Annotated in this window: 74 protein-coding genes and 2 pseudogenes; 48 read left to right on the forward strand and 28 right to left on the reverse strand. The window is 53.7% G+C overall.

Annotated elements, in window-relative coordinates:
- The 7 genes and pseudogenes from CBE72_RS19645 to CBE72_RS19675 form a co-directional block, all read left to right on the forward strand.
- A pseudogene (locus CBE72_RS19645) lies at positions 1-484 on the forward strand (hypothetical protein); the annotation flags it as partial.
- Between the two features lie 119 nt (positions 485-603).
- Positions 604-936, forward strand: a complete 333-nt coding sequence (locus CBE72_RS19650; RefSeq protein ID WP_100146011.1) for a hypothetical protein — start codon at positions 604-606, stop codon at positions 934-936.
- A gap of 5 nt (positions 937-941) precedes the next feature.
- Entirely contained in the window at positions 942-2,414 is a 1,473-nt protein-coding gene (locus CBE72_RS19655) for a protein adenylyltransferase SelO (protein ID WP_100146013.1), read from the forward strand.
- A 16-nt stretch (positions 2,415-2,430) separates the two neighbouring features.
- A complete protein-coding gene (locus CBE72_RS19660) occupies positions 2,431-2,724 on the forward strand; it encodes a DUF3630 family protein (RefSeq protein ID WP_100146015.1) in 294 nt (97 codons plus the stop codon).
- Complete coding sequence (locus CBE72_RS19665) at positions 2,721-3,722, forward strand: serine/threonine protein kinase (protein WP_100146017.1); 1,002 nt, start codon at positions 2,721-2,723, stop codon at positions 3,720-3,722. Before CBE72_RS19660 ends, CBE72_RS19665 begins: the two co-directional genes overlap by 4 nt.
- 165 nt (positions 3,723-3,887) lie before the next feature.
- Positions 3,888-4,499 (forward strand): thiol:disulfide interchange protein DsbA/DsbL, encoded by a 612-nt coding sequence (locus CBE72_RS19670; RefSeq protein ID WP_100146019.1) that lies wholly within the window; start codon positions 3,888-3,890, stop codon positions 4,497-4,499.
- A gap of 342 nt (positions 4,500-4,841) precedes the next feature.
- Positions 4,842-5,054 carry a DUF1107 domain-containing protein gene (locus CBE72_RS19675; protein ID WP_025010850.1) on the forward strand — a complete coding sequence of 71 codons (213 nt, stop codon included), beginning with the start codon at positions 4,842-4,844 and terminating at the stop codon, positions 5,052-5,054.
- 2 nt (positions 5,055-5,056) lie between these two features.
- Here CBE72_RS19675 and CBE72_RS19680 read toward each other — a convergent pair whose 3' ends face one another.
- Positions 5,057-5,260: a cell division protein ZapB gene (locus tag CBE72_RS19680; RefSeq protein ID WP_100146021.1), complete on the reverse strand. Its 204-nt coding sequence runs from the start codon at positions 5,258-5,260 to the stop codon at positions 5,057-5,059.
- A gap of 202 nt (positions 5,261-5,462) precedes the next feature.
- Here CBE72_RS19680 and CBE72_RS19685 point away from each other — a divergent pair, with 202 nt between their 5' ends.
- Positions 5,463-5,810 carry a RidA family protein gene (locus tag CBE72_RS19685; RefSeq protein WP_100146023.1) on the forward strand — a complete coding sequence of 116 codons (348 nt, stop codon included), beginning with the start codon at positions 5,463-5,465 and terminating at the stop codon, positions 5,808-5,810.
- On the opposite strand, the gene CBE72_RS19690 is transcribed toward CBE72_RS19685, so the two are convergent.
- Together CBE72_RS19690 and CBE72_RS19695 are read right to left on the reverse strand one after the other, a co-directional pair.
- Positions 5,807-6,085, reverse strand: coding sequence for a Rho-binding antiterminator (locus CBE72_RS19690; RefSeq protein WP_100146025.1), 279 nt, complete (start codon positions 6,083-6,085; stop codon positions 5,807-5,809). The genes CBE72_RS19685 and CBE72_RS19690 overlap by 4 nt on opposite strands.
- Before the next feature lie 269 nt (positions 6,086-6,354).
- The gene (locus tag CBE72_RS19695; RefSeq protein WP_100146027.1) at positions 6,355-6,909 is read right to left on the reverse strand and encodes an outer membrane beta-barrel protein; all 555 of its coding nucleotides are present in this window, start codon (positions 6,907-6,909) and stop codon (positions 6,355-6,357) included.
- A gap of 235 nt (positions 6,910-7,144) precedes the next feature.
- On the opposite strand from CBE72_RS19695, the gene CBE72_RS19700 reads away from it, so the two are divergent.
- Positions 7,145-8,503, forward strand: coding sequence for an esterase/lipase family protein (locus tag CBE72_RS19700; protein ID WP_100146029.1), 1,359 nt, complete (start codon positions 7,145-7,147; stop codon positions 8,501-8,503).
- A gap of 129 nt (positions 8,504-8,632) precedes the next feature.
- Positions 8,633-9,724, forward strand: coding sequence for a branched-chain amino acid aminotransferase (locus CBE72_RS19705; RefSeq protein ID WP_100146031.1), 1,092 nt, complete (start codon positions 8,633-8,635; stop codon positions 9,722-9,724).
- Between the two features lie 63 nt (positions 9,725-9,787).
- Here the strand turns inward: CBE72_RS19705 and CBE72_RS19710 are convergent, their stop codons facing one another.
- From CBE72_RS19710 to CBE72_RS19735, 6 genes are all read right to left on the reverse strand, one after another.
- On the reverse strand, positions 9,788-14,119 hold the full coding sequence (locus CBE72_RS19710) for an EAL domain-containing protein (RefSeq protein ID WP_157929119.1): 4,332 nt from the start codon (positions 14,117-14,119) through the stop codon (positions 9,788-9,790).
- 322 nt (positions 14,120-14,441) lie between these two features.
- The gene (gene prpF, locus CBE72_RS19715) at positions 14,442-15,641 is read right to left on the reverse strand and encodes a 2-methylaconitate cis-trans isomerase PrpF (RefSeq protein ID WP_100146035.1); all 1,200 of its coding nucleotides are present in this window, start codon (positions 15,639-15,641) and stop codon (positions 14,442-14,444) included.
- Positions 15,642-15,726: 85 nt separating this feature from the next.
- A complete protein-coding gene (acnD, locus tag CBE72_RS19720; RefSeq protein ID WP_100146037.1) occupies positions 15,727-18,318 on the reverse strand; it encodes a Fe/S-dependent 2-methylisocitrate dehydratase AcnD in 2,592 nt (863 codons plus the stop codon).
- A gap of 104 nt (positions 18,319-18,422) precedes the next feature.
- Positions 18,423-19,547: a bifunctional 2-methylcitrate synthase/citrate synthase gene (gene prpC, locus CBE72_RS19725; RefSeq protein WP_025889866.1), complete on the reverse strand. Its 1,125-nt coding sequence runs from the start codon at positions 19,545-19,547 to the stop codon at positions 18,423-18,425.
- Between the two features lie 180 nt (positions 19,548-19,727).
- Positions 19,728-20,603 carry a methylisocitrate lyase gene (gene prpB, locus CBE72_RS19730; protein WP_025889867.1) on the reverse strand — a complete coding sequence of 292 codons (876 nt, stop codon included), beginning with the start codon at positions 20,601-20,603 and terminating at the stop codon, positions 19,728-19,730.
- Positions 20,604-20,615: 12 nt separating this feature from the next.
- Positions 20,616-21,326, reverse strand: coding sequence for a GntR family transcriptional regulator (locus CBE72_RS19735; RefSeq protein ID WP_373289289.1), 711 nt, complete (start codon positions 21,324-21,326; stop codon positions 20,616-20,618).
- 440 nt (positions 21,327-21,766) lie between these two features.
- On the opposite strand from CBE72_RS19735, the gene CBE72_RS19740 reads away from it, so the two are divergent.
- Positions 21,767-22,264, forward strand: a complete 498-nt coding sequence (locus CBE72_RS19740) for a 2-thiouracil desulfurase family protein (RefSeq protein WP_100146041.1) — start codon at positions 21,767-21,769, stop codon at positions 22,262-22,264.
- A 73-nt stretch (positions 22,265-22,337) separates the two neighbouring features.
- On the opposite strand, the gene CBE72_RS19745 is transcribed toward CBE72_RS19740, so the two are convergent.
- The 6 genes from CBE72_RS19745 to CBE72_RS19770 form a co-directional block, all read right to left on the reverse strand.
- Positions 22,338-23,276, reverse strand: coding sequence for an acyltransferase (locus CBE72_RS19745; protein ID WP_100146043.1), 939 nt, complete (start codon positions 23,274-23,276; stop codon positions 22,338-22,340).
- Complete coding sequence (locus CBE72_RS19750) at positions 23,276-24,172, reverse strand: acyltransferase (protein ID WP_229672029.1); 897 nt, start codon at positions 24,170-24,172, stop codon at positions 23,276-23,278. Before CBE72_RS19750 ends, CBE72_RS19745 begins: the two co-directional genes overlap by 1 nt.
- A 473-nt stretch (positions 24,173-24,645) precedes the next feature.
- Entirely contained in the window at positions 24,646-25,488 is an 843-nt protein-coding gene (locus CBE72_RS19755) for a class I SAM-dependent methyltransferase (protein WP_100146047.1), read from the reverse strand.
- A 23-nt stretch (positions 25,489-25,511) separates the two neighbouring features.
- Complete coding sequence (locus CBE72_RS19760) at positions 25,512-26,231, reverse strand: SAM-dependent methyltransferase (protein WP_100146049.1); 720 nt, start codon at positions 26,229-26,231, stop codon at positions 25,512-25,514.
- Positions 26,232-26,241: 10 nt separating this feature from the next.
- Positions 26,242-26,499: a YjhX family toxin gene (locus tag CBE72_RS19765; RefSeq protein ID WP_100146051.1), complete on the reverse strand. Its 258-nt coding sequence runs from the start codon at positions 26,497-26,499 to the stop codon at positions 26,242-26,244.
- A gap of 264 nt (positions 26,500-26,763) precedes the next feature.
- Positions 26,764-27,540, reverse strand: coding sequence for an AraC family transcriptional regulator (locus tag CBE72_RS19770; RefSeq protein WP_100146053.1), 777 nt, complete (start codon positions 27,538-27,540; stop codon positions 26,764-26,766).
- A 154-nt stretch (positions 27,541-27,694) separates the two neighbouring features.
- Here CBE72_RS19770 and CBE72_RS19775 point away from each other — a divergent pair, with 154 nt between their 5' ends.
- Positions 27,695-28,810 (forward strand): multidrug effflux MFS transporter, encoded by a 1,116-nt coding sequence (locus CBE72_RS19775; protein WP_100146055.1) that lies wholly within the window; start codon positions 27,695-27,697, stop codon positions 28,808-28,810.
- Between the two features lie 24 nt (positions 28,811-28,834).
- A pseudogene (locus tag CBE72_RS19780) lies at positions 28,835-29,295 on the forward strand (integrase core domain-containing protein); the annotation flags it as partial.
- Positions 29,296-29,385: 90 nt separating this feature from the next.
- Here the strand turns inward: CBE72_RS19780 and CBE72_RS19785 are convergent.
- Together CBE72_RS19785 and CBE72_RS19790 are read right to left on the reverse strand one after the other, a co-directional pair.
- Positions 29,386-32,397, reverse strand: a complete 3,012-nt coding sequence (locus CBE72_RS19785; RefSeq protein WP_100146057.1) for a UvrD-helicase domain-containing protein — start codon at positions 32,395-32,397, stop codon at positions 29,386-29,388.
- Positions 32,398-32,630: 233 nt separating this feature from the next.
- A complete protein-coding gene (locus CBE72_RS19790) occupies positions 32,631-33,494 on the reverse strand; it encodes a YicC/YloC family endoribonuclease (protein WP_100146059.1) in 864 nt (287 codons plus the stop codon).
- A 180-nt stretch (positions 33,495-33,674) separates the two neighbouring features.
- Here CBE72_RS19790 and rph point away from each other — a divergent pair, with 180 nt between their 5' ends.
- The gene (gene rph, locus CBE72_RS19795) at positions 33,675-34,388 is read left to right on the forward strand and encodes a ribonuclease PH (protein ID WP_025010865.1); all 714 of its coding nucleotides are present in this window, start codon (positions 33,675-33,677) and stop codon (positions 34,386-34,388) included.
- A gap of 105 nt (positions 34,389-34,493) precedes the next feature.
- A complete protein-coding gene (pyrE, locus tag CBE72_RS19800) occupies positions 34,494-35,135 on the forward strand; it encodes an orotate phosphoribosyltransferase (protein ID WP_100146061.1) in 642 nt (213 codons plus the stop codon).
- 102 nt (positions 35,136-35,237) lie between these two features.
- Here the strand turns inward: pyrE and folE are convergent, their stop codons facing one another.
- From folE to coaBC, 5 genes are all read right to left on the reverse strand, one after another.
- Positions 35,238-35,888: a GTP cyclohydrolase I FolE gene (gene folE, locus CBE72_RS19805; RefSeq protein WP_025010867.1), complete on the reverse strand. Its 651-nt coding sequence runs from the start codon at positions 35,886-35,888 to the stop codon at positions 35,238-35,240.
- 192 nt (positions 35,889-36,080) lie between these two features.
- A complete protein-coding gene (locus CBE72_RS19810; RefSeq protein WP_100146063.1) occupies positions 36,081-38,051 on the reverse strand; it encodes an alpha/beta hydrolase family protein in 1,971 nt (656 codons plus the stop codon).
- Positions 38,052-38,180: 129 nt separating this feature from the next.
- On the reverse strand, positions 38,181-38,774 hold the full coding sequence (gene slmA / locus CBE72_RS19815) for a nucleoid occlusion factor SlmA (protein WP_025010868.1): 594 nt from the start codon (positions 38,772-38,774) through the stop codon (positions 38,181-38,183).
- 24 nt (positions 38,775-38,798) lie between these two features.
- Positions 38,799-39,257 (reverse strand): dUTP diphosphatase, encoded by a 459-nt coding sequence (gene dut, locus CBE72_RS19820; RefSeq protein ID WP_025888140.1) that lies wholly within the window; start codon positions 39,255-39,257, stop codon positions 38,799-38,801.
- Complete coding sequence (coaBC, locus tag CBE72_RS19825; protein ID WP_167387705.1) at positions 39,254-40,450, reverse strand: bifunctional phosphopantothenoylcysteine decarboxylase/phosphopantothenate--cysteine ligase CoaBC; 1,197 nt, start codon at positions 40,448-40,450, stop codon at positions 39,254-39,256. The genes dut and coaBC overlap by 4 nt, the downstream gene beginning before the upstream one ends.
- A gap of 128 nt (positions 40,451-40,578) precedes the next feature.
- Between coaBC and radC the strand changes: the two genes are divergently transcribed.
- From radC to CBE72_RS19850, 5 genes are all read left to right on the forward strand, one after another.
- Positions 40,579-41,256 carry a RadC family protein gene (gene radC, locus CBE72_RS19830; protein ID WP_093983855.1) on the forward strand — a complete coding sequence of 226 codons (678 nt, stop codon included), beginning with the start codon at positions 40,579-40,581 and terminating at the stop codon, positions 41,254-41,256.
- A 122-nt stretch (positions 41,257-41,378) separates the two neighbouring features.
- Positions 41,379-41,615 carry a 50S ribosomal protein L28 gene (gene rpmB, locus CBE72_RS19835; protein ID WP_028769274.1) on the forward strand — a complete coding sequence of 79 codons (237 nt, stop codon included), beginning with the start codon at positions 41,379-41,381 and terminating at the stop codon, positions 41,613-41,615.
- Between the two features lie 6 nt (positions 41,616-41,621).
- The gene (gene rpmG, locus CBE72_RS19840) at positions 41,622-41,795 is read left to right on the forward strand and encodes a 50S ribosomal protein L33 (RefSeq protein ID WP_025010872.1); all 174 of its coding nucleotides are present in this window, start codon (positions 41,622-41,624) and stop codon (positions 41,793-41,795) included.
- Positions 41,796-42,268: 473 nt separating this feature from the next.
- Positions 42,269-43,588, forward strand: a complete 1,320-nt coding sequence (gene argA / locus CBE72_RS19845; protein ID WP_100146126.1) for an amino-acid N-acetyltransferase — start codon at positions 42,269-42,271, stop codon at positions 43,586-43,588.
- A gap of 115 nt (positions 43,589-43,703) precedes the next feature.
- Positions 43,704-44,234 (forward strand): PH domain-containing protein, encoded by a 531-nt coding sequence (locus CBE72_RS19850; RefSeq protein WP_100146065.1) that lies wholly within the window; start codon positions 43,704-43,706, stop codon positions 44,232-44,234.
- Positions 44,235-44,288: 54 nt separating this feature from the next.
- Here the strand turns inward: CBE72_RS19850 and rarD are convergent, their stop codons facing one another.
- Both rarD and CBE72_RS19860 read right to left on the reverse strand, forming a co-directional pair.
- Positions 44,289-45,173: an EamA family transporter RarD gene (rarD, locus tag CBE72_RS19855; protein ID WP_100146067.1), complete on the reverse strand. Its 885-nt coding sequence runs from the start codon at positions 45,171-45,173 to the stop codon at positions 44,289-44,291.
- Positions 45,174-45,279: 106 nt separating this feature from the next.
- On the reverse strand, positions 45,280-45,744 hold the full coding sequence (locus tag CBE72_RS19860; RefSeq protein WP_100146069.1) for a thioesterase family protein: 465 nt from the start codon (positions 45,742-45,744) through the stop codon (positions 45,280-45,282).
- 204 nt (positions 45,745-45,948) lie between these two features.
- Here CBE72_RS19860 and recQ point away from each other — a divergent pair, with 204 nt between their 5' ends.
- Positions 45,949-47,736 carry a DNA helicase RecQ gene (gene recQ / locus CBE72_RS19865; RefSeq protein ID WP_373289290.1) on the forward strand — a complete coding sequence of 596 codons (1,788 nt, stop codon included), beginning with the start codon at positions 45,949-45,951 and terminating at the stop codon, positions 47,734-47,736.
- On the opposite strand, the gene CBE72_RS19870 is transcribed toward recQ, so the two are convergent.
- A complete protein-coding gene (locus CBE72_RS19870; protein ID WP_100146073.1) occupies positions 47,718-49,481 on the reverse strand; it encodes a diguanylate cyclase domain-containing protein in 1,764 nt (587 codons plus the stop codon). The genes recQ and CBE72_RS19870 overlap by 19 nt on opposite strands.
- 479 nt (positions 49,482-49,960) lie before the next feature.
- On the opposite strand from CBE72_RS19870, the gene leuA reads away from it, so the two are divergent.
- The 10 genes from leuA to CBE72_RS19920 all read left to right on the forward strand — a co-directional run bounded on the left by leuA (position 49,961) and on the right by CBE72_RS19920 (position 62,160).
- Positions 49,961-51,529, forward strand: a complete 1,569-nt coding sequence (leuA, locus tag CBE72_RS19875) for a 2-isopropylmalate synthase (protein ID WP_100146075.1) — start codon at positions 49,961-49,963, stop codon at positions 51,527-51,529.
- The gene (gene leuB, locus CBE72_RS19880) at positions 51,526-52,620 is read left to right on the forward strand and encodes a 3-isopropylmalate dehydrogenase (protein ID WP_039035217.1); all 1,095 of its coding nucleotides are present in this window, start codon (positions 51,526-51,528) and stop codon (positions 52,618-52,620) included. The genes leuA and leuB overlap by 4 nt, the downstream gene beginning before the upstream one ends.
- Positions 52,620-54,029, forward strand: coding sequence for a 3-isopropylmalate dehydratase large subunit (leuC, locus tag CBE72_RS19885; protein ID WP_100146077.1), 1,410 nt, complete (start codon positions 52,620-52,622; stop codon positions 54,027-54,029). Before leuB ends, leuC begins: the two co-directional genes overlap by 1 nt.
- Position 54,030: 1 nt before the next feature.
- The gene (gene leuD, locus CBE72_RS19890; RefSeq protein WP_100146079.1) at positions 54,031-54,636 is read left to right on the forward strand and encodes a 3-isopropylmalate dehydratase small subunit; all 606 of its coding nucleotides are present in this window, start codon (positions 54,031-54,033) and stop codon (positions 54,634-54,636) included.
- A gap of 509 nt (positions 54,637-55,145) precedes the next feature.
- Complete coding sequence (locus CBE72_RS19895) at positions 55,146-56,498, forward strand: outer membrane protein transport protein (RefSeq protein WP_100146081.1); 1,353 nt, start codon at positions 55,146-55,148, stop codon at positions 56,496-56,498.
- Positions 56,499-56,742: 244 nt separating this feature from the next.
- Positions 56,743-57,213, forward strand: coding sequence for a nuclear transport factor 2 family protein (locus CBE72_RS19900; RefSeq protein WP_100146083.1), 471 nt, complete (start codon positions 56,743-56,745; stop codon positions 57,211-57,213).
- A gap of 26 nt (positions 57,214-57,239) precedes the next feature.
- A complete protein-coding gene (glpK, locus tag CBE72_RS19905) occupies positions 57,240-58,745 on the forward strand; it encodes a glycerol kinase GlpK (protein WP_100146085.1) in 1,506 nt (501 codons plus the stop codon).
- Between the two features lie 89 nt (positions 58,746-58,834).
- Positions 58,835-59,548, forward strand: coding sequence for an NUDIX hydrolase (locus tag CBE72_RS19910; RefSeq protein ID WP_100146087.1), 714 nt, complete (start codon positions 58,835-58,837; stop codon positions 59,546-59,548).
- Between the two features lie 152 nt (positions 59,549-59,700).
- The gene (gene prs, locus CBE72_RS19915) at positions 59,701-60,567 is read left to right on the forward strand and encodes a ribose-phosphate diphosphokinase (protein ID WP_157929120.1); all 867 of its coding nucleotides are present in this window, start codon (positions 59,701-59,703) and stop codon (positions 60,565-60,567) included.
- Positions 60,568-60,579: 12 nt separating this feature from the next.
- The gene (locus CBE72_RS19920) at positions 60,580-62,160 is read left to right on the forward strand and encodes a nicotinate phosphoribosyltransferase (RefSeq protein ID WP_100146091.1); all 1,581 of its coding nucleotides are present in this window, start codon (positions 60,580-60,582) and stop codon (positions 62,158-62,160) included.
- A gap of 31 nt (positions 62,161-62,191) precedes the next feature.
- Here the strand turns inward: CBE72_RS19920 and CBE72_RS19925 are convergent, their stop codons facing one another.
- Positions 62,192-62,494: a hypothetical protein gene (locus CBE72_RS19925; protein WP_167387706.1), complete on the reverse strand. Its 303-nt coding sequence runs from the start codon at positions 62,492-62,494 to the stop codon at positions 62,192-62,194.
- Between the two features lie 591 nt (positions 62,495-63,085).
- On the opposite strand from CBE72_RS19925, the gene mraZ reads away from it, so the two are divergent.
- The 15 genes from mraZ to lpxC all read left to right on the forward strand — a co-directional run bounded on the left by mraZ (position 63,086) and on the right by lpxC (position 80,000).
- Complete coding sequence (mraZ, locus tag CBE72_RS19930; protein WP_100146096.1) at positions 63,086-63,544, forward strand: division/cell wall cluster transcriptional repressor MraZ; 459 nt, start codon at positions 63,086-63,088, stop codon at positions 63,542-63,544.
- Positions 63,545-63,573: 29 nt separating this feature from the next.
- Complete coding sequence (rsmH, locus tag CBE72_RS19935) at positions 63,574-64,515, forward strand: 16S rRNA (cytosine(1402)-N(4))-methyltransferase RsmH (RefSeq protein WP_039035208.1); 942 nt, start codon at positions 63,574-63,576, stop codon at positions 64,513-64,515.
- Between the two features lie 7 nt (positions 64,516-64,522).
- Complete coding sequence (ftsL, locus tag CBE72_RS19940; protein WP_039035250.1) at positions 64,523-64,837, forward strand: cell division protein FtsL; 315 nt, start codon at positions 64,523-64,525, stop codon at positions 64,835-64,837.
- The gene (locus CBE72_RS19945; protein ID WP_100146098.1) at positions 64,834-66,570 is read left to right on the forward strand and encodes a penicillin-binding transpeptidase domain-containing protein; all 1,737 of its coding nucleotides are present in this window, start codon (positions 64,834-64,836) and stop codon (positions 66,568-66,570) included. Before ftsL ends, CBE72_RS19945 begins: the two co-directional genes overlap by 4 nt.
- Positions 66,567-68,036 (forward strand): UDP-N-acetylmuramoyl-L-alanyl-D-glutamate--2,6-diaminopimelate ligase, encoded by a 1,470-nt coding sequence (gene murE, locus CBE72_RS19950; protein ID WP_100146100.1) that lies wholly within the window; start codon positions 66,567-66,569, stop codon positions 68,034-68,036. The genes CBE72_RS19945 and murE overlap by 4 nt, the downstream gene beginning before the upstream one ends.
- Positions 68,033-69,409: a UDP-N-acetylmuramoyl-tripeptide--D-alanyl-D-alanine ligase gene (locus CBE72_RS19955; protein WP_100146102.1), complete on the forward strand. Its 1,377-nt coding sequence runs from the start codon at positions 68,033-68,035 to the stop codon at positions 69,407-69,409. The genes murE and CBE72_RS19955 overlap by 4 nt, the downstream gene beginning before the upstream one ends.
- Positions 69,410-70,492, forward strand: coding sequence for a phospho-N-acetylmuramoyl-pentapeptide-transferase (mraY, locus tag CBE72_RS19960; RefSeq protein ID WP_100146104.1), 1,083 nt, complete (start codon positions 69,410-69,412; stop codon positions 70,490-70,492).
- A 6-nt stretch (positions 70,493-70,498) separates the two neighbouring features.
- A complete protein-coding gene (gene murD / locus CBE72_RS19965) occupies positions 70,499-71,818 on the forward strand; it encodes a UDP-N-acetylmuramoyl-L-alanine--D-glutamate ligase (RefSeq protein WP_100146106.1) in 1,320 nt (439 codons plus the stop codon).
- Positions 71,808-73,025 carry a cell division protein FtsW gene (ftsW, locus tag CBE72_RS19970; protein WP_100146108.1) on the forward strand — a complete coding sequence of 406 codons (1,218 nt, stop codon included), beginning with the start codon at positions 71,808-71,810 and terminating at the stop codon, positions 73,023-73,025. Before murD ends, ftsW begins: the two co-directional genes overlap by 11 nt.
- Complete coding sequence (gene murG, locus CBE72_RS19975) at positions 73,022-74,125, forward strand: undecaprenyldiphospho-muramoylpentapeptide beta-N-acetylglucosaminyltransferase (protein ID WP_100146110.1); 1,104 nt, start codon at positions 73,022-73,024, stop codon at positions 74,123-74,125. The genes ftsW and murG overlap by 4 nt, the downstream gene beginning before the upstream one ends.
- Complete coding sequence (murC, locus tag CBE72_RS19980) at positions 74,122-75,591, forward strand: UDP-N-acetylmuramate--L-alanine ligase (RefSeq protein ID WP_100146112.1); 1,470 nt, start codon at positions 74,122-74,124, stop codon at positions 75,589-75,591. The genes murG and murC overlap by 4 nt, the downstream gene beginning before the upstream one ends.
- 97 nt (positions 75,592-75,688) lie before the next feature.
- A complete protein-coding gene (locus tag CBE72_RS19985; protein WP_100146114.1) occupies positions 75,689-76,453 on the forward strand; it encodes a cell division protein FtsQ/DivIB in 765 nt (254 codons plus the stop codon).
- A 3-nt stretch (positions 76,454-76,456) separates the two neighbouring features.
- Positions 76,457-77,692 (forward strand): cell division protein FtsA, encoded by a 1,236-nt coding sequence (gene ftsA / locus CBE72_RS19990; protein ID WP_039035199.1) that lies wholly within the window; start codon positions 76,457-76,459, stop codon positions 77,690-77,692.
- A 35-nt stretch (positions 77,693-77,727) separates the two neighbouring features.
- Positions 77,728-78,900 (forward strand): cell division protein FtsZ, encoded by a 1,173-nt coding sequence (ftsZ, locus tag CBE72_RS19995; protein ID WP_100146116.1) that lies wholly within the window; start codon positions 77,728-77,730, stop codon positions 78,898-78,900.
- A 179-nt stretch (positions 78,901-79,079) separates the two neighbouring features.
- Positions 79,080-80,000, forward strand: coding sequence for a UDP-3-O-acyl-N-acetylglucosamine deacetylase (gene lpxC / locus CBE72_RS20000; protein ID WP_100146118.1), 921 nt, complete (start codon positions 79,080-79,082; stop codon positions 79,998-80,000).
- Positions 80,001-80,008: 8 nt separating this feature from the next.
- Here lpxC and CBE72_RS20005 read toward each other — a convergent pair whose 3' ends face one another.
- Entirely contained in the window at positions 80,009-80,461 is a 453-nt protein-coding gene (locus CBE72_RS20005; RefSeq protein ID WP_025010897.1) for a DUF721 domain-containing protein, read from the reverse strand.
- 28 nt (positions 80,462-80,489) lie between these two features.
- Here CBE72_RS20005 and CBE72_RS20010 point away from each other — a divergent pair, with 28 nt between their 5' ends.
- Both CBE72_RS20010 and secA read left to right on the forward strand, forming a co-directional pair.
- Complete coding sequence (locus CBE72_RS20010) at positions 80,490-81,389, forward strand: M23 family metallopeptidase (protein WP_100146120.1); 900 nt, start codon at positions 80,490-80,492, stop codon at positions 81,387-81,389.
- 58 nt (positions 81,390-81,447) lie between these two features.
- A complete protein-coding gene (gene secA / locus CBE72_RS20015; RefSeq protein ID WP_100146122.1) occupies positions 81,448-84,171 on the forward strand; it encodes a preprotein translocase subunit SecA in 2,724 nt (907 codons plus the stop codon).
- Between the two features lie 453 nt (positions 84,172-84,624).
- Here the strand turns inward: secA and CBE72_RS20345 are convergent.
- Positions 84,625-84,832, reverse strand: a 208-nt coding sequence (locus CBE72_RS20345; RefSeq protein ID WP_206191804.1) for a hypothetical protein, incomplete at its 5' end; no start/stop codon positions are given.

An 84,832-nucleotide genomic window follows, 5' to 3' on the forward strand; every position in this document is an offset into this window, starting at 1 on the left:
GCCAGAGCCAGAGCCAGAGCCAGAGCCAGAGCCAGAGCCAGAGCCAGAGCCAGAGCCAGAGCCAGCCAAGGCGGCTGCACCGGATATCAGTTGGGGCAATATTACCCTCAAGCGGGCGATGGAACAGTATCAAGCCTCTGAAGGCGCCATCGAAGCACATGATGCTTTGCTGGCCGTGATCGGCGAATGCTACAAACAGCGGAAAAACAGCAAGTATCTGCAGTTGGGGCAGGAGTACGATACCGCATATAGCGCTCTGTTTGCCGCCAGTCGGGAGAAAGTACTCAGCAAATCACCCAAGGCCGAGTTCAAGGGCACGGGGTTTATGCAACTCTCTACCCTGTGCAGCGATGCAGGCCGTTTCGATGCCGCCATTGCCCTGTGCAACAAGGCGATTGAATATGGGCTGGAAGATGGCACAGTGACGGGCTTTGCTGGTCGTATCAAACGCATCGAAAAGGCTAGAGATAAAGCCTCTGCCTGAGTACAAAAGCCGATTCAATGTGTAGAATCAAGCAAGGAGGGCCAGGTTGACTGCCGTGTCACTCCTTCCCAAGCTAAGCGAGCCTGCGGGTTCGCTTTTTTTATTGATGGAGAGCCGCAATGAAACCAGCGACTTTATGGGTTGCACTTACTTCACTGTTGCTGCTGGCAGCCTGTAGCAAGCAGCCGCAATGGACTCTGTTTTACTATCCGGATACGGATATACCGCAGCCGAATAGAGATAAGTCGGACGTCGAGCCGCAAACGGCCGAGACCTTGGATCGTTATCACGCCATTGCCGGTTATTATCAAACCCTGCAGCAGTGCCAAGGCAAGGGCAGTGGCATGCAGCGCCTCAATGAGGGGAAAGGCAGCTTCGAGTGCGGTCACAACTGCCGTCTCGACGACAGGGATATGGTAATCTGTGACCAATGGCACACTAACGGCCCCTAAGGGACATGAAATTTAAACAGGATTACTTCACCCGCCTGGCTGGATTTTATCAGCAGGTATTGCCTTCTGGGCTGCCGTCACCTCACTGGTTGGCTTGGAGTGATGATGCGGCGGCGCTTTTGGGCTTGGCTGGCCCCAATGAAACCCTGCTGCAGCAACTCGCCGGCAACCAGAGAATGCCGGGCGCCGAATATTACGCCCAAGTCTACAGTGGACATCAGTTTGGCGGCTACAGCCCCAGATTGGGTGATGGTCGCTCGATCATTCTCGGTGAGGCGCAGGGGCCTGAAGGTGCCTGGGATCTGGCCTTGAAGGGCGCGGGTCCCACGCCATACTCGCGTCACGGTGATGGCCGTGCTGTGATGCGTTCGGCGGTGCGCGAGTTTCTGGTTTCCGAGGCGCTGTATCATTTGGGCGTGCCCACCACCAGGGCGCTGGCGGTGATCGGTTCTGAGCTGCCGGTGTGGCGCGAGTCGCTGGAAAAAGGCGCCATTACCGTGCGCCTGGCCCGCAGCCATATACGTTTTGGCCACTTCGAGTATTTCTGTTACAGCGAGAGGGGGCAGGCCGACAAGCTCAAGCAGCTGCTCGATTTCACCCTCAGCCAGCATTATCCCCAACTCAGCCTGGACTATGACGGCTACAAGGCTTGGTTTGCGCTGGTGGTGCGTGATACTGCGCGCATGATAGCTCACTGGCAAGCGGTGGGCTTTGCCCACGGGGTGATGAATACCGACAATATGTCGATTCTCGGCGACAGCTTCGACTTTGGCCCCTTCGCCTTCCTCGATACCTTCAAGGAAGACTTTATCTGTAACCATTCAGATCCCGAGGGGCGCTACGCCTTCGGTCAGCAACCCGGCATCGGCTTGTGGAACCTGCAACGTTTGGCGCAGGCGTTGACGCCTGTGCTGGCTTCCGATGATTTGATAGCCGCGCTCAATACTTATCAACATGAATTGGTGCAGCAATATCTTGGCTTGATGCGCGCCAAGTTGGGGCTGGCACCTTTGGCCGAAGATTTAAGCCTTGATGCCAGGCTGGAGCAGGACAACAAGGACCTGGCGCTTATCGGCGCCTTTACCGGCTTGTTGGAACAAAACGCCTTGGACTATACCCAGAGCCTGCGCCGCTTCGGCGAGCTGGATCCCAAGGCAGAAAACAGTAGTCTGAGGGATGATTTTATCAATCGTCAGGGCTGGGATGACTGGCTGCCCGAGTACCGGCAACGTATCGATACCCGCCAGGGACTTGAACAGTGGCAGGCCGAGCGCCGGGCCCATAACCCCAAATATATCTTGCGCAACTATCTGGCTCAGGAAGCGATCATTGCCATCGAAGAGGAGGGCAATACTCAGCCGCTTGAGCAGTTGTACCAGCTCCTCAGGCGCCCGTTCGATGAACAGCCAGAGATGCAGGAATTTGCCAAGCGACCACCGGATTGGGGGCAGGGGTTGATCATGTCCTGCAGTAGTTAAGAAATAGGATTAAAAGATGCAGTATCAAAATCTTAGCTTGGATCCAGAGCATAAAACCTTGTCGATGACGGCCGGGGTCGAGTTTGAAGCCTTCGACAGCTTTGCCGAGCCCCTGTGCCGGGCACTTGATGCCAAGGTGCTGGAGCGGCAATGGGGAGCAGACCGTCACCAATGGCTGCTGGATTTTGAAGGCAGCCTCTTGTGGCTCAACTATGAGTTTTACGGTGATGTATGCTGGTTGAGCTGCCAGAGTGAACAAGACTGGGAAGTGTTGGTATACCTGAAACATTTACTGGAGTCACAGGCATGACAGAAAAGCAGGCCATGGCGGCGTTTCATTATCGGGATCTTTCCCCTGAACTGATTTTGGATGCCATCGAAAGTCTAGCGATTTACCCCGAGACGGGGCTAACGCCACTCAACAGCTATGAGAACCGGGTCTATCAGTTTCGCTGCGATCGCGGTCAGAGGTACGTGGTTAAGTTCTATCGCCCCGAGCGTTGGACCGATGCCCAGATTTTGGAAGAGCATGAATTTACGTTCGAGCTGGCCGAAGCCGAGATCCCCATTGCCGCCCCTGTGGTGCTCGACGGCCGCAGTCTGCATCACTTCAAAGAGTGGCGTTTCGCGCTGTTTCCTTCCATAGGCGGTCGCAGCTTCGAAGTGGACAACCTGGATCAGATAGAGGGCGCCGGCCAGTTTATCGGCCGTTTACATCAGTATTCCCGTGGCAGCCTGTTCAAACAGCGCTTGAACCTGACGCCGACAACCCTGGGGACTCCGGCGCTGGAGCAATTGCAGCGCACAGAGTTGATCCCGAACGCTTTGCGGGAACATCTGCTCGAGGCGGCGTTAAGCCTCTTCTCTGAGCTACAGTTGCGTTGGCAGAATATCGAATACCAGAGTATGCGCCTGCATGGCGATCTGCATCCCGGCAATATTCTCTGGACCCCCAATGGCCCCGGGTTTGTCGATCTCGATGATGCCTGCAATGGCCCTGCGGTGCAGGATTTATGGATGATGCTATCCGGTGACAGGCAGCAACAGACGCTGCAGTTGGAAGTCTTGCTGGAGGCCTACGAGGCCTTCTCCAACTTCGATACCAAAGAGCTTCAGTTGATAGAGCCACTCAGGGCTCTGCGAATGTTGCACTACAACGCCTGGTTGGCCAAGCGCTGGGACGACCCCGCGTTTCCGCGCCACTTCCCCTGGTTTGCGACTGAAGAATACTGGCGACAGCAGTTACAGGCCTTTAAAGAGCAACGGCAGCGACTGGATGAGGCGCCGCTGAGCCTTATTCCCTATTGATAAGGTGGCAGAGTTCAATCTCTGCCTGTTTATCTGTCCACCGCGGTTGTGGGTGGGAGAAATAAAAAGGGAACTCAGAGCTTGAGTTCGACTCAAAAAGAAGATTATGTTATTCAGCAACTCCAGCAGTGTTGGCTGTAATTTTTAATAAAAAAAGGAAATCCAATGAAGAAAATCCTGATGTTGGCGGCGGCGTTTTTGCTGCTTCCCCTGGCGGCCACGGCAGCTCAATACAAAGAAGGTGTGCACTACACTGTGGTCAGTGATGGTCCCGCCACTGCCAAGCCTGAAATCAGAGAGTTTTTCTCTTTTTACTGCTCTCATTGTTATAACTTTGAGAAAAATATACTCCCTGTCCTGAAGGCGCGTCTGCCGGAAGGGGTGGCATTTGAGCAAAACCATGTCGAGTTTATCGGTCGTGAGATGGGAGTTGAAATGTCCCGTGCCTTTGCCATTGCCAAAGTGCTGAAGGTGTCCGATAAGATTAATCACGCCATGTTCAGCGCGATCCAGGACAAGAAGCAACATTTCACCAGTCGTGACGACATCAAGGCTCTCTTTGTTGCCAATGGTGTGGATCCCAAACAGTTTGATTCTGCGGCCAGCTCTTTTATGGTCAGTACCATGCTGGCCAGCATGAAGCGCAACACAGAAAATGCCGAGATTTCAGGGGTTCCTGCGCTGGTGGTGAATGGTAAATATCGGGTCGAAACTGGGGCCATCAAGTCTTATGACGAGATGCTGGATATAGCTCTCTATCTGACTAAGTTGAAGTAATTCAGCTTTTCAACATCAAAGGGGCCTTGTAGGCCCTTTTTTGTTACCTCAAAAAGCATGGGGACAGGCAAAAAAAACCGTACTTCCTGAATGCAGAAAGCACGGACTAGAGCCATGGGGCTCAGTTTTTACCCTGAGTAACATGCTCACTCTAACAGTGTGTCAAAAAATTGGCAAGCGTTGTCTATTTGACGTTTTGTGGCGATGAATGACGTTCTGTGGGAGGTGGAAGGTAAAAAATGATCTTGGCTGTTTTTGGCTATTTCCCGGATCGGCATGAAACCTTATGCGGAATAAAGAGTCAAAAGATCGGGATCGGAAATCAACTAAAGGAGGTTTCTCGTGCGTGTATTTCCTGTCTATGCTCCCAAGCTGATAGTCAAACACGTAAGGATATTTTTGACCGGCGCCGTCTGGGTGAAAGATCTGGGAAGATTAGAGTTTGATAAGGGGCGTTTTTTGCTGCCGAGAAAAAGCCTGCCAAAGGTAAAGCAGGCTATCATGGAATTGAACGAACTCATTGAAACTCAGAACAGCCAAGCTAAAACCGTTTAGATTCAGTTGACTTCGTTGTTGAGCAGACCAACAAGGCCGGTGACTTTCTCGTTCCACGAGTTGAGATCTTGCTGAAGTTGTTGGTTTTGCTCTGTCAGATCAGCATTTTTCTGCTTTTCTTCATCCAGCTCCATTTTTAGAAGCTCAATATTTTCGAGTGCTGCCTGGATTTTGGTCTCCAGTTGGGACAGTAGTTCTAGGCTCATACAGGAGTCCTTAATATAGTTGGCGAATGAGATATTGATTCTATCAGTGCCACTGGCTTAAGGAATAGCTCTTATCTCTAAGTGTCCAAAAAATATGCGATAAAATCGGCTGTTTGGCAGTTTTTTTCACTTATCTGAATCCCAGCTGTCCCAAGCCGACTTTTGCCGGATAAAATAATGTTTTTTACCCGGAACCCCGCCGATGACAATTCAACGTATCGATACCAATGCACGCATGAGCAGCATAGTGATCCACAACAATACGGCTTACCTCTGTGGTCAAGTCGCCAAGGACAAGTATGCCGATATTCAACAACAGACCCTAACCATGCTCGAAGAGGTGGATGAGCTATTGAAACGGGCTGGCAGCAGTCGCGAGCGGATCCTGTCGGCGACTATCTACCTGAAACAGATGAGTGATTATGATGCCATGAATGCCATTTGGGATGCTTGGTTACCTGCTGGACATGCACCGGCCAGAGCTTGTGTGGAGGCTTCGATCGCCGAGCCTGAGTATCTGGTGGAGGTCTCTATTATCGCGGCGATTTAAATTTCACAACCGGTCGAGGCAATCAGCACTCGGCCGAACTCGGCACCTTCCTGCTCTGGGGTAATCGCCAGCAACTGATCCATTCGGATGGCGCGGTTGCTGGTGGCCGTTTGCACCAGCAGCCACTCGCTCTTGTCGGGACGGGTCTCGGTGATCAATGCCTTGCCATGCAATATCTCTCCTTGCAACAGCTCTATTTTCAGCGGATAACCGCGGATACAGGCTAACTCCAGGTAATCATAGTTGCCACAATCTATGGCTTGGTAAGGTTTCATATCTCGATCTTATCGTGTGAAGTGAAATAATGCTCTGACAGTGATCCGAGCTATTCAAAGTAATGGCTGCTTTGAGGCAGAGTGGTATAAAAGTAGTCTTATTTTTCGCTTATACCAAAATAATTTGCCGTAAATTGTGAGCCATGGATTTGGCGGTGGGAGCGGCTTGCGAATGTCGCTGTGTTGGTGTGGCTGTTAACCATGCCATTCGATTTGAGAAGAGATATTAAGCAAAAAGCCCCAAAATGGGGCTTTTTAGAGGCTTAGGGTTAGAAGTGATAGTTGACACTCAGGTACAGTTGCTGGGTGTTATCCAGCGCATATTTACCTGAGTCTATCTTGTTGTCATAGTCTTGCTTCAGATAACGATAACCTATCTCGGTATCCAGCCTGTCATTCAGTTTATACACAAGACCCGTTTGACCACCCCAGACAAAATTATTGTCTGATCCCAGGGCGTCGCTGTCCGGCGCCGTGTGGTTAATACCGGCGCTGGCACCGATAAACCAGTTCAGTTTGTGGGCCTGATCCAAACCTACCAGATAGTCATAGGAAACCAGTCCCATCTGCTGTTTGGCGAAGTCATCGCTGTTGTAGCTATAAGTGGCGTACAGACGCTGGTTGGGGGTAAGGAAGGTACCGCCGCGCAGCATGTAGACGGCATTGCGATCATCATCGCTGAACTTGCCGCCATCAGTGGGCTTATGAGAGTAGTCGTTTTGCTGCGCGCCGACACCGCCGCCGACAAACCAGTCAGCAGCAAAGGAAGGGGTCGAGAAAGCGAGAGCCGCAGCGGAAGCCAGTATTAGAGATTGAATCTTCATAATTTACTCCTTGATCCGGGAAAGTCCGGATGGCTGTTTTAAGCCGGGTCAACTTGTGTTCATCGGCAGGTTAGGGCCGTTTTGCTGAACTTTGGCTGAATGAGCGCAGGAAGGGACTTTTCATCGTATATACCGACCTTTTATGTTAAAAAACTTAATGTTAGAGGCTTTGATTGTTGTGAGATAGTGATAGTGTCGTGGTCGAAAAATAGACTGTTAACCTGAGGGGAAAGGGATGAGACTGGTATTTGTACACGGCTGGAGTGTGACATCCACAGAGACCTATGGCTATTTGCCGCAGGCATTGGCCAAGCGGGCAGACACAGAGCTTGAGGTGAGTCATCTGCACTTGGGGCGTTATATCAGTTTTCAGGATCAGGTGAAGTTGGAGGACGTTGCGCTGGCCTTCGAGGCCGCCAGGCGTGAAGTGCTGGGGGATGAGCCTTTCGCGGTGATCACCCACAGCACTGGAGCAGCCGTGATACGTTGCTGGTTGGAGACCTTCTTCGGATCCCAAAAATTGGCGGCTTGTCCCGTGACTCATATGATCATGCTGGCACCGGCCAACCACGGCTCCGCCTTGGCACAGCTTGGCAAGTCGCGTCTCGCCAGGATCAAGGCCTGGTTCGATGGATTGGAGCCCGGGCAGAAGATCCTCGACTGGTTGGAGCTGGGCAGTCTGGGGCAGGCCTCTTTGAGTCAAGCCTGGCTTAACTACGACTTTGAGGCCGCTCGGCTTTGGCCCTTGGTACTGACCGGCGAAAGCATAGATGCGTCCCTCTATGATTATCTCAACGCTTATACCGCCGAGCCGGGCTCGGATGGTGTCGTGCGGGTCGCCGCGGCGAATATGAATTATGCTCGGTTGCAATTGATGGAGCAGGTTCAGGAATGTGACAGTTTTGATGGTGCCTGTGTGGCCAAGCTGGCGCCGGCAAGTTTCATTCAGGCTCCTGTCAGTGGCTTTGGCATTATTCCCAGGGCTAGTCACAGCAAAGAAAAAATGGGGATCATGCGCTCGGTCAGCCGCAGAAACGCCGCCAACAAGCCGGTAGTGCAGGCGATTCTTGATTGGCTAAAGGTAGACTCGGTAGAGGCTTACCGCCGAGCCTGTCAGGAGCTTACGCGGCAAACCCAAAGCCGGACCACCAAGAAGCGTTACACCATGCTGGTGATTCGGGTGTGGGACGACACCGGCGCCGCCATAGAGGATTTCGATTTCTATCTGCTCAGTGGCGAGCAGTATCTGCCGGGTATTCTGCCTAAGGGCTTTATGCAGGATAAGCAGCGCAACCAGCAGAGCCGCAACTGCCTGACCCTGTATCTGGATGCTGCCAAGATGCAGACCCTGCCTCAGGGGAAAATCGGTTTTAAACTGGTACCGCGCCCCGATGATGGTGGCTGTTATTATCGTGCGGCTGAGTTCCAGTCTGATGCCGGCGCGGTATCCAGGCTGCTGAAGGAAGACGCCACTCTCGAAGTGGATATCTTGCTGAAGCGGCATCGTGATGCCGGACTGTTTACTCTGGTCAGCCCGGAAGAGAGCGGTGATTTTTCTCGTTTGCCGCCTCTGGGAGAGCTGGCCGAGATTTGATGGTCAAAATATTGCTAGGCTTTTTTACACAACTTTTTACAGAAGCCTGACTGGCTGCAGACCTTGGTCCTCTTGACATTATTCCGGGCGCTCCCTAGTCTGCTTGAACAACAGTCAAGGTGGTAAGCAATGGAAATCAAGTATCAGTTAAAGCCCGCCGCAGAGCGTCGCTCAGAACAGTTTTGCCCTGAAGGAAATGTTGGCTTTGGTCGTCTGCGTACCGATCACATGTTCATGATGGATTATTATGACGGCGAATGGCGGGATCCCCGTATCGTCCCTTACGGACCTTTCGAGATGGCTCCCGGCGCGATGGCGCTGCATTATGGCCAATGTATTTTTGAGGGTGCCAAGGCCTTTATGCATGAAGATGGGGAGATTTATACCTTCCGTCTCAACAAGAATGCTGAACGCATGAATCGCTCTGCCGATATTGTCTGTATTCCCAATATTGATGAAGCCATGCAGCTTAAGGCGATCAACGCCCTTATCGATGTCGACCGTCTCTGGTTCCCGATGCAGGAAGGGGCTTGCCTCTATATTCGGCCCTTTATTTTTGCCACCGAAGACAGACTGTCAGTCAGCCCTGCCAACCGCTACACCTTCTGCGTGGTGATGAGCCCCAGCGGCGCCTACTATGGTGAAAGCCTCAACGCCATTCGTCTGCTGATCAGCAAAGAATTCCACCGCGCGGTATCCGGTGGTACCGGTGCCTCCAAGGCCGCCGGTAACTATGCTGCTTCCCTGCGTGCCGGTAAGGCGGCTGCCGCTCACGGTGCTTCCCAGGTGCTGTACCTGGACTCGACCAATGAATATATCGAAGAAGCCGGGGCGATGAACCACTTCCATATTCTCAAGGATGGCACAGTGATCATCCCTGAGTTTACCGATACCATACTCAAGTCGATCACCTCGCAGTCTATTATTGAGCTGGCGCCACTGCTTGGCTGCGATGTCCGCCAGGAGCACGTGAAACTGGACGATTTTATCGCCGGTGTCGAGTCGGGTGAGATCATCGAAGCCGGTGGTTTCGGTACCGCGGCCGTGGTTTCTCCAGTCGGCTCCTACATTTTTGAAGATGGCCGGGTGGTCACCGTTGGTGACGGCAAGGTGGGTGAACATGTCAGTCGCATCTATAAGGTCTTCACCGAAATCCAGAAAGGGCACAGACCAGGCCCACAAGGCTGGGTCTGCAAAGTGCCCCGGCTGGAAAAGGCATAAGCCAATATCCCCACTATGAGTAAAAAACGCGGCCATTTGAGCCGCGTTTTTTATGGGGTGATTTTATTTTCGGCTAAGCAAGGCCTCTGCCTGTCCTTCTGTCATTGGACGTCCCAACAGGAAGCCCTGAGCCTGATCGCAGCCCTGGGCCGCAAGGAAATTCAGTTGAGCCTGGGTTTCCACTCCTTCGGCCACCACCTGTAACTCAAGGCTGTGAGCCAGGACTATGATGGCGTTGGTAATGGCGGCATCGTCCGGGTCTTTGGTGATATCGCGGACAAACTCACGGTCAATTTTTAAGGTATCCAGCGGGAAGCGTTTGAGATAGGCCAGACTGGAATAACCGGTGCCAAAGTCATCAACCGCCAGGCTTAATCCCAGTGCTTTCAGTTGATTGAGTATTTCCACCGACTCCAGTGGCCGCTGCATCACTGCAGACTCAGTCAGTTCAATTTCCAACAGTTCTGCACTCAAACCGTGCATGGCGAGAGCGACTTCTATGCTGGAAATAATGTCAGTCTGCAGCTGTTTGGCGGAGATATTTATTGCCACGGGGACGACTTCCAACCCTTGATTCTGCCAGCGCTCCAGTTGACTGCAAACGCTTAGCAATACCCATTGGCCTATGCTATTGACCAAGCCGGTTTCCTCTGCCAGCGGAATGAACTCTGCCGGTGAAATAGGCCCCAGTTCCTGGCTTTCCCAACGCAGTAGGGCCTCCATGCCGGTGAGTTTACCGCTATGAACACAGAACTTGGGTTGATATTGCAGCTTAAATTCGTTTCGGCCTAACGCTTGTTTGAGTCCGGCTTCCAATTGTACGTGACGCACCGCATAAGCATTGAGTTTGGCGGTATAAAACTGGAAGTTATTGCGCCCCAACGACTTGGCGTGGTACATGGCGGTGTCGGCAAACTTCAGTAGCTCTAGTCCTTCATCGGCATCATCCGGATAGAGGCTGATGCCTATAGACGGGGAAACATTGAGGCTGAAATTCTCCAGTGCGAAGGGGCGTTCGAACGCCGTCAGCAGTTTTTCGGCAATGACGGTCGCTGCCTTGGTTTTTTGCAACCCTTCAAGAAGAATGATGAATTCATCACCGCCCAAGCGCGCAACCGTATCACCATCCCTGATCGCTTTGGTCAATCTGGATGCGACCGCTTTCAGCAGTTGATCGCCAATATGATGACCCAGGGAGTCGTTGATGTGTTTGAACCGGTCGAGATCCAGAAACAATAGGGCAACCATAGTGCGATTGCGGTGAGCCTGGCGCAGAGCATGATCCAATCTGTCCTGGAATAGGGTGCGGTTGGGTAGGCCGGTGAGCTGATCATAATTGGCCAGCAGTCGCAGATCTTTTTCAGCCTGTTTACGATCTGTGATATCGGTAAACACCACCACAAAATGGCTGGCCTCTCCCTGGCTGTTGAGTACCTGATTGATCTCCATCCAGACTAACAAGGATTGCTTGGAGTGAGTGCGTATTTGCACTTCACCGGACCAGTGTTTTTGATTCAGCAGTTGGTGTTCTATCTGTAGATAGAAGCTCCTGGGATAGAGACCCCGGGTTAAAAACAGGAATGGTTTGCCAGCAATCTTATGTTCGTTGAATCCTGTGGTGCTGCAAAACGCCGGGTTGACTGAGATGACTCGGTAGTTGAGATTACAGACCACAACGGATTCATTCATGCTTTCCAATACTTGAGAAGAAAGACGCAGCGCCTCTTCCTGACCGCGGCGCATGCTGATATCGGTATAGGTGCCAGCCAGTCTCAGTGGTTTATCATTTTTGTCCCACTCAACGATTTTGCCGCGATCCAGTACCCAGCACCAATGGGTGTCGCCGAGATCGGTACGGTACTCGGCTTCGAAAAACTCTGCCTTTCCTTGGAGATAAGCTTCCATAGCGGCTTTGACTTGTGCTCTGTCCTCTGGATGGATCAGTTCCAAGCGCTTTTGGGAGCTGATCTCCTGGGGGGTATTGGCACAGTGTTTGGGGCCGGTAATAAAGAAGCGGTCATCTTCCATTTGCCAGTCCCACATACGGTCACCCGAGCCCCAGAGTGCCAGTTTAAGCCGTTCTTCAGATAGGCGAATATTGGACTGAGTTTGCAACTCCAAATGGCGCTGATGCAGGTAACGACGCAGCCAAAGTCCGAAAAACAGTAGGGTGCAGCTCAAGTAGAGTATGTTGGCCAGCGTACTACGATAAAAAGGGGCCGGTACTGTGAGTTGCAGCAGCAGTTGTTCTTGCCCTTCCGGATTGTGTTGTAGTTGATGTCGGGCAAACAACCGATAATCGCCGGGCGCCAAGTTGGCATAGCTGATTTCGTTTTGCGATTGTGCTGGATGCCATTCTTCATCCCAGCCTTCGAGGAAGAAGCTGAAACGGTGGCGTTGGGGATAGGCAAAATCCAAAGCGGTTATTTCAAAGCTTATTAGCTGGTTGCTATCCAATATGGTCAGTTCGGGAATACCATCCAGTTCAAGCCGAGGAAAATAATGGTTACCCAGACGATATCCGGCCAGGGCCAGTTTGGCTTGCTTGCGTACCTTGGGTACCTGCTGCGGGTAGAAATGGTTCAGGCCGTTGATGCCGCCAAACCAGATACTGCCGTCCTTGTCCTGCCAACTGACGTTGCCGTTGAACTCCAGCGCCTGCAATCCTTCATACTCGTTGAAGGTTAATACTTTTTCTTTGTCTATGGCAAAGCGGCTGATGCCAGAGTTGCTGCTGAGCCAGAGGTCACCACTCTGATCTTGCTCCAAGGCATAAACGGTATTACCCGGTAATCCTTGATTGCGGCCGAAGTGTTGCAATTCATTTTGACGCAGGCGACTGAGCCCGCCATGGGTGGCAAACCAGATGCTGCCATCTCTGTCTTTGAGAATGTCACGCACCATGGGGTGAGCGAGCCTGTCGCCACGAATAGTTTGCTGTTGACCTGTTTGCGGTTGCAGCCAATAAGCCCCATTGGTGGTGCCGACCCAAATGCCATTATTGGCCGGAGCCAGACATAGGATCATCTGTGCTTGGGGGCCTTCTTCCAAAAACTCATTGACGAAATGGGCCTGGAAGTCCTCTGTCTCCGGATCGAAGTGATACAGGGTGTTGGCGGCTCCCAGCCAGATTTGATCTTGGTTATTAATAAATAGGTCGCGAATAGTGGATTTATTACCCGGCGGTCGATATAGCCGCATTTGACCTTGCTTACTGAGGCTAATCAAGCCTTCATTGCTGGCCAGCCAGAGCCTCTGGTGACTGTCTTCGGCTATTGCTCTAATGGTGAGATCCAGAAAGGATTCATCCTTGCCAAGTAACTTGGCAAGCTGGCTGTGATAGGAAAAGAATCGGCCATCTTGACCCATATGAAACAAACCGGCCCTGTCAGTGCCCAAGTACAACAAGCCGTTACTGGCGCGGAATATGGCGCGGAAATTGTTTTCCCGCAGGCGTTCCTCGGGATCTTGATTGTTGTGGATATGTTCAAAGTACTGCCGCGCCAGGTTCACAGTGTCTATGCCGGAGAACAGGCTGCCAATCCACAGAATACCGTTATTATCCTGTAGCAGGCTGTAGACATCATTGTCGCTGAGGCTGTTGGGATCGGATGGGTCATAGCGATAATGCCTGGCTTGCCACTGACCCTCTCTAAGCTGGAGTCGGATAAGACCTGTCTGTTGGCCACCGAGCCAGACATCGCCCCGGCTGTCAAAAATGAATTCAAGGAACTGCATATTATCTGTCGCTAAACGATAAATGAGTTCCGGCGTTTGTTGCTCCTGTGGGTAGCGCCAGAGCGCATTTCCCATGGCTAACCACAGAGCGCCATCTTCGCCTTGGCGAGCTTGGACCGGATGACCTTGTTCACTATCGGGCAAGGGCAGGGGTTTGAGTCCCTCATTGCGTAAAATCAGCAAGCCATCATTTTGAGTACCAATCAACAGGGCATCCTTACCCATGGGGGTTAGTACCCGAATATCGGCATTGATATTCGGCCCAAGAGCCAGCTCCTGTAGCTCATTGGTGATGGTATTCAGGGCGTAGATCCCATTGCCGCTGCCAACCCATAGCGTATCCCCCACCAAGGCCAGGCGGTTGATCCTACTACTGCGGAGTCCTTTGTCCCGTCCTATGGCGCTGAAAGTCCCTGTTTTCAGATCCAGGCGGTTAAGTCCGCCGTTGAAGGTACCTATCCATAAATGACCTTGAGCATCCTGGAGTATGTCAGTGACATGATCATCGGTCAGGGTCTGGCTGTGGTAGGGGTCGTGCTGAAACAGAGTGAAGTTAATGCCGTTGTAACTGTGCAATCCATCCTGGGTACCAATCCACAAGATGCCCGCCTTATCTTGGTAGAGGTGGGTGATGCTGTTCTGATTCAGGCCATTCATACTGCTAACATGTTGAAATTTGAGCTGGGACGCAGGTTCTGCCTTAATCTCAAACAGGCAGATAGCAAATAGCAGAGTGACGAGTAGACAGCAGATCCGAGACAAGAGGTCCTCTTTAACTAGGTGTTTTATTGGCAGAAACTCATTTTATAACAGATTTTTGTTTTCAGTTTGGCAAACTTTATCGCAATTTGTTGCAGCGTAAAGAGAGGTGGTAGAAAAAAGGCCCCGCCGGAAGGGAGGAAGCGGAGCCTTTGGCAAACCGAGTGATGCTTGCCGCCGTAGGGAAGAGACGGCGGTGATTGTGTTAATAGCCTAGGGTTTAGAAGCCGTCGTCCGGGATCCGAACCTGGCCTTCCATCAGGATGCGCGCCGAGCGACTCATGATGGCTTTGGTCACCTGCCACTGGCCGTCCTTGAATTCGGCCTCGGCGCCGACTTTCAAGGTGCCAGATGGATGGCCGAAGCGTACCGAACTGCGCTCACCGCCGCCGGCCGCCAGGTTAACCAGGGTGCCCGGGATAGCCGCGGCCGTGCCTATGGCCACTGCCGCCGTGCCCATCATGGCGTGGTGCAATTTACCCATCGACAGAGCGCGAACCAAGAGGTCGACATCGGTTTCGGCCAGCTGTTTGCCACTGGAAACCTGATGCGCCTGCGGTTTGGCCACAAACGCTACCTTGGGAGTGTGTTGGCGGGTTTCGGCTTCGGATAGCTCCTTAATCAACCCCATGGCCAGCGCGCCGTGTGCCCTAAGCAGCTCAAAGCGAGCCAGCGCCTCGGGATCGCCGTTGATCTCCGGCTGTAGTTCGGTGCCTTGATAGCCGATATCGGCGGCATTGACGAAAATGGTCGGGATCCCGGCATTGATTAGCGTCGCCTGAATTTTACCGCTGGGGTGTACTTCGGCGGGAACCGTCAGCTCATCCACCAGCTTGCCGGTAGGGAACATGGCACCGCCGTCTTCTCCGTCATCGGCTGGGTCGATAAATTCCAGCACAATTTCGGCGGCGGGGAAGGTGACACCGTCGAGCTCAAAGTCACCGGTTTCCTGCACTTCACCGGCACTGACCGGCACCTTGGCGATAATGGTCTTGCCGATATTGGCCTGCCAAATCCGCACTTCGCAGATGCCGTTTTCCGGTACCCGCTCCGGAGCAACCAGACCGGCATGCAGGGCAAAGGCGCCGGCCGCAGTGGAAAGGTTGCCGCAGTTGCCGCTCCAGTCGACAAAGGGCTTATCTATGGAGACCTGACCATAGAGGTAGTCTACGTCGTGACCGGGAACCTGGCTGGCATTCATGATCACGCATTTGCTGGTACTCGAGGTCGCGCCGCCCATGCCGTCTGTGTGTTTGCCGTAGGGGTCCGGGCTGCCGATGACCCGCATCAACAAGGCGTCGCGGGCCGGGCCGGGCACTCTGGCCACCTCGGGCAGATCGTCCAGGCGGAAGAACACTCCCTTACTGGTGCCGCCGCGCATATAGGTGGCGGGAATTTTTATCTGTGGTTTAAATGCCATGGCATTGGATCCTTTGAGATAAATATTTTTATCAGTCGGCCATAACCTTGGCTATGGCCGACTTGGTCACGCATCAAGGGCCGGCTTAAACATTGCCCTGCAAGAAGTCCTGCGCGAAACGCTGCAGTACACCACCGGCTTCATAGATGGTTACTTCCTCAGCGGTATCCAGGCGGCAGCGCACAGGTACTTCCACCGTTTCGCCATTGCTGCGATGCAGCAACAGGGTCAGGGTGGCACCGGGAGTGCGCTCGCCGAGAACGTCGAAGGTTTCTGTGCCATCTATGCCCAGGGTCAGCCTGTCGGTCCCCGGGAAAAACTCCAGCGGCAGCACGCCCATGCCTATCAGGTTGGTTCTGTGAATGCGCTCGAAGCCTTCGGCCACAATTGCCTCGACTCCGGCCAAACGCACGCCCTTGGCGGCCCAGTCACGGCTGGAGCCTTGGCCATAGTCTTTACCGGCTATGATGCACAGCGGTTGCTTGCGCTCCATGTAGGTTTCTATCGCTTCCCACATGCGTACCTGTTGCCCTTCGGGCTCGATACGGGCCAGCGAGCCCTGGATCACCTTGCCGCTGTCGTCCTTGACCATTTCGTTGAACAGTTTGGGGTTGGCAAAGGTGGCCCGTTGGGCCGTCAGATGGTCTCCCCTGTGGGTGGCGTAGGAGTTGAAGTCTTCCTCCGGCAAGCCCATCTTGGCCAGGTATTCACCGGCGGCGCTGGATGGCAAAATGGCGTTCGATGGCGACAGGTGATCCGTGGTGATGTTGTCACCCAGTACCGCCAGTGGCCGCATCCCCTTGAGCGCACGTTCACCGGCCAGGGCACCTTCCCAGTAGGGTGGACGACGGATATAGGTGCTCATTGGGCGCCAGTCATACAGAGGGTCGACCCCATCACCGTATTCCACGGCGATATTGAACATGGGCTCATACACCTTGCGGAACTGCTCCGGCTTGACCGATGACTTGACGATGGCATCTATCTCTTCGTCGCTGGGCCAGATGTCCTTGAGGGTTACGGCGTTGCCGTTCTGATCTGTGCCGAGTGGGTCTTTCTCTATGTCGAAACGCACAGTCCCTGCAATGGCGTAGGCCACTACCAAAGGCGGCGAGGCCAGGAATGCCTGCTTAGCATAAGGGTGGATTCGGCCATCGAAGTTACGGTTACCGGACAATACCGCGGTGGCGTACAGATCTCTGTCGATCACTTCCTGTTGGATTTTGGGATCGAGCGCGCCGCTCATGCCGTTACATGTGGTACAGGCGAAGGCGACTATGCCAAAGCCCAGCTGTTCCAGGTAAGGCAATAGCCCAGCCTCGCGCAGATAGAGATCCACCGCCTTGGAGCCGGGGGCCAGAGAGGTCTTGACCCAAGGCTTGCGTACCAGGCCTTTTTCCACCGCGTTGCGGGCGATAAGACCGGCGGCAATCACGTTGCGCGGGTTACTGGTGTTGGTACAGCTGGTGATGGCGGCGATGATCACGGCGCCGTCCGGCATCAGGCCTTCTTGCTGCTCGACCTTGCCGGCAATGCCTTTGGCGGCCAAGTCGCTGGTGGCCAAACGGGCATGCGGGTTGGAAGGACCGGCCATGTTACGCACCACGGAGGAGAGATCGAACTCCAGCACCCGTTCATATTCGGCGCCTTCGAGGCTGTCGGCCCACAGACCCGTGGTCTTGGCATAGTTCTCCACCAGCGCCACCTGCTGGTCATCACGGCCGGTGAGGCGCAGGTAATCTATGGTTTGCTGATCGATATAGAACATGGCGGCAGTGGCGCCATATTCGGGAGTCATGTTGGAGATGGTTGCCCTGTCACCCAGGGTCAGGCTGGCGGCGCCTTCACCGAAGAATTCCAGATAGGCACCCACCACCCGCTCTTTACGCAGGAATTCGGTCAGCGCCAGCACTATATCCGTGGCGGTAATGCCGGGAGTGGCCTTGCCGGTCAGCTTGACGCCGACTATGTCCGGCAGGCGCATCCAGGAGGCGCGGCCGAGCATCACGCTTTCGGCTTCCAGGCCACCCACGCCTATGGCGATCACCCCGAGGGCATCCACGTGTGGCGTGTGGCTGTCGGTGCCGACACAGGTGTCCGGGAAGGCTACGCCGTCGCGGCTCTGGACTACGGGGGACATCTTCTCCAGGTTGATCTGGTGCATGATGCCGTTACCGGGCGGGATCACATCGACGTTTTTAAAGGCCGTCTTGGTCCAGTTGATAAAGTGGAATCTGTCTTCGTTGCGTCTGTCTTCAACGGCGCGGTTTTTCTCGAAGGCATCCGCTTCAAAGCCGGGGTGTTCCACTGCCAGAGAGTGATCCACAATCAGTTGGGTTGGCACCACAGGGTTAACCTTGGCCGGATCGCCACCCTTGTCGGCGATGGCATCACGCAGACCGGCCAAGTCAACCAGTGCTGTTTGGCCGAGAATGTCGTGACACACCACCCGCGCCGGGAACCAGGGGAAGTCCAGATCCCGTTTGCGTTCGATAATCTGTTCGAGGAAGTCGTTGAGCCTGCCTGGCTCGGCGCGGCGTACCAGGTTTTCGGCCAACACCCGCGAGGTGTAGGGTAGTTTGGCATAGGCTCCGGGGCTGATCGCCTCGACTGCGGCGCGGGTATCGAAATACTCGAGGCTGGTGCCGGGCAGGGGAATTCGGTAATTGGTATTCATGAGTTCTGTCCACTGAGAAGCAACTGCAAAAAGAGCCGGGCCCCTGCTTACTTGGGTGCCCGCTCTTGCTCATTCATCTGGCGGCCCTTTGGCCGCCGCCGGGATCAACGCTCGCTGAGAGGCGTCACCTTGCGTGGCTCAACCCCAACATAGTCGGCACTCGGGCGGATAATGCGGTTGTTGGCGCGTTGCTCCATCACGTGCGCGGCCCAGCCGGTGAGGCGGGAGCAAACGAAGATGGGGGTAAACAGCTTGGTGGGGATCCCCATGAAGTGATAGGCACTGGCGTGGAAGAAGTCGGCGTTACAGAAGAGTTTCTTCTCTTCCCACATCAGGGCTTCACAGGCGACAGAAACGCGATAGAGGCGATCATCACCGTATTCTTGCGCCAGCTTTTCCGACCACTCTTTGATGATCACGTTGCGGGGGTCTGACTCGCGGTAGATGGCGTGACCAAAGCCCATGATCTTCTCTTTGCGCTCCAGCTTGCCCTTGAGCACTTCGCGGGCATGGTCTTCATCGCGCATATCCTGAATCAGCTCCATCGCCGCCTCGTTGGCGCCGCCGTGCAGAGGGCCGCGCAGTGAGCCAATGGCGCCCGTGATGCAGGAATGCATGTCAGACAGGGTAGAGGCGCAAACCCGGGCGGTGAAGGTAGAGGCGTTGAATTCGTGCTCGGCGTAGAGGATCAGTGACACATCCATGACCCGGGCATGCAGGGCCGATGGAGCTTCGCCGTGCAGCAGGTGCAGGAAGTGGGCGCCTATCTGGTCGTCATGGGTTTCTGTGTCTATACGCACGCCGTCATGGCTGTAGCGATACCAGTAACAGATGATGGAAGGGAATGCCGCCAGCAGACGGTCGGCCACTTCGCTCTGTTCGGAGAAATCTTTTTCGGTTTCCAGGTTACCCAGCATGGAGCAACCGGTACGCATAACGTCCATAGGATGGGCATCGGCCGGGATCCGCTCCAGCACCTCTTTCAGTGCCTGTGGCAGGCCGCGCATGCCTTTGAGTTTCTGACGATAGGCCGCCAGTTGAGTTTCGGTGGGCAGTTCGCCGTAGAGGATCAGGTAGGCCACTTCCTCGAAGCTGACGTTTTCGGCCAGATCTTTGACGTCATAGCCGCGGTAGGTCAGGCCTGAGCCGGACTTACCGACTGTGCTCAGTGAAGTTTCGCCTGCGCTTTGGCCGCGTAATCCGGCGCCGCTCAGTTTCTTGTCAGTCATAATGCATTCCCTCTTCCGTTACACTCTTGTCAATTTGTTGGCCAGCCATGGCTGGTCTGGTTTGCGGTTGCCTTTTTCAGCGCTCTGGGGCGCTGTGTAGGGCGGCAACCCCGGGTGTTTCATGGGGCAAACCCTGCAACCGGCGCGTCTGCGCCGGTCAATCATCCCTGGATTCAGCCGTTACTTTTGGCTGAACAGCTCATCGAGCTTGGTTTCGTAGTGGTGGTAGCCGAGGAACTTATACAGCTCTTCACGGGTTTGCATGGCATCGACCACATTGCGTTGGTGACCGTCGGCCATCAGTGCCTGCATCACTTTCAGGGCGGCCAGGTTGGCGGCGCGGAAGGTGCTCAATGGGTAGAGCACCATGTCGGCTCCGGCTTCGGCCAGTTGTTCCTTGTTGAACAGTTCTGTCTTGCCAAATTCGGTCATGTTGGCCAGGATCGGGGCGTTGACGGCCGCCTTGAATCGACGGTACTGATCCAGCTCGGTCAGCGCCTCGGCAAAGATCATGTCGGCGCCCGCCTCGATATAGGCCTGGGCGCGTTCGATACCGGCATCCAGTCCTTCCACGGCAACCGCGTCTGTGCGGGCCATGATGACGAAGTTCTCATCTGTGCGGGCATCCACGGCAGCCTTGATACGGTCAACCATCTCTTCGGTGCTGACCACGGCCTTGTTGGGTCTGTGACCGCAGCGCTTCTGTGACACCTGATCTTCCATATGCACGGCGGCAACACCGGCCTTTTCAAATTCCTTGATGGTGCGGGCAATGTTGAAGGCGCCGCCCCAGCCTGTGTCTATGTCGACCAGCAGCGGCAGTTCGGTGGCCGATGTGATACGGCCGGCATCGATCAGTACATCGTTCATTGAGGTCATGCCCAGATCCGGCAGGCCGTAAGAGGCGTTGGCGACACCGGCACCGGAAAGGTACAGGGCCTGAACACCGGATTGCTCGGCCATCAGGGCGAAATAGGCATTGGTGGTTCCCACGATTTGAAGCGGCTTGGCCTTGGCCAGAGCCTGGCGGAATCTGAGTCCTGCGCTGCGAGTCATCTGTTTGCTTCCTTATATTGAGTCCAGGGCGGCATGCTCCGCCTGAAGCTGTTTGAGTCTGAGTTCGGTATTGCGCCGCCCCTGTTCGATATGACGGCGCATCAGCAAGCCGGCCAGTTCGGCATCGCGCTGGGCTATGGCTTCGACTATGCGTCTGTGCTCGGCGATGGCTTTGACCGGGCGGTTCTTATTGGTGCATTGATAGCGATACATTCTCAGCAGGTGATATAAGCCGCCGATCAGGGTTTCCTGCAGGTGCTTGTTACCGCTAGCGCGGATGATCTGGTAGTGAAAGTCCACATCACCCTCTTCCTGAAAATAGGTATCGCCTTCTGCCAGCGCCGCTTCCTGACGGGCCAGCAGTTGCCACAACTGGCTGAGCTGCTCATCGGTTATCCGTTTGGCGGCCAGTTCACAGGCCATGGCTTCCAGCGTGCTGCGCAGTTCGTAGAGGTCGTTGAGCTCGGCCACTGTCATATCTGCAACTCTGGCGCCCACATGGGGGATGCGTACTACCAAGCGCTGACGTTCGAGGAGTTGCAAGGCCTCACGGGTTGGACCTCGGCTGATACCGTACTTGAGTGCCAGTGCCTGCTCGTTGATCTTGCTGCCGGGAGCCAGTTCACCCTTGATGATGCTGGTCTGAATTTGCACCAGGATCTGATCCACCAGGGTACTGTTCTTCTCCGGAGTGGTTTTATCGACGCTGTTTTTGTCCAACACAGGTACCTGAGTCACTGGTTAAGTTCTGCTCAATTATTAACAATGGCTCGACATTAGATGTGATCTGGGTCATTGTCAACAATGTCCTTACCTAGACGTAAGTCTAATATTTTAGTGTTTTTGGTATTTAAACCCTTATCTAACATTATCTTAGGTATCCTTTTTAAACTTGCTGTTAGCATGGGTTTACACTTGCTATTGCAACTATTGTCGACAATCTTGTTTTAAACAGTTTTCTTGAGGGGCGACTGATAGAATGCTCTTTGTCAGCGGCAGGCAAGGAAAAGAGCGAGGCTTGTTATCCGTCGCGGTGTCCCAGACCCTGGGCCGTTAAACCGAGAACATGAGTCATTGCCAATCAGGCGAGGCGGTTACCCTAAGAGAGTCGTCCGAGTGATGAGAGCGGCGAGAACGGCAAGAATGCCAAGAATGAAAAAAGTATGAGCGCAGAAATCATCAGCACAGCAAAACCGAATCGGATATTGATAAGCGCCTGTTTATTGGGGCAAGAGGTGCGCTATGACGGTGGCCATAACTTGCTCAATGATGCCAGAGTGCTGCTATGGCAGGCCCAGGGGCGGCTGGTGCCTTTCTGCCCCGAGTGCGCCGGTGGCCTGCCGACACCCAGAGCACCGGCCGAACAGATACAGGGACGAGTGCTGACCTGTGACGGTGAGGATGTGACCGAGGCCTTTAAGCGAGGCGCCGAACTGGCACTGGCCCAGGCGCAGCAACAGCAAGTGGTTGTAGCCATTCTCAAGGCCCGCAGTCCTTCCTGTGGCAAAGGCAAGATTTACGATGGCAGTTTCTCCCGCCAACTCATAGAGGGCGACGGAGTGACCGCCGCCTTGCTGATGCGCCATGGCATTCAAGTGTTCAGCGAGTTTGAGTTGGACGCCGCTGAGAAGTATCTGACTGAATGCGATAAAAGTGCTTGAGTCGAAATTACTCAGTTTAAAAACAACAATGCCGGGCTTAGACCCGGCATTGCTTTGTCTTCGACAATCACTGTCAGTGGCTTTTTTGTGCCAGCTTACGGTAGTCGTCGGCAGGTTGGTATTCGGCCAGTAGTTGATCGATTTGGGCATCCTTTTGTTGCCAGATGTCATTGAGCCAGCGTTGAAACTCGACCCTGTACTCTGGCTCGCTGAAGTAGCGAACAGAATCCACCTGAGGCACGGGCAGAGCCTCGATTCGCACCACGATTTTGTGTACTTTACCCTGCATCACGGCACCGAGAATATCCTTGGGGGCATCGGGATAAACCACAGTCATATTCAGCAAGGCATCAAATTGCTCGCCCATGGCCGACAGGGTGAAGGCGATGCCACCGGCTTTTGGCCGCAGCAGGTGCTTGTAGGGGGATTTTTGCCTTTGCCGTTTCTCTTCGGTGAAGCGACTGCCTTCCACATAGTTGATGATGGAGGTGGGCAAGTCTTTGAACTTTTCACAGGAGCGCCGGGTTGTTTGCAGATCCTTGCCCCTGAGCTTGGGGTTCTTCTTCAGCTTTTCCGGGCTGGTACGGTTCATAAAGGGCATGTCCAGCGCCCAGCAACCCAGTCCCATGATAGGAACATACAGCAGCTCTTTCTTGAGAAAGAACTTCAGCATGGGGATGTTGTTGCGCAAGATATAAGTCTGTGCGGCAATATCAAAGCCACTGAGGTGGTTACTGATCAGTAGATACCAACCATCCGGCTTGAGGCTTTCAAGCCCCTGCACATCCCATTCGACCTTGGCTATCAGGTGCAGTATGCCGCCATTACAGCTGGCCCAGGCCCACATGAAACGGTTCATTAGCCGGGTCATGGCGATGCGGCCACCCTTCCAGGGCAGCAACAATTTGAACAGGCCACCGATACACACCAGCGAGCCCCAGACGGCGGTGTTGATGATCAACAGGCTCAGGCTGAGAATAAACAGCACAGGCCCGGGCAGGAAGTGCAACATCAGGAGTCCCCTTGAGAATGGTTTGCCTTGGCGGCCAGTTGCTCCAGCACTTCATCCTTGTGCTGCCAAAGGGCGTTTAGCCGTTCTTGGAAGGCTTGTTTGAATTGACGATCATTAACGTAGTCGCCCCGCATCCCCGGGTCTATCTCTTTGACCTCCAAGTGGAGATAAACCTCGGGCAGACGGCCGCTGATATAGTCCCAAAAACTGGGGGTTTTACCCGGATAGTAGATGGTGACATCCACCAGTTTATGGATCTGATCGCCCATGGCCGACAACGCAAAGGCCATGCCACCGGCCTTGGGTCTGAGCAGGTGTTTGAACGGTGAGTTTTGCTTCTGGTGCTTGCTGGGCTGAAAGCGGGTACCTTCGACAAAGTTCATCACGCTCACCGGTTTGTGCTTGAACTTGGCACAGGCCTTACGGGTAATTTCAATGTCTTTGCCCCTGAGTTTGGGGTTCTTTTTTAACTCGGCCGTGCTGTAACGGCGCATAAAGGGAAAGTCCAGCGCCCACCAGGCCAGCCCCAGTACGGGCACATAAATCAGCTCTTTTTTCAGGAAGAACTTGAGAAACGGGATCCGCCGATTCAGCAGTCGCTGCAGGATCAAAATATCTACCCAGCTCTGGTGGTTGGCTACCACCATATACCACTCCTGCTCTGACAGCTCCGGAAGCTCATCTATATGCATCTTCAGCGGATGAAACAGCTTTTCGATACCGCCATTGACACTGATCCAGGCGCTGGCGCAGATGTCCAGGAAGTGGCTGCAAGAGCGTTGCAGCGGCTTTATAGGAAGCAGTTTTATCAGGCTGCCCAGCAGAATTGGCAGACTCCAAAACAGGGTGTTGATAACATAGCCGCTAAAGGCAAGACAACCTCGGATCAAGGACAACTTGGGCTCCCTCAGGATCATAAAAAGAAAAATCGACCGACTATGTTAACCGCAGTCGCCACCAGGCTTCAATCTTAAGCTGGCGTTGACAGGGCGTTAGCGCCTGCTCACTTACGCTTGGAAACGGCTGCCATAGTCGGCATAAAGTGCATAAGTCGCGCCATCTATTTTGCAGACAGTGCCTAAGGTAGTCCGCCAAGCAGCCTGTTTTAGGCTCTTTCTGAGGCTTTATCTGTATGTTGCCTTGTGGCTAAAGCCGCAGCAGGCTCGGTGAAAAGCTCGGCATTTAAAATTCAGCTGCATTTTTGGTGGTAGCCAGTCGACTGTCAAGCGCAACACTGATGGCGGTAAATGGGACAATCGGCTAAATTCAAACATCGCAAAATCTGCCCATTTACAACATGGTGTTGATGTCATAGATAGATGCCCAAATTTATCTGTTCAGGCATCTTTCTCTTTCAAACATAGCCGTACTATCGGGTTGCGCCCGCCATTAGTGTGTAGAGCTTGCCCTCAAAGGTATGGCTGCTGGGCCACACTGCTGTGTCTATCCGCTGAATCTTGTTGAAGCCGCACTCGTTTAACAGCTGCAGATATTCCTCATCTTGCCAAGCCTGCATCCGGCTGCCGAATCGCGTCACCTTGCCGTTTTCTTCAATCACCCAAAACAGTGTGGAACTGGTTTGGAGTGCCTCGTCCCAAGCATGCTCCGTCAGCAGCAGGTGGGGTGCATCGAGAAATAGGCCCTGTGAATGCCTTTGCCAGCTTGGCTCTGCCAGTCCCTGCCGTTTGACTTCATCAAAGCTGTGAACTTCCACAAGTAGTTTGCCATTCGGCGTCAGCCAGTTTGCACAATCCTTGAGTAAACTCTTGGCATCCGCTGCGCTGAAAACATTCAGCTCACCGAAGGTCATCATGATGAAGTCAAACTTCTTGGTCGGCCGGTAGCTTCTGACATCCAGCAGTTGATAGTCGATATCCAGTCCAGCCGTCTGCGCTTGTTGTTGGGCGTAGGTTATAGAGGCTGGTGAAAAGTCGACGCCGGTGCAGCAAAAACCGCGTTTTGCCAGCAATTGGGTGTAAAAGCCGGGGCCACAACCCAGATCCAGCACTTGTGCGCCAGGAGCCAGCTGGCTGCAGAGCCAATCTACCTGGCGCTCAATCACCGCCAGTTTTCTACTGGCCCAATCGTGCTCCTGGCAGAGGTGGTTTTTCAGCATTCGCTGGCTGAAATCGGCATTATTCCAGGGAATTTTGCTTTCGTTCGGCGACAGCCTTATTGGCAAATGCTGGCTGATTAGCTTATTGATATTCATACATTTCCTTGCTTTTCTAAAGCTTACTTGTGTATGCGGCCTGTCATTTTGGTAAAGTTGAACCACTGGCCGTTTTCGGCGGCCATCATCTCGCGATCCCGTACGGCATAAGGGTTGTCGCATGCCAACCACTCCTGCCATGCCTGGGTGCACTGCCCGCTCTCTTCGCACAGCTCCATCTGTAAAAATGCGCTCTGTTGCCAGAGTTGCATCCACCAGTCGACGGTGAAAAAGTTCATCCCGGGCTGCCACCAGGGGGCCAGCTCAGGGGCAACGCTTTGCTGCAGTGGAAAAGGCTTTTTCAGCCCGGGTACCACTATGGCGACCTGGCCGCCCGGCTTGATGAAAGGGGCTAGGTGGGTGTCAAAAAACGCTGAACTGGCACCAAAGTAGTGGTAGGCATCGATGGACAAGACGGCATCGAAACTGTTTTCTGAGAATGGGGCATGTCCCGGCCGCATCTGGGTTACGTCAAAGTTTACCGCCGTGATCCTGTCTTCCAGGCCAGCGGCCTTGAATCTTGCCTGATTGTCTTCGGCCGCTATCCAAAGATCCATAGCGGTGACTTCGAGGTTGAAGGCCTTTGCCAGATAGATGGAGGTGATGCCTGTGCCACAGGCCAAGTCCAGCACCCGCATCCCTGGTTGCAGTTGCAGTGACCGGCAGACTTCTTCGGCCAGCAGCAGGGCGTTGGGACCCATCATGTTGCTGTTGATATAGTCACGGGAAAATAGTGTATTCATCTTTCTTTCCTCAACGGTTGTCCAGTTGGGCGCGCACATTGTGCAAGCCGGTCGTGGTTATGCGATAGGGCTGACCTTTGACAGATTTGATCAGTTTTTTGGCTTTGAGCTTTTTGAAAATGGCGAGGGTACAGTCGCAAAGAACAAGCCCTTCGCGGCTATAACATTCAACGGATGTGACGCGACCTGAAGTGTCGCGGAAATAACAAATGCGTCCGCCTTTGGCGAGGACGTGCAGGGTACGTTGTTCCTGACGGGATATATTCATACTGGAAAAACTCGATAATCATCATGAGCAAAACGTGCGGGCACTTGTCAGTGTCCACCTTTGATTTACGCGCATTGATAATCAGACCGGCCTTGGAAGGTCAGTTAACTGATTATCTGATGATTACAATCTCCAGCATCAATGCCTCAATGAGAGTTGAAAGTAGCTTTACTGCTCAATTTTTACCACTAAGGATGCTAGATGTAAATCAACCGGTTGGGGAACTGTGATTTTAGGCTGTTTTTTGTGCATTTGACTCTTTTGTCAGTTGATTGGATTGTGAATAAAGCTCAAAGGCGTTTGGCCCGTCTGCTTTTTAAAAAACGCAATGAAGGCGCTGTCGGAAGAAAACGCCAGATTGTAGGCCACTTCGCTGACTGATTTGGCGCCGGATAGGAGTTCAATGGCCTTCAAAAGGCGCCATTGTTGGCGCCATTGCTGATAAGTCATACCGGTTTCAGCCTTGAATAACCGGGTGACTGTCTTGGTACTGGCGCCGACACTGCTGGCAAGCCTGCCTATATCCGGCGCGAGAAACTCTTCCTTGATAAGCCGCTGGCGGAATCGGCGAAACCTGTGATCCCGTGGCAGTGGCAGCTGAAATGAATGTTTCTTTGCGGCATAAAACTCTTCCCAAAATAACGCACTGCTATTGGCCATATTCTGCTCCGGCGTGTCCCAAGGCCACAGTGCCATTTTGTCTATCAAGGCTTTCAAGAGGGCGTTGACCTCTATAATGCGAAGCTCAGCCGGAGTGTTGAACCTGGCACAATCAAAATACAAAGAGCGATAGGCCACCACATTGGTCATTACCGCGCGGTGCGAAATACCGGGCGGGATCCACACGGCTTTGGTGGGTGGCAAGATGCAGATGGCGTTCTCCAATGCAAAGCTCATGCAGCCGTGGGGGGCATAAAGCAGTTGCCCTTTATGGTGTTGGTGCATGCCCGAATCGTGCTGGCCAACATCGGCCGCAATGCCGATAACACTGGCTGGAAAGGTATCCGCATCGAACTCAGTTTCCTGCTCAATAATCGCCATTATGTCCCTATTTTGATGTTTCTTGTCTTTATGTCGTTAACGTGCCATTTCATCACGAGTATACACTGCGCGCCGACTCGGAAAAGCGCGGATCAAGCCTGCATAGAGTAACAGGGCTTGTTCGCAGCTTGCTTGATTGTGATAAGGATAAGAGATGAAAACCAAACCTTCGCTATGGTTGATGCTGGCGCTACTGATGTTCCCGCAAATAGTGGAAACCATTTACAGCCCGGCCCTGGGGGCGATTTCGCAGACATTTGCCGTGTCCTACCCTCAGGCGGCGCAAACTCTATCGGTTTATTTTCTGGCTTTCGCTTTGGGCGTGGCAGTGTGGGGCATAGTGGCCGACAGTTGCGGCCGTCGCCCGACCATGTTGCTGGGACTCTTTATCTATGGCGTCGCAGCCTGGGTGGCCATGTCAACAACCAGCTTCGCCGTGCTGATGGCCGCCAGAGCCTGCAGCGCTTTTGGTATTGCTGTCGGCTCAATCGTCACCCAAACCATGCTGCGTGACGCCTTCAGCGGTGAAGAGTTGGCGAAAGTGTTTAGTGTGATGGGGATTGGGATTGCCATTAGCCCTGTTATCGGCATGTTTTCCGGTGGCCAATTGGTCAAGGCGGGTGGTCATCATGCGGTGTTTTTGGCTTTGTTTATTATGGCCTTGGGATTATTCGCCTATTGTTTTATCAGGTTGCCGGAAACCCAAACCAGCAGGCAGAGTTTGCAACTGGTCGCCTTGAGTAAACGTATGCTCGGTGACAGGCAAACCTGGCAATCTGCACTCTTGGTCACTGCCTATAACGTCGCCCTGTTTTCTTACTACCAACTCGGTGGATTCAACTTTGCCAGGCTTGGGTTCACGCCGGAACAGTTCGGCTACAGCGGCTTAATCCTTGGCCTGGGTTCACTGGTTGGCAGCTACAGCAATAAATGCCTGATCTCCAAGGGAGTCTCTCAAGGCAAACTCCTGCAAGGCGCCGCTTTACTGCTGCTTCTGGGAGCCATAGGGGTACAACTCTCGCTGAACACCATCGGGTTTCTGGCGCCTATGCTACTTGTGGTTATGGCATTCGGAATAGCTATTCCCAATGTGCTCAGCATGGCCTTGGCTCAGTACCGACAGCAGGCTGGCAGCGCCGGTGCCCTGTTTGGCTTGATGTACTACTTACTCATCGGCAGCGGCCTTGCTCTGGCAGGCGCGGTGCAGCACTTGGGATGGGTACTGTTAGCCTGCGGCAGCATGGCGCTGTTGGTAAGCCGGGTTTGCTGATGAGCTTGCTGCAGTTGGCCACCACAAGTCGCCTTTGCCAAGTTCTACACCACCAAAACCTCAATCACCTCAGTCTAACTGTTGAACGACAGAGTATTGCCGTTTTCGAAGCCCAGGCGCTGCCGATGCTGCGTATCTTCACTGACCGAGGAACCGAATACTGCGGCAAAGTTGAACAGCACGATTACCAGCTGTATCTGGCCATCAATGACATAGACCACACAAAAAACAAAGCCAGACATCCGCAAACAAACGGTATCTGCGAGTGTTTCCACAAGACCATTCTGAATGAGTTCTATCAGGTCGTGTTCCGCAAAAAGCTGTACGGCACACTGGAGGAACTGCAAAAAGACTTGGACGAATGGTTGGCGCTGTATAACAATGAACGCACCCATCAAGGCAAAATGCGCTGCGGTTGCACACCGATGGCAACATTAATTGATGGAAAACGGATTTGGGCGGAAAAGAATTTAGCCCAAATCTAATCTGACAACGGCACCCCAAAATCGGGTAACTGTCAGATCAGGTCTGAGCTAGTACAATTTAGCCAATAATTTAAATCTTGGTTAGCATTGCTAATGGTCCCTCTTAGATTGCTCCAACAGGCTAATCGCCACTTGTTTATTAATTTTATTACTGCAGCTAGTGGGGATATCTCTTCTGTAGTTGATACAGCCCCAGAACTCACCGTAGGGACCTTTTCTTAATTTCATATCTCCACCACAGACGCTGCAAACAGGTGCAGTGTGGCTACAAGTGTCATTAAGACATACTTTAAAGCCAGTAAAGCGTTTACGTGTCATGGGACTACCACAAAGCTCACAGCCCTCCTCTTTATGATCACATAAGGGAAAGTGTGAGCATGAGAAGAAGGGTTTGAACTTGCCGACTCTTGGTTTAAGCGTACCAGTGGTGCAACGTACACAACTTATCTCTTCAAAGATCTTTTGCACTAGTGAGGTGCTGAACTCCTCTTGCTCAACAGCATAGTTTTCCTTGAGTAGTTCGACTACAAACGGGCTAGCATCTGTCATATCGGCAAGTACATAGGCGCGGTGTTTTGCACGAGTTAAGGCAACGTAAAATAGGCGACGCTCTTCTGCAAACTCAAATGACTCTGCTTTAGGTAAAAATGCATCAAGTATTGGTGGGGTGACTTTCGTTGAGGGGAAGCCATGCTTTCCCGTTTTCATCCCCGTGATCACCACATAATCCGCCTCTTTACCTTTTGAGGCATGAAAAGACTGACACTCAATAGTTAAACTTGGATACTTCCGATTCAGCTGTCTTAGCTCACTCTTATCCGGTAGTTGAAACCAGAAACGAGCGAGCAGGTACACAACAGGCTTGCTCTTTAGTTTATCTTCAGCCTTATTAGCACGCATGTTAATAGCTTTTAAAGCCTGCTCAAGTGCATTAAGGCTTGGTTCATCTTTAGTTGCTGGCTCTTGCTCACCCCGTCGTATCAATGAAACCGTGGGGTAATCGACTTGCGATAGAGAGCGAATATCTTTCTTTAGCTGCACAGGGTTCTTAGTCACAAACTGTGTTGCAACATCACCAATGCTGCTGTTGAACCTGAATGTCTGATCTAAGTACGTTTTAGTAGTTGGACCGAAATAATCTGTAAACTGTGTGGTTAAGTTGACATCTGCACCATTAAAGCGATAAATCGCTTGCCAGTCATCACCAACACAAAATAGAGATGCTTTTGATTTTCTGCCAGGTAAGCTTGAATCCCTTAAGGCTTTAACTAACCGCGCTCTGGGCTCTGAGATATCTTGAAACTCATCCACCATAATATAGCGCCATGGACTAATAAATTGCCCATGTTGAAGATAGCCGAGTGCTTTGGCGATCATATCCTCAAAATCTATATCGCCAGAAGCTGACAGGTGTTGTTGGTAACTGCTTAGTATCGGCTCTAGCAGCTCAAATGCTTTACGAGTTTGCTTGGCATCTGCGGCATTATTAAATACCTTCTCTAGCCCGTTGTTATCCAAGCAAGCAGCTTTATACAAGCCAATTAGCTTACTGAAAAGCTTAGCTAACTCGGTAACGCGACCAAGTTCATTAAGGGTTGCGAGTATCGCTTCATCGGGTAGAGGGGACTCTTTGATCTTTAATGCTTGGATGGCGTGTTCGAGCTTTTCAATGAGCAGGCCTTTTCTATGCTGATGGTAAAACAGTTCAAGACAGACTGTTTCATGCTTTTTGTGCAGCTGGCGCTTCCACTCCATTGACTCCAAATATTGCTGGTTATCAATGTAAGGCGCGGTGCTATCATCTTCATCAGTGCCGTAATACTCAATATAGACACAATAGTCAGGTAGGTAGAAGTCGGGCTGATATTGGCGGAAATCAACACTACTTACATCATGCTCATATTTAGCTTCATACTGGTACTCAATGCCATTACTGAATAGCCAATTAGCGATATAAAGCTCGCCGAAGCTTTTTACTCGCTCCCCTTTCAAGGTGCGAATATCGTTATCAATTAAGTACTGGAAATACTCACCCTTTGACTCAAAATCGAAAGGGCTTTTCTCAACATAATAGTATTGGCTAAAGTACTCAAACAGCTGTTTACGATAGGCCTCATTTTCAATCAAAGTTTCAAGGGTGCTCTGTACCCACCTATCTTTGGATTTTTCATCCTCAGCCCAAGGAGACAGACTGGGTGATGCGCCTTCAACTTCAGAAATAATCCTTAAACCTAAGCTATGAAAAGTGCTCGTTTTAATATCATCTGTACCAAGCTTCTCTTTTATCCGTTCATCCATCTCGTCAGCGGCTTTTCTGCCATAGGCGAGCAGCAAAATATCATCGGCTTGTGCTTGACCACTTTTAACTAAGTAGCCAGCACGACCCACCATAACGCTGGTCTTTCCTGTCCCAGCACCCGCTAATAACAAGTTATTGTTATCATCAATGATGCAGGCTCGTCGCTGCTTATCGGTCAGAGGGTTAGATTCAACATGCTCAAAGAAATCGGCAAACTTGATCAGCTGTGCTTGAACATAGTTTTCACGTAACCTTTCTATATCGGTTGGGCTCCAGCAATGCATCAGCTTTAACTTGGTTAGTGCTGCTGTTATATCATTATCCAATTGCATATTTTCAGACCAAGGGAACCAGCGTTTATACTCACGCTTAACTCTGGCCTGTATCATCTCTAAGCGTGATTGGCGCAGGTACTCAGTAGCAAGGGTGCGCTCAACTCGAGCCACCAGCTCACAGATACTTTGCCCATTACCAGCAGCCCACCGTTGTGTCACTTCTTTACTAGATTGATAACGAGCCCAGTAGGTTAAGTAGGGCAATTGATAAACCTCACCGGATACGGTAAAGCTAAGTAGGTAACCCAAAGGACTAAAGTTAAATGTTGGTGGCGAGTCAAGTTGCTGCCACTTAAAACTCACTTCATCACTCGTGTTATTGATTACGGGGTGTTCTGGCGCAAACAAACCTTTACCACGATGAAAAGTAATACCACAGCTAGTGAGTTTTACAGCATCAGGCTTGCCCATATAGAAATGGCCAAACCAACTGTGTTTAATGCTTTGTTCAGATTGCTTTGATGACAATGGATAACCTACTTCTATCGATGGTTGTAGCGACTACCAACTTGGACTTCAAATAATTTACCATTAACTGTTTTGAATTATCTTGTTGTCATCCGATACCTTGCCCACCATCTTGTAAATTAATGGCTTAGGCTGCCCACCATAAATGCTACAACTGTCGAGGACGAGTCTGTGAAAACAAAAAAGCCTCAAAAAAATGAGGCTTAATGCTGTACATTGTGAATGTTAAAACATCACTCCACGTTCTGGATCTGCTCTCTCATCTGCTCAATCAGCACTTTAAGCTCGACTGCGGCGGCGGTGATTTCGCTGCTGATTGATTTGGAGGCCAGGGTGTTGGATTCGCGGTTGAACTCTTGCATCATGAAGTCCAGTCTGCGGCCCTCGCTGCCACCCTTGTTGAGGATCCGGCGGGCTTCGACCACGTGGGCTTCAAGGCGGTCCATCTCTTCGGCCACGTCCTGTTTTTGGGCCAGCAATACCATTTCCTGTTCCAGTCTGGCCGGATCCAGTTCGCCCTGGATTTCGGCTAGGCGGTTGCTGAGTTTTTCCCTTTGCCATTCCATGACCTTGGGCATGTGCTCGCGGACGATGGCGACCTGGGCTTCAACGGCATCCAGGCGGGTCAGCAGCATCTCTTTGATGGCGCTGCCTTCACGGCCGCGGGCTTCAATAAACTGATCGACGGCGCCGTCGAAGGCTTTGAGCAGTTCGGCGGCAATGGCATCCATGTCTTGCTCAGATGAGGACATGACCCCTGGCCAGCGCAGAATATCCACCGGGTTGAGCTCACCCTGGCCGGCTTGCTGTTTTACCCAGTTGGCGGCCTGCAACAGTTGCAGCGCCAAGTCCTGATTCATATTCAGCTGGGTACCTTGTTGATCGCTCAGCTCGTAGCGCAGGTTGACTTCTACCTTACCGCGATTGAGACGCTTGCGCAGTCTGTCTCGCAGCACAGGCTCCAAGCTGCGGAACTGTTCCGGCAGGCGCAGATAGGTTTCCAGATATCTCTGGTTGACTGAGCGGATTTCCCAGGAGGCTGTGCCCCAGTCGGCTTTATGCTCGATACGGGCGTAGGCGGTCATGCTGTGGATCATCAGATATTCCAGTTGCTTGAAGACGGGTGTAGCAGAGGATTATAGACAGCTTGCCCCCGGGGTTAAAGTGAAGTGTATACACTTTGTCGGTTCGATACAGATCCGTCATGGCGTCAAGCGCCGCAAGGCCCTATAATATGCAGCCAATTCAGTCCAGACGACAAAATACAGGAATTCACTATGCGTCCCAGCAACAGAACTCCGGCTCAAACCCGCCCCATTTCAATCACTCGCCAGTTTACCGCCCATGCGGAAGGTTCCGTGCTGGTCGAGTTCGGCGATACCAAAGTACTCTGTACCGCCAGTTTTACCGAAGGGGTGCCGAGATTTCTCAAAGGCCAGGGCCAAGGTTGGGTGACGGCAGAATATGGCATGTTGCCCCGTTCTACCCATAGCCGTATGGATCGCGAAGCGGCCCGGGGCAAGCAGTCTGGTCGTACCCAGGAAATTCAGCGCCTCATCGGCCGTGCTTTACGCGCCGCTGTGGATATGAAGCTGCTGGGTGAAAACACCATAGTGATCGACTGTGATGTGATTCAAGCCGACGGCGGTACCCGCACCGCAGCCATCACTGGTGCCTGTGTGGCTCTGGTGGATGCGCTTAATTGGGCTCGTGCCAAGGGGATTCTCAAGGCTAATCCGCTCAAATTCCTGATCGCCGCCGTGAGCGTGGGGATTTTTGAAGGTGAGCCTATCTGTGACCTGGAATATATCGAAGACAGCGCCGCCGAAACCGATATGAACGTGGTGATGACAGAAACCGGCAAGATCATCGAGATCCAGGGCACCGCCGAAGGCGAGCCGTTCAGCCATGAAGAGTTGCTGAGTCTGCTGGAGCTGGCCAAGCATGGCATTCGTGAGATTATCGATGTGCAGAAGGCTGCATTGAGTTAAGTTTTTTTAAGGACCCCATGAGGGTCCTTTTTTTCGTACTCCAGAGAGTACTTGTTCGTACCCGTGAGCCTTAAGGGCTTACCCATAATCACAAGAGGAGAGATCGTGAAAGCCTATCAGCGCGAGTTTATTGAATTTGCCCTTGAGCGTCAGGTGTTGAGATTCGGTGAGTTTACCCTGAAGTCCGGCCGCAAGAGCCCATACTTCTTCAATGCCGGTCTGTTTAACACTGGCCGGGATCTGGCCCGCCTGGGCCGTTTTTATGCTGCTGCGCTGGTGGATGCCGGTATCGACTACGATCTCCTGTTTGGCCCGGCCTACAAGGGGATCCCCATCGCCACAACCACGGCTGTAGCCTTGGCCGAACACCATGATCTGGATATTCCTTACTGTTTTAACCGCAAAGAGAAGAAAGACCACGGCGAAGGCGGCAACCTGGTTGGCAGCGAGCTCAAGGGTAAGGTGATGTTGGTGGATGATGTGATCACCGCAGGTACCGCTATTCGCGAGTCCATGGAGATCATTCAGGCCAATGGCGCGACTCTGGCCGGGGTATTGATTGCACTCGACCGTCAGGAGAAGGGCAAGGGCGAACTGTCTGCCATTCAGGAAGTGGAGCGCGACTTTGGTTGCCAGATAGTGGCCATCATCAAGCTGGCCGATTTGATTTCCTACTTGGCCGAGAAGCCGGGGATGGAGCAGGAGTTGGCCGCCGTTAGCGCCTATCGTGAACAGTATGGTATTTAATGCCGTCCAGGATAGAATCTCGGCTCTTAAAGAAGCTTGAGTAACTTTCTGTACAGTCCAATAAAAAACGCTGCCTTGGCAGCGTTTTTTATTACGGAGAGGCTATTTGGCCTGATGCAGAAACTCGGCGCGGGTGGCCGGGTTGGACTTGAACACGCCACCAAGAGCCGTAGTGGTGGTGGAGCTGGTGGAGTCCATCACACCGCGGGATTTAACGCAGTAATGCACTGCATCCATTTTTACCGCCACATCTTTGGTTTCCAGCAGGGTCTGCAACGCAACCAGTACTTGCTGGGTCAGGCGCTCCTGCACCTGTGGCCGCTGGGCAAAGAAACGTACTATGCGGTTGATCTTCGACAGGCCGATGATCTTCTTCCGCGGCAGATAGGCCACAGTGGCCGTGCCATCTATGGTCACCAGATGGTGCTCACAGGTGCTGGTGAGGCTGATGTCCTGCACCCGCACCATTTCATCGAAGCCCATCTTGTTGTCGATAACAGTGATCTTGGGGAAGTTGGCATAGTCGAGGCCGGAGAAAATTTCGTCGACATACATCTTGGCGATACGTTTTGGCGTATCCATCAGGCTGTCGTCGCTCAAATCCAGCGACATCAAGGTCAAAATGGCCTTCATATGGGCCTCTATTTTTTCCTTGCGCTCCTCGGCCGACAAGCCACAGGGTACCATGGGGGTCTCGAGTCCTCGCTCCAGGAGCGCGGTCTGAACCATCAAAGCTGCTTCACTCAATGCCATTGTTTTCCTCCGGCGGATAGACGCCAAGCCAGCGCCTTCCGTTTGTTACTGTCCGCGCAAGCTGTGACGCTTTTCACATTTATCTGCGGGAAGCGGAGAATACCGCTATTTGCTGTAAATTCATACCAGAAAAGCCCCATAGTACGAAAAAAGCCGCTCCCTGGAGAGCGGCTTGGTTTAAGGCAGTTAAACTTAAACGCCCAGATTCTGCTTCAGGAAGTTGAGCATTTTCTGATAGTAGATGGCTCTGTGGCTTTCATCGTAGAAACCGTGGCCCTCATCATCCATGATGATTTTCTGGTAGGGGTAGTTACGCTTCTTGAGCGCATCTTCCAGGGCTTCAAACTGCTCTATGGGGGCGCGCTCATCATTGCCGCCGTGCACAAGCAGCAGATTGGCCTTGAGCTTGTCGACGTTGCGAGTGGGCGACATGGCACGCAGCACGGCTTGGTCCTGACCAAGCACAGTTCGCAGGTAGCTGGTACCCGAGTCACGTTCCTGCACGTCACCTTCTTTAAACATCATTTCCAGATCGTACACCCCGGCAAAGCCGATGGCGCACTTGAACAGATCCGGCTCCATGACCGAGCTTTGCAGCGCGCTGTAGCCGCCAAAGCTGCCGCCGACGATACAGATGCGCTGCTTGTCCACTATGCCTTGATCTATCAAATGGCGGGTGGCGTCTATGATGTCGTACTGAATTTCACTGCCCCACTTGCGGTAGCCCGCTTGCTGGAAGGCTTCGCCGTAACCACCCGAACCGCGGAAGTTAACCTGCAGTACGGCTATGCCCTGATTGGCCAGCATCTGGTTTTGAGGATCAAAGCCCCAGCTGTCCCTGACATAGTGTGGGCCGCCGTGCGGGTTGACCACCAAAGGCAACTGCTTGGGATCTTTGCCGGGTGGCAAGGTCAGGTAGGCCTGAATCGTCATGCCATCACGCACCTTGATATCCATGGGTTTCACTTCGGCCATTTGGGCCGGATCTATGCTTTCCATGGTACGCAGCAGGTGTCTGAGTTTGACCGCTTTAGTGTCAAACAGATAGTAGTCGCCCGGGTTGCGGTCGTTGAAGGCCAGAATGATCATCTTGTCGGCATTGCGGGTCTCGCTGATGATGCGCACCTGGTGCCCCGGCAGGCTGGCCAGCAGTTGCTTCAGATACACAGCATGTTGATCTTCAGAGTCAACAAAGGCGTAGGTTGGGTAACCGTTGGCAAACTCCACCGCATAGAGCTGTTTGTTCTGGCCGTTGATCCAGAAGTTGTCCGGCTCGACTCTGGCGTCATTGACCATCATCTTCTTTTCACCGGTTTTCAGGTTGACCCGATACACGGCCTTGGGCTCACCGGCCTGAGACGCGGCGGCATAGACGCTGTTGGGATCTTCGGTAAAGGAGATTGGGGTAAAGTCCTTCAGACCTATGTTCAGCTTGTCGGTGTCAATCCATTCACCGTCGTTACGGTAGAAAATCCGGGTGTTGTTGCTTTTGTCCTGACCGGCCACAAAGCGCACTTCACCGTCATCATCTGTCATGAAGCTGGCCATTCCTATGGGAGAGCGGGTGATTTTCTTGCGGGTGCCACGGTAGACATCAACCCGATAGACATCCTGTAACTGTTCATAATCCAGGCTGCGACCGCCGTTCCAGGGGATGGCGTTGACCAACATATAGCGGTCATCATCCGGCAAGGGGTCGAGCACATAGGCAGTGGCCTGGATGGCGGTATTTTTCTTCAGGTGGGAACCGGTTTGTTGCTGGCCGGAATTGTAACCGAACAGATAGGCGACCTTGGAGCCATCGGCGTTCACCGCCATCAACTCACCATAGTAGAGCGGGCGATCATCCCAACCCTTGAGGTATTCCTTGGCGACCACGACACGTTCATCGTTGACCCAGGAATAACTGCCCACTTGGGCGTTGCCCGGGAAATAAACTATGTGCTTGGCACTGAGGTCTTCAGTATTGAGGATCAGTAGCTTATCTTTTCCTTCGTGATTCATGATCACGCTGAGATAGTCACCTGAGGGGGAGATTTTGACATTGGTGTATTGCGCCCCCTGGCTGAAAATTTCTGCCGGCGTGGGCGCTTGATTGCTCTGGGCCAAAGCGAGAGCGGGTGCCAGCAGTAACGTGCCGGCCAACAAAGGTTGGAACTTCATTTGACATCCTTGTGTTTATTATAAGTAACCCATGTTTGTTCAATGTTAATGAAATGCTTGGGTTTGGACAAGGCTAAATCCATAAAAAAAGGACGGTTTTTACCGTCCTTGATCTCGAAAACAGGGGGCTCAGCTCTGTAATAACTGGCTTTGAATAAACTGCCACTGCTCCTCGAAGTGAGCCGTTGGCTTGAGCTTGAATTCACTGCGAACAAACTGGGCAATACGGCCTTCGGCCACGGCCAACAGCAGGTTTGCCAGAATGGCTTCATCCAGGGCGAATTTTTGCCCTTCTCGCAGGGATTTTTCCCGCAGGATTTGCTTCAGGTGGGTTTCCAACTTGGCAAACAACAGGTTGATCCGCTCTCTGAGCCGCTCATTTTCGCCCAGCAGGGCATCACCGCTCAGTACCCGGGAGATCCCTGGGTTGCGCTCGGCAAACACCAATAACAGCTGCAGTGCCTGTTGGCAGCGTTTCATGGTGTCTTTCTCTTCATCCATGATGAGGTTGATGCGTGACAGCAGAGAGTCTTCAATAAACTCAATCAGGCCTTCAAACATCCGCGCCTTGCTGGGAAAGTGGCGATAGAGCGCCGCTTCCGACACGCCAACTTCCGAGGCCAACTTGGCAGTGGTAATCCTTTGCCCCGGATTGGTTTCCAGCATTCTGGCAAGGGATTGGAGTATGTGTTCACGACGATTGATTTTTTCTTTTACAGCCATGTTTCGCTCTGTCAGTGGCAAGAATTATTGAGTGCCTGAATGGCCGAAGCCACCTTCGCCTCTGTCCGAGGTGTCAAATTCATCCACCAGTTTGAACTGGGCTTGAACGACGGGCACAAACACCAATTGGGCCAAGCGGTCACCTATCTCCAGGGTGAAAGGTGTCTGGCTGCGGTTCCAGCAGGAAACCATCAGCGGGCCCTGATAGTCAGAGTCGATAAGGCCGACCAAGTTGCCGAGCACTATGCCGTTTTTGTGGCCCAGACCCGAGCGGGGCAGGATCACCGCCGCCAGAGAAGGGTCGGCCACATGAACCGCAATTCCGGTCGGGATCAATACAGTTTCACCCGGGGCTATGGTGATGCTGGTGTCCAGCATGGCGCGTAGATCCATGCCGGCACTGCCTGGGGTCGCATAGCTTGGCAGCGGAAATTCACTGCCAATACGCGAGTCGAGAATTTTCAGTTCTATGGGTGTTTTCATGAGTTGTTTTTATGCTTCGCTATCAGGATCAGCAACTGTTTGGCCAGGCTCAACTTGTCGGTGGCCGGCAGTTCATCACAACCTGTTGCAGAAAATACTTTCAGAGCATTCCGGTCGGCATTGAAACCCTGACCCGGAACAGACACATCGTTGGCGGCAATCATATCGAGTTTCTTGCGCTTGAGCTTGTCACGCGCGTAGGTCTCCACTTCATGGGTTTCTGCCGCAAAACCCACGGTAAAGGGCCGGATAGAATGGCTGGCGACCGTGGCCAGAATATCCGGGTTACGCACCAGTGCCAATGCCATGGTTTCGGAAGATTTTTTTATTTTGGCTTCGGCGACATCGGCGACACGATAGTCTGCCACTGCGGCGCAGCCAATAAAAATATCCTGTTGTTCCACCCGTTGCATCACGGCATCGAGCATCTCTTTGGCCGATTGCACATCGACTCGGGTCACCCCTGCCGGGGTAGCCAAATTAACCGGGCCGCTGACCAGAGTCACTTCGGCGCCCATCTGCGCCGCTGCGGTGGCCAGTGCAAACCCCATCTTGCCTGAGCTGTGGTTGGAGATATAACGCACAGGATCTATCGCTTCGCGGGTCGGTCCGGCAGTCAGCAGCAGCTTTTGGCCTGCCAACAGCTGTGGCTCAAAGCAAGCGGCGGCTCGCTGGGCGATATCATTGGGTTCCAGCATACGCCCCGGGCCGACTTCACCACAGGCTTGGCTGCCGCTATCTGGGCCCCAGATACCATAACCGCGCTCGGCCAGCACCTTGAGGTTGTCCTGGGTCGCTACGTTTTGGTACATCTGTTGGTTCATCGCCGGGCAGAGCATCACCTTAGCCGCCGTTGCTAGGCAGGTGGTGGTGATCAGTTCATCGGCCATACCGGCACGAATGCGGGCCAACAGGTTGGCGGTAGCGGGGGCAATGATAACCAGATCGGCCCAGCGGGCCAATTCGATATGCCCCATGGCAGCTTCGGCCGCCGGATCCAGCAGATCTGAGGCCACAGGATGGCCGGATAACGCCTGCAAGGTCAGCGGGGTAATGAATTCCATGGCGCTCTGGCTCATGACGACTCTGACTTCGGCACCTCTGTCCTGCAGACGCCGTACCAAATCGGCACTCTTGTAGGCGGCAATGCCACCGCCAATCCCCAAGAGGATTTTTTTATGCTTCAGGCTCATAGAGACAATCAACTGATGGTAATTGGCGGCTAAGATATCACAAAGCCCCCCCGACTTGGCAGGATGCAGCTTCAAAAATCTCGACCATAATTGAAACAAAGTATAGGGCACAGGGACGGGAGCCAAGGATGGGGATCAGAGACTGGCCGACAGGCGAGGGACCCAGGGAAAAGTTGTTGCAGCAGGGAGCCAAGGGCCTGAGTGATGCCGAGTTACTGGCGGTCTTACTGCGTAACGGCCTGGCGGGGCAGAGTGCGGTCGAATTAGCCAGAGATTTGCTCGCGGCATTCGGTTCACTGCGGCAACTCTTGGTGGCACCACTGAATCAGGTTGCCCGAATTCCGGGAATGGGACCGGTAAAATATACCCAATTGCAGGCCGCGGCCGAACTTTCGAGGCGAATTTCCCGGGAAAAGCTGCAAAGAGGGGCGGTTTTGACAAATCCGGATTTGACTCGCGACTATTTAATGAGACAATTAGCGGACCGTGCCACCGAGGTGTTTGCGATTCTGTTGCTGGACAGCCAGCACCGAGTGATCCAATTCGTGGAATTATTCCATGGCACCCTGGACTCTGCATCCGTCTATCCACGAGAGGTGGTTAGGCTGGTGCTGGAAAAACAGGCCGCGGCGGTCATAGTTTGCCATAATCACCCGTCCGGCGTGGCTGAGCCCAGCCAGGCTGACAGGCGAATTACTGAGCGGTTGAAATGTGCGCTCGCAACCATAGATGTTTCACTTCTGGATCATATGGTTGTAGGGGATTGCGAGATAGTTTCCTTCGCAGAACGCGGATGGATGGATTGATCCATCGCTTGATCTTTCCTCAGTTATCCTGTATAACATGCGCCCTCTTTGTGCCTCGGGCGACGGCCATACGAGGCACATTAATGCTCGAGCGTTAAAATTGTTTTTTGGAGAAGATTGACATGTCAAGAGTATGCCAAGTTACTGGCAAGCGACCAATGGTTGGTAACAACCGTTCGCACGCAAAAAACGCAACTCGTCGTCGTTTTTTACCTAACCTGCAGAACCACCGTTTCTGGTTAGAAGACGAAAAGCGTTTCGTACAATTGCGCGTTTCTACCAAGGGTATGCGCATTATCGACAAGAAAGGTATCGAAGTCGTTGTTGCTGAACTTCGTGCCCGTGGCGAGAAGGTGTAATAGAAAATGGCTAAAGCTAAAGGCAATCGTGAGAAGATCAAGCTGGTTTCAAGCGCCAAGACTGGTCACTTCTACACTACCGACAAGAACAAGCGTAACATGCCTGAGAAAATGGAGATCAAAAAGTTTGATCCCGTAGTTCGTCAGCACGTTATCTACAAAGAAGCCAAAATCAAGTAATCCACTTGGTATTTGCATTCTTGGAAAGCCCCTCTCGCAGGGGCTTTTTTTTGATTTGAATTTGGCCGCCGCGGCCGTAGTCGAGCCGGTTTGGCTCTCGTTGCCCTTAAGCTTATCTCCTTTGTCACCAAGCTGCCGCTATCACCTTCAATCCACTAGTCCTGAGTTATTCCGCAAGAGTTCGGCTGCTGGCCTTCTGCGGTTCAGGTGGATTCATACTTTCTAAACAGATCCCTGCTATACCTTTCTATGCAATCACTTGAACCGCAGCGGCGAATATTTACTCGGTTTGAGTCTCAGGGGGGTGATGCTGGATATGGCTTACCCTTCATGTGAATAGTTAGAGATTTAAAATAAGTATTTGTGCAAATAAATTCTTTTTAAGTGAATTTAAATGCATTACTATGTTATCCGTGCCACGGGGGTGGCATTCATTTTATGTCGGCTTTAACGAGTGTGAGGTAAATCCCAAGGTGCGTACCACAGAATTGGTTGATGGTTTTCGTCATTCTGCTCCCTATGTCAATGCTCACAGGGGCAAGACATTTGTTGTGATGTTGGGGGGCGAGGCGTTGGCTCAGCCTAAGTTTCGCTCCATCATCAATGATGTTGCTCTGCTGCATAGCCTGGGGATCAAGGTGGTATTGGTCTATGGCGCCCGGCCACAGATAGACGAAGCCTTGGCTAACAATCAGATTGAGCCTGCCTACCATCAAGGCGTGCGGATCACCGATGAAACCACTCTCAAGGTCATTAAGCAGGTAGCCGGTTCTTTGCAGTTTGATATTACAGCTAGGTTGTCCATGAGCCTGTCGAACACGCCGATGCAGGGCGCACAGATCAACGTGGTCAGTGGTAACTTTGTCATCGCCCAGCCTTTGGGGGTCGACAATGGTATTGACTATTGCCTCTCCGGCAAGGTGCGCCGTATCGATGTTCAGGGACTCAAACGGCAGATGGAAAACAACTGCATCATCCTGATGGGGCCGATAGCGGCTTCGGTCACCGGCGAGAGTTTTAACCTCACCGCCGAAGAAGTGGCGACTCAGGTGGCTATCAAACTCAAGGCCGACAAGATGATCGGCTTCAGCTCCCAGAATGGTATTTTGGATCGCAACGGTGATGTTATTGCCGAGCTGATGCCCAACGATGCCCAGAAAATTCTCGAGAAACTGGCCGGCCAGGGTGAAGGCTGTGTCGGCACCATGGCATTTCTCAAGGCCAGTATTGATGCCTGTCGCAGCGGTGTGCCCCGTTGCCATCTGGTCAGCTATCTGGAAGATGGTGCCCTGTTGCAGGAACTCTTCTCCCGTGAGGGCATAGGTACCCAGATAGTCACAGAGAGTGCCGAGCGCTTGCGGCGCGCATCCATTGCCGATATTGGCGGCATACTCAACCTGATCCGCCCGCTGGAAGAGCAGGGGATCCTGGTGCGTCGCTCCCGCGAGCAACTGGAGATAGAAATAGAGCAGTTTATGCTGATTGAGCGTGATGGACTGGTGATAGGCTGCGCGGCGCTCTATCCCTTTGAAGAGGACAACGCCGGCGAGTTTGCCTGTCTGGTGGTGCATCCTGACTATCGCGATGCCGATCGCGGTAGCCTGCTGTTGCAAAACATCATAGGCCAGGCCAAGGTGCGTGGTTATTCCAGACTGTTTGCGCTGACGACCCGCAGCATTCACTGGTTCCTGGAACACGGCTTTGAGCTGGTGGAGGTAGATGCTTTGCCGAGTAAGAAGAAGCAGCTCTATAACTACCAGCGTCGCTCCAAAATTTTGGCGCTTGATCTGTAAAAACCGGCCCCGCTCAGCGGGGCTCTTTGTAAGCAGGCGTATTCCATTTGTTGACATATTATGTCTTTAGCTCCTAAGCTAAGCCCACTTATGCCTATCCATTAAGGAGCGAGAGATGAACAGTGGAAGTTACGAGTTGGCGCCATTGACCGGCGTCGCCAGTGGCAGCTTTATCGCCTTGATACTGATGTTGGCGGCCATCTTGCTGCTGATCCGCATTCGGAAGATGCCGACAATGGCCAAGAGCGCCGCCTCGGGTTTACTGTTGGTAACACTGGCGGGATCTGTGTGGGTATTTTGGCAGGCGCAGGCATCCAAGGTGGAATTGACGGCTCAAAGCCTGGTGGTCGAGGTGCCATTCTACGGCCAGAGCCTGGCTCCAGAGCATCTGCGTATCTCAGAGGCGAAAGTGATTAATCTCGGCGATGCCAGCGGCCCCAGGCTTGGCATGCGTACCCAGGGCATAGGCCTACCCGGTTACACCCTGGGGTGGTATCGGCTCAATGATGGCAGCAAAGCGTTTGTGGCTCTGACGGAAAAAGATAGCGTCTTGTTACTGCCGACCGACCTTGGTTACAGCCTGCTGCTGAGTATGCCCGAGGCGGAGAGTTTGCTTAAGGGGCTGGGGCAGAATCTGCCGGGATAAAGGTTGAATATTGCTTAACCGGCCCGGAAACTCCATCCGGGCCGGTTGTGTTTGTTACCTGCGAGAGCGTTTTCGCAGCATATCCAAAGTAAACACCACCAGGGCGGCCCAGATGAAGCCGAAGGTAATGCTCTTTTCGATATCGAAGGGTTCATCGAACAGGGTCACTGCCATGATAAACATAATGCTTGGGCCTATGTACTGGAAGAAGCCCAGCATAATCAGCGGGATCCGCACTGCCGCACCGGCAAAGCACAGCAAGGGGATGGTGGTGATGATACCGGCGGCCATCAGCAGCAGGTTGAGATCCCAACTGTTACTGAGCATATTGGCACCGGCTTCACCAGTGCCCAGCAGTAAAAAGCCCAGCGCTGCGGGCATTAACACCGCAGTTTCGACCAAAAGGCCTGTCTTGGCGTCGACATTGACCTTCTTGCGCAGCAAGGCGTAGAAACCGAAGGAGGCTGCGAGCCCCAGGGATACCAGCGGAATCGAGCCGAAAGAAACCAGTTGGATCACCACCCCGGCGGCGGCAAGTGTTACCGCCACCCATTGCAGTCTCCCGAGCCGCTCCCCCAGAAACAGCATGCCGAGCAACACATTGAACAGCGGGTTGATAAAGTAGCCCAGACTGGCATCCAGCATATGATCATTGTTGACCGCCCAGATAAATAGCAGCCAGTTGCCGGCGATAAGAATCGAAGTCAGCAGCAGTACCGCCAACTGTTTCGGGCGCTTGAGTAACAGCCTGAGCTGGCCGAAACCACCGATAAACTGCATCAGGCCCCCCATAAAGACGAAGGACCAGATGATGCGGTGCAGCAGGATCTCGGGAGCCGAGACATGATGTAGCAACTTGAAGTACAGCGGCGCAAAGCCCCAAAAAATATAAGCGCAAAGGGCGAGAATGACCCCCTTGCGGTATTCGGTTTCAGGCATAGGTACTACACAATGACGAAAAGGAGAGAAGGGCGATTGTAGGGGGCAAAGCCCCTCGGCTCAAGTTATCGACAACAGATTCAGTGTTTGAGTTTTAAACAGCTACTCAGCCGACCATGTAAGTCCCTGTACCAAAAGCAATATGGCTGCCTTTTTCATTATGCAGCTCCATTCGACAGACAGAGACCCTGTTGCCGGCACGGATCACTGTTCCTGTGCCGCTGAAGACTTCTCCCCAGCCGGGGCGCAGATAGTCGACCCTGAGATCTATGGTGCTCAGGGTTTGCAGTCGCTGTTGCAACTGCTCCACTGTCCAGTTGTCGCGACTGATAACTAAGCCGGAGAATGCCGTCAGGCCGCCAACCACATCCAACACGGTTGCGGTAACCCCGCCATGGAGTATTTTTTGATGTATGTTGCCGATTAGCTCTGGCTTCATTTGGATCTCCACTTCGACACCAGAGGCGTCATATCGGCGGATCCCAAGGCCGAGAAGATTATGAAAAGGCACATGTTTATCAAATACTTCTGCTACCTTGGCGAGTACCTCGGCTTGAATGTCCTGGCTCATAGGGCTTCCTGCTATTGTTGTTTTTTAGAGCAATCAATCTAACGCTAATATGGCCGTTTGCCTAGTCCAGGCGGAAAAATCCCCTCTTGGCTGGCACTCTGGTGTTGGCTTCATTTAGAATAGCGGCCTCTTCTTTGGACACAGACAGTCATGGATCAGCCGCTGAGTATCGCTCCCGAGAGCCTAAATCATCCCCAAGACCCTATGCAGCAAGCCTTGCAGCAGGTGTTCGGCTACCGCACTTTCCGTGAAGGGCAGCGCCAGGTGATTGAACGTGTGATGGCCGGGGAAGACTGCATGGTGATCATGCCCACCGGCGGCGGCAAGAGTCTGTGTTACCAACTGCCCGCATTGTTGATGCCAGGGTTGACTCTGGTGGTTTCGCCGCTTATCTCCCTGATGAAAGATCAGGTAGACAGCCTGCTGCAGACCGGGGTCAATGCCGCTTATCTCAACTCATCCTTGCCCAGGGAGCAGAGCCTCAAGGTGCTGCGCCAGTTGCATCAGGGGGAGATCCGCTTGTTGTATGTCTCGCCGGAGCGCTTGCTGCAGCATGAGTTTATTGAGCGGCTGCAATCCCTGCCGCTATCGATGTTTGCCGTGGATGAGGCGCACTGTATCAGCCAGTGGGGCCATGATTTTCGCCCCGAATATGCCCAGCTTGGCCGCCTGAAGCAGCTGTTTCCCGGCGTGCCTGTGATGGCGCTGACCGCCACCGCCGACAAGGCGACCCGGGATGATATCTGCCAGCGGCTCAATATCACCCCCTATGTGCTTCTTTCCAGCTTTGATAGGCCGAATATTCGCTACACAGTGGCGGAAAAGCTCAATGCCGCCAATCAATTGCGCCAGTTTATCGCCGCGCAGAACGGCGCCGCCGGAATTGTTTATTGCTCCAGCCGCCGCCGGGTCGATGAAGTGGCCGAAAGGCTGCGGCTACAGGGCTATGCCGCCGAAGGTTATCATGCCGGTATGAGCGGTGACGAGCGCGCCAGTGTTCAGGACAGATTTCTCAAGGAACAGTTGGATATAGTGGTGGCCACGGTCGCGTTCGGCATGGGGATCAACAAGTCCAACGTGCGTTTTGTGGTGCATTACGATCTGCCCAAGAGCATAGAGGCCTACTATCAGGAAACCGGCCGCGCCGGGCGAGATGGTCTCGAGGCCGAAGCCTTTATGCTGTTCGAGCCCGCCGATATCGGCCGGGTGCGCCACCTGATTGAGCAGGGGGAACCCGGGCCGCAGCAACAGGTGGAACTGCATAAACTCAATACCATGGCGGCCTTTGCCGAAGCCCAGACCTGCCGCCGCCAGGTGTTGCTGCACTACTTCGATGAACCGGCGCTGGAGCCCTGCGGCAACTGTGACATCTGCCTGGATCCGCCGAAACGCTACAACGGCACCGAGGATGCACAGAAGGTGCTGTCCTGCATATATCGCTTGGGGCAGAAGTTTGGCATGAACCAGCTGATTGAGGTGCTCAGAGGTTCCAAATCGGCCGCCGTGGTCGACCGGGGGCACGACAAGTTATCCACCTGGGGTGTCGGCAAAGACAAGAGCCATGAACACTGGCTCAGTGTGACCAGACAGCTTATCCATTTGGGACTGGCGAGCCAGGATATTACCCGTGGATCGAGTATTCGCCTGAATCCGGCCGCCAGGCCTGTGCTCAGGGGCGAAGTTGCACTGATGTTGGCCGAACCCAGAATTGACTTGCATGTTACCCGCAGGCGTAGTGTCAGCAGCAAAGCGCCACTCAATTACGATCGCAAGCTGTTTGCCCGCCTCAAACAGTTAAGGCGCAGCATAGCCGAAGAGCAGGACGTACCGCCCTATCTGGTATTCAACGATGCAACCCTGGCGGAAATGGCGGCGATTTTGCCTACCAGCCAAGGCGAGATGTTGGCGGTCAATGGTGTTGGTGAACGCAAACTGGCCCGCTTTGGCGATCAGTTCCTCGACGAGATAGAGGCTTATCTCGCCGGTGACTGATGTTGCTCGGCGGCTTTCTGCTGACTGAGTTGGTTGACGCCGGCACGCTTCACCAGGCTATCCAGGGTATCGGGCTGCTGCAGCGAGGCCACTCCAATACGCACGGCATGAGCCTCTTGCCAGCTCTGCACTATCGGCCGGAGTTGCTCGCTGACCTGCAAGGCGCCCCGGACCGAGGTGTAGGGCAGCAGGATCACCATTTCATCCATGCTGTAGCGCAGCAGTCTGTCTTGCTCTCTGAGTTTCTGTTCCAGTGCCCGCTGCAGGGCGGAAAGATCCACCTGACGTATATGGCTGGTACTCAGCAACAACAGGCTCAAGGGGTAGTTGCCCTTCTTGGCACTGCTGAGCATGGCATCCAGCTGCTGGGCCGCAGGCAGTTTTTCCAGTGCCTCGGTACTCGGTTGTTGCCAGCGGTTACGGCGACTGACCAACCAGATCAGCGCACCTATGATGGCGAGTGCCAGCAAAGAGATGGTGCCGTAGGCCTGGCTCAGTTTGGAGCGCTGATCGGCACTGGCAAGACGAATGTTCTGCTGGGTTTCTACCTGCAACTGTTCCTGCTGGCTGAGCCTGGCCTTGTATTGCATAAAGCGGGTATTGTTGAGCTGCTTTTGGGCCTCGGCTGCGGCCTGGGCCGCCAGTTTCATCGCCTCGTATGCCGGTTTAAACTCAGCTCTTTCGGCGTAATAGTCACTGATAAGCTGTTGGGTATAGGCCACTTCATCGGCCAGTTGCAGCTGCTCGGCCTGCTGCGCCGAATGCATCAGCAGCCTTAGGCCTTCATCGTCGTTGCGCTGGGCGAGACGTACCCTGGCCAACAGTCGGGTAGCACGCATATAGTTGTTTACTTTGCCTTGTTTTTCATAGGTCTGCAGGGCAATACCCACTAACTCATCGGCAATCTCGGTTCTGCCCCTGGCGAGTTCTATCACGGCTATCTGGCTGTAACTGTTGGCAAGCTCCAGCGGTGAGCCTATCTCTGGCAGCAGTATTTTGGACTGTTTCAGCAGGCTGTCGGCTTGGGCTGTATCCTCCTGCGCCAGCGCGACTCCGGCGGCCATCAATAACAGCACATGGCGAACTTTGCCTTTGGCTTCATCTGTGTCCAGTGCCAACTTGAGATAGTAGGCCGCTTGGCGCAGGTCGCCGGTGGAATACATCAGGCTGGCCATGTCGCCGTAAACATAGGCCAGAGGTGGCCATAGCCAGGACGGATTTTGATTGCCGATATCCGGGTAGATGTCCAGCGCCAGACGCAGATCTTCGATGGCGGTGCCATAGTTGCCAAGGTCGTTTTCCAGCTGGCCCTTGAGTCTCAGGGCGTTGACCAGAGCCTGGGGTTGGTTGTGGCGTTTGGCCTGCTCAATGGCGCCGCCGAGTAACAGCAGTGATTGTTTCAGATCGTCGAAATTGGCATAGGCATCGGCGCGGCAAATTTGAAAATAACTGTCTGCCTGTTCCAGCCTGAGTTGCTTGGCTCTGGCTTCTCCCAGTTCGGCCAGATTGATGGCGGCGCCGTTGTCTCCTAATTGCAGGAGTGCTTCACATTTAAATAACTGCAATCTCAGCACTTGAGCCTGGCTCAACTCTGAGGCCTGACGCTCAAGTTCGTTGATTTGGGTCAGCGCCAGCGTAGGATATTGATAGAGGGTGTTGGCCAGTGTGTCCAACCGCTCCGCGGCCCAAAGCGCGCCAGAAAATGACCACAGGAGCAAGCTCAGTGCCAAGAGGCGAAAATCCATTTTTTCTCCGCTGAGTGAAGGTGAGTTTTGCCGAGCGAAACCGTGTTGGGATAATAACTATTTTTTATCATTTTTGGCACAAAAAATGATGCTATCGGCAAGATTTTATTCATCTATTTAGCTTTGGATCACCAAGGCTTGAATGGTGCAAATCAGCACGTTAAGCCGAAATTTTCAACTGATGCTGAGAAATATAGGCTTGACAGCGAGCAAGGAGGCAGTTAATTATTGAACCTCTTGAGCCCGGTGGGAAGAATATAAACCCACTTTAAACGAATTTTTATCTGGTATAGAACAGCTAAATGAACCCACAAATGCAACTGTCTCTCCTCCTCCTTACTCTCGCAGTCCCTGCGCGGAGGAGCTAGACTTGCACGTCGATTAGCAAGCCAGAACTCAAAACCCCGCGCCAGAAACCGCGGGGTTTTTTGTTTCTGGCACGGGAAAAATCAATCGAAACCCCTGAATGGAGAATCCAGATGTCTGACAGAGTGTTTATTTTCGATACCACCTTACGGGACGGCGAGCAGGCGCTGGCAGCCAGCCTGACAGTGAAAGAAAAACTGCAGATAGCCATGGCTCTCGAGCGCCTGGGGGTCGACATCATGGAGGTGGGGTTCCCGGTTTCCTCTCCCGGCGACTTTGAGTCGGTACAGACCATAGCCCGTACCATCAAAAACAGTCGGGTCTGCGCCCTGTCGCGGGCACTGGAGAAAGATATCGACGCTGCGGCCCAGGCCTTATCGGTCGCGGATCAGTTCCGCATTCATACCTTTATCTCAACTTCAAATATCCATGTGCAGAGCAAGCTGAAGCGCTCCTTCGACCAAGTGCTGGAGATGGCGGTAGGGGCGGTGAAGTATGCCAGGCGTTTTACCGATGATGTGGAGTTTTCCTGCGAAGACGCCGGCCGGACCCCGATAGATAATCTGTGTCGCATGGTCGAGGCGGCCATCGAAGCCGGTGCCCGCACCATCAATATTCCGGACACAGTGGGCTATACCCTTCCCAGCGAGTTCGGCGGCATTATTCAAACCCTGTTTAACCGGGTGCCCAATATCGATCAGGCGGTGATCTCTGTGCACTGCCACGACGATTTGGGATTGTCGGTTGCCAACTCCATCATGGCGGTGCAGCAGGGGGCCCGGCAGATTGAGTGTACCATCAACGGCATAGGTGAGCGGGCAGGTAACTGTTCATTGGAAGAGATCGCCATGATCCTGGCAACCCGCAAAGACATTCTGGGGCTGGAGACAGGCATCAAGGCTCAGGAAATTCACCGCACTTCCTCCATGGTGAGCCAGTTATGCAATATGCCTATTCAGGCCAACAAGGCGATAGTGGGCGCCAATGCCTTTACCCATTCATCCGGTATCCATCAAGACGGCATGTTAAAGGCGCAAAACACCTATGAAATCATGACACCTGAGAGCATAGGCCTGAATCGCAATCACCTGAATATGACCTCACGCTCCGGCCGCCATGTGATCAAGCATCGAATGGAGCAGATGGGTTATTCAGAGCAGGATTATTCATTGGATCAGCTGTACGACGCCTTCCTGAAACTGGCCGACAAGAAGGGCCAGGTGTTCGACTATGACCTGGAAGCCTTGGTGTATATGGAGGGCCGGGCAGCGGCCGACGACCACTTCCAGTTGCAGCAGCTGGTGGTGCAATCCGACTCTACCGAGGGCATGGCCACCGCCACTGTACGTATTGAAGCTGGCGGTGAGGTAGTGACCGAAGCCGCCACCGGCAATGGCCCTGTGGATGCTGCCTATAAGGCGATAGCCCGCGCCAGCGGCCAGAGCGTGGATATCTGCAGCTATAAGTTGAGCGCCAAAGGCGAAGGCCAGAATGCGCTGGGGCAGGTGGATATCACGGCTCAGTACCAGGGGCGCAATTTCCACGGTGTCGGCTTGGCTACCGATGTGGTCGAGGCTTCGGCCGCGGCCCTGGTGCATGTGATGAACCTTATTCAGCGTGCCGACCAGGTGGCGGATCATAAACAGAAAATACAACAGAGAAAGGAGTTGGGTGGCGTATGAGTTATCAGATAGCGGTATTGGCCGGCGACGGCATAGGCCCGGAAGTCATGGCCCAGGCCCGTAAGGTGCTGACGGCGGTAGAGCAACGCTTCGACCTGGCAATGGAGTACGCCGAATATGATGTCGGCGGCATAGCGATAGATAACCATGGCTGCCCGTTGCCGGCATCGACCCTGGCCGGATGTGAAGCGGCAGATGCAATTCTGTTCGGCTCGGTAGGCGGCCCCAAATGGGAAAAACTGCCTCCCAATGAACAACCCGAGCGCGGCGCGCTGTTGCCGCTGCGGGGCCATTTCGGCTTATTCAGTAACCTGAGACCGGCCAAGTTACATCAGGGGCTGGAACATCTGTCGCCGCTGCGCGCCGATATCTCGGCCAAAGGGTTTGATGTACTGTGCGTGCGTGAACTGACCGGCGGTATCTACTTTGGCAAACCCAAGGGGCGTCAGGGGGAGGGCGAGAGCGAAGAGGCGTTTGACACCATGAGATACAGCCGCGCCGAGATCCGCCGAATCGCCCATATCGCCTTCGAGGCCGCCCGCGGCCGCCGCGGTAAGGTGACGTCGGTCGACAAGGCCAACGTGCTGGCCTGCTCGGTACTTTGGCGTGAAGTGGTCGAGCAGGTCGCGAGCGAGTATCCGGATGTGGAACTGGAACATATCTATATCGACAACGCCACCATGCAACTGCTGCGTCGCCCCTGGGACTTTGATGTGATGCTGTGCTCCAACCTGTTCGGCGACATACTTTCCGATGAAATCGCCATGTTGACCGGCTCCATGGGGCTGTTGTCATCGGCTTCCATCAACAGCAGTGGTTTCGGTCTCTATGAACCGGCCGGTGGCAGTGCCCCGGATATTGCCGGCAAGGGGATTGCCAACCCGGTAGCGCAGATCTTGTCGGCGGCCTTGATGTTGCGCCACAGCCTGCAGCAGGAAGAGGCGGCGGCAGCGATAGAGCGCGCCGTTGGCAAGGCGCTGGCAGATGGCTTCTTTACCTGTGAGTTGCTGGCGCCGGAGCAGCGGCATAATGCCAAGACCACGGCAGAGATGGGCGACTATATCGCCAATGCGATTCGGGAGGGGGTGTAATGGGCAAGACATTGTATGAAAAAGTGTGGGATGCCCACCTGGTGGCGACGCCTGCTGGAGAAGCGCCGATTATTTACGTCGACCGTCATCTGGTGCACGAGGTGACCTCGCCCCAGGCCTTCAGTGGCCTGAAGATGGCCGGGCGCCAACTTCGGGCACCGGACAAGACCTTTGCCACCATGGATCACAACACCTCGACCAAGAGCGCCAGTCTGGACGCCTTGAGCCCCATGGCGCGCACTCAGGTTGAAACCCTGGCACAAAACTGTCGCGAATTCGGTGTGCGTCTGTATGACATTCACCACCCCAATCAGGGCATAGTGCATGTGATGGGGCCTGAACTGGGCATTACCCTGCCGGGTACGGTTATTGTCTGTGGCGATTCCCATACCGCTACCCACGGTGCCTTTGGCGCGCTGGCCTTTGGTATCGGCACCTCTGAGGTGGAGCATGTGCTGGCCACCCAAACGCTGCGGCAGCTTAAGGCCAAGACCATGAGAGTTGAGGTCAAGGGACAACTGGGCGAGGGCATTACCGCCAAGGATGTGGTGTTGGCGATTATCGGCAAGATAGGCATGGATGGCGGCACCGGCTATGTGGTGGAGTTTTGCGGTGACGCGATTCGCGCCCTGTCGATGGAGGGGCGCATGACGCTGTGCAACATGGCGATTGAGATGGGCGCCAAGGCCGGCATGGTCGCGCCGGATGAGACCACCTTCGCCTATCTTGAGGGGCGTCAGTTTGCGCCCAAGGGCGCCGATTGGGATGCCGCCCTGGCAGCCTGGAAGACGCTCAAGTCTGATGAAGATGCTATCTTCGATGCCTATGTGGAGTTGGAAGGCAGTGAAATCGCGCCGCAACTGACCTGGGGCACTAATCCGGGCCAGGTGGTGGCCATAGATAAACCTGTGCCCAACCCCGCCGAGGAGGCCGATGCCACAGTGCGCGGCAGTATGGAAAAGGCGCTGAATTATATAGGTTTGACACCAGGTACCCTGATGACGGATGTGGCCATCAACAAGGTCTTTATTGGTTCATGCACCAATTCACGCATCGAAGATCTGCGCAGCGCCGCGGCGCAGATCCGTGGTCGGCGGGTGGCTGACGGCGTGACCGCCATAGTGGTGCCTGGCTCGGGACAAGTAAAGGCTCAGGCCGAAGCCGAAGGGCTGGATAAACTGTTTGTCGAGGCCGGGTTTGAATGGCGCTTGCCGGGCTGCTCCATGTGTCTGGCGATGAATGATGATCGCCTGGAAAGCGGCGATCGCTGCGCCTCAACCAGTAACCGCAACTTTGAGGGGCGGCAGGGACGCGGCAGCCGCACCCATCTGGTGAGTCCTGCCATGGCAGCCGCTGCCGCCATTGCCGGGCACTTTGTCGATATCCGCCACGCTGGCCAGGAGAAATAAAATGCAGGCTTTTACTATTCATCAGGGAATTGCGGTGCCATTGGATAGCGCCAATGTGGATACGGATCAGATCATCCCCAAACAGTTTCTATCCAAGGTCACCAAGGATGGCTTCGGTGTCCATCTTTTTCACGACTGGCGCTATCTGGACGATGCCGGTGAGCTGCCGGATCCTGCCTTTGTGATGAATCAGCCCAGATATCAGCGAGCCTCCATTTTACTGGCGCGGGAAAACTTCGGTTGTGGTTCCAGCCGTGAACACGCGCCTTGGGCCCTGGCTGATTATGGTTTGCGGGTGATTATTGCGCCCAGCTTTGCCGATATCTTTTACGGCAATGCCATCAATAATGGGTTATTGCCGGTGATCCTTGAGGCCGCTGAGGTGCAGCAGTTATTTGAGGAGGTAACGGCGACCGAAGGCAGTGAAATCAAGGTTGACCTGCAGCAGTGTCAGGTTGTTTCACCCTCCGGGAAACGCTTTGTATTTCAACTGGCTGAATCTGCCCGTCATAAGCTGCTCAATGGATTGGATGCCATCGGCCTGACTCTGTCCCATGAGCAGGCCATTGCCGATTATGAAGCCGGGCTACCGGGCTGGCGGGCCTGATCCAATCTGTATTTTCAGCGTACACTTGTACAAGAGCGGACCAGTGGCTTGGTAACTGGTCCGCTCTCTTAGGTCTTAGATCGCTTTGTTTATCTAGGGTGATTCATTTCTTTTGCTTTAAAAACAAATAATTATATGGCCTTGCCATCTTTTGATTGACCATGTGTTTTATATGGCAGTGTTTTGTACTGTTTTTAATGTCTTACTTAAGTGTACGAGTGTTTTGGCATTGTTTGGGTTATATTTGTAGCCTTTTCATGTGGTTACATTTTTGATTGTTTTATCTGTCAATGCTTTTCAGCAAACATTAAGGTCATATTTTCGTTGTTTTTCGCAGTTGGAAAGTGATTTTTATCACTATTTAATCTCGATGTGATAATTTTTGTGGTCATTTGTGCTGTTTTTTGTCTGAGACTTGCAAAGATATTCTGTGTCAGTAAACTGCGCCGCAATAAAATGGAGTGATTACTCTATTTAGAAATTGCTAAATGAATAGGCAGAGAATAACAATGAAGAAACAACTTATTGCTGTCGCCATTGCGGCCAGCTTTGTGGGTGCAACGACTCAGGTGCAAGCGGCGGGTTTCCAACTGGCGGAATCTTCCGCGACCGGACTTGGACGAGCCTTCGCCGGTGAAGCGGCCATGGCCGATAACCCAGCGGTTCAGGGACGTAACCCTGCCATGCTTAGCTATCTTGAAGGTCGGCAGATCTCTGCCGGTGCCATCTATGTGATGCCAGAAGTTGACGCCATGGGGCGGGTGTCATTGACATCACTGTCAGATAAACTGCCATTCTCTGTAACCATGAATGCCGATGCGCTCGATGTGGCCGATAATGCCGCAGTACCTAACTTCTATTACTCCAATCAGCTCAACGACAGTTGGACCTGGGGTCTGGCTCTGAACTCCAACTATGGTCTGTCTACCGAACTACCAGCCGCTCACGCCGCCTCTATTTTTGGTAATAAGACAGCCATTACCACAGTAGAGCTGAATACCAATATTGCTTACCGCATTGATGAGCACTTCACTGTGGGTGCCGGTCTGCGCGGCGTATATGGTGACGGTGAAATCGGTGCTTCGGTTCCTGGCTGGATTGAAGGTGTTCGTGCTATCCCTGGCTTGCCTGCAGAGGTGACTTCGCGTCTGCCTGCCGCCGGTACTGAGCTCAAGCATCTGGAAGGCGATGATTTCGGTTATGGATGGCAGCTGGGTGCGAGCTGGCAGATCAATGCTAATCACCGCCTGGGCATCGCCTATCACAGCCACGTTGAGCTGGATCTGGACGGTCAGGCGCGCGGCCTGGTCTATACCGGCGGTACTGCCGAGGTTGAAGGCTACTTGCCATTGGAACTGCCGGCATTTGCCGAGCTGGCTTCTTACCATCAGTTGACCGACAACTGGGCGATGCACGCCAGTATCAACTGGACCGACTGGAGCGTATTCAACAAGCTGGTGGCGTATTTCCCCGGCGAGCAGAAGCCTGTCGGTGGCCTGGAATCCGATCTGGTGAAGGAAGAAAACTTCAAAGACAACTGGCGCTTTGCTCTGGGTACCAGCTACCAGCTGAACAACGCATGGTTGCTGCGTGCCGGTGTGGCTCTGGATAAGACAGCGGTTGACGATGAATACCGTACCATCACTATTCCAGATACCGACCGTCTCTGGTTCAGTGTCGGTGCCGGTTATGCGCCCAGCAAGAACCTGACAGTGGATCTGGGTCTCACCTATATCCATGCCCACGGTGATGCCCCTATCAACGAGACTCAGGATCTGATGGGCCTGGCTCAGGTTGCCTTCCAGGGCGATGCCAGCGGCCACGTCTGGTTGGCGGGTCTGCAAGTGACTTACAAGATGTAATACCATTCCAGCCAAGGAATGAGACAAGAGCCCCGCCGAGCGGGGCTTTTTCATATCTGGCTAAGTCTGGCTCAAGGCGGTGTTAAACTTGGCGCGGCTGCACTCAGGGCTGTTTGATCGCTGGTGGGTGCGAGTTCAGGCAGTTTAATCGCTGGTAGGAGCGCGCTCAGGGCTGTTTTATACTTGGCGTGGCCAGTCTCAGGGCTTATATTCATGCTATTGCCAACAAAAGAATAATAAGCCCATGAAATATCCATTCCTGTTTGCCAGCGCTATCTCACTGATTTCAATGCCGAGTTTGGCCGAATCCGATCCTGTCAGTATGTTTATTCAGGGGTTCAATGAGCAAAAGATTGAGCTGATGTTGGCGCAAACCACGGAAGAGGTGACTTGGTTTAATGTCAGCATCACCAAGGTTGACCGACAAGCTTCCGGGCATGCGGAGTTGGGCGCGGCGATGACCGACTATTTTCAAACTCTGCCGGGGGCCAAGGCCAGTATTCTGGGCTCGCTGAGCTCGGGTAACTATGTCAGCACCCTGGAAAAGGTCAGCTGGCAACAGGATGGCGAGCAACACAGCCAATGTAATATGGGCGTTTATAGCTTGAGAGGCGATAAGATTGCCGCCGTCTGGTATTACCCGGCGCAGGAGTGTGATATCCCCGAAGCGGAAATCGGCTTACCCCGAGGCGATCAGCCTTGGCAGCAAAATTAATTCAGCCAACCCAAGAAAGCTTTCACGTGCAAAAAAAATATATTATTGCCCTGGATCAGGGCACGACCAGCTCACGGGCGATTATTTTCGATCAGCAGGCCAATATCGTGGCCGTCTCCCAGCGAGAGTTCAGTCAGCACTACCCGCAACCCGGCTGGGTCGAGCATGATCCCATGGAAATCTGGGCATCCCAGAGTTCGACACTGATAGAAGTCATCGCCCGCGCCGGGATCCACAGTGACGAAGTGGCAGCCATCGGCATCACCAATCAGCGGGAAACCACTGTCATCTGGGATAAGCTCACAGGTAAGCCAGTTGCCAACGCCATTGTTTGGCAGTGCCGGCGCAGCAAGGAGATCTGTGAGCAGCTCAAGGCCGAGGGGCTGGAGGACTATGTCCGCGACAATACAGGTTTGTTACTGGATCCCTATTTTTCGGCCACCAAGATTAAGTGGCTGCTGGATAATATCGAGGGTGCCCGCGAGCGGGCCGAAAGAGGCGAGTTGCTCTTTGGCACGATCGACAGCTGGCTGGTATGGAAGCTGACCGAGGGCAAGGTGCATGTGACCGACCCCACCAATGCGTCGCGCACCATGCTCTACAACATCCATAAACAATGCTGGGATCAGACCCTGTTACAGGCGCTGGACATCCCTGCTTCGTTGTTGCCCGAGGTCAAGCCGTCGATGGCTGTTTATGGCACAACCCGGATTGCCGGTGAGGGCAGTGAAATTCTTATCGCCGGTATGGCCGGGGATCAGCAGGCGGCGCTGTTCGGCCAGCTTTGCGTCGAACCCGGCATGGCCAAGAATACCTATGGCACCGGCTGCTTTTTGTTGATGAACACAGGTGACAAGGCGGTGCGCTCAGAGCATGGGTTGCTGACCACAGTGGCTGTAGGCCCCAAGGGTGAGGTGCAATACGCGCTGGAAGGCTCGGTATTTATGGGCGGCGCGACCATACAGTGGCTGAGGGACGAGTTGGGGCTTATTCGTGATGCCCAGGACACAGAGTACTTTGCCTCCAAGGTAGAAGATACCAATGGGGTTTATCTGGTGCCGGCATTTGTCGGGCTGGGAGCCCCTTACTGGGACGCCAACGCCCGCGGTTCCTTGCAAGGATTGACTCGCGGCGTAAACCGTAACCACATCATACGTGCGGCGCTGGAATCCATCGCCTATCAGAGCCGGGATCTGCTGGATGCCATGAGTAAAGACAGCGCGGTTGCACTCAAGCAGCTGAGGGTGGATGGCGGCGCCGTGAGTAACGACTTCCTGATGCAGTTTCAGGCCGATATCACAGATACACAGGTACTGCGGCCGGCCTTGACCGAAACTACCGCCATGGGAGCGGCATTTTTGGCCGGTCTTGCCTGTGGTTTCTGGGACTCGGTGGAAGATCTTTCTCACCGGAGTGATGTTGAACGTTGTTTCGAGCCGGCTATGGATGAAGGACGGCGGGAGCTCTATTACCGTGGTTGGCAAAAGGCGGTGGACCGGTGTCGCCACTGGCATGAAACCGAGGAACTGTGATGTGCCGGGTGGTTTCTTGTCGGCTGTTATTGTCACCCATTGAATAGTGACTCAAAATAGTGCCCCAAAGACACCAAAGTGAGCCCGCCATGACAGTGACAACCGAAGCCGAATATCTGGCGCAATACAATATCCATGATTATCCGCTGCCGTTGACCAGTGTCGACAGCGTGCTGCTTTGTGTGCGAGAAGAGCAATTGTGTGTGCTCTTGGTCAAGCGTTCCGGGTTTCCCTGTAAAGGGATGTGGGCATTGCCGGGAGGCTTTATCGATCTGCAGCAGGATCAGGATATCGATGCTTCGGCCAAGCGCAAACTTAAGCAAAAGACCGGCATAGTGCCCCCCTACCTAGAGCAGTTACAGAGTATAGGCAATGGCCGCCGGGATCCCAGAGGCTGGTCGGTCACCATCAGCTATTATGCGCTGATGCCTCATCTTGAACCCGTCATGGAAGGGGCTGAAGAGAGCCGCTGGTTCAGCTTGCAGTCGCTGCCCGAACACTTGGCCTTTGATCACGCCGATATCATAGCCTTGGCACAGGAGCGCTTACGCCAAAAGGCGCTTTACAGCCTGGTGGCGGCTTTTGCCCTGCCGGAATTGTTTACCCTGGCCGAGTTGCAGCGAGTGCATGAGGCCATTCTGGGTAAGCCACTGCAGAAGAAATCTTTCCGGCGGCGGATAGAGCAGGCCGGCGTGCTCGCCCCCTGTGGAGAGGGCCGGGTCGAAGTCGGTCGCCCCCCCCAGCTCTACCGGGTATTGCCTGAAGCTGCCGATTATCGCTTTGTACGCAATCTGGAAGCTTGAAACTTCATTTGAGCTTCTTTGGTTTACCACTATCTTATCCATTGTTTTAATTCTTCTTTCTAGATAAGTGTCTTATTGACTCAAAATAAGCTTGACCGCTCCAGCTCGTTGCTTTAGATTAAGTGTCACTAAGACACTTAATGGTGAGCGATATGGATATCAGTATTGAGCTAGTAAACAAAGATGCGACCCGACAGGCTTTGACTGTTGAGCAATGGCAGTTTGCCGGTGGTGAGCAACATGTGCGTCTGGCAGGTTTTGATGGACAACAGCTACAGAGCGCGATTATCTGCGCCAGGTTGCAGAGCAGTGATGCCATCATGCAGCTGCTGCTGATCAAAGATGCTTTAGACCGCGCCGCCCCCGGCATTCAGGTTTCACTGCAACTTCCCTATTTCCCCTATGCCCGCCAAGACAGGGTTTGCGTCGCCGGTGAGGCCTTTTCCGCCGCCGTGATGGCGGGATTGCTGCGAAATGCCGGCTTCAGCCAGATCCGCTGCTGGGATCTGCACTCGGCGGTCAGTGAGCAACTGCTGGAGGCCGAGCAGGTACATCAGGCGCAGCTGGTTTGTCAGTTTGCGCAACTGAAGCAGTGGCTGCAAACCCACCAGGCGGCGCTGCTGGCACCGGACAAGGGCGCCAGCCACAAGATTGCCAAGGTTGCCGATGCGTTGAGTGCCGCCGGGATTGAGGCCGAAGTGTTTCAGGCCAGTAAACGTCGGGATCCCGTGACGGGTGCCATATTGGCATCCGAGTTGGACGCCGATGTCGCTGGCCGCAGTCTGCTGATCCTGGATGATATTTGCGACGGTGGCAGAACCTTTATCGAGCTGGCGCGGCTTTTGAAACAAAAAGGCGCCGCCCGAGTGGGACTCTATGTGACCCATGGCCTATTTTCTCGCGGAATCGAGCCGCTGGAAGGTTTGATTGATGCCGTGTTTACCACAGATTCGCTGCGCCCATTGCATCCGTTTGAGTCGCAAATTGTCGAGCTGCACACCTTGAAACTGTTCGAATAAAAGGAGTTTATTATGAGTATCATCGCCCCCTCAATGCAGAAGGATGTCTACAAAGAGTTTCATGGTCGCGCCTATCATCCTCAGGTGACCGAGGTGTATGCCAACTTCACTTCCCGCAGCGGCCGCAATGCCAACATAGCAGACAATGACAAAGTCGCCTTTATTGGACTGCAGTATTTTATCAAGAGCTATTTGATGGAGGAGTGGGACAGTTTCTTTCGTCAGCCCAAGGCGCAGGCCGTGGCCGCCCATAAGCGCATACTCAGTGCCATGCTGGGGTACAGCGTCGATGTTTCTTATCTGGAAAAACTCCACGACCTTGGGTATTTACCGCTGAGGATCAAGGCGTTGGAAGAGGGCACTCTGGTGCCTTATCTGGTGCCGCCGTTGACCATAGTCAACACCCATCCGGATTTCCCCTGGCTGACCAACATGATAGAAACTGTGCTCAGTTGTGAAAACTGGCCGATACAAACCAGTGCCACCACGGCCGTTGCTTACCTGCGTACTTTTAAAGAGTTCGCCGACAAGACAGGCTTGCCCGCCGAGATGGTAGCGTTTCAGGGGCATGACTTCAGTTTTCGCGGCATGTTCGGTAAGCAGGCCGCCGCCATGAGTGGTTTTGGCCATCTAGCCAGCGGTTTTGTTGGAACCGACACCATTCCGGCGGTGCTGTTTGCCGAGAAGTACTATGGTGCCGATGTCGATAAGGAGTTGGTCGGCGCCTCAGTGGATGCCACCGAGCACTCGGTGACCTGTTCCTGGATCCTCGAAGGGGAGATCGCCTTCTTCCGTTATCTGATGCAGACCCAGTCCCCCAAGGGGATCCTCAGTGTGGTGTCCGATACCTGGGATTTCTGGACTCTGGTGACGCAATACTTACCTGAACTCAAGCAGGAGATCCTCGAGCGTGACGGCACCCTGGTGATCCGTCCCGACTCCGGCGATCCTGTGACCATTCTCAGCGGTTATAAGTTGGCGCCTGAATCACTTATTCGCGAATGCAGCCTGGATGAAGCCTTGCAAAAGGCGGCCGATAACGGTTATGAGGCGATAAGTTGGCATGGTGAGTTTATCGGTCTGCAGCGCCAAACCCTGATGGCCTGCGAGGTGAAGGGGCTTATCGAGTGCCTGTGGGACATTTTTGGCGGCACCTTGACCGACAAGGGATACAAGCTATTGGATAGCCATGTGGGTGCCATCTATGGCGATGCCATCACGCTCGAGCGCCAACGACAAATACTGCAGCGTTTGATGGATAAAGGTTTTGCTTCCAAAGTCGTGTTGGGGATTGGCTCATACAGCTATCAGTATGTCACCCGAGATACCCATGGCTCGGCAGTCAAGGCGACTCACGTGATAAAAGACGGCGAGCCGCTGGCGATTTTCAAGGCGCCCAAGACAGATAACCAAAAGCGTTCCGCCAAGGGGCTACTGCAGGTGATTATGCAAGACGGGGAGCTGGTGCTGAGAGACGATGTTTCGGTGACTGAAGAAGCCCAGGGGCTGCTGCAAACTGTTTATGAGGATGGCAAACTGCTTCGCGAAACCAATCTGGCCGAGATACGCCAGCGGGTGGCGGCGCAGCTGTGACGCCTTGATTCAATGGCATTCACCGGCAGGGTCAGACATCGATATCTATGATCTGACCCTTGCCCTCTTCTTGCGCCCTGGACTCATCCCTTTCTTCATCTTCCTGGCGGCGGTTATGTTTACGCCGCTCGCGGGCAAAGCCTTTCTGCTCTTTGCGGCGATCAGCGACTTTTTCACGCTTGTCTATTTCGGGAGGCAGTTGCGATTGCGGGGCTTCGTGGCTGTCGGGTGCTATGGCGGAGCTGGTTTTGACCTGCTCCACTTCGCGTTTGGGCTGAAATACCGCCTTGACCGGGCGCGCCAACATGGCGTAAATGCTGTCCAATCCCATCAGTGTTCCCTATTGCCTATGACCTTACTCGGGTCAAATGTTTGCCTGTGAGTCTATGTTATATCCATTATCGGCCGCTTTAGACTAAAAATTAGCCTAATTTTATGTTTTGATGTTGCTGCGGTCAGCAAGCTTGAGTGAAATGCCTGGGCAGGGGATGCGCCTTGTCTGCTAGGCTGGCAATAATAGAAGTAAAATATTGCTTAACATTTTTACATCATTTAAGCCTCTTGTATGACTGGATCTTGGTTTTGGTGGTTTATCCTGAGCGAGTTTTACACTCATAGAAGTTTGCACTGGATCGCACTCCCATATGCCCGGATCCGGGAAACTTCTCCACAATCGTTTCTTTTCACTGTGAAAATCTCCCCTGTCAGTGTTGAATTTTTCCACTGCCGATAGCGATGGCACCACTTTTTGCCACTTGGAATTCGGCTGTTCAAAAAATGTTGTGACACGCTGCTAACCCGCTTGGCGACTGGCTTTATTCGAGTTTGCATTGCTTGACAATCCTTGTTGACTGTCCCTAAACTTAGCATCTGTGGGAATTTGTGGATATTTGTGGATCTATTAACTGAGCAAGGATGAGATCACGTGTTTTCCGGCGCAAGTGCTTTGAATCTGGATGCCAAGGGGCGGATCGCTATGCCAACGCGATACCGCGAGACTTTGCATGCCGATCATCAGGGCAAGCTGGTGATTACTGTGGATATCCAATCTCCCTGCTTGTTGGTCTATCCGGTAAACGAATGGAACAAAGTTGCCGAAAAACTGCTCGGCTTGTCTGATTTTCAACCGCAGGAGCGGGCGATGAAACGCCTGATGTTGGGCTATGCCCAGGAATGTGAATTGGATGCTAACGGCCGGGTTTTACTGACTCCGCCGCTCAGGCAATACGCCTCTTTGGAAAAGAAGGCCATGTTGGTCGGGCAGTTGAATAAATTCGAACTCTGGGATGAGCAGGTCTGGCAACAGCAGTTGGCCGACAGCCTGGAGATGATTAAGAGCCAGGGATTGACCGCCAGTGAGCGGCTGGCCGATTTCTCACTCTGATGAGTGAGACCAGATTAAAGAAGAGAGTGATGAGCCAAAACTTTGCCCACCTGTCTGTCCTGCTTCAAGAAACGGTAGACGGGCTCAATATTCGCCCAGATGGTATCTATATCGACGGCACTTTCGGTCGGGGTGGACACTCACGTCAAATCCTTGCTCGCCTAGGGCCTCAAGGGCGGCTGATCGCCATCGACAGAGACCCGGCAGCCATTGAAGCCGCGAAACAGTTCGCTGACGATCCGCGTTTCTCCATAGTCCATGGTGGTTTTGGCCAGTTGGCCGACTATGTTGAGCAACTTGGGCTAGTGGGCAAGATAGACGGTGTCTTGCTGGATCTCGGAGTGTCATCGCCGCAACTGGACGATGCCGAACGTGGCTTTAGTTTTCTGCGTGATGGCCCACTGGATATGCGGATGGATAACAGCCAGGGCCAAACGGCGGCACAGTGGCTCGCCAGGGCCGAGGTCGAAGATATGGCCTGGGTGTTCAAGACCTATGGTGAAGAGAAAAACGCTCGCCATATTGCCCGTTGCATCGCCGCCGACCGTGATGAGAAGCCGTTTTTGCGCACCAAAGATTTGGCTGGCTTGATCGAAAGGATCACCAAACACAAAGAGCGCAACAAGCATCCTGCAACCCGAGTGTTTCAGGCGATTCGCATCTATATCAACAGCGAGCTGGATCAGATAGATCAGGCGCTGGAAGGGGCATTGAAGGTACTGGCGCCCAAGGGGAGGCTATCGATCATCAGCTTCCATTCTCTGGAAGATCGCATGGTGAAGCGTTTTATCCGCCGTCACAGCAAAGGTGAGGAAGTGCCTTACGGCTTGCCGGTGACCGAGGCCGAGCTCAACCGCTCGCGGCAGCTGTTGCCCATAGGCAAGGCGATGAAACCGTCGGATGAAGAGATTGCCGTTAATGCCCGGGCACGCAGTTCTGTACTCAGAATTGCCGAGCGTTTGCCCTACTGAGGTGGCGGTGAGTAAGTCGCAACTCAATCTGGCGCGCATAGTGCTGCGGGATCTTTGGCAGCACAAATGGATCCTCTTGCTGGGCATGCTGGTGTTGGGGAATGCGGTTGCCGTGGTATATACCAGCCACATCAGCCGTACCCAAACCAGTGAGTTGGACAAGCTGTTACAGGAACGGGATCGCCTGGATATCGAGTGGCGCAACCTGTTACTGGAAGAACAGTCACAGGCTGAGCATAGCCGGATAACCCGGATTGCGACCAAGGAATTGGACATGATAAGGCCCTTACCCAATGAAGAGGTGGTAGTGAGACTTCCATGAGAAAACAGGCTAAAAGGATTCAAAAGCCCCAACTGATCCACTGGCGACTGCAGGTGGTGGTGGCTTTTGTTTGCCTGTTGTTTGTCTCACTGGTGGGACGCGCCGCCTACATCCAGGTGATAGAACCGGAAAAACTGCGTCACGAGAGTGATATGCGCACTCTGCGCACCACCTCCAACGAGGTGCAAAGAGGGCTTATTACCGACCGCAACGGCGAGATGCTGGCCGTCAGCGTGCCTGTGCGTGCCGTCTACGCCGACCCCAAGGTGGTTCACGACAAGGATGGCTTCAATGATATGCGCCGCTGGCGGGCGCTGGCCGATGTATTGCACGAGCCGCTGGATGACCTGTTGGCAAGAGTACAGTCCAACCCCAAGAAACGTTTTACCTATCTCAAGCGCCAAGTTACCCCCGCGGTAGCGCACTATATCGAGCAGTTGAAGCTACCCGGTATTTACCTCAAGTCTGAATCACGCCGTTACTATCCTGCCGGTGAGATCAGCGCTCAGCTGGTCGGGATCACCAATATCGATGATGTCGGCATCGAAGGCATTGAAAACACTTACAACAGCTGGCTGACCGGCACTCCCTCCAAGCAGAAGGTGCGCAAGTCCCGTGACGGCCGGGTGGTTGAGCGGCTGGATATCATCCAGGAGGGCGAGAGCCCCAATGATCTGGTGCTCAGCATAGATCAGCGTATTCAGCAGTTGGCTTACCGTGAGCTCAAGCGTGCCACCGAAATGAACCAAGCAACATCCGGTTCTGTGGTGGTGCTGGATGTGCACACGGGTGAAGTGCTGGCGATGGTCAACACCCCCTCCTATAACCCCAACTCGCGGGAAAACCTGCAGAGCCACAGGATGCGTAACCGCGCCCTGACAGACACCTTCGAGCCGGGTTCGACGGTGAAACCCTTTGTGGTGGTGGCTGCGCTGGAAGCCGGAATCGTCAAGAGCGATGAGCTGATCCCGACATCACCCGGTTGGATGCGTATCGGTGGTCGGCAGGTGCGGGATGCTCGCAACTATGGTGATATGTCGCTGGCGAAGATTTTGATCAAGTCCAGTAACGTGGGGATCAGTAAGTTGGCACTGGAAATGCCGGTGCAGCAACTGCTGGGCACCTATCAGTCCATGGGGCTCGGCAACTATTCAGGGATCAACCTGACCGGCGAGAGTGCCGGTTTGGTGCAGGACAGACACAGATGGTCTGACTTTGAACGGGCGACGCTGTCCTTCGGCTATGGCCTGACCGCTACCCCGCTGCAGTTGGCGCGTATGTACGCCACTCTGGGCAGCGGCGGCATGCTTTACCCGGTATCGATTCTTAAACTGAAGCAACCGCCGGAAGGCACCCGGGTGATAGCCCCGGACGTGGCCCGCGATGTGATCAACATGCTGGTGGGCGTGACCGAGAAGGGCGGCACAGGTACCCGGGCGCACATTGAAGGCTATCCGGTTGCCGGTAAGTCAGGCACCAGTCGTAAGGCGGTAGCCGGTGGCTATGGCGATGATTATGTCGCCCTGTTTGCCGGTGTCGCGCCGGCCAATAACCCCAGACTCGCCATGGTCGTGGTGATCAACGAGCCCAAAGGGGACAGATATTACGGCGGCGTGGTGGCGGCACCTGTGTTTGGCAAGGTGATGTCCGGCGCGTTGCAGATGTTGAATGTGGAGCCTGTGAGTGATGATACTCGCGTGCAATTGGCTCAGGTACCTAGGAGAGCAGAATGATGTTATTGCGGGATCTGCTGGCTCCCTGGTTTCATTACTCCGGCACGGAGGCGGTGGCTGAGCCCTGTCTCGACAGTCGGAAAGTGGTTGAAGGTGGCCTTTTCGTGGCCGTTCCCGGACATCAGGCCGATGGTCGGGAGTATGTTGCCGCTGCCTTCAAAAAGGGAGCTGTGGCGGCCTTGCTGCATACGGACGATCCGGATGCCCACGGCAAGGTGGAACGGGAACAAGGCTTAACCATTTACTTTTTCCAATTGAGCCGACAGCTATCGGCGCTGGCGGCCCAGTTCTATGGCATTCATGCGGTCAAGCCACGTCTGGTGGGGATTACCGGCACCAATGGCAAGACTTCCGTCAGCCAGCTTATCGCCCAGTGGGTGTCTTTGCTCGGCGAAAAGGCCGGTGTCATGGGCACTTTGGGGAACGGTTTGCTGGGGGAACTCCAGCAAGCGACCAATACTACCAGTGATGCCTTGGCCGTGATGGCCCAGCTCAAGGCTTTTGAGCAGATGGATGTCAGCGTCTGCGCCATGGAAGTGTCCAGCCACGGTTTGGTGCAGGGGCGGGTAGAAGCCGCGCCCTTTGAAGTGGCTGTGTTTACCAACCTGAGCCGGGATCATCTGGATTACCACCTGACCATGGAGGCTTATGCCGCCGCCAAATTGAGGCTGATGCGGTTTGCCTGTCTCAAACACGCGGTGATTAACCTGGATGACGCCACAGGGCAGGCCTGGTTCGAGGAACTGCCCAAGGCCAAGCTGCTCGGCTATAGCATTAAACAAGATCCCAGAGCGGCAGTTGTTGCTGTCAATCCTCAATATCACGCCAAGGGCGTACGCGCCGAGATCCACTGGCCGGAAGGTAAAGGCCTGCTGGAGACCCCGCTGCTGGGCGAATTCAATCTCTCCAATCTGTTGGCGGCGCTGACGGCGCTTTATGCCATGGGTTATCCGTTGCAAAAGCTGCTGACGTTGTCACCGGCCCTGAAGCCCGTGCCCGGACGGATGGAGTGTTTCCCATCGAGAATAGGTTTTTCGCTGGTGGTGGATTATGCCCATACCCCGGATGCGCTGGAGCAAGCGCTCAAGGCGCTGCGGTTGCATACCGACAACCGCCTCTGGTGTGTCTTTGGTTGCGGTGGCGATCGTGACAAGGGCAAGCGGCCGCTGATGGCCCGCGCCGCCGAGGCTTTTGCCGACCGCTTGATGGTCACCAGTGACAATACTCGCAGCGAAGAGCCACAAACCATCATTGATGAAGTCATGGCCGGGCTGACTCGCCCCGAGGTGGCATTCTCCTGTGTCGATAGGGTGACCGCGATTAAACAGGTTTGCGCCCAGGCCGAGGCGGGAGATGTGATCTTATTGGCCGGTAAAGGGCATGAAACCTATCAGGAAGTGGCCGGAAGCCGTCATCACTATGATGAGCGGGCCTTGGCGCTGGAACTTAGCGGAGGCAAGGCATGATCCCTTTAACCCTGCAACAGATAGCCACGGCGCTGAATGCCAAGTTGATTCCGGCAACTGCCGCAGAGCAGCTGATTGAGAGTGTCAGCACAGATAGCCGTGATATAGGCACCCAAGGTTTGTTTATCGCCCTCAAGGGAGAGCGCTTCGATGCCCATGAGTTTGCGCCAACGGCGGTCAAAAATGGCGCCGCAGCGCTCCTGGTCAGCCGTGAATTGGCACTCGATGTGCCGCAGCTGCTGGTGGCCGACCCTCATCAGGCACTGGGACAACTGGCGGCCATGGTGCGCCGCTTGGTATCACTTAAGTGCGTTGCCTTGACGGGCTCCAACGGCAAGACCAGCGTCAAGGAGATGTTGGCGACCATATTGTCGCAACATGCCAAGGTGCTCTACACCGCCGGTAACTTCAACAACGACATAGGCGTGCCGCTGACAGCCTTGCGGTTGGAGCCTGAACACGAATATGCGGTATTTGAGCTTGGCGCCAATCACAAGGGTGAAATTAATTACACCTCGGCCATAGTGCGCCCGGATGTTGCCCTGGTGAACAATGTCGCCAGCGCTCATCTCGAAGGGTTTGGCTCAGAGGCCGGTGTGGCGGCGGCCAAATCCGAGATTTTCAATCACCTGGCCCCAGACGGCTGCGCCATTATCAATGCCGATGACAGATTCGCCGAGGTAATGCGTCAGGCTGCGTTAGGCTACCGTCAGTTAAGCTATGGCATTGACGCAGCAGCCGAACTGACAGCCAAAGATCTACAGGCCGATGCCTCGGGGCGTTATCGCTGCACGCTTTGCTGGCAGCAGCAGGAGTATCCGCTGGCGCTGCCGCTGGCCGGACGACATCAGGTGGCCAATGCTCTGGCAGCAACTTCGGTTTGCCTGGCGCTGGGCCTGGATATGGCAAACATTATCTCCGGCTTGCAGCAGATGCAGCCGGTCAAGGGACGCATGCTACCCTCTGAGCTTGGGCGGGTGCAGCTGATAGACGATAGCTATAACGCCAATCCGGCCTCGGTCAAGGCTGCGATCAACTGGCTTCACGAAATTCACGGAAATCGCATTCTGGTGCTGGGCGATTTGGGGGAATTAGGCGACAATGCCCCCCTTTTGCATCGCGAGTTGGGCGAATATGCCCACGAAGCCGGGATAGATGCCCTGTTTTGCTGCGGTCAATTAACCCGGAACACCAGCCAGGGATTCGGTACGGAACACCTGGATACCCAGGAGTGTTTGGTGGAAAGTTTAATCAAATATATCAATCAGTTGCCAGGGAGTGTCACTGTGTTGGTCAAGGGGTCACGCAGCATGCGTATGGAACGTGTGGTCGAGGCCCTTAAAGCAGCCTTCGGGCGTGGGGAGTTAGTGTAGATGCTGGTGTATCTGGCGGAGTATCTAACCCAGTTTTATACCGGGTTTAACGTGTTTTCCTATTTGACCTTCAGAGCGATTCTGGGGTTGTTGACCGCCCTCAGCTTCGCACTCTGGTGGGGGCCCAAGCTAATCGAGCGATTGCAAGTCTTGCAGATAGGCCAGGTGGTGCGTAACGATGGCCCCGAGTCACATTTCAGTAAGCGCGGCACCCCTACCATGGGGGGATTGCTGGTGCTGGCGGGGATCTTTATCAGTGTCCTGCTGTGGGGCGATCTCGGTAACCGCTATGTCTGGGTGATGTTATTCGTTCTGGGCAGCTTTGGCCTTATCGGTTTCCTCGATGATTACCGCAAGGTAGTGCGTAAGGATCCCAAGGGGCTGGTGGCCCGCTGGAAGTATATTTTACAGTCGCTGGCGGCGATTGCGGTGGCCTTTTATCTCTACGCGACCGCATCTCTGCCAGGTGAAACCCAGCTGGTGGTGCCTTTCTTTAAGGATGTGATGCCGCAACTGGGGCTGTTCTTCGTTGTTTTGGCCTACTTCACCATAGTGGGTTCCAGCAATGCGGTGAACCTGACCGATGGCCTCGATGGCTTGGCCATTATGCCGACCGTCATGGTGGCAGCCGCGTTTGCATTGGTTGCTTACCTCTCTGGCCATGCGCAATTTGCCGGCTACTTACATATTCCGCATCTGCCCGGCGCCGGTGAGTTGGTGATCGTCTGCACCGCAATAGTCGGCGCCGGTCTCGGTTTCCTCTGGTTCAACACCTATCCGGCGCAAGTGTTTATGGGCGACGTGGGTTCGCTGTCACTGGGAGCGGCGCTCGGCACCATGGCGGTGCTGGTACGCCAGGAAATCTTGCTGGTGATCATGGGCGGTGTATTCGTAATGGAGACTGTGTCAGTCATCCTTCAGGTTGGATCCTATAAGCTGCGTGGCCAACGGATTTTCCGCATGGCACCCATACACCACCACTATGAATTGAAAGGTTGGCCCGAGCCCAGAGTGATAGTGCGTTTCTGGATTATCTCCTTGTTCCTGGTTCTGCTGGGATTGGCCACCCTGAAGTTGAGGTAAGCAGTCATGATGAGTCGCTGTTCGCACATAGTGTTGGGATTGGGGGCCACAGGCTTGTCTGTGGTGCGCTATCTGGTGGCTCAGGGGCTTGCCCCTATGGTGATGGATAGTCGCCGCAATCCACCCGGTGCCGAGGCGCTGAAAAATGAGTTTCCGGATCTGGAGTTTTGCTTCGGTGGTTTTGATTGCCGTGGTTTGGTGCAGGCGGAGCAGATTATTATTAGCCCCGGAGTTCCCATGGATACTCCTGAGGTTAGGGCGGCGTTGGATATGGGCATAGAAGTGATTGGCGATGTGGAGTTGTTTGCTCGCGCTATCGCTGACAAGGGCCCATGTGTGCTGGCGATTACCGGCTCCAATGGCAAGTCGACAGTGACTACCCTGGTCGGTGAAATGCTCAAAGCCGGCGGCAAGCAGGTGGCTATCGGCGGCAATATAGGGGTACCGGCGCTGGAGCTTTTGGGCGAAAACGTTAGTCACTATGTGCTGGAGCTGTCCAGTTTCCAGTTGGAAACGACCCATAGTCTCAAATGTTTGGCGGCAACTTGCCTGAATATTTCTGAAGACCACATGGACAGATACAGCGATCTGGAAGCCTATCGTCAGGCCAAACTGCGGCTCTATGAGCTGAGCCGACTGGCGATTTTCAACCGGGATGATCCGCAAACGCAGCCCATGTCACCCATGAACAACAATAGCTTTGGTCTGGGTAACCCCGAAGGGGATGAGTGGGGGATCACCGATGGCAAGATTTTCCACGGCAGCAGTGAAATCATGAATCTAATGGATGTGGCGCTGCTTGGCAGCCATAACCATTCCAACTTGCTGGCTGCCATGGCGTTGGCCGATGCGGCCGGAGTAGATAAGGAAGCCATGGCCAGAGTGGCTCGCGAGTTCAAGGGGCTGCCGCACAGATGTGAACTGGTAGCCGTCAAGAATGGCGCCACTTGGCTCAACGATTCCAAGGCCACCAATGTGGGCGCTACCGTGGCGGCTCTAGAAGGGCTCAGTGACTATCTCGGTGATGTGATCCTGATCGCAGGTGGCGATGGTAAAGGAGCCGATTTCCGGCCGTTAGCCAGTGCGCTGGGTACAGTGACTCACCTTATTACCCTGGGGCGAGACGGTGACAAGATAGCGGCACTGAAAGAGGACGCCATCAAGGTCGGCTCCATGGCAGAAGCCGTGAGCAAGGCCGCCGAGCTGGCGAGTTCCGGAGACATAGTCTTATTGTCACCGGCCTGCGCCAGCCTAGATATGTACAGCAACTTTATGGCCAGGGGCGATGATTTCCGCCAACTGGTGGAGGCACTGGATGAGCAGTGAGGAGCGACAACTCAGCCTGTTCGGGACCAGCCTCAAGTGGCGCTGGCCCAACTGGTTCGGTGAGAAGCAAGCGCAGGGCATGCAACTGTATGACCGGCGTTTGCTGCTTGCCGTTTTGTCGCTTATCGCCTTTGGCTTTGTGATGGTGATGTCGGCTTCTATGCCGGAAGCCCAGAGCCTGACAGGTAATCCGTTTCACTTTGTGACCCGGCATCTGTTTTATCTGGTGGGATGCGTGGTGATCGCCGCCGTGGTGTTGCAGGTAGAGATGCAGCGCTGGCAGCAACTGAGTCCACTGATGTTGTTGCTGGTCGGCGTCATGTTGGTGGCGGTATTGATAGTAGGCACCACGGTAAACGGGGCGACCCGTTGGCTGTCTCTGGGGCCGGTGAGAATCCAGGTGGCCGAGATAGCCAAGTTTTCATTTGCCGTGTACATGGCCGGTTATCTGGTCAGGCGGCATCAGGAAGTGCGTGAGAACGCCAAGGGTTTTTACAAGCCGATCGCGGTTTTTGCCGTCTATGCCTTCTTGATCCTGATGCAACCGGATCTGGGGACTGTTGTAGTGCTGTTTGTCGGCACCGTGGGGCTGCTGTTTCTGGCCGGCGCCCGTTTGCTGGACTTCTTTGCGCTGATCCTGACCGGGATCATGGCCTTTGTGGCTTTGGTGTTGCTGGAACCCTACCGGATGCGGCGGGTGACCTCCTTCCTCGACCCCTGGCAGGATCCGTTCGGCAGTGGTTACCAGTTGACTCAGTCGCTGATGGCTTATGGCCGTGGTGACTGGTTTGGTCAGGGGCTTGGCAACAGTATCCAGAAACTAGAATACCTGCCGGAGGCGCACACTGACTTTATCTTCGCCGTTATAGGGGAAGAACTTGGATTTGTCGGCATAGTTGCCGTGCTGGCGGTATTGCTGTTTGTGGCGCTGCGGGCGATTCGTCTGGGCAGTCAATGTCTGGCCATGGACCGGGCATTTGAAGGTTATCTGGCCTACGCCATAGGGATCTGGATCTGTTTTCAGACTGTGGTGAACGTGGGCGCCAGTATAGGCATTTTGCCGACCAAGGGGCTGACTCTGCCCTTTATCAGCTATGGCGGCAGTAGCCTCTGGGTGATGACGGCTGCGGTCATGATGCTGATCCGGATAGATCATGAGCGGCGTCTCAGCCTTATCCAGGCGGTGCAGGGGAGGCTGAAGTCATGAAAGGTAATAATGTGAATAACAAACGTATTTTGGTGATGGCCGGTGGTACCGGCGGTCACGTTTTTCCGGCGTTGGCAGTGGCCAGACGCCTGGCACAGCAGGGCTGGCAGGTGCGTTGGCTGGGTACGGCGGACCGGATGGAGGCGCGTTTAGTGCCTCAGCACGGCTTTGACATAGATTTTATCGACATTAAAGGCGTGCGTGGCAACGGCATAGTGCGCAAGCTGGCGGCGCCTTTCAAGGTGTTGCGCTCGATTATCCAGGCGCGCAGGGTCATCCGCGAATTTCGGCCGGATGTGGTGTTGGGCATGGGCGGCTTTGCCAGCGGTCCGGGCGGCGTTGCCGCCAAGCTCAGCGGTATTCCGTTGGTGTTGCATGAGCAAAACGCCATTCCGGGGATGACCAATAAGTTACTTTCCCGTATCGCCACTAAGGTGCTGTGCGCCTTTGCCAACACCTTCGAACCGGGTAAGGCCGAAGTAGTGGGCAACCCTATTCGCCAGGAGCTTATCACTCTGGGTGGACAGCCCAGAGCCCAGCATCAGGATGCGCTGAAAATTCTGGTCGTCGGTGGCAGTTTGGGTGCCAAGGTCTTCAACGACCTTATGCCGGCCGTGGTCGCCGAGGTCAGCAAGTCGCAGTTGGTGACGGTTTGGCATCAGGTCGGCAAGGGTAATCAGGCGCCGGTGGAAGCTGAATATCAGCAACTGGGGCAGGACGGCAGAGTCAAAGTGGCTGAGTTTATCGATGATATGGAAGCCGCCTATCGCTGGGCCGACGTGGTCATCTGCCGCGCCGGAGCGTTAACCGTTTCCGAGCTGTCGGCCGTTGGCCTGCCCAGCCTGTTGGTGCCTTATCCCCATGCGGTGGATGATCACCAGACTCGCAACGCCCAGGTGTTGGTGGATGCGGGCGCGGCCTTCCTGTTGCCGCAACCGATTGTCGATGTGCCCAGGCTGGCAAATAAGCTAGCCCTGCTTGGCAGCGATAGAAATGAATTGGCCCTGATGGGGCAAAGAGCCAGAGCGGCCGCCGTGCTGGATGCGACCGATAAAGTCGCCCAAGTCTGTATCGAACTGGCAGAGAAAGGAAATAGATGAATAACAGAGCAGAGAAATACGCCCAGCTTCGCGCCATGATCCCGGAAATGCGCCGGGTGCGTCGCATTCACTTTGTTGGCATAGGTGGCGCAGGCATGGGGGGCATTGCCGAGGTTCTGGTCAACGAAGGTTATCAGGTCAGTGGTTCGGATATTGCCGAAAATGCCGTGACCGAACGTTTGGCAGCGCTGGGTGCTCGCATCATTATCGGCCACAGTGCCGATGCTGTGGTTAACGTTGATGTGGTGGTGGTTTCCACCGCGATTAAAGCGGATAACCCGGAAGTCGCGGCCGCCAGAGCCAGCCGCACTCCGATAGTGCGCCGTGCCGAGATGCTGGCCGAGCTGATGCGTTACCGTCATGGGGTGGCGATTGCCGGCACCCATGGCAAGACCACTACAACCAGCCTTATCGCCAGTGTTTATGGCCAGGCCGAGCGGGATCCGACCTTTGTGATAGGTGGTCTGCTCAATAGTGCCGGCACCAATGCTCGCTTGGGGCACAGCCGTTACCTTATCGCCGAGGCCGATGAGAGTGATGCCAGCTTCCTGCATCTGCAGCCTATGGTGAGTGTGGTAACTAATATAGAAGCCGACCATATGGATACTTATGGTGGTGATTTCGAAAAGTTGAAAACCACCTTTGTCGACTTCCTGCATAACCTGCCGTTCTATGGCGTGGCCGTGCTATGTATCGATGATCCTGTGGTGAAAGAGATCATGCCGCGTATTGGTCGCCACATGGTGACCTATGGTTTCAGCGACGAGGCCGATGTGCAGGCGCTCAACTTCAGCCAGGAAGGGCATCAATGCCGTTTTACCGTGCGCCGCAAGGGGCGGGATGACCTGGAACTGCTGCTGAATCTGCCGGGACGGCACAATGTGCTGAACGCCTTGGCGGCAATCGCTGTGGCTAGCGAAGATGACATAGAAGATGCCGCCATAGTGCAGGCGCTGGCGGAGTTCCAGGGAATTGGTCGCCGCTTCCAGCATCTGGGGGCCTTCGAGACTCCCAAGGGTGAAGTGATGTTAGTCGACGATTACGGTCATCATCCCAGCGAAGTCGCCGCCACTATCAAGGCGGCTCGCGCCGGTTGGCCGAATAAGCGCCTGGTGATGGCTTATCAGCCTCACAGATATAGCCGCACCCGGGATCTCTACGAGGATTTTGTCGAGGTATTGTCTCAGGTCGATGGTCTATTGCTGCTGGAGGTCTATCCCGCCGGTGAAGCGCCTATCGCGGGAGCCGACAGCCGCGCGCTGTGCCGCAGCATCAGATTACGGGGGCAGGTCGACCCTATCTATGTCGCTACGCCAGAGCAGTTGCAAGAAATACTGCCGGATGTACTCAAGGGCGGCGACCTGCTGATGACTCAAGGTGCCGGCAATATCGGCGCCCTGGCAAGGCAGCTGGCGAGTAATAAGCTGGGGTTTCACAGTGAGCAGAAAGATGCGATTGTTGAATAGATTTTCACCAGTTAATGGTTTGAAAACAGTATCTTTTGACCAAGAAAGCCAGCTCTATATAATGGCCGGTTTTCCACCGACCTAACAGGCATCGACCATGGCGCTGAAGGACAGGTGGCAAAAGAGCCGTGAAAGGCTTGCCGGAGTCAATTGGTATCTCTGCAGCGGGATCTGTTTCCTGTTGTTGGTACTGGTGGCATTCGGCATGGCGGCGTGGAAGCTGGGATTGGTGCTGAATGATGCCGAGGCCTTGCCCATTGAGGCTGTGGCGATAAAAGGTGAGCGCCAATACACCACGGATGCGGAAATCCGTGGCGCCTTGCAGGACTTGATGCAGCGTAGTTTCTTCAGCGCTGATGTGACTGAAGTGCAGCAGGCGCTGGAAGCTCTGCCTTGGGTATACCGGGCCTCGGTTCGGCGTGAATGGCCGGCCAAGCTGAAGGTTTATCTGCAGGAACAGGTTGCCGTAGCGCATTGGAATCAGGATGAATGGCTCAATGAACACGGAGAGGTGTTCCTGGCGCCACCACAACCCGGGTTAGAAGATTTACCTTGGTTGGCGGGACCAGAGTCGATGTCGCATGAGGTGTTGACCTCCTTTAGGCAGATGGATGAACTGTTGCGGATAAACAGCTTCAAGCTGGATAGATTGAGTCTCAGCCCGAGACATGCCTGGGAGGCGACTTTGGGCAATGGCATTACGCTGGCGTTGGGGCGAGAGGACAAGATGGCGCGGATACAGCGTTTTATCAATGTGTATCCGGAGTTGGTTAAACAGGAAAAGAGTGTCGCCAGAGTGGATCTACGCTATGACACGGGTCTGGCTGTAGGCTGGGAAGATGCACAAGAAGAGAGCCGTTAATTAATGACCAAGAACCAAGATAGAAATCTGATCGTCGGATTGGACATAGGGACCTCCAAGGTCGCTGTGATCATAGGTGAAGTCTTGCCCGATGGCGAAATCAGTGTCGTCGGCCTGGGTAATCATCCATCGCGCGGCATGGATAAAGGCGGGGTCAACGACCTCGATTCTATCGTGCGCAGTGTGCAGCGGGCCCTGGATCAGGCCGAGCTGATGGCAGACTGTCAGGTGTCTTCGGTGTATTTGAGCATTTCCGGCAAGCATATCGCCTGTCAGAACGAAAACGGCATGGTCTCCATCAATGATGAAGAGGTGACCCAGGAAGATGTAGATAACGTCATCCACACGGCCCGTTCGGTGAAGATCCCCACCGAGCGCCGCATTTTGCACGTACTGCCGCAGGAATATGCCATAGATGTTCAGGAAGGGATCCGCAGCCCTATCGGCATGTCCGGCATGCGGATGGAAGCCAAGGTGCATATAGTCACCTGCGCCAATGATATGGCCAAGAACATCACCAAGAGTGTTGAACGCTGTGGCCTCAAGGTGGACGACCTGGTGTTTTCCGGTATCGCTTCGGCCGATGCGGTACTGACCAATGATGAAAAAGATCTGGGTGTTTGTCTGGTAGATGTCGGTGGCGGCACCACAGATATCGCTGTGTATACCAATGGCGCTCTGCGTCACTGCGCCGTGGTGCCGGTGGCCGGCAACCAGGTAACCAGTGATATCGCCAAAATTTTCCGTACGCCGCTGTCGCATGCCGAGCAGATTAAAGTGCAGCATGCCAGTGCCCGCAGCTCCATGGTGAGCCGTGAAGACAGCATAGAAGTGCCGTCCGTGGGTGGCCGACCATCAAGAACCATGTCGCGCCATACTCTGGCCGAGGTGGTTGAACCCAGATATCAGGAACTGTTCGAGTTGGTATTCAAAGAGCTCAAGGACAGTGGCCTGGAAGATCAAATTGCCGCTGGCATAGTGTTGACCGGTGGTACCGCCTCTATCGAAGGGGCTGTGGATGTTGCCGAAGCCACGTTCGGCATGCCGGTCAGGGTAGCATCACCGCTGCCGGTGAAAGGTTTGTATGAATATGTGGATCAGCCCATCTACTCCACAGGTGTTGGGCTGTTACATTACGGCGCGCGCAGGGTTATCGAACGTCAGTTTGAACGACCCGAGCGTCAAGGGGTGACCAGTCTCTGGAATCGGGTTCAGAGCTGGTTTAAAGGTGAGTTTTAACTTACGTAAACGCAGGTAATACGGAGAATTCAACCATGTTTGAGATCATGGATACTCATTCTGACGAGGCGGTGATAAAGGTCATCGGCGTCGGTGGCGGCGGTGGTAATGCCGTCGAACATATGGTGAAACACAACATCGAAGGTGTTGAGTTTGTTGCCACCAATACAGATGCCCAGGCACTGCGTAAGTCTGCCGCGGGCACAACAATTCAGCTGGGGCGCGATGTCACCAAGGGCCTGGGTGCCGGTGCTAACCCGGAAGTCGGCCGCGCCGCTGCCGAAGAAGATCGTGAAAATATCCGTGAAGCCATCAAGGGCTCGGATATGATCTTCATCGCTGCCGGTATGGGTGGAGGTACGGGTACAGGTGCCGCTCCTGTGGTGGCGCAGATTGCTCGCGAAGAAGGGATATTGACAGTGGCCGTGGTCACCAAGCCTTTCCCATTCGAAGGCAAGAAGCGTATGGCCTATGCCGATCAGGGTATCGCCGAGCTGGCCAAGCATGTTGACTCGCTGATCACTATCCCTAACGAGAAGCTGCTCAAGGTATTGGGCCGTGGCACGTCATTGCTGGATGCCTTCGCAGCAGCCAATAACGTACTCTTAGGTGCGGTGCAGGGCATCGCCGAGCTGATCACCCGTCCCGGTCTGATTAACGTCGACTTTGCCGACGTGAAAACCGTTATGTCCGAAATGGGTAACGCCATGATGGGTACGGGTGTTGCTCGTGGTGAAGATCGCGCCGAAGAAGCGGCCGAAGCGGCCGTTGCCAGTCCACTGCTGGAAGATATCGACTTGGCTGGCGCCCGCGGCGTACTGGTCAACATCACTGCTGGCATGGATATGAGCATCGAAGAGTTCGAGACTGTGGGTAACCACGTCAAGGCTTACGCTTCTGACAATGCGACCGTAGTTGTTGGTGCTGTAATCGATCCTGAGATGAGCGATGAGTTGCGAGTCACTGTGGTTGCTACCGGCATAGGTTCGGAAAGAAAACCTGACATTCAATTGGTATCTAAACCTGCTCCACGTCCTGAACCTGTGGTTGAACCTAAGGTCGATACTTATGCGACCCAGGAAGAGGTTATCGTGCCTGTTTCCACTAAAGGGAATGCGGTTCCGGCGTCTCAGCCTGCGCCTAACCCGCACAAGAACGAGCTTGATTATTTGGATATTCCGGCGTTTTTGCGTAAGCAAGCCGACTGATACTGGCGGGTATCGCGGGTGTAAATTGGAAAATTCCCTTTGCTTTGTTGGAAGTGAAGGCTGGTAAATTTTTGTGAATTTATCGATTTATGCTAGGATATCCGACCAGCTGCGCCTGACGAGTGTGGATTTTATCGTCAAAGGCAGGGCTTTTTGTTGAGATGAATACGGGTAACTAAATGATTTTTCAAAGAACTGTTGAAAAAATGGTAAAGACCACCGGTGTCGGTTTGCACTCCGGCAATAAGGTGACTTTGACTATCAAGCCCGCACCAGTCAATACAGGGATCGTACTCGTGCGCACCGATATGCAGCCGGCAGTGGAGATTGCTGCCAAGGCAGAGCAGGTGCGTGAAACGACTATGTGTACGGCTCTGGTCAATGATGAAGGTGTTCGCATCTCAACGATTGAGCATCTGTTCGCGGCACTCGCGGGCCTGGGTATCGACAATGCCGTTATTGAAGTGGATGCTCCCGAGATCCCCATCATGGACGGCAGTGCCAGCCCCTTTGTATTCCTGCTGCAAAGCGCGGGGATCAAAGATCAGTCAGCGGCCAAGAAATATCTGAAGATCAAGCACACAGTGCGTGTTGAAGACGGTGATAAGTGGGCTGAACTGCGACCCTTCAAAGGTTTCAGAGTCGATTTTGCTATTGACTTCAATCACCCTGAAATTGCCCGTAGTCAACAACATATGGTGATGGATTTTTCCTCTTCTGCCTTTGTGAAAGATATCAGCCGCGCCAGAACCTTTGGTTTTATGCGTGATATCGAGTACCTGCGTGCCAACAACTTGGCATTAGGCGGCAGTATGGAAAACGCGGTTGTGCTTGATGAATATCGTGTCCTCAACCCCGATGGCCTGCGTTATGAGGATGAATTTGTTAAGCACAAGATTCTGGATGCGTTTGGTGACCTGTATGTGGCGGGTCACGCCATAGTCGGAGAATTCTGTGCCTACAAGACTGGGCATGCTCTTAACAACCGGTTGGTGCGGGCTCTGCTTGCCCAGCAGGATGCTTGGGAGTTGGTCAGCTTCGAAAAAGAAGCGGATGTGCCTGTCAGCTTTATGATGCCATCCAATGTGGTGATGGCTTAATCGTAAAACTAGGACTGCCTTTTACGGCTGGCTAATGCAGCCAGCCGTTTTAGTTTCTGGCCCAGCTCACCTTCTGTGTGTTCGGCCAGAGCATTAATATGTGAAGCCGCGGTTTCACTCAACTGTCTGTGAACCACTTGGGGTTTTGCCCCCGATGTTGCCAGTGCCGGGTTGACTTTAACCTCAATAGCGGTAAGCATTGGGAGCGTTTCTGCCTGAAGTTGGGCGAGAAGTTTGGTTTTTTGGAAGTTAATCCTGGCGGCCCATGCGGCGGAAGGGGTTTCAATAACCAACACACTTTGGCGCAGATTGGCGACTTTCAGCTGTTCGCTGACAGGGCCTGACAGCAGTTGTTTGACATGCTGGTTCAGATACAACAAAAGCTCCGCTTTCTCGGCCAGATCGGGCAAACGTCCCGACTGATGCAGTAATTGGCTGAGGTGCTGAGGGAGCTTCTTCATTATGATAATAAGATGGCTGAATTAGGCTATGAGTGTAACAGTTTTTATTCAAGGTCGGAATGGCGTGACGCGCTGGCAACCGGGCAAACGCTGGTTGCTGTTGCCTATTTTGCTCCTCGCTGCGGGCACAGGGCTCTATCAATACAACGCAGAGCGATTTGAGTCGCAACAGGCCAACGTCGACAACGAGCGTCAGGCTCGTGAGCAGCAACAGAAACAAGTCAAAGATCTCAAGCAAGCAACCGAAACTCAGTTGGCAACCTTGGTGGCTCATGTCGCCAGAATGCAGGCCAAACTGACCCGGCTTGAGGCTCTCGGGCAAACTCTTGCCCAGAATTACCAACTTGAAGAACAGTTCGATTTCGGCGCCGAGGTAGGTATTGGCGGTTTGAGCGAGCTGGGTACCAGCATAGAGTTGGAGCAGCTGATCTCCGATATGGATCGGCTGGCATCAGGAATTGATAGTAATAATGCTCAGTTGTCACTGCTTGAAACAGTGGCTTCCAATCTCCATATAGATGAAGAGCGTTATATATCAGGGCGGCCAATCAATAAAGGTTGGTTATCTTCGCCCTACGGTTTACGTAATGATCCTTTCAATGGCCGCAGAACTGTGCATAAAGGCATAGACTTTGCGGGTACGGAAGGAGCCGATGTGATCGCCACCGGTGGTGGTGTGGTGACATGGGCCGGGAATATGTTTGGCTATGGTGAGTTGGTGGAGATAGATCACGGTAACGGATTGCGCACCCGCTATGGTCATAATAAAGCTTTGTCAGTAACTGTAGGTGACGTGGTCGCCAAGGGCGAGAAAATTGCCACCATGGGAAGCACTGGGCGTTCGACAGGACCTCATGTGCATTACGAAGTGTTGCGGGGTGGACAGCAGATAGATCCCAAGAAGTACGTCTACCGCAAAGCAGGTTAATTGGAACTGGCCGCCAGACTCGCAAGAGGCTTGGCCTACAACAGAATAAGTGATTCAGATGTTAGGTAAATTACTGACAAAAGTATTTGGTAGTCGTAACGACCGCACCCTTAAAGCCCTGGGCAAAATAGTCAACAAGATCAACGCGCTCGAAGGCGAATATGAGCAACTCAGCGATGAGCAGCTCAAGGCCAAGACCCAGGAGTTCCGTGACCGACTCGAAAAAGGGGAATCCCTTAACGACATCATGGCCGAAGCCTTTGCCACTGTGCGTGAAGCTTCCAAGCGGGTGTTCGAGATGCGCCACTTCGATGTGCAGTTGATAGGCGGTATGGTGCTGGATAGTAACCGCATTGCCGAGATGCGCACCGGTGAAGGTAAGACACTGACCGCCACGCTGCCCGCTTATCTCAATGCACTGACCGGCAAGGGCGTTCACGTTATTACAGTGAACGACTATCTGGCTCGCCGTGACGCCGACACTAACCGCCCGCTGTTTGAATTCCTTGGAATGACAGTCGGAGTTAACGTTGCCGGTCTTGGCCAGCTGGAAAAGAAAGCCGCCTACAACTCAGATATCACTTACGGTACCAACAACGAATTTGGTTTCGACTATCTGCGCGACAACATGGCGTTTTCACCGCAGGAGCGGGTACAACGTCCATTGCACTATGCTCTGATAGACGAAGTCGACTCCATTCTTATTGATGAAGCCCGTACGCCGCTGATCATCTCCGGCGCCGCGGAAGACAGCTCTGAACTCTACATCAAGGTCAATAAGCTGATCCCTAATCTGATCCGCCAGGATAAAGAAGATTCGGACGACTATGTCGGTGAGGGTGACTTCAGCGTGGATGAAAAAGCCAAGCAAGTTCACATGACTGAACGCGGTCAGGAAAAAATTGAACTTCTGCTTACCCAGTCTGGCCTGCTGGCCGAAGGGGATTCACTCTATTCGGCCGCCAATATCTCACTGCTGCATCATGTCAACGCCGCGCTGCGTGCTCACACCCTGTTTGAGAGGGATGTCGATTATGTAGTGCAGGACGGCGAAGTGATCATCGTCGATGAGCACACTGGCCGTACCATGCAGGGGCGTCGTTGGTCTGAAGGTTTGCACCAGGCGGTGGAAGCCAAAGAAGGTGTGAAGATCCAGAATGAAAACCAGACTCTGGCTTCTATCACCTTCCAAAACTACTTCCGTCAGTATGAAAAACTGGCCGGTATGACAGGTACTGCCGATACCGAAGCCTTTGAATTCCAGCATATCTATGGTCTGGATACCGTAGTGATCCCCACCAACCGGCCGATGATCCGTAACGATATGGCTGACTTGGTGTATCTCACCGCCAAAGAAAAGTACGCCGCCATTATCCAGGACATCAAGGGTTGCCGTGAACGCGGCCAGCCGGTATTGGTCGGTACAGTTTCCATCGAACAGTCTGAACTGCTGTCCAACCTGTTGGATCGGGAAAAGATCCCTCACAAGGTACTGAACGCCAAGTTCCACGAAAAAGAAGCTGAAATTGTTGCTCAGGCTGGACGTAGTGGTGCTGTTACCGTAGCCACTAACATGGCCGGTCGTGGTACCGATATCGTCTTGGGCGGTAGCTGGAAAGCGGAAGTTGAGGAACTGGAAAACCCAACCGAGGAGCAGATCGCCAAGATCCGTGCAGACTGGCAAGAGCGTCACGATGCCGTGGTCGCCGCCGGTGGTTTGCACATCCTGGGTACAGAACGTCACGAGTCCCGTCGTATCGACAACCAGCTGCGTGGGCGTTCCGGCCGTCAGGGCGATGCGGGTTCATCACGTTTCTATCTGTCGATGGAAGACAGCCTGATGCGGATCTTCGCCTCAGATCGCGTTGCCAACATGATGAAGAAGTTGGGCATGGAAGAAGGCGAAGCCATCGAACATCCTTGGGTATCCCGTGCGATTGAGAATGCCCAGCGCAAAGTGGAAGCCCGTAACTTCGATATTCGTAAGCAGCTGTTGGAGTTTGATGACGTTGCCAACGACCAGCGTCAGGTGGTTTACGCTCAACGTAACGAACTGATGGATGCCGAAAGCATTGAAGATACCATCAAGAATATTCAGGAAGACGTGATCACAGGCGTTATCGATCAATACATTCCACCACAGTCAGTTGAAGAGCTCTGGGACGTTCCCGGCCTCGAGCAGCGACTCAAGCAGGAATTTGTACTGGACTTGCCGCTGCAGGAGTGGCTGGATAAAGAAGAAGATTTGCATGAAGAGACGCTACGTGAGCGGATCATCGAATCTTGGCTCAAGGCCTATGAGGCCAAAGAGCAGATGGTGGGCCCTGAGGTGCTGCGTCAGTTCGAAAAGGCCGTGATGCTGCAAACCCTGGATGGTTTGTGGAAAGAGCATCTGGCGGCCATGGACCACCTGCGTCAGGGTATTCACCTGCGTGGTTATGCACAGAAGAACCCCAAACAGGAATATAAGCGTGAGTCCTTTGAGCTGTTCCAGCAAATGCTGGAGTCACTCAAGCACGATGTGATCAGTATTTTGTCCAAGGTTCAGGTACAGGCTCAATCAGATGTAGATGAAATGGAAGCCCGTCGCCGTGAAGAAGAAGCGCGGATCCAACATCAATATCAGCACGCCACGTCTGAAGCTTTGAATGAAGCCGAACAAGATGCTGAAGTCGCGGCACATACTCCAGTTGTGCGTGAGGGTGAGAAAGTTGGACGCAACGATCCTTGTCCTTGCGGCTCAGGTAAAAAATACAAACAGTGTCATGGCAAACTGAGCTAACACACTGTAAGTCATTAAAGGCAATCTTCGGATTGCCTTTTTTCTTATATGTGTCTCGTCCTGAAATAGGTTTACACATTGGAGACCTATATTGGAAAAGAACGACTCGACAGAAGCTGGATATTGTCGGGAGTAAAGATGTAAACCAGCGTGGACTATCTAGTCTATCGTCGCCACCGCTAAGTCAATTATTACTCCAGTTGCTGTGAAACTCTGAAGATAGTTGTCTGCCCGGAAAGTAAATCATTATATGCTTGGAGGTCTAAAAAGGCTCCGGAAACCATAAATGTGGATAACTCTGGGAGTAAAAAGTGTTTAAGTTGTGGCTAACCCGATAACCTCAAAAAAGATCGTAAAATGCTGAAAAAAGCCCTTGCACAAAAGTTCAAGCTCCCTATAATGCGCTCCCACTGACACGGCGAACGAGAACAAAATAACTGTTCAAATTCAAGTTCAGTAGTTGGCAAGAAGCCTTGGTTTCAAAGGTGTGAAGATAAAATCATCACCCACTCGAAACCAGATAAAAAAGGGCTTGACGCTGAAAAAGGGTTCTGTAAAATACGCAGCCCTGACCCGATGACCACAGCGTCTAAGGGATTGCTCTTTAACAAGATAAACAAGCAAATCTGTGTGGACACTCACAGACATTGAGAAATCGACA

It is taken from the genome of Shewanella carassii (assembly GCF_002777975.1).
In the GTDB taxonomy this organism is placed as follows: Bacteria; Pseudomonadota; Gammaproteobacteria; order Enterobacterales; family Shewanellaceae; genus Shewanella; species Shewanella carassii.

Excerpts from the sequence above, each read along its gene's own strand:
- prpF (WP_100146035.1), bottom strand. The coding sequence starts at position 15,641 with ATGGCATTTAAACCACAGATAAAAATTCCCGCCACCTATATGCGCGGC.
- CBE72_RS19685 (WP_100146023.1), top strand. The coding sequence starts at position 5,463 with ATGACAATTCAACGTATCGATACCAATGCACGCATGAGCAGCATAGTG.
- CBE72_RS19670 (WP_100146019.1), top strand. The coding sequence starts at position 3,888 with ATGAAGAAAATCCTGATGTTGGCGGCGGCGTTTTTGCTGCTTCCCCTG.
- CBE72_RS19755 (WP_100146047.1), bottom strand. The coding sequence starts at position 25,488 with ATGAATATCAATAAGCTAATCAGCCAGCATTTGCCAATAAGGCTGTCG.
- murE (WP_100146100.1), top strand. The coding sequence starts at position 66,567 with ATGATGTTATTGCGGGATCTGCTGGCTCCCTGGTTTCATTACTCCGGC.
- slmA (WP_025010868.1), bottom strand. The coding sequence starts at position 38,774 with ATGGCTGTAAAAGAAAAAATCAATCGTCGTGAACACATACTCCAATCC.
- CBE72_RS19665 (WP_100146017.1), top strand. The coding sequence starts at position 2,721 with ATGACAGAAAAGCAGGCCATGGCGGCGTTTCATTATCGGGATCTTTCC.
- CBE72_RS19710 (WP_157929119.1), bottom strand. The coding sequence starts at position 14,119 with ATGAATGGCCTGAATCAGAACAGCATCACCCACCTCTACCAAGATAAG.
- murD (WP_100146106.1), top strand. The coding sequence starts at position 70,499 with ATGATGAGTCGCTGTTCGCACATAGTGTTGGGATTGGGGGCCACAGGC.
- mraY (WP_100146104.1), top strand. The coding sequence starts at position 69,410 with ATGCTGGTGTATCTGGCGGAGTATCTAACCCAGTTTTATACCGGGTTT.
- leuD (WP_100146079.1), top strand. The coding sequence starts at position 54,031 with ATGCAGGCTTTTACTATTCATCAGGGAATTGCGGTGCCATTGGATAGC.
- CBE72_RS19920 (WP_100146091.1), top strand. The coding sequence starts at position 60,580 with ATGAGTATCATCGCCCCCTCAATGCAGAAGGATGTCTACAAAGAGTTT.
- coaBC (WP_167387705.1), bottom strand. The coding sequence starts at position 40,450 with ATGAGCCTGAAGCATAAAAAAATCCTCTTGGGGATTGGCGGTGGCATT.
- folE (WP_025010867.1), bottom strand. The coding sequence starts at position 35,888 with ATGGCATTGAGTGAAGCAGCTTTGATGGTTCAGACCGCGCTCCTGGAG.
- rph (WP_025010865.1), top strand. The coding sequence starts at position 33,675 with ATGCGTCCCAGCAACAGAACTCCGGCTCAAACCCGCCCCATTTCAATC.
- CBE72_RS19765 (WP_100146051.1), bottom strand. The coding sequence starts at position 26,499 with ATGAATATATCCCGTCAGGAACAACGTACCCTGCACGTCCTCGCCAAA.
- ftsA (WP_039035199.1), top strand. The coding sequence starts at position 76,457 with ATGACCAAGAACCAAGATAGAAATCTGATCGTCGGATTGGACATAGGG.
- prpB (WP_025889867.1), bottom strand. The coding sequence starts at position 20,603 with ATGACTCGCAGCGCAGGACTCAGATTCCGCCAGGCTCTGGCCAAGGCC.
- leuC (WP_100146077.1), top strand. The coding sequence starts at position 52,620 with ATGGGCAAGACATTGTATGAAAAAGTGTGGGATGCCCACCTGGTGGCG.
- dut (WP_025888140.1), bottom strand. The coding sequence starts at position 39,257 with ATGAAAACACCCATAGAACTGAAAATTCTCGACTCGCGTATTGGCAGT.
- CBE72_RS19690 (WP_100146025.1), bottom strand. The coding sequence starts at position 6,085 with ATGAAACCTTACCAAGCCATAGATTGTGGCAACTATGATTACCTGGAG.
- CBE72_RS20005 (WP_025010897.1), bottom strand. The coding sequence starts at position 80,461 with ATGAAGAAGCTCCCTCAGCACCTCAGCCAATTACTGCATCAGTCGGGA.
- CBE72_RS19760 (WP_100146049.1), bottom strand. The coding sequence starts at position 26,231 with ATGAATACACTATTTTCCCGTGACTATATCAACAGCAACATGATGGGT.
- CBE72_RS19910 (WP_100146087.1), top strand. The coding sequence starts at position 58,835 with ATGACAGTGACAACCGAAGCCGAATATCTGGCGCAATACAATATCCAT.
- CBE72_RS19850 (WP_100146065.1), top strand. The coding sequence starts at position 43,704 with ATGAACAGTGGAAGTTACGAGTTGGCGCCATTGACCGGCGTCGCCAGT.
- rarD (WP_100146067.1), bottom strand. The coding sequence starts at position 45,173 with ATGCCTGAAACCGAATACCGCAAGGGGGTCATTCTCGCCCTTTGCGCT.
- murG (WP_100146110.1), top strand. The coding sequence starts at position 73,022 with ATGAAAGGTAATAATGTGAATAACAAACGTATTTTGGTGATGGCCGGT.
- CBE72_RS19985 (WP_100146114.1), top strand. The coding sequence starts at position 75,689 with ATGGCGCTGAAGGACAGGTGGCAAAAGAGCCGTGAAAGGCTTGCCGGA.
- CBE72_RS19700 (WP_100146029.1), top strand. The coding sequence starts at position 7,145 with ATGAGACTGGTATTTGTACACGGCTGGAGTGTGACATCCACAGAGACC.
- murC (WP_100146112.1), top strand. The coding sequence starts at position 74,122 with ATGAATAACAGAGCAGAGAAATACGCCCAGCTTCGCGCCATGATCCCG.
- CBE72_RS19680 (WP_100146021.1), bottom strand. The coding sequence starts at position 5,260 with ATGAGCCTAGAACTACTGTCCCAACTGGAGACCAAAATCCAGGCAGCA.
- lpxC (WP_100146118.1), top strand. The coding sequence starts at position 79,080 with ATGATTTTTCAAAGAACTGTTGAAAAAATGGTAAAGACCACCGGTGTC.
- rsmH (WP_039035208.1), top strand. The coding sequence starts at position 63,574 with ATGAGCCAAAACTTTGCCCACCTGTCTGTCCTGCTTCAAGAAACGGTA.
- CBE72_RS19955 (WP_100146102.1), top strand. The coding sequence starts at position 68,033 with ATGATCCCTTTAACCCTGCAACAGATAGCCACGGCGCTGAATGCCAAG.
- CBE72_RS19870 (WP_100146073.1), bottom strand. The coding sequence starts at position 49,481 with ATGGATTTTCGCCTCTTGGCACTGAGCTTGCTCCTGTGGTCATTTTCT.
- CBE72_RS20010 (WP_100146120.1), top strand. The coding sequence starts at position 80,490 with ATGAGTGTAACAGTTTTTATTCAAGGTCGGAATGGCGTGACGCGCTGG.
- ftsZ (WP_100146116.1), top strand. The coding sequence starts at position 77,728 with ATGTTTGAGATCATGGATACTCATTCTGACGAGGCGGTGATAAAGGTC.
- prpC (WP_025889866.1), bottom strand. The coding sequence starts at position 19,547 with ATGACTGACAAGAAACTGAGCGGCGCCGGATTACGCGGCCAAAGCGCA.
- CBE72_RS19770 (WP_100146053.1), bottom strand. The coding sequence starts at position 27,540 with ATGGCGATTATTGAGCAGGAAACTGAGTTCGATGCGGATACCTTTCCA.
- CBE72_RS19695 (WP_100146027.1), bottom strand. The coding sequence starts at position 6,909 with ATGAAGATTCAATCTCTAATACTGGCTTCCGCTGCGGCTCTCGCTTTC.
- CBE72_RS19705 (WP_100146031.1), top strand. The coding sequence starts at position 8,633 with ATGGAAATCAAGTATCAGTTAAAGCCCGCCGCAGAGCGTCGCTCAGAA.
- CBE72_RS19900 (WP_100146083.1), top strand. The coding sequence starts at position 56,743 with ATGAAATATCCATTCCTGTTTGCCAGCGCTATCTCACTGATTTCAATG.
- CBE72_RS19895 (WP_100146081.1), top strand. The coding sequence starts at position 55,146 with ATGAAGAAACAACTTATTGCTGTCGCCATTGCGGCCAGCTTTGTGGGT.
- secA (WP_100146122.1), top strand. The coding sequence starts at position 81,448 with ATGTTAGGTAAATTACTGACAAAAGTATTTGGTAGTCGTAACGACCGC.
- CBE72_RS19655 (WP_100146013.1), top strand. The coding sequence starts at position 942 with ATGAAATTTAAACAGGATTACTTCACCCGCCTGGCTGGATTTTATCAG.
- CBE72_RS19660 (WP_100146015.1), top strand. The coding sequence starts at position 2,431 with ATGCAGTATCAAAATCTTAGCTTGGATCCAGAGCATAAAACCTTGTCG.
- ftsW (WP_100146108.1), top strand. The coding sequence starts at position 71,808 with ATGAGCAGTGAGGAGCGACAACTCAGCCTGTTCGGGACCAGCCTCAAG.
- CBE72_RS19650 (WP_100146011.1), top strand. The coding sequence starts at position 604 with ATGAAACCAGCGACTTTATGGGTTGCACTTACTTCACTGTTGCTGCTG.
- CBE72_RS19810 (WP_100146063.1), bottom strand. The coding sequence starts at position 38,051 with ATGAAGTTCCAACCTTTGTTGGCCGGCACGTTACTGCTGGCACCCGCT.
- acnD (WP_100146037.1), bottom strand. The coding sequence starts at position 18,318 with ATGAATACCAATTACCGAATTCCCCTGCCCGGCACCAGCCTCGAGTAT.
- CBE72_RS19790 (WP_100146059.1), bottom strand. The coding sequence starts at position 33,494 with ATGATCCACAGCATGACCGCCTACGCCCGTATCGAGCATAAAGCCGAC.
- prs (WP_157929120.1), top strand. The coding sequence starts at position 59,701 with ATGGATATCAGTATTGAGCTAGTAAACAAAGATGCGACCCGACAGGCT.
- CBE72_RS19745 (WP_100146043.1), bottom strand. The coding sequence starts at position 23,276 with ATGTTGCACTTCCTGCCCGGGCCTGTGCTGTTTATTCTCAGCCTGAGC.
- leuA (WP_100146075.1), top strand. The coding sequence starts at position 49,961 with ATGTCTGACAGAGTGTTTATTTTCGATACCACCTTACGGGACGGCGAG.
- CBE72_RS19945 (WP_100146098.1), top strand. The coding sequence starts at position 64,834 with ATGAGAAAACAGGCTAAAAGGATTCAAAAGCCCCAACTGATCCACTGG.
- CBE72_RS19860 (WP_100146069.1), bottom strand. The coding sequence starts at position 45,744 with ATGAGCCAGGACATTCAAGCCGAGGTACTCGCCAAGGTAGCAGAAGTA.
- CBE72_RS19775 (WP_100146055.1), top strand. The coding sequence starts at position 27,695 with ATGAAAACCAAACCTTCGCTATGGTTGATGCTGGCGCTACTGATGTTC.
- rpmB (WP_028769274.1), top strand. The coding sequence starts at position 41,379 with ATGTCAAGAGTATGCCAAGTTACTGGCAAGCGACCAATGGTTGGTAAC.
- leuB (WP_039035217.1), top strand. The coding sequence starts at position 51,526 with ATGAGTTATCAGATAGCGGTATTGGCCGGCGACGGCATAGGCCCGGAA.
- recQ (WP_373289290.1), top strand. The coding sequence starts at position 45,949 with ATGCAGCAAGCCTTGCAGCAGGTGTTCGGCTACCGCACTTTCCGTGAA.
- rpmG (WP_025010872.1), top strand. The coding sequence starts at position 41,622 with ATGGCTAAAGCTAAAGGCAATCGTGAGAAGATCAAGCTGGTTTCAAGC.
- CBE72_RS19740 (WP_100146041.1), top strand. The coding sequence starts at position 21,767 with ATGAGCGCAGAAATCATCAGCACAGCAAAACCGAATCGGATATTGATA.
- radC (WP_093983855.1), top strand. The coding sequence starts at position 40,579 with ATGGGGATCAGAGACTGGCCGACAGGCGAGGGACCCAGGGAAAAGTTG.